The organism is Shewanella sp. GutDb-MelDb (genome assembly GCF_002836075.1).
GTDB lineage: Bacteria > Pseudomonadota > Gammaproteobacteria > Enterobacterales > Shewanellaceae > Shewanella.
Genome location: NZ_PJBM01000259.1, coordinates 1 through 88,479, shown reverse-complemented (window position 1 = coordinate 88,479; position 88,479 = coordinate 1). Strand labels below are relative to the sequence as shown.

76 protein-coding genes and 8 tRNA genes are annotated in these 88,479 nt (G+C 44.0%); 51 read left to right on the top strand and 33 right to left on the bottom strand.

The genetic code is table 11. From position 1 onward, the window contains the following. The first annotated feature begins 331 nt into the window (after nt 1-331). Nucleotides 332-460: a hypothetical protein gene (locus CXF82_RS22665; RefSeq protein WP_257982825.1), complete on the top strand. Its 129-nt coding sequence runs from the start codon at nt 332-334 to the stop codon at nt 458-460. 70 nt (nt 461-530) lie between these two features. On the opposite strand, the gene CXF82_RS19220 is transcribed toward CXF82_RS22665, so the two are convergent. From CXF82_RS19220 to CXF82_RS19210, 3 genes are all read right to left on the bottom strand, one after another. Further along, on the bottom strand, nt 531-1,418 hold the full coding sequence (locus CXF82_RS19220) for a phosphoribulokinase (protein WP_101092554.1): 888 nt from the start codon (nt 1,416-1,418) through the stop codon (nt 531-533). A 403-nt stretch (nt 1,419-1,821) separates the two neighbouring features. Next, nucleotides 1,822-2,076 carry a YheU family protein gene (locus CXF82_RS19215; RefSeq protein ID WP_101092553.1) on the bottom strand — a complete coding sequence of 85 codons (255 nt, stop codon included), beginning with the start codon at nt 2,074-2,076 and terminating at the stop codon, nt 1,822-1,824. Continuing rightward, complete coding sequence (locus CXF82_RS19210) at nt 2,070-3,062, bottom strand: hydrolase (protein ID WP_101092552.1); 993 nt, start codon at nt 3,060-3,062, stop codon at nt 2,070-2,072. Before CXF82_RS19210 ends, CXF82_RS19215 begins: the two co-directional genes overlap by 7 nt. A 191-nt stretch (nt 3,063-3,253) precedes the next feature. On the opposite strand from CXF82_RS19210, the gene CXF82_RS19205 reads away from it, so the two are divergent. Further along, entirely contained in the window at nt 3,254-3,769 is a 516-nt protein-coding gene (locus tag CXF82_RS19205; protein ID WP_101092551.1) for a TAT leader-containing periplasmic protein, read from the top strand. 38 nt (nt 3,770-3,807) lie between these two features. Then, nucleotides 3,808-5,397: a GMC family oxidoreductase gene (locus tag CXF82_RS19200; protein ID WP_102044770.1), complete on the top strand. Its 1,590-nt coding sequence runs from the start codon at nt 3,808-3,810 to the stop codon at nt 5,395-5,397. Nucleotides 5,398-5,473: 76 nt separating this feature from the next. On the opposite strand, the gene tolC is transcribed toward CXF82_RS19200, so the two are convergent. After that, a complete protein-coding gene (gene tolC / locus CXF82_RS19195) occupies nt 5,474-6,796 on the bottom strand; it encodes an outer membrane channel protein TolC (protein WP_102044769.1) in 1,323 nt (440 codons plus the stop codon). Nucleotides 6,797-7,086: 290 nt separating this feature from the next. Here tolC and nudF point away from each other — a divergent pair, with 290 nt between their 5' ends. From nudF to parC, 7 genes are read left to right on the top strand one after another with little or no spacing between them, the layout of a single operon-like run. Then, entirely contained in the window at nt 7,087-7,704 is a 618-nt protein-coding gene (gene nudF, locus CXF82_RS19190; RefSeq protein ID WP_101092548.1) for an ADP-ribose diphosphatase, read from the top strand. Nucleotides 7,705-7,743: 39 nt separating this feature from the next. Beyond that, complete coding sequence (locus CXF82_RS19185; RefSeq protein WP_101092619.1) at nt 7,744-8,178, top strand: DUF1249 domain-containing protein; 435 nt, start codon at nt 7,744-7,746, stop codon at nt 8,176-8,178. A gap of 21 nt (nt 8,179-8,199) precedes the next feature. After that, nucleotides 8,200-9,039, top strand: a complete 840-nt coding sequence (gene cpdA, locus CXF82_RS19180) for a 3',5'-cyclic-AMP phosphodiesterase (protein ID WP_101092547.1) — start codon at nt 8,200-8,202, stop codon at nt 9,037-9,039. A gap of 30 nt (nt 9,040-9,069) precedes the next feature. Continuing rightward, complete coding sequence (locus CXF82_RS19175; RefSeq protein ID WP_101092546.1) at nt 9,070-9,642, top strand: YqiA/YcfP family alpha/beta fold hydrolase; 573 nt, start codon at nt 9,070-9,072, stop codon at nt 9,640-9,642. A 55-nt stretch (nt 9,643-9,697) separates the two neighbouring features. Beyond that, nucleotides 9,698-11,584, top strand: a complete 1,887-nt coding sequence (gene parE, locus CXF82_RS19170) for a DNA topoisomerase IV subunit B (protein WP_101092545.1) — start codon at nt 9,698-9,700, stop codon at nt 11,582-11,584. Nucleotides 11,585-11,628: 44 nt separating this feature from the next. Further along, complete coding sequence (locus tag CXF82_RS19165; RefSeq protein WP_101092544.1) at nt 11,629-12,771, top strand: PQQ-dependent sugar dehydrogenase; 1,143 nt, start codon at nt 11,629-11,631, stop codon at nt 12,769-12,771. After that, a complete protein-coding gene (gene parC / locus CXF82_RS19160; RefSeq protein WP_101092543.1) occupies nt 12,771-15,038 on the top strand; it encodes a DNA topoisomerase IV subunit A in 2,268 nt (755 codons plus the stop codon). The genes CXF82_RS19165 and parC overlap by 1 nt, the downstream gene beginning before the upstream one ends. A gap of 77 nt (nt 15,039-15,115) precedes the next feature. Here parC and CXF82_RS19155 read toward each other — a convergent pair whose 3' ends face one another. Both CXF82_RS19155 and CXF82_RS19150 read right to left on the bottom strand, forming a co-directional pair. After that, nucleotides 15,116-15,307 carry a bacterioferritin-associated ferredoxin gene (locus CXF82_RS19155; protein WP_101092542.1) on the bottom strand — a complete coding sequence of 64 codons (192 nt, stop codon included), beginning with the start codon at nt 15,305-15,307 and terminating at the stop codon, nt 15,116-15,118. Nucleotides 15,308-15,515: 208 nt separating this feature from the next. Further along, nucleotides 15,516-16,442, bottom strand: coding sequence for a D-2-hydroxyacid dehydrogenase (locus CXF82_RS19150; RefSeq protein WP_101092541.1), 927 nt, complete (start codon nt 16,440-16,442; stop codon nt 15,516-15,518). A gap of 48 nt (nt 16,443-16,490) precedes the next feature. Here CXF82_RS19150 and CXF82_RS19145 point away from each other — a divergent pair, with 48 nt between their 5' ends. Further along, nucleotides 16,491-16,823: a DUF3392 domain-containing protein gene (locus tag CXF82_RS19145; RefSeq protein WP_102044768.1), complete on the top strand. Its 333-nt coding sequence runs from the start codon at nt 16,491-16,493 to the stop codon at nt 16,821-16,823. 107 nt (nt 16,824-16,930) lie between these two features. Here the strand turns inward: CXF82_RS19145 and CXF82_RS19140 are convergent, their stop codons facing one another. From CXF82_RS19140 to rsgA, 5 genes are all read right to left on the bottom strand, one after another. After that, nucleotides 16,931-17,626, bottom strand: coding sequence for a glycerophosphodiester phosphodiesterase (locus tag CXF82_RS19140; protein WP_102044767.1), 696 nt, complete (start codon nt 17,624-17,626; stop codon nt 16,931-16,933). 26 nt (nt 17,627-17,652) lie between these two features. Continuing rightward, nucleotides 17,653-20,844 carry a mechanosensitive ion channel domain-containing protein gene (locus CXF82_RS19135; RefSeq protein ID WP_102044766.1) on the bottom strand — a complete coding sequence of 1,064 codons (3,192 nt, stop codon included), beginning with the start codon at nt 20,842-20,844 and terminating at the stop codon, nt 17,653-17,655. 70 nt (nt 20,845-20,914) lie between these two features. Next, on the bottom strand, nt 20,915-21,799 hold the full coding sequence (locus CXF82_RS19130) for a DMT family transporter (RefSeq protein WP_101092537.1): 885 nt from the start codon (nt 21,797-21,799) through the stop codon (nt 20,915-20,917). 9 nt (nt 21,800-21,808) lie between these two features. Next, entirely contained in the window at nt 21,809-22,672 is an 864-nt protein-coding gene (gene asd, locus CXF82_RS19125; protein WP_101092536.1) for an archaetidylserine decarboxylase, read from the bottom strand. Nucleotides 22,673-22,698: 26 nt separating this feature from the next. Then, nucleotides 22,699-23,766: a small ribosomal subunit biogenesis GTPase RsgA gene (gene rsgA, locus CXF82_RS19120; protein ID WP_101092535.1), complete on the bottom strand. Its 1,068-nt coding sequence runs from the start codon at nt 23,764-23,766 to the stop codon at nt 22,699-22,701. Nucleotides 23,767-23,890: 124 nt separating this feature from the next. Between rsgA and orn the strand changes: the two genes are divergently transcribed. The 26 genes from orn (at nt 23,891) to CXF82_RS19000 (ending at nt 44,540) form a co-directional block, all read left to right on the top strand. Then, a complete protein-coding gene (gene orn / locus CXF82_RS19115) occupies nt 23,891-24,436 on the top strand; it encodes an oligoribonuclease (protein WP_102044765.1) in 546 nt (181 codons plus the stop codon). A 196-nt stretch (nt 24,437-24,632) separates the two neighbouring features. Further along, nucleotides 24,633-24,708: transfer RNA gene (locus CXF82_RS19110), tRNA-Gly, on the top strand. 128 nt (nt 24,709-24,836) lie between these two features. Further along, nucleotides 24,837-24,912 (top strand) — tRNA-Gly (locus CXF82_RS19105). Nucleotides 24,913-24,960: 48 nt separating this feature from the next. After that, nucleotides 24,961-25,036: transfer RNA gene (locus CXF82_RS19100), tRNA-Gly, on the top strand. Between the two features lie 16 nt (nt 25,037-25,052). Next, nucleotides 25,053-25,149, top strand: a tRNA-Gly gene (locus tag CXF82_RS22405). 20 nt (nt 25,150-25,169) lie between these two features. Further along, nucleotides 25,170-25,245: transfer RNA gene (locus CXF82_RS19095), tRNA-Gly, on the top strand. A gap of 16 nt (nt 25,246-25,261) precedes the next feature. After that, nucleotides 25,262-25,358: transfer RNA gene (locus CXF82_RS22400), tRNA-Gly, on the top strand. Nucleotides 25,359-25,378: 20 nt separating this feature from the next. Then, a tRNA-Gly gene (locus tag CXF82_RS19090) sits at nt 25,379-25,454 on the top strand. Between the two features lie 95 nt (nt 25,455-25,549). Beyond that, nucleotides 25,550-25,625 (top strand) — tRNA-Gly (locus CXF82_RS19085). An 854-nt stretch (nt 25,626-26,479) separates the two neighbouring features. Then, nucleotides 26,480-26,935, top strand: a complete 456-nt coding sequence (locus CXF82_RS19080) for a hypothetical protein (RefSeq protein WP_102044764.1) — start codon at nt 26,480-26,482, stop codon at nt 26,933-26,935. Between the two features lie 189 nt (nt 26,936-27,124). Then, nucleotides 27,125-28,606, top strand: a complete 1,482-nt coding sequence (locus CXF82_RS19075; RefSeq protein ID WP_101092532.1) for an NAD(P)H-hydrate dehydratase — start codon at nt 27,125-27,127, stop codon at nt 28,604-28,606. A gap of 81 nt (nt 28,607-28,687) precedes the next feature. After that, complete coding sequence (gene tsaE / locus CXF82_RS19070) at nt 28,688-29,164, top strand: tRNA (adenosine(37)-N6)-threonylcarbamoyltransferase complex ATPase subunit type 1 TsaE (protein WP_232775159.1); 477 nt, start codon at nt 28,688-28,690, stop codon at nt 29,162-29,164. Further along, on the top strand, nt 29,148-30,467 hold the full coding sequence (locus tag CXF82_RS19065) for an N-acetylmuramoyl-L-alanine amidase (RefSeq protein WP_101092530.1): 1,320 nt from the start codon (nt 29,148-29,150) through the stop codon (nt 30,465-30,467). Before tsaE ends, CXF82_RS19065 begins: the two co-directional genes overlap by 17 nt. A 25-nt stretch (nt 30,468-30,492) precedes the next feature. Next, nucleotides 30,493-32,349: a DNA mismatch repair endonuclease MutL gene (mutL, locus tag CXF82_RS19060; protein ID WP_102044763.1), complete on the top strand. Its 1,857-nt coding sequence runs from the start codon at nt 30,493-30,495 to the stop codon at nt 32,347-32,349. After that, nucleotides 32,342-33,268 carry a tRNA (adenosine(37)-N6)-dimethylallyltransferase MiaA gene (gene miaA / locus CXF82_RS19055; RefSeq protein ID WP_102044762.1) on the top strand — a complete coding sequence of 309 codons (927 nt, stop codon included), beginning with the start codon at nt 32,342-32,344 and terminating at the stop codon, nt 33,266-33,268. Before mutL ends, miaA begins: the two co-directional genes overlap by 8 nt. 95 nt (nt 33,269-33,363) lie before the next feature. Continuing rightward, complete coding sequence (gene hfq, locus CXF82_RS19050; protein WP_101092527.1) at nt 33,364-33,642, top strand: RNA chaperone Hfq; 279 nt, start codon at nt 33,364-33,366, stop codon at nt 33,640-33,642. 20 nt (nt 33,643-33,662) lie between these two features. After that, nucleotides 33,663-34,958, top strand: a complete 1,296-nt coding sequence (hflX, locus tag CXF82_RS19045) for a ribosome rescue GTPase HflX (protein WP_101092526.1) — start codon at nt 33,663-33,665, stop codon at nt 34,956-34,958. 48 nt (nt 34,959-35,006) lie between these two features. After that, nucleotides 35,007-36,146 (top strand): FtsH protease activity modulator HflK, encoded by a 1,140-nt coding sequence (gene hflK / locus CXF82_RS19040; RefSeq protein WP_101092525.1) that lies wholly within the window; start codon nt 35,007-35,009, stop codon nt 36,144-36,146. Between the two features lie 3 nt (nt 36,147-36,149). After that, nucleotides 36,150-37,028 (top strand): protease modulator HflC, encoded by an 879-nt coding sequence (gene hflC / locus CXF82_RS19035; RefSeq protein WP_102038043.1) that lies wholly within the window; start codon nt 36,150-36,152, stop codon nt 37,026-37,028. 416 nt (nt 37,029-37,444) lie between these two features. Next, nucleotides 37,445-38,035, top strand: coding sequence for a ubiquinol-cytochrome c reductase iron-sulfur subunit (gene petA / locus CXF82_RS19030; protein ID WP_101092523.1), 591 nt, complete (start codon nt 37,445-37,447; stop codon nt 38,033-38,035). Next, a complete protein-coding gene (locus CXF82_RS19025) occupies nt 38,035-39,249 on the top strand; it encodes a cytochrome b (protein ID WP_102044761.1) in 1,215 nt (404 codons plus the stop codon). Before petA ends, CXF82_RS19025 begins: the two co-directional genes overlap by 1 nt. After that, the gene (locus CXF82_RS19020) at nt 39,249-39,944 is read left to right on the top strand and encodes a cytochrome c1 (protein WP_101092521.1); all 696 of its coding nucleotides are present in this window, start codon (nt 39,249-39,251) and stop codon (nt 39,942-39,944) included. Before CXF82_RS19025 ends, CXF82_RS19020 begins: the two co-directional genes overlap by 1 nt. A 109-nt stretch (nt 39,945-40,053) precedes the next feature. Then, a complete protein-coding gene (gene sspA / locus CXF82_RS19015) occupies nt 40,054-40,683 on the top strand; it encodes a stringent starvation protein SspA (protein ID WP_101092520.1) in 630 nt (209 codons plus the stop codon). Further along, on the top strand, nt 40,683-41,138 hold the full coding sequence (locus CXF82_RS19010) for a ClpXP protease specificity-enhancing factor (RefSeq protein WP_101092519.1): 456 nt from the start codon (nt 40,683-40,685) through the stop codon (nt 41,136-41,138). Before sspA ends, CXF82_RS19010 begins: the two co-directional genes overlap by 1 nt. A 248-nt stretch (nt 41,139-41,386) precedes the next feature. Next, a complete protein-coding gene (locus CXF82_RS19005) occupies nt 41,387-41,959 on the top strand; it encodes an anthranilate synthase component II (protein WP_101092518.1) in 573 nt (190 codons plus the stop codon). Nucleotides 41,960-42,062: 103 nt separating this feature from the next. After that, nucleotides 42,063-44,540 (top strand): S9 family peptidase, encoded by a 2,478-nt coding sequence (locus CXF82_RS19000; RefSeq protein WP_102038045.1) that lies wholly within the window; start codon nt 42,063-42,065, stop codon nt 44,538-44,540. A gap of 72 nt (nt 44,541-44,612) precedes the next feature. Here CXF82_RS19000 and CXF82_RS18995 read toward each other — a convergent pair whose 3' ends face one another. Beyond that, on the bottom strand, nt 44,613-46,043 hold the full coding sequence (locus CXF82_RS18995; protein WP_102044760.1) for a DEAD/DEAH box helicase: 1,431 nt from the start codon (nt 46,041-46,043) through the stop codon (nt 44,613-44,615). A gap of 380 nt (nt 46,044-46,423) precedes the next feature. Between CXF82_RS18995 and CXF82_RS18990 the strand changes: the two genes are divergently transcribed. From CXF82_RS18990 to cydC, 4 genes are all read left to right on the top strand, one after another. Further along, a complete protein-coding gene (locus CXF82_RS18990; RefSeq protein WP_101092515.1) occupies nt 46,424-46,630 on the top strand; it encodes a DUF3565 domain-containing protein in 207 nt (68 codons plus the stop codon). 196 nt (nt 46,631-46,826) lie between these two features. Continuing rightward, nucleotides 46,827-47,177: a DUF3622 domain-containing protein gene (locus tag CXF82_RS18985; RefSeq protein WP_101092514.1), complete on the top strand. Its 351-nt coding sequence runs from the start codon at nt 46,827-46,829 to the stop codon at nt 47,175-47,177. Nucleotides 47,178-47,563: 386 nt separating this feature from the next. Then, entirely contained in the window at nt 47,564-49,378 is a 1,815-nt protein-coding gene (gene cydD, locus CXF82_RS18980; RefSeq protein WP_102044759.1) for a heme ABC transporter permease/ATP-binding protein CydD, read from the top strand. Next, on the top strand, nt 49,378-51,117 hold the full coding sequence (gene cydC, locus CXF82_RS18975) for a heme ABC transporter ATP-binding protein/permease CydC (RefSeq protein WP_101092512.1): 1,740 nt from the start codon (nt 49,378-49,380) through the stop codon (nt 51,115-51,117). The genes cydD and cydC overlap by 1 nt, the downstream gene beginning before the upstream one ends. A 192-nt stretch (nt 51,118-51,309) precedes the next feature. Here cydC and putA read toward each other — a convergent pair whose 3' ends face one another. The 4 genes from putA to CXF82_RS18955 all read right to left on the bottom strand — a co-directional run bounded on the left by putA (nt 51,310) and on the right by CXF82_RS18955 (nt 57,482). Next, nucleotides 51,310-54,504 (bottom strand): bifunctional proline dehydrogenase/L-glutamate gamma-semialdehyde dehydrogenase PutA, encoded by a 3,195-nt coding sequence (gene putA, locus CXF82_RS18970; protein ID WP_180960971.1) that lies wholly within the window; start codon nt 54,502-54,504, stop codon nt 51,310-51,312. A gap of 265 nt (nt 54,505-54,769) precedes the next feature. Beyond that, complete coding sequence (locus CXF82_RS18965; protein WP_101092618.1) at nt 54,770-55,345, bottom strand: TIGR04211 family SH3 domain-containing protein; 576 nt, start codon at nt 55,343-55,345, stop codon at nt 54,770-54,772. Between the two features lie 163 nt (nt 55,346-55,508). Continuing rightward, nucleotides 55,509-56,777, bottom strand: a complete 1,269-nt coding sequence (locus CXF82_RS18960) for an inorganic phosphate transporter (RefSeq protein WP_101092510.1) — start codon at nt 56,775-56,777, stop codon at nt 55,509-55,511. A gap of 24 nt (nt 56,778-56,801) precedes the next feature. After that, nucleotides 56,802-57,482 carry a TIGR00153 family protein gene (locus CXF82_RS18955; protein ID WP_101092509.1) on the bottom strand — a complete coding sequence of 227 codons (681 nt, stop codon included), beginning with the start codon at nt 57,480-57,482 and terminating at the stop codon, nt 56,802-56,804. 232 nt (nt 57,483-57,714) lie between these two features. Here CXF82_RS18955 and CXF82_RS18950 point away from each other — a divergent pair, with 232 nt between their 5' ends. Beyond that, a complete protein-coding gene (locus tag CXF82_RS18950; RefSeq protein ID WP_101092508.1) occupies nt 57,715-59,202 on the top strand; it encodes a CYTH domain-containing protein in 1,488 nt (495 codons plus the stop codon). A gap of 47 nt (nt 59,203-59,249) precedes the next feature. Here CXF82_RS18950 and CXF82_RS18945 read toward each other — a convergent pair whose 3' ends face one another. The 8 genes from CXF82_RS18945 to CXF82_RS18910 all read right to left on the bottom strand — a co-directional run bounded on the left by CXF82_RS18945 (nt 59,250) and on the right by CXF82_RS18910 (nt 66,084). Next, complete coding sequence (locus CXF82_RS18945; RefSeq protein ID WP_101092507.1) at nt 59,250-60,044, bottom strand: potassium channel family protein; 795 nt, start codon at nt 60,042-60,044, stop codon at nt 59,250-59,252. Nucleotides 60,045-60,108: 64 nt separating this feature from the next. Next, nucleotides 60,109-60,438: a hypothetical protein gene (locus CXF82_RS18940; RefSeq protein ID WP_101092506.1), complete on the bottom strand. Its 330-nt coding sequence runs from the start codon at nt 60,436-60,438 to the stop codon at nt 60,109-60,111. Nucleotides 60,439-60,545: 107 nt separating this feature from the next. Next, nucleotides 60,546-61,199, bottom strand: coding sequence for a DUF4178 domain-containing protein (locus tag CXF82_RS18935; RefSeq protein WP_101092505.1), 654 nt, complete (start codon nt 61,197-61,199; stop codon nt 60,546-60,548). An 11-nt stretch (nt 61,200-61,210) separates the two neighbouring features. Then, the gene (locus CXF82_RS18930) at nt 61,211-61,900 is read right to left on the bottom strand and encodes a PspA/IM30 family protein (RefSeq protein WP_101092504.1); all 690 of its coding nucleotides are present in this window, start codon (nt 61,898-61,900) and stop codon (nt 61,211-61,213) included. A 12-nt stretch (nt 61,901-61,912) separates the two neighbouring features. Further along, the gene (locus tag CXF82_RS18925) at nt 61,913-62,326 is read right to left on the bottom strand and encodes a YjfI family protein (RefSeq protein WP_101092503.1); all 414 of its coding nucleotides are present in this window, start codon (nt 62,324-62,326) and stop codon (nt 61,913-61,915) included. A gap of 92 nt (nt 62,327-62,418) precedes the next feature. Further along, nucleotides 62,419-64,140 carry a polyamine aminopropyltransferase gene (locus tag CXF82_RS18920; RefSeq protein WP_101092502.1) on the bottom strand — a complete coding sequence of 574 codons (1,722 nt, stop codon included), beginning with the start codon at nt 64,138-64,140 and terminating at the stop codon, nt 62,419-62,421. Nucleotides 64,141-64,211: 71 nt separating this feature from the next. After that, nucleotides 64,212-65,111 carry a DUF350 domain-containing protein gene (locus CXF82_RS18915; RefSeq protein ID WP_102044758.1) on the bottom strand — a complete coding sequence of 300 codons (900 nt, stop codon included), beginning with the start codon at nt 65,109-65,111 and terminating at the stop codon, nt 64,212-64,214. Nucleotides 65,112-65,124: 13 nt separating this feature from the next. Beyond that, a complete protein-coding gene (locus tag CXF82_RS18910) occupies nt 65,125-66,084 on the bottom strand; it encodes a hypothetical protein (RefSeq protein WP_101092500.1) in 960 nt (319 codons plus the stop codon). Nucleotides 66,085-66,456: 372 nt separating this feature from the next. On the opposite strand from CXF82_RS18910, the gene glnE reads away from it, so the two are divergent. The 7 genes from glnE to CXF82_RS18875 all read left to right on the top strand — a co-directional run bounded on the left by glnE (nt 66,457) and on the right by CXF82_RS18875 (nt 73,225). Beyond that, the gene (glnE, locus tag CXF82_RS18905; RefSeq protein ID WP_257982826.1) at nt 66,457-69,264 is read left to right on the top strand and encodes a bifunctional [glutamate--ammonia ligase]-adenylyl-L-tyrosine phosphorylase/[glutamate--ammonia-ligase] adenylyltransferase; all 2,808 of its coding nucleotides are present in this window, start codon (nt 66,457-66,459) and stop codon (nt 69,262-69,264) included. Nucleotides 69,265-69,496: 232 nt separating this feature from the next. Continuing rightward, nucleotides 69,497-70,186 (top strand): DUF4347 domain-containing protein, encoded by a 690-nt coding sequence (locus tag CXF82_RS18900; RefSeq protein ID WP_101092498.1) that lies wholly within the window; start codon nt 69,497-69,499, stop codon nt 70,184-70,186. 123 nt (nt 70,187-70,309) lie between these two features. Next, nucleotides 70,310-70,684: a hypothetical protein gene (locus tag CXF82_RS18895; protein ID WP_101092497.1), complete on the top strand. Its 375-nt coding sequence runs from the start codon at nt 70,310-70,312 to the stop codon at nt 70,682-70,684. 391 nt (nt 70,685-71,075) lie between these two features. Further along, on the top strand, nt 71,076-71,780 hold the full coding sequence (locus tag CXF82_RS18890) for a class I SAM-dependent DNA methyltransferase (protein ID WP_102044756.1): 705 nt from the start codon (nt 71,076-71,078) through the stop codon (nt 71,778-71,780). A 167-nt stretch (nt 71,781-71,947) separates the two neighbouring features. Further along, nucleotides 71,948-72,415 (top strand): nuclear transport factor 2 family protein, encoded by a 468-nt coding sequence (locus CXF82_RS18885; RefSeq protein WP_101092495.1) that lies wholly within the window; start codon nt 71,948-71,950, stop codon nt 72,413-72,415. A 112-nt stretch (nt 72,416-72,527) separates the two neighbouring features. Beyond that, nucleotides 72,528-72,908: a DUF3224 domain-containing protein gene (locus CXF82_RS18880; protein ID WP_101092494.1), complete on the top strand. Its 381-nt coding sequence runs from the start codon at nt 72,528-72,530 to the stop codon at nt 72,906-72,908. A 38-nt stretch (nt 72,909-72,946) separates the two neighbouring features. Then, nucleotides 72,947-73,225 (top strand): putative quinol monooxygenase, encoded by a 279-nt coding sequence (locus tag CXF82_RS18875; protein WP_102038052.1) that lies wholly within the window; start codon nt 72,947-72,949, stop codon nt 73,223-73,225. 101 nt (nt 73,226-73,326) lie between these two features. On the opposite strand, the gene zapE is transcribed toward CXF82_RS18875, so the two are convergent. The 6 genes from zapE to CXF82_RS18845 form a co-directional block, all read right to left on the bottom strand. After that, nucleotides 73,327-74,523 (bottom strand): cell division protein ZapE, encoded by a 1,197-nt coding sequence (zapE, locus tag CXF82_RS18870; RefSeq protein ID WP_102038053.1) that lies wholly within the window; start codon nt 74,521-74,523, stop codon nt 73,327-73,329. Nucleotides 74,524-74,557: 34 nt separating this feature from the next. Then, complete coding sequence (locus CXF82_RS18865) at nt 74,558-76,108, bottom strand: M16 family metallopeptidase (protein WP_257982824.1); 1,551 nt, start codon at nt 76,106-76,108, stop codon at nt 74,558-74,560. Next, the gene (locus tag CXF82_RS18860; protein WP_180961233.1) at nt 76,108-77,514 is read right to left on the bottom strand and encodes a M16 family metallopeptidase; all 1,407 of its coding nucleotides are present in this window, start codon (nt 77,512-77,514) and stop codon (nt 76,108-76,110) included. The genes CXF82_RS18865 and CXF82_RS18860 overlap by 1 nt, the downstream gene beginning before the upstream one ends. A 179-nt stretch (nt 77,515-77,693) precedes the next feature. Further along, nucleotides 77,694-79,235 carry a nitric oxide reductase transcriptional regulator NorR gene (gene norR, locus CXF82_RS18855; protein ID WP_101092491.1) on the bottom strand — a complete coding sequence of 514 codons (1,542 nt, stop codon included), beginning with the start codon at nt 79,233-79,235 and terminating at the stop codon, nt 77,694-77,696. Nucleotides 79,236-79,403: 168 nt separating this feature from the next. After that, on the bottom strand, nt 79,404-81,698 hold the full coding sequence (locus CXF82_RS18850; RefSeq protein ID WP_101092490.1) for a nitric-oxide reductase large subunit: 2,295 nt from the start codon (nt 81,696-81,698) through the stop codon (nt 79,404-79,406). 355 nt (nt 81,699-82,053) lie between these two features. Next, nucleotides 82,054-82,980 (bottom strand): LpxL/LpxP family Kdo(2)-lipid IV(A) lauroyl/palmitoleoyl acyltransferase, encoded by a 927-nt coding sequence (locus CXF82_RS18845; RefSeq protein ID WP_101092489.1) that lies wholly within the window; start codon nt 82,978-82,980, stop codon nt 82,054-82,056. Between the two features lie 119 nt (nt 82,981-83,099). Here CXF82_RS18845 and hldE point away from each other — a divergent pair, with 119 nt between their 5' ends. Both hldE and CXF82_RS18835 read left to right on the top strand, forming a co-directional pair. Next, nucleotides 83,100-84,530, top strand: coding sequence for a bifunctional D-glycero-beta-D-manno-heptose-7-phosphate kinase/D-glycero-beta-D-manno-heptose 1-phosphate adenylyltransferase HldE (gene hldE, locus CXF82_RS18840; protein WP_102044754.1), 1,431 nt, complete (start codon nt 83,100-83,102; stop codon nt 84,528-84,530). Nucleotides 84,531-84,569: 39 nt separating this feature from the next. Further along, nucleotides 84,570-85,433, top strand: coding sequence for a hypothetical protein (locus tag CXF82_RS18835; RefSeq protein ID WP_257982822.1), 864 nt, complete (start codon nt 84,570-84,572; stop codon nt 85,431-85,433). 227 nt (nt 85,434-85,660) lie between these two features. On the opposite strand, the gene CXF82_RS18830 is transcribed toward CXF82_RS18835, so the two are convergent. The 3 genes from CXF82_RS18830 to CXF82_RS18815 form a co-directional block, all read right to left on the bottom strand. After that, nucleotides 85,661-86,695, bottom strand: coding sequence for an NAD(P)H-dependent flavin oxidoreductase (locus tag CXF82_RS18830; RefSeq protein WP_102044753.1), 1,035 nt, complete (start codon nt 86,693-86,695; stop codon nt 85,661-85,663). A gap of 132 nt (nt 86,696-86,827) precedes the next feature. Then, nucleotides 86,828-87,211, bottom strand: a complete 384-nt coding sequence (locus CXF82_RS18825) for a hypothetical protein (RefSeq protein WP_102044752.1) — start codon at nt 87,209-87,211, stop codon at nt 86,828-86,830. Nucleotides 87,212-87,727: 516 nt separating this feature from the next. Continuing rightward, a complete protein-coding gene (locus CXF82_RS18815) occupies nt 87,728-88,105 on the bottom strand; it encodes a hypothetical protein (RefSeq protein ID WP_102044751.1) in 378 nt (125 codons plus the stop codon). Nucleotides 88,106-88,479 lie beyond the last annotated feature (374 nt).

Sequence of the window (88,479 nt, the reverse complement as noted above, 5' to 3'; positions counted from 1 at the left end):
CAGCATCTTCAAGGAGATGAACAGATCAACATGGGGATGGAATTTACTTTATTTAGAGGTTAGCAAGCATCTTCAAGGAGATGAACAAATCAATATGGATGTTGATTGTTAAGAGAGGTTAGCCAGTATTTCCAAGGAGATGAACAGATCAACATGGGGATGGAATTTACTTTATTTAGAGGTTAGCAAGCATCTTCAAGGAGATGAACAGATCAACATGGATGTGGAATTCGCTTTATTTAGAGGTTAGCAAGCATGCCCAAGGTAATAAACAGATCAACATGGATGTGGAATTCACTTTATTTAGAGGTTAGCGAGCATCTTCAAGGAGATGAACAGATCAACATGGATGTGGAATTCACTTTATTTAGAGGTTAGCCAGCATGCCCAAGGTAATAAACAGATCAAGATGGGGGAATTCACCGCCAAGAGCATGCTAACTTATCGTTCTTTCGCCTGAAATCCCGATAAGCCAAAGTCTACAGAACCTACCTTAAACAAATCTTAAGACTGTGAATCGTCGGATTGAATTACTCATTTTCTGGTGTGATTAGCTGCAGTCGTTTATCCATTAAGTCCTTAACCAGTGGGGTTAGGATCAGTTCCATAGCCAACGACATCTTGCCACCTGGCACCACTAACGTGTTGATGCGAGACATAAAGGAGCCTTGGATCATCCGCAAGTAATAAGGGAAGTCGACGTTTTTAATGCCACGAAAACGGATCACCACAAAGCTCTCATCTAAGCTCGGGATGCTTTTTGCACTAAAAGGGTTCGAGGTATCTACGGTTGGCACCCGTTGAAAATTAATATGGGTGCGAGAGAATTGTGGTGTCATATGGTTAATATAATCGTCCATACTGCGCACTATCGAGTCCATGACTTTTTCACGGCTATGACCTCGTTCAGAAGTGTCACGAATAATCTTTTGAATCCACTCTAAATTAACAATAGGTACCATACCTATCAGCAGATCGACATGCTGTGCCACGTCACAATCATCGGTGACTACGCCGCCGTGTAGACCTTCATAATAAAGCATTTCGGTATTTTCGGGCAGTGGATGCCACTGGGTGAAAGTGCCAGGCATTTGGTTGAATGGAACGGCTTCGTCAAAGGTATGCAGGTATGCGCGGGTCTCACCTTGGCCTGTGCTGCCATAGTCGCTAAAGCATTGCTCTAAACGTTGAAAATCGTTGGCCTCAGGGCCAAAGTAACTGATGTTACGATTTTCAGTTTTTTCTTTACGGATCATCACCGCCATTTCTGGGCGAGTGAAATGATGAAAGCTATCGCCTTCAACAATGACTGCATTAATCCCAAGTTGCCTAAAGATATGATTGAATGCAGTTGTTGTCGTTGTCGTACCGGCACCGGATGAGCCTGTAACAGCAATAATAGGATGTTTCGCTGACATTTTTTTACCTAAAATAGAGACAGTTGAATATCACCTGGACACCGCCAAATATGGCTAATGGTTTTGATCCTGCAACAAATCTGGTTCTTCAAAAACTGTATGTGAATTTTATACCCATTCTACTTCAAAGTGCCTGTTTCAGAGCTGCCTGAGCGGAGCCAATTCAAGGCGCACAGTTGTAATAATGGTTGTTCCCTTATCAAACTGCGCAACGAAAAAGTGGCTTTGCTCAGGCGCTCCCTTTGGGTGGGTTTAAAAGTGATTTAAACCGCGTAACTGAACTTGACAATAGACCAGCTATTGCGCTGCGCCCAAAGCCTTGTTTAAGTCACTTTTAATTCCCACTGAAATCATACATCTTGAAGTTGATTGGGTATAGTTATACGTATTCGAATCTCTCAGGTCAATCTTGAGCTGGATCCATTGTTACAATATCTTCTTTACGCCTAATTGCGATAGATTCTTCCTCTTCGCTAAACTCGACCACTAATTCGCCACGCGCGAGTGCGGCACGACAGGTCGAAATCGCACTCTTCATACTGTCTGCATCAGTACCTGAAAAACTGCCATCTTCTAGCTGGCCAATGAGAAACTCTTTGATAATGTTTTCAAATGTTTCAGGGGGCAATTGGTTTAATGATTCATACGGAACTAGCATGGTTTATTCTCAGGTTGATTGAGGTGAGAGGTTAAAAAAGACAAAATTCTCTTTTCAATATAGTAGCGTGGGCGCCATGGCGTACCGCCTTCAATAAAGCCGACATGGCCACCATTCTCATGTAATTCATATTCGACCTGTGCCGCTAACTGGTCACTCGTCGGGATCACTGCATGGGTCATAAAGGGATCATCTTTGGCATGGATCACTAAGGTTGGTTTTTGAATTGTGCTCAAATAGGGAAGACCGCTGGCGCGATGGTAATAGTCGTCCACACCATTAAAACCGTGCAGTGGCGCCGTTATCTGATCATCAAAAGCATAAAAAGTGGTCAATTTTTCAATTTCAGCTTTGCCAATAGGCATTAGGGCTTGTAGTGCTGGAGTCGATAATTTGCCAATCATCTTCTCCTGCAGTTGTTTGATTAGATAGCTCTGGTACATCTTTGAAAAGCCGCTCTCTAGGCGTTTAGCGCATGCAGCAAGGTGTAACGGTGCAGAGATGGCAACGGCTCGATCAATTAAGCTTTTCTCTTGTTGTTCGCCTTGATACTTAATCAAAACGTTACCACCAAGACTATACCCCACAGCCAGTAAAGGGGAGTCCGGATAGCGTTGTTTAAGTAGCATCAGAGTCGCCTGAATATCTTGAGTATCACCGCTATGATAACCCCTGACCAGCCTATTTAATTCGCCAGAGCAACTTCGATGATGATGTACGACGGCGCATCGTTTTTGCGTTTTACATTCGGCCAGAATACGGCGTGCATAATGAGACGCTGAACTGCCCTCTAGGCCATGTACGATAACAACAATGACCTGGCCTGTTTGGGGCTTACCTTGCCAGTCAAGATCAATAAAATCACCATCGTCTAACTCTAATCTTTCCCTTTCTAACGGTGGTCTGTCCACTTTGGTTAGCACGGGTAAAATCGTTTGGATATGGGGGTTTTTAGCCCACCAGGCAGGTGAAAATTTGTGTGTCATCATAATTGGCTATTGCTGAAAATTAAAACGTGTGTTTAATTGTTATTATGACAAGAGTGTAACACAGATCGAAAAAGCAAATTTGGAGCGCTTTAACTCAGTGTCTTAGTGGTGATTAGGCAAGATGAAAACCCCACCTTTTATCAACGTCAGCTTTTATAAAAAGCCAATAATAACAATAAGAGGACAAGATGGAACGACGTACTTTTATAACGACTGCATTAGCTGGAACGGCATGCCTAGCACTAGGCGTTAATTATTGTTCTACCGATTACATCAATGTCAATCCTAAGCTTGATGGTAAACATCGACTGCTTTTTAGCGTATTACTGCCAGTATTTCTCGACGGTGCACTACCTGACGTACCTGGGTTAAAAAGAGATGCTGAAAACCGCACCTTAGATGCTATTGAACAAACGATCTTGTTGTTACCCGAAGATAGCCAGGCCGAGCTTGAACAGTTGTTAGACTTATTAGAAGGGCGATTAGGACTGTTAATTCTTACGGGCAGCATGACGCCACTGATGATGCGTAACAGCGTGGAATTAATAGAGATGCTGCAAGGATGGCGTACAAGCTATATCGAAATGATGGTGACAGCTTATCAAGGCTTAAGAGAGTTGGTCATGGCAAGCTATTACTCGGACCCGGAGCATTGGAGCCGATTACATTACGCTAAGCCCGATTTTCTTGAGGAGATTAATTGATGTTATTCGTAAACCGTGTCGGTTGTGAGGAGTAATTTGTGGCCATTGAAGATCCGATTGTTACTGGGCTAAATTCGGGCTGGGCGCATATTAATGCGGGACAGTTAACATCAAATCAAACGTTTGAAGCTGATGTGGTTATTGTGGGGAGTGGCGCTGGAGGCGGAACTGCCGCAGAGATCCTCACTAATGCTGGCTTGTCAGTCATTATTGTTGAGGGCGGGCCTCTGAAGTCTTCTAAAGACTTTGTTATGGAGGAGAGGACCGCTTATCCTGATCTCTACCAACAAGCAGCTGGAATGAAGACAACCGATAAAGCGATTGGTATTTTTCAGGGCCGAGCTGTAGGGGGCTCCACTACGATTAATTGGACGACATCTATCCGAACTCCAGATCCCGCTTTAGCTTATTGGGCCTCAAAAAAATCGGTCGTCGGACTTTCAACAGATGAGTTGACACCTTGGTTCAAAAAAATGGAACAGCGGCTCAATATCAGTGAATGGACATTCGATCCTAATCGCAATAATGCCGCTTTAAAAGAAGGGTGTGAGCAGTTAGGTTGGGATTACACTGTTATTAAGCGCAATGTAAAAGGGTGCTGGAATACAGGGTATTGCGGTATGGGCTGCCCGGTGAATGCTAAACAATCAATGTTGGTAACCACAATACCTGCTGCGTTAGAGCAGGGCGCGACACTGGTCAGTCAGGCCAAAGTGATGAAGCTTGAGCATCATAATGACAAAATTTATGCATTAAAAGCACAGGCATTAGACAGTAATATGAAACCGTTACCGGTGGAGATCGTCTTCAAGGCAAAGCACTATATTCTGGCCGCGGGTGCAATCCATACACCGACGATAATGTTGCGCTCAAAGTTACCTGATCCATATGAGATTATCGGTAAACGGACTTTCCTGCATCCCAGTTTACTTAGTGGTGCTATTTTCTCTGATCCCATTAATGGTCATAGTGGCGCGCCACAATCCATTTATTCAGATGAGTTTGTATGGAAAAATGGCGTCGATGGCGAGCTCGGTTATAAGCTAGAAGTACCGCCCATTCATCCTATTTTGATCGCATCCAAAACGATAGGTTACGGACAAAGTCATGCTGAATTAATGGCGAACTTTAACCAACTACAAGTCACCATCGCGTTGGTTAGAGATGGTTATCATGAGAACAGTCCTGGCGGTGAGGTTAAGTTAACCGATCATGGCAGTACGTTAGACTACCCGCTCACGGATGCTTTTTGGCGAGCAGCAAGACGCGCTTACGCCAGTATGGCTGAGCTGCAATTTGCCGCCGGAGCCAACAAGGTGTTACCCATTAGTGAGGGCATGCCTTATTTAAACAGTTGGCCCGAAGCTAAAAAGGCAATTGCGGAGATGGACTTGGCGCCATTAAAGACGGTTGTTGCCTCTGCACACGTGATGGGAGGGTGTCCGTTAGGGGAAGACCCTAAAATGTCGATGGTCAATAGTTACGGTGAGTCTCACTACTTTGAAAACTTATCGGTAATGGATGGATCCATATTTCCCACGAGTTTAGGTGCAAACCCGCAATTGTCGATATACGGAATAACGGCACGCAATGCGACTCGTCTTGCAGAAAAATTGACCGCCAGTTAAACAACAATATTTTGAGTATTAAAAAAGCCCGCTGATAACAGCGGGCTTTTTATTGTTCAATAATCTATCTTAGCATTTACAGTGGTGCTATTAGGCCACTGTTAATGTTGCTAATATCATCTTCATTCAATGTACCTGCAGCTTGCTTAAGCGCAATGATTGAATTGATATAGCCATAACGCGCATCAGACAGTTTACGTTTTGAATCGTATAAGTCTCGAGTACGGTTTAACACGTCAACGATAGTACGAGTGCCCACTTCAAAACCGGCTTGAGTTGCTTTTAGTGCACTCTCTGATGAGATCACTGATTGCTCATATGCACGGATTGAACTGATCGAAGCGCCAACGTTGTTAAAGTTATTACGGATATCTTTAACAACTTTACGGTGTGTCTGTTCAAGCTTCTCACTTGCTTCAACATACTGATACTGAGCTTGATTGACTTGAGAAGTGACTTTAAAGCCTTCAAAAATAGGAATGCTCAGTGTGACACCAACTGTGCCATTATCGAAGTCAGGTTGGTTAATACCACCGGTGTCTTGTTCAATTCCCTTCTTATATCCTGCATTTAGGCTAAGTGAAGGCATGTGACCGGCTTTATAAAGCGTAATGGTCTCTTCGGCAATATCTTTACCAATACGTGTTGTCATTAAATCAACGTTATTGGTTTCTGCTATTTTGACCCAGTCAGCCGATATTGCGGGGGCAATGGGGGCTGCTGAAAAACGGTTAGTGTCTAAGATATTAATATTCTTATGATCAATACCGGTAATTTCACGCAGTGCTTCATAGCTATTGGCAAGTGTATTTTCAGCTAGAATTTCAGTTGCGTTGGCCAAATCATATTGTGCTTGAGCTTCATGCACGTCGGTAATCGCGGTAAGACCTACGGCAAAACGTTGTTTTGTTTGTTCAAGTTGGCGATCAATTGCACGTTTCTCTGAACCTTGGAACTCGTAGTTATCTTTTGCGGTAAGGACATCGAAGTATGCTGTCGTGACACGGATAATCAAATTTTGCAGCGAAGATGCATATGCAGAGTCAGCTTGAGATGCCGCTTTTTCTGCCAAGCTTAAACCTACCCATGCACTGTGATCATAGATAACTTGATTTAAAGAAATGCCACCAACGATGCCGCTGGTATCTTCAGCGGTGTTTGCTGAATTATCGTTCCACGCTTTATCGTAACCGACATTGGCACTAATGGTTGGCAATAGCGGTGCACGTTGCTCTTCTATTTGCTCATAAAGTGCATCACGCTGTGCTTTGGCTTGCAGCGCAATAGGATCACTGGTTAATGCTTGTTGATATATCTGTAGAAGGTCGTCGGCATGTGCGACCTGAGCAGAGACGGCCAGCGTCAGTGCGGCACATAGATAGCGGATCTTGAATTTCATTTGCTGTCCTTTTAGACAAAATTCCCCATTGAGGAGCGAATTTAACTTTGTTTTGTTTAGTTATGCCTAACTTAAAATGAAAAGTTAGGCGGTTTGCGCTTCCCGACGCTTCCCAATACATCTAAACTTAGTGGGTAGATAGTAAAAACCTACAATTCCTAAGTCAACTATGAAGTGTAACAGTTTTTTATCGCAATAATCAGATCTGCCTTTTATCTTAGTATTAATATATTTACTTTGCTTTGTTTTGGCATAAACACCTTGATAAACAAGTAGGTTTAGGGGAATAAATGAACAATACTTTTAGTCATAAAGATGTTGAATTGCTCGCTAAGAAAACCTTATATAAAGGTTTCTTCAAAATGGAAGAGTATCGCTTTAAACATCGGCTGTTTGACGGCGGTTGGAGTGGTGAGGTCACAAGAGAGGTGTTTGAAAGAGGACATGCTGTCGTTGTGTTACCCTACGACCCGATTAAAGATAAAGTGGTGCTGATTGAGCAGATCCGCATACCAGTGCTCGGCAGCGCTAAATCGCCTTGGTTGTTTGAATTAGTCGCCGGGATGATTGATCCGGGTCAAACATCTGAAAATGTTGCCATTAAAGAGCTTAAAGAGGAAACCGGTCTTGACGCGTTGAGTGTTACTAAGCTGAATCAGTATTTTTCAAGCCCAGGTGGTACAAGCGAGCGCTTTGACTTTTATTGGGCTGCAGTGGATTCATCAAATGCGGGTGGAAACTACGGTTTACCTGAGGAGCATGAAGACATAAAAGTCCATGTAGTGGACAGAGAATTAGCTTACAAAATGTTAACAGATGGACTGATAGATAATGCCTCCACCGTCATTGGCCTGCAATGGCTGCAATTGAACTATCGAGATTTGATTAAACGCAATAGTGAAAAATGATCATTGTTGCTCGGCTTAAAAGATCCTTGGAACTATATCGTGTCAAAAGTCACATACGTCCGCAAGAACAAGTACCAGCCCAATATCAGTCAGTTTTTGGCTGTCTGTGCTCGCAACTATATGCATATTCAGCGTTGGCTTACACAAGAGCCTTGCGAAGGTCAGCATTGGCAAGTTGCTGGTGAGTTTGGTCGGCTGGATGTTCGGCTGTTGGAAAATACTAAATATACTCAACTGGTCGAAATTTCAAGGTGTGCAGGCGATCATGCATTAGTGTCAAGGCCCAAAGTATCAGTTCGCGTTTATCATGATGCTAAATTAGCAGAAGTGTTAACTAGTCAACAGATTTACCAATTACGTCCAGTGTATGATTATCCAAATATGTATATGCATCATCGTGATGAAAAGTATCAAGTGAATGCGTTTCTTGAAGAGTTATTGAAGATAGATAACTTAACTAAATTTATTTGTTAATCTGGTATTTAGGTAATTACTTTGCTAAAAGAGGCAATCTCTTATTCAATTTCTGAGTCAGGCAGTGTGAGAATGGTGCAAGTCACTGACCCTCATCTTTTTGCTGATCCTGAAGCCCAGTTACTAGGTTTGAACACTTCCCATAGCTTGAATGCAGTATTGAATACCATTGCTGCTGTTGATTACCCGGCACACTTTATGTTGGCGACAGGGGATATCAGTCAAGACTATTCAAACCAGTCTTACCATAATTTTGTCGATGCTATTACCCCGTTAAACTTGCCTTGTCATTACTTGCCTGGGAATCATGATGACCCCCGTATTATGAATCTGCACATGCAGGGTGAGAAAGTATATGGGCAAAAAAGGATACTGGCAGGTAATTGGCAAATTATTATGCTGGATTCTACGGTTAGAGGCAGGCCCGGTGGGCATATGTCGGATGACGAGTTAAGTCTCATTGATAATGCCATTAAAGCTGAACCTAACCGCTACACCCTGCTGGTGATGCATCACAATCCTGTTCTTGCGGGTTGTGCTTGGTTAGATCAACACTGTATGGACAACGGCAGCGACTTTATTGAGCAGGTCTCGCGTTACCGACAAGTCAAAGGGCTACTTTGGGGACATATCCACCAAAGTATTGATACTATTCATCTAGGGCCACATGGGCCAGTCAAGTTAATGGCCACGCCGTCGACTTGTATTCAATTTAAACCTAAGTCTCCCTATTTTGCATTAGATGCACTTCAACCGGGTTACCGTTTGCTGGAGCTTAAGTCTGATGGTAGCATCCTAACTAACGTGTATCGGGTACCAGGCGAAAACTTTTCACCTGACAATGAAGCTGGCGGTTATTAAGTAAGATATAACACCGCAGCGTGAGGAACTATGCTGCTTTATATTCATGGATTTAATAGCTCTCCGCTTTCAGACAAAGGACTTGTGACCGCAAGTTTTATTAAGCAACATTATCCCGAATTAGACTTTTATCAACCACAGTTGCCTAGTGAGCCACTAGAGGCGATGGCGTTATTGATTCAAATAGTAGAAAAAGCCAAAGCTGCAAATAAGCCGGTGAGCTATATAGGCTCTTCATTAGGAGGCTATTTTGCCAGTTATTTGGCTGAAAACTACGGTGGGCGCGCAGTTTTGATTAATCCTGCGGTAAAACCCTTCGAACTGTTTGATGAATTCATCGGCACTCAGTACAATCCCTATACAAATGAAACCTATCAGGTTTCAACTAAACATAAACAGGATATTGCTGAGTTCGATACTGCAGCTATTATGAATCCTGATCGCTTTTATGTACTGTTACAAACAGGCGATGAAGTACTCGACTATAAACAGGCCGTACAGAAATATCATTGTTGTAAACTGTTAATAGAACCAGACGGCGAACATCGCTTTATAGGCTATGAAAAGCAGCTTGCTTCCATTTGTGAATACCTGTTTTCTTGACAAATAGACCCGTAGGGCCGCAACATGGCCTGAATAACAAAAAAATATGTGTGCCATGACAAATCAATACACCTCAGATGCTATTGAAGTCCTAAACGGACTTGACCCTGTAAAACGTCGCCCGGGTATGTATACCGATACTTCGCGCCCGAACCATTTAGGACAGGAAGTCATAGATAATAGTGTCGACGAAGCTCTCGCTGGGCACGCAAGTCGAATCGACGTTATCTTACATACTGACAACTCACTTGAAGTCACTGATGACGGCCGCGGCATGCCTGTGGATATTCATCCTGAAGAGGGGATCCCCGGCGTTGAGTTGATCCTCACTAAGCTGCATGCTGGTGGAAAGTTTTCTAATAAAAACTACCAATTTTCCGGTGGTCTACATGGGGTGGGTATTTCGGTTGTTAACGCCCTGTCTAACCGAGTTGAAATCACCGTAAGACGAAATGCTGAAGTCTATGATATGGCTTTTGAGCACGGTGAAAAAGTGGAAGATCTACGTGTCACTGGCACCTGTGGTCAACGAAATACCGGTACTCGAGTCCATTTTTGGCCAGATATAAGCTATTTTGACTCAGGCAACTTCTCAGTGAGCAAGCTCAGTTATTTGCTTAAAGCTAAGGCTGTATTGTGTCCTGGTTTGAGAATTAAGTTTGTAAACAAGCAGGCTAATGAAACACAAGAGTGGTTCTATGAAAGCGGCTTAGAAGATTATTTAAAGTCGTCAATTGCTGGTGCCCCTACGTTGCCAGAAGACCCATTTGTAGGGAGTTTTAAAGGTAATATTGAAGCCGCTGATTGGGCTATCACTTGGTTACCTGAAGGTGGCGATTACTTAAATGAAAGTTACGTAAACCTTATTCCAACACCGTTAGGTGGTACGCACGTCAATGGTTTTAGGCAAGGTTTGCTCGAGTCCATGCGTGAGTTTTGTGAATTTAGAAACTTAATGCCACGTGGTATCAAGTTAACTCCTGAAGATATCTGGGATCGTTGCACCTTTATCTTGTCTATCAAGATGCAAGACCCACAATTTTCAGGGCAGACCAAAGAGAAGTTATCGAGCCGACAATGTGCAGCTTTTGTATCAGGGATTGTACGCGATGCATTTAGCCTGTGGTTGAACACCAATACAGAACAAGCTGAAGCCTTGGCTGATATGTGCATTAATAATGCACAGAAACGTTTAAAAGCAGCAAAGAAAGTTGCGCGAAAGCGTATTACCTCTGGCCCAGCATTACCTGGGAAACTGACCGATTGCAGTGGTCAAGACCCAATGCGTGGCGAACTGTTCTTGGTGGAAGGTGACTCTGCAGGGGGGAGTGCTAAGCAAGCGCGTGATCGTGAATTTCAAGCAATTATGCCGTTGCGAGGTAAAATCCTCAATACTTGGGAAGTCGATGCATCGCAAGTGCTGGCATCACAAGAGGTTCATGATATCTCGGTTGCCATTGGTTGTGATCCCGACAGCACTGATATTTCTGAATTAAGGTACGGTAAAATCTGTATTTTAGCGGATGCTGACTCCGATGGATTGCATATTGCGACCTTGTTGTGTGCGCTATTTATGAAGCATTACCGTGTCCTGGTGGAGCAAGGACACATTTATGTGGCTATGCCACCTTTGTTCCGTATCGATATTGGCAAAGAAGTGTTCTATGCACTCGATGATTCAGAGAGAGACGGTATTATTGACCGCATCGCAGCTGAAAAACGCAAAGGGAAAGTCCAAGTAACACGATTTAAAGGACTAGGTGAAATGAATCCACTGCAGCTGCGTGAGACCACAATGGATCCCAATACGCGTCGATTGGTTCAACTGACCATTGACGATGTTGATGACACATTAGCACTGATGGATATGCTGCTTGCTAAAAAACGTTCTGGCGACCGAAAAATTTGGCTGGAGACAAAGGGTGATTTAGCGCAGATCTAGATAGATCGCTTACCTCAACAGAGCACTAAACTAAAAGAAGAATAATGACGTTTAAAAATCACCCCAAACAAATATGTGTCGGCCTGTCCGCAATATTGATTCAGCTTATTTGTAGCGCAACGAGTATAGCCGCGGAGCCTGTGATGATCACAGTCTCTAAAGGCTTTGGTTTAACACTGTTCGCTTCCGATTTGGGCGATGCGAAACAGCTGGCCTTAGGGAGCAATGGCACACTGTTTGTTGGCTCCTACAAAGAAGGAACCATAACCGCGCTCGTGGATGCAGACCAAGATGGTAGAGTAGACAAGCGTTATATCATTGCTAAAGGGCTGCATTACCCCGAAGCGATTGCTTTTCATGATGGTGCTTTATATGTGGCTGAAGATGAACGGATCTTAAGATTTGTTGATATTGAATCACGGCTAAGGCGTCCGGGCCGAGCGAAAGAAATTTATGATCGTTTACCTGGTAACACCCAAAAAAGCAAACGTGCCATGCATTTTGGCCCTGATGGCAGGCTTTACATCGCGATTGGTGCACCCTGTAATGTGTGTGAGCCTGAAGCACCGTTTGGTAGCATTATTGCTATCGACGTCAACACTGGCGAAAGCGAGCAAATTGTGAGTGGTGTTCGTCGAGTTGCGGCTTTTGACTGGTCTGTTGAAGATAAAGAGTTGTGGTTTTCAGACTTAGGTCGAGATTGGATGGGCGATAACCTACCGCCAGATGAGATTAATAAAGTTGAAACTGTAGGCAGTCATTATGGCTTTCCCTATATCCACGGAAAAGATGTTATTGAACCCGCTTATGATAAGCCTAAAAACTTAAAAGTGGTCGCTCCCCAATACGAACTACCTGCTCACGTTGGACCTAAGGGGCTGCACTTTTATCGTGGCGACCAATTTCCAGAACGTTATCAGAATCAAATGTTTGTTGCTGAAAACGGTTCGTGGAATCGCTCAAGTAAAGTTGGCTATCAAATAGTAATGCTTGAGATAAAAGATAAACAAGTCGTCAAGCGTAGCACCGTTGTTAGCTTCTTAGATGGTGAATTTCCGGTAGCCAGACCCCATTCGTTGATCACCGCACCCGATGGTGGCATGTATATTTCGGACGATTTGAAAGGTAACGTTTACCGTTTGTATTACAAAGAGACACAAAAAAATCAGTCACAGGATAATGATTAATGAGTGATGCGATAGATTTAAGCTTAGACGGCGTAGAGCAAATGCCAATGCGCCGCTTCACGGAAGAGGCCTACCTTAATTATTCCATGTACGTGATCATGGACCGTGCTCTGCCGCATATTGGTGACGGACTGAAACCGGTACAAAGGCGTATCATTTACGCGATGAGCGAGCTTGGCTTGTCCGCAACGTCAAAGCATAAGAAATCAGCTCGTACGGTCGGTGACGTGCTCGGTAAATACCATCCTCATGGTGACAGTGCATGTTACGAAGCCATGGTGCTTATGGCACAGCCGTTCTCATATCGTTATCCATTGGTCGACGGTCAAGGAAACTGGGGAGCACCCGATGATCCTAAGTCATTTGCGGCGATGCGATATACCGAAGCTAGACTGTCAAAATTTTCTGAAGTTCTGCTAAGTGAACTTGGACAAGGGACTGTTGATTGGGGCGTAAACTTTGATGGCACCATGAAAGAGCCGTTAGTTATGCCCGCGAGATTGCCTCATATCTTACTCAACGGCATTACCGGTATCGCTGTTGGTATGGCGACAGATGTGCCACCACACAATGTTAAGGAGCTTGTGGGAGCTTGTATCGAGTTACTCGATAACCCGAAAGCTGACTTGCCACGTTTGATGGAGTTTGTTCCTGGACCTGATTACCCAACAGAAGCAGAGATAATTACTCCAGCTGCTGATATTGCCAAAATATATCAGACCGGTAAAGGCTCGATTAGAGCCCGTGCTGTATACACGGTTGAAAATGGTGAGGTGGTGATTACCGCATTGCCACATCAAGCGAGTAGCGGCAAAATATTAGAGCAAATGGCAGGGCAGATGCAGGCTAAGAAGCTGCCCATGGTAACGGATTTACGTGATGAGTCTGATCACGAAAGCCCTGTTCGGATGATCATTGTGCCGCGTTCTAACCGCGTTGATTGTGATCAGATGATGGCACACCTTTTTGCAACCACGGATTTAGAGAAAAGTTATCGAGTCAATCTTAATATATTAGGTCTAAACGGACGTCCACAAGTTAAAGGTCTACTTGAAATATTAACGGAGTGGCTGGTGTTCCGTACCACAACGGTTAAGCGTCGTTTAGAATACCGTTTAGATAAAATCTTATCGAGACTGCATATTCTTGATGCCCTAATGGTTGCATTTTTGAATATAGATGAAGTCATCGAAATCATCCGATTTCACGATGAGCCCAAAGCTGAGTTAATAACAAGATTCAATCTGTCAGATAAGCAGGCCGATGCGATTTTGGATCTGAAATTGCGCCATTTGGCTAAGTTAGAAGAGTTTAAGATCCAGTCTGAGCAAAATGAGTTAGCCGCTGAGCGTGACAAGCTGCAACTGTTGTTAAGTTCTGAGCGTCGTATGAAAACGTTAATTAAAAAAGAACTGATTAGAGATGGTGAAAATTACGGTGATGAGCGACGCTCTCCACTGGTAGAGCGCGGAGAGTCTAAAGCGCTTACGGAGCTAGAACTTGTCCCTGTAGAGTCTGTTACTGTTGTATTGTCAGCAAAAGGCTGGGTACGATGTGCCAAAGGGCACGAGGTTGATGGAAAGAGCTTGTCTTATAAAGAGGGTGATGAATATCTCTGTGCCGCTCCTGGGCGCAGTAATCAACCGAGTGTGTTTATTGATACTTCCGGTCGGTCATTCGCCACTGAAACCCATACGTTGCCGTCAGCCCGCTCTCAAGGCGAGCCAATAACCACTCGCTTTAATCTCGCACCTGGTGCAACGGTAGAGCATGTATTACTGGCAGATGAAGAGCAGTGTTATATTTTAGCCTCAGATGCCGGTTACGGATTCGTTGCGGCAAATAAAGATATGATATCGCGTAATAAAGCGGGTAAGGCTTTGTTGAGTTTACCTACCAATGCGAAGGTATTGCTGCCACAAAAAGTCGATAAATCGACAGCACAATCTATTCTAGCAATTACCAACGAAGGCAGAATGTTACTCTTCTCGTTAGATGCTTTACCGCAGCTGACCAAAGGTAAGGGTAACAAGATCATTGGTATACCGACTGAACGCGCTAAAAGCCGGGAAGAGTTGCTAACACATCTACAGGTGATCCCTGAAGGTATGTCTGTCACCTTGTGGGCCGGTAAGCGGAAACTCACCTTAAAGCCAAGTGATTTGGAGCATTACCGCGGGGAGCGTGGCCGTAGAGGAGCTAAGTTACCCCGTGGACTTCAGCGTGTTGATAGTGTTGAGTTAGGCGAAGGTTCGCCGCAAGAGTAGCGGAAACCTCTGAATGATAGACAATAAAAATGCAGCCAAATGGCTGCATTTTTTATTGATAAACCGCTTCCTAAATACTAAGCGACTTCATAACAATTGGGTTCAATATCGACTTGTCTTTGGATTATTTGAGTTGCCATCTTTGCACATTTACCACATTGGCTTGCAACGCCCAGACGCTTCTTTACATCCGCTAATGAAGCATCGCCTTGGCTAACGGCTTCTTTAATCTGGGTATCTGTAATGGCATGACAAAGGCAAACGTACATAAATAATGATCCAACAATCGAATATGCACGCAGTATAAATGAAAACGATTCTCAATGCTAATAACTAATGAGAATGGTTATCAGTCGTTTGTTAGGTTTACCGTTATTAAAAAGGTTGCAGTGGATCACAACCCAGTGGCAGCTTGCGCACTTGGTTGTGTTTTATGTTGCTTTGTCGGTTCATGACTCTTGCGCTTGTAAGACGGGTTTAATAGCCGCGTTCGAAATGAACTCGATGAGATAGCTTTTCCCCCTTTATCCACTTACGGTAGTTTTCTGAGAAGATCTCTACCACTTGCTCAGGAAAGCTTGGCGCGGCAATATGCGGCGTAATCACCACATTGTCGAGTGACCAAATAGGGTGTTCCTCAGGCAAAGGTTCTTGATTAAAGACGTCAAGGATCGCTTGTTGCTGCTGGTTTTGGATCAGCTGAATGTATAAGGAGTCTAAATCGAGTACATCGCCTCTACCGAGATTAAATAACACTACCTCTTTTTTTAACAACGATAGCGTATGTTGGTTGAGTGCTCCTCGTGTTTCAGGGGTACTGGGTAAAATACTGGCGACAGCATCAGCACGAGGCAGGTGGTGTGTTAGGTTGGCTAACGTGTCGACTTCATCGAAGCCTTTTGTCGGTTTTGCGCCACGATTAATGCCAATGACATGCATGCCGAAATGTTTAGCTGTTTGGGCTATATGCTTAGCAATGGAGCCTGTTCCTAACAGCAATAGGTTTTGCCCTTGCAACGTTTTGTAGCTACCCGGAAGCCAAATTTTTTGAGCTTGCTGATTTCTATATTTGACGTGCTCTCGCTGATACGCCAATAGATAACCAAACAGATACTCACTCATTAATGGACCAAAAATGCCACGCACATTGGTCAGCTCATAGTCTCGGCGCTGTCTCGGTTTTACGAGTGCATCCACTCCAGCAAACGTCGACTGCATCCATTTCAAATTGGTAGCATGGGGCAATATGGGGGCGGCGAGACTGGGTTCTGCGAGCCAGATGTCGGCATTGAAAATATTTTGTGGGTTATCATCCAGAATGTGAATATTAGGCAGATGGCAAGAAGCCAAAAGCTGACGATAGCGTTCATTTTCTCTGGTAAGCAATAGTAACTTGTGTCCCATGCAGACTCCCTTTATTCTAGCTCTACATCATTAAACTTGAGGATATTAATGTCTAAATTAATTGAATTTCTTAGCTATTTAGGTTCGTTTATCTATCCTTGGCTAACAGAAGTTTCAACTGCAATTATTGCTTGTGCACTTGTTGTATTTGGTAGTGATATTAACCGCTTTTTGCGCCGCTATTTAACGGGGCGATCTTTTATTATTCGAACATTCATTTTTGTCTTAGTAAATGCATTCGGCTATGGCTTAATCATTGTGAAGTTAAGCCCGCTACTAGCGCAATATATGGCTGGAGTATCTTCACACTGGTTGTTCCTGCTTATTATCGCGGTTTTCTTTGCTATAGGGGGTTGGGCTCAACGAAATAAACAAGTTTAAGCCATTAATTCTAGTGTAGATTACATTGCACTATTTTGAGAAAGAGATATTCAAACTATCAGCTATAAATTGCATGATTGGCTATTCATTGGCTCAATTCTATCCCGTTAATGTTTCGCTAATGCGGTAATGGCTTTATCTGGAAAGTTAGTAAAGATGCCATCCACTCCAAGTGCCGCCAGCATTGTTATGTCGTCGGCAAAATCCACGGTATAAACATAAACTTTAGCCCCGCGTTGGTGTGCATCATTAATCATCTCTTTGGTGACAAAACTGAGGCCTAAATGGATAGAGTAGGCGTCGAGATCGGTGACCACTTGCGCTAAATTAAGTGGCACGCCCTCAATCAGTGGCGCCACATTGGCGCAAGGAAAAGACTGTTTAAAGGCTTTTAACATCGGGTGATTAAAAGATGAGATTAACAATAAGCTTGGATCATAATTCTGCTCGTGGAGCAGACTAGCGTACAGGTTAATAAAGGCGGGCAACACCGATAGGCCTTTAAGCTCTATATTGACTTCAATATTGTGAGGCTTTAACGCGGCTAATACCTCTGTCAGCTTAGGAATCGCTTCACCAGAGACGAAGATACTTAGTAAATAATCTTTAGTTGCTTTATCGATAAGCCCTTTACCCGAGCTTTTGGCGTCAAGCCTTCTATCGTGAAAAACATAGAGTTCGCCTTCGACCAAATGAATATCCAACTCAATGGCTTTAGCGCCTAGTGCAACCGCCTTCATAAAAGCTTTGGTGGTATTTTCAGGAGCGCAGCCACTTGCGCCGCGATGAGCATATATTTTCATTAGTTGGCTTCTTGAGTCATTGAGTATTAGGTTCTTATCAAGCTTTGGACATCTTTACTCTGTCCCGTCGATAAATGAACTTCTAGCTGAGGGTAGGCGAGCTCTAAATCGTTATCGCGTAACTTCTTGCTGATCTGTTTGTGCAGTTTGTGTCTTAATGGCCAACGAGTGCCCATATCTTTTGCATAGGCTCTCACTTCAAAGTCTTGAGTATGTTGGCCAAAGCCTGCAAACCAAACTTCTGGCTCTGGCGTTAGAAGTGCATCATCACACTCTTGAACCGCTTGATAAAGGGCTGCTTCAACACGAGCAGGATCGGAGTCTCGTGCAACGGATACATAAACAATAACGCGTGTAATAGGATCTGACAGCGACCAGTTAATTAACTGCTCGGTAATAAAGGCCTTGTTGGGCACAATAATCTCTTTACGATCCCAATCAATAATTGTGGTTGCTCGGATCTGAATTTTACTTACCGTTCCGGTGAGATCTCTGATCGTCACCGTATCACCAATTCGAACTGGTTTTTCAAACAGAATGATCAAGCCAGAGATAAAATTAGCGAAGATCTCTTGTAGACCAAAACCTAAGCCGACCGATAATGCAGCGACTAGCCACTGCAGCTTAGACCACTCCATTCCGAGTGTTGAGAAACCACTTAATATACCGAAGAAGATCACCAGATAGCGGCTAACTGTCGTGAGGGCAAAACCAGTACCTTGGCTTAAATCGAGCCGTTGCAGGATGGTTAACTCAATCAAACCTGGCAGATTAGTGGCTATCATCATCGAAAAACCAACAATGATAAATGACAGTAGCAATGACTTTAAGGTTATTGGTAATTGCTGCTCAATGCCATTGAGCGTGGTATTACTAGACCATAACGTCACCCCATCTAGCAAAGAGAACAACGCAGTATGAGTTTGGGTCCACAGTCCTACAATACTGGCTAAAAATGCCAATAGTAACAATGAGCGGACTAGGCCCAGAGATTGACCTGAAATGGTCTCTAAATCGACCTCTGGTTCTTCATAGGTATCTAATTGTTCAGGAGCGTTTACTTCGCCTTTCTCACGTTGGGCGAGTACCTCCGCACGTTTAGCTTTAGCGCGTTCGAACGCAATACGTCGTCTTTCAATGAGCATCCAACGTTTGGTTAATTGATATAACAGTAAGAAACCTAAGCCTAAAATGAGTGATATCTGTAGCTGTAAAAACATTTGAAATGCAGTGTAGTAGTAGCCGAGAAAAGCTAATAACGCACAGGCAATAGGGGTCATTATCAGCAATGCCCAAAGTAGTTTTTGGATCAGTTTTCTATTTTTATCCTTCTGATGATGTTTATTGTCTCGATTAGCAATGTTTAAAATATCTTTATAGAACCAGAACAGCATTAAGCAAAAAATAATGAATGCACCGCGGCCAAGGCTATTTCTAACAAGAGAGGTGTCGATGATCTCTGCAAATGCGGCAAATCCTAAAAATGGCATAACCATAATCGTGAGTTGTTTAAATCGCTCTTGCCCGACACGAATAACATCACGTTGCGCTTTAAAGTGGTTGATTAACAGTCCTTTATCTAATGCAAGTAAATGCACAAGACGATAGAGCTGGTAAAAAGCCCCTATTGCGATAACGCCCATGCCAATAGCTGACACAAAGTTAAGACTCGAAGTATAGAAAATGGCCCCCGCTAAAATAATAGGTAATGGCTTTAATAGGCTATAGCTGACTGAGTTAACGAACACATGCCAAGTATAAATAAATTTATCTTGGGTGACATTGCCAACAAAAGGTAACTCGCGGCGCATGGCGGCTTTGAACTTAGGGGTAACAATATCCTGCGCGATTAGGCTGACGATGAATAAAATTAACCACCAAGACCATAAGCTCCCCTGTTCACTGAATGATGTTTGCAATTGCTGCAACGGCGCTTGCTTGATCATCCATTGTACACTTTGTTGTAGATCGGTAAGCCACAAACCACCAATTCGATTAGCATTGGGTACCCAGAATAGGTGCTCGTTTAGGGTATCTCTTAACGTTAAATACTGTTGATTTAGCTGCTCATTACTCACTCTTAAATCAGCCAGTTCACTTAAGTAAAGATCGTAGCTTTGTAATAACTGTTGCAATAAGAGTTCTTGAGAGACAAGCAATTTAGCGTGCAGTTGCGTTGGCTTAGGCACATTGTTGAGTTGTTGTAGACTGACGGTTTGTGCCTGTTCGATTTGATAGCGCGCTAGCCGTGCATTGGCAATGTCATTTTGGACCGGGTCTTGGCTTGGCGGCTTAGGAAGTGCTTGCAACATTTGTAAAAAACGCTCGCCAAAAGCGGAGTTTAGTTTAATCCAACTTATCTGCTGTTGGATATTGGTTAGCTGTTTAGCTTGAGCTTGGTATTGAGCTTCTGCTTGCTCTTGTTGTGTAAGCGCTTGGCTTATTTTTAAGTTGAGTGATTTTAGTGTTTCACCATAGCCTAAATTCGCATCACTAAGTGATTGGGCTATTGGGTCAGCGCCATTTGACTCAGGCAATAAACTACTTGCGATAGCTGCTTCTGTACGTTTATGCCGTTGTATCTCTCGCTCTTGATTGAGGCGTTCAATGAGTTGCTCTTGTTGCTGTAGTTGCTGTCGTACCAATTTGAGCTGCAGTTGATTGAGATCAATCTCTTTCTGGCTGCTTGCTAACATCGCCTCTAACGTTGCGACACGCTGCTTATATAATATTTCCTGGGTAGTTAGTATTTGGTTTGATAGGGTTTGATCACTCGCTATACGGTTTTTTTTATGTTTAGTGAGTGTCGCTCTTGCCTTGCTTAAAGCATCGGGGAGGCTGTCGAGTGATTTTATTAAGTTATTGATTTTATTGCTTAAACTAACTTCTATCTCTTTTAGTTCAGATAAACGTAAGTACGCTAGCGAACCTTGTTGATTCAAGTCTTGCTTATTTGACCATGCGAGCGGCTGCAGCGCCTCTCTGATTTGATTCAGAAGATTCGATTTATGCTGATCAAAATTTTGTACCAGCGCTCTAGCGCTCTCTTCCGTGAGAGATAACTCACTTATTTTATTGTTGAGTAGCTCGAGTTGTTCTTGTGGCGTACTGCTATTACTCGAAGGACTTAAACCCAATCTTTTTTCAAGTTGAGTTGACGGGTTAGCGTTGGCTATAGTGCAAATAAAACACAGAAAAACCAATAAAAAACGATGCATGATTAGTGGCTTGCATAAATCGAAAAGGACTTACTCATAGTAGCCAAGTTATTCAGATAAATACATGGATCTATATAGTCTTTTTAATCCGTTGTGACTTATGGCTCTGTTGCGTTTCAAATAATGCAGTGGCAACGACCAATGTTCCACCAATAACGGTCTTGAGTTCAAGATCTTCACCGAGAAGAAGTAATGCCAACACCGCACCATAAAAGGGTTGCAAACACGACACTAAACCGACGGTTTTGGCGCTGAGTAATCGCAGTGCGGAGGTAAATAGCGCATGAGGGGCTGCTGTAAATACCACGCCGAGTAATACAATTAACCACCAAACATTGAGCTCAATACTGCTGACTTCAGTGGTAAACCATGGCGCAAGAAAAAGCACTGCAACCATGGTTTGATAGAACATTGCTTGTTGACCGCTATATTGTGAAAAATAGCGTTTATGTAATAGATTTCTCGCGGTGAATAGCGCAGCTGAGAGTACGCCAATGGCAATTCCGAGGGTGACATCGTTGCCAAGACTCGCCTCTGGGATAAGTAAAGCCACCCCGGTCAATACCAAAATACCACTGATGACGTCGGCAAGTTTTAGTTTGGATTTAGTGACCAATGGCTCAATGAGCACCGTCATAACGGGGTAAGTAAAGAAGGCTATCATGCCAATTGCAACTGAAGATAGTTGCATTGAGGCGAAGTAAGTTACCCAATGCAAACTAACGATAATACCCAGTCCAATAGCGACGAGATAATCCTTTGCTGCCTCGAGTGCTATTTTTTGCTTACTCAGCTTAACAATAAGTGCGAGTACCGCTGCTGCGACAACACAGCGCAGTACGGTAATATCTAACGCACTTAAAGGGATGAGTTTAGAAAACAGGGCTGTACCACCAAAAAGCAGTACCGCTAAATGCAGCTCAAGTAGCCCTGTTTTTTTATCACTTGGATTCAATGGTGTTAATTAGTCTTCAATTTTTGCAAAAGCTTGACCCATACGGGTAATGCTTGTTGGCTCTACGCCGTCAGCAAACTCGTCGAGTGCGTCTTTAGCAAATAGCATAACGACAGTGCTGCCCAGTTTGAAACGTCCCATTTCTTCACCTTTTTCAAGGGTAAGAGCCTCAGGCCCCTCAGTGGGATAATCCCAAGTAAACACGTCTTGACCTGTTGGCGGCGTAACAGTACCAGCCCATATTGTTTCAATGCTGGCCACAATCGTTGCCCCAACAAGTACCATTGCTATAGGGCCAATTTCCGTTTCGAAAATCGCCACAACACGCTCATTCCGGGCGAATAAGCCTGGAACATTTTGCGCGGTTAGCGGGTTAACTGAAAACAGTTCACCTGGTACATAGGTCATTTTAGACAGAGTGCCTTTTATTGGCATATGAATGCGATGATAATCTTTAGGCGCTAGATAAATGGTAGCAAAATCACCGTCTTCAAAACGTTTTGCATCATTAGCCTGATTACCGAGTAACGCTAGAGATGAATAGTCATGGCCTTTTGCTTGAAAAATGCGTCCATCTTCAATAGGACCTAATTGACTGACTGCGCCATCCACCGGGTGGATGATGTAATCTTTGTCTTCACATAGTGGACGAATGCCAGGCTTTAATGCACGAGTAAAAAACTGATTGAAAGTTGGATAAGCTTCAGGCGCGGGCTGAGCGGCTTCACTCATATCAATTTTGTATTGCTTAATAAACCATTTAATTGCAGCCGTGGTGACAGCACCCATTTCAGCTGCGGCTAATTTACCCACAAGACGTGATACCAAATGCTTTGGCATAATATATTGCAGTGCAATTTTGACTTTATCCAATTTCAAATTCCTTTAAGTTCTATTTTTTATTCGTCTGGACCAGCTCTAAAATGACGAGCGTGTCTTTGTTCATCCAGACTGGCAATGATTTTGTGGTAGTTATAGTAGCGATCTGCGCTGATGTTACCGGCTGCTAACGCTTCGGTGATTGAGCAACCAGGATCATTGAGGTGTTTGCAGTCTCTAAACTTACACGTCCCTAGATATTCTCTGAATTCAATAAAGCATTGGCCCACTCTTTCAGCGGGTAAGTGCCATAGGGCGAATTCACGGACGCCAGGGGAGTCAATTAAGTCACCGCCGGTGGATATGTGGAGTAGCTTAGCGGTGGTCGTTGTATGCTGACCCAAACCTGAACTCTCAGATATATCACCAATGACTAACTCTGCGTCTGGCATCATGGCGTTGATCATCGATGATTTACCGACACCTGATTGGCCTACAAACACACTGACTTTTCCATTCATCAGTTGGTTTATCTGTTCGACACCTTCACCGGTTTTACTACTGACTTTATAGACCTCATAACCGACATCGCGATAGCGTTGCAGTGCAGCTTCTATTTCAGCTAGCTCTTCAGGTAAAATCAAGTCGACTTTGTTGAGTACGATAACGGGCGCAATTCCGGTATCTTCCGAGGCGACAAGATAACGATCGATAATTTGCGTGGTAAACGCAGGCTTAACAGAAGTGACGATAAGGATCTGATCGATATTAGAGGCAATAATCTTAACGCCATCGTACATATCCGGTCTAGACAGTAGTGAATGCCTTGGATGAACGGCTTCAACAATACCTTCAATTCGGCTGGCACCAGATTCACTCGTTACTGCTAAACGCACAATAACTTTGTCACCAGTGACTAAACTTTTAATATTACGGCGTATATTGCAGCGCGCTAAATGGCCTGTCTCGGTCTCAACATCCGCATGCTGACCAAAACGAGAAATAATGGTGCCTAACTGCTCAGGGCCTAAAGAGTTATCCTGTAATTCAGGAGTACTTTCGCCAGCATCGCTGTTCTGTAATTTCTTTTTTTGGTTGTTGCGCATTCTGCGTAACTGACCTTGGCTTAATGGTTTCTTTTTGCTCACGTATTACTCACGTAAATAGCCTTCAATTATAAAGGTGATTTTTTGTCGCTTAAAAAAGCAGTATGATACACCGTCTTAAACAAAAAAGCCTGAATTTAGGCTAACAAGGATTACAGGTCACTTTATGGCTATAAATGAAAACAACCTTATTTGGGTCGATCTTGAGATGACGGGGCTTGAGCCTGCAGTCGACAGAATTATTGAAATAGCGACTATAGTGACTGATAAAGAGTTGAATATTATCGCACAGGGTCCTGTGATTGCGATTTATCAGACTGATGAACAACTTGCATTGATGGATGATTGGAATCAAAAGCACCATGGCGAATCAGGACTCGTTGAACGTGTTAAAGCCAGTGAGTTTAGAGAAGAAGATGCGATTGAACAGACGATCGCATTTTTGTCGTTGTATGTTCCAGCGGGTGCTTCACCTATGTGTGGCAACAGCATTGGCCAAGATCGCCGTTTTTTAAATCGTTATATGCCAGCGCTTGAGGACTTCTTTCACTATCGAAATATAGATGTCAGTACAGTAAAAGAGCTAGTTCGACGTTGGGAGCCATCAGCAATGAAAGGCTTTACCAAGCAAAATACGCATCAAGCTTTACTCGATATTCAGGAATCTATCGCCGAATTGCAGTTTTATCGTGCGAAAGTTTTCAAAATTTAAGCAATCAGTCATTTTTTTGCAAGAAGGGGTTGCAGAGCAGTGAAATTCTCCTATAATGCGGCCTCAACTTTTCACTAAACGGCAAACTTAGTGATTAAGTAAAAAAGTTGAAATGCGACATTAGCTCAGTTGGCAAAGGTGAGAAACGAGACCTTTAATCCAGCGAGTATAGTTAAGACAGCATTTAAAGATTTACGCGACATTAGCTCAGTTGGTAGAGCGATACCTTGCCAAGGTATAGGTCATCAGTTCGAACCTGATATGTCGCTCCAAATATTTACTTATTGAATTACCAAATTCCATAAGCAAAAAATATTACGCGACATTAGCTCAGTTGCTAGAGGTGAAGAACGATACCTTTGGTTAATGTTTACAGCTAGAGTGTAATAAAAAGATTTATGCGACATTAGCTCAGTTGGTAGAGCGATACCTTGCCAAGGTATAGGTCATCAGTTCGAACCTGATATGTCGCTCCAAATATTTACTTATTGAATTACCAAATTCGGTAAGCAAAAAAGATTTACGCGACATTAGCTCAGTTGGTAGAGCGATACCTTGCCAAGGTATAGGTCATCAGTTCGAACCTGATATGTCGCTCCAATTTAAAAAGATTTACGCGACATTAGCTCAGTTGGCTCTTTATTAGAGCAAAAGGGCGATACCTTACCAAGGTATAGGTCATCGGTTAGTTTTTTCGAACCTGATATGTCGTTTCAATTTTTAAAAGATTTACGCGACATTAGCTCAGTTGGTAGAGCGATACCTTGCCAAGGTATAGGTCATCAGTTCGAACCTGATATGTCGCTCCAAATTAAAAAGATTTACGCGACATTAGCTCAGTTGACTCTTTATTAGAGCAAAAGGGCGATACCTTACCAAGGTATAGGTCATCGGTTAGTTTTTTCGAACCTGATGTGTCGTTTCAATTTTTAAAAGATTTACGCGACATTAGCTCAGTTGGTAGAGCGATACCTTGCCAAGGTATAGGTCATCAGTTCGAACCTGATATGTCGCTCCAATTTAAAAAGATTACGCGACATTAGCTCAGTTGCTAAAGGTGAAAACGATACCTTTGGTTAATGTATACAGCTAGAGTGTGATGAAAAAGATTACGCGACATTAGCTCAGTTGGTAGAGCGATACCTTGCCAAGGTATAGGTCATCAGTTCGAACCTGATATGTCGCTCCAATCTTCCTCAAGTAAAACTCCAAACTCCAAACTTAGCTCAGTTGTGTTTTTAGAAATAGTTGATACCGTTTTTTGCGAAGGTATAGGTCATCAGTTCGAACCTGATATGTCGCTCCAATCTTCCTCAAGTAAAACTCCAAACTCCAAACTCCAAACTCCAAACTCCAAACTCCAAACTCCAAACTTAGCTCAGTTGTGTTTTTAGAAATAGTTGATACCGTTTTTTGCCAAGGTATAGGTCATCAGTTCGAACCCACTCTTGTTTAAATCAATAACTCGCTCCAATCTTTTTCTTAAAAACCTCCTATTAAGAACTATTCACAGTACAAAACCTAGCTCAGTTGTGCTTGTTGAAAAAGTTGATCCCCTCTTTTTTCCAAGATATAGCTCATTAGTTCGAACCTACTCTCTGTAACATCAAAAACTCGCTCCAATCTTCCCCTTGCAGCTAAAAAATTTAAGCTTCCCTTTTTAAAGACTGCCGTAATATGAACATGAGATTAGCTCTGCCATGTTCATAGAAATAGCTGATATTTTCTTCTAAGGTAAAGAGCATAGGTTGGTATTCACTATTGTTAAATCAGAAGCAAGAAGCCAGTTTTTTTACACTCTTTTTATCTGATAAGAATACTTCCTTTAAGGCCCATATCGCTCAATCCCTAAACCTCTCTACTTAAATGAAGGTGGGAATGGCGTGATCAAGTACTCATTTTTTTAACTATCTTTAAGGCTGGCCACTTTCTAGTTGGCAAAGTATGACTAGCGTCAACTATTGCGTAGTGCGTTCAGCTCATAATATCGTCAAATTGATTTTTAGCTTGTGATCTAAAACGCAAGCGATAGGAGAGCGGTAAATGCGTATTCAACAACTTAGTGAGCTTTTAAATTATGTAGCAAATTGTCGACTTGAAATGGCACAGCTATATAGCCGTTTACACTCACAAGCTGACTCGTCACGTGTAAAGCTAATGCTTGAATATTTTCAACAGCATGAGCGTCAAACCGCCGATAAACTTGAGAACTATATCGATGCTGCTCCTAAGAAAATACTCGACACTTGGTACAAGGATATTGTGTTTGAAGATTTTTCGGCTTTGTGCTTAAAGCAAACTCTGCCAGCAAATATGAGCGAAGAAGATATTTTAGAGCTACACCTAGAGCTCGATAATAAGCTGATTGGCTTAATTGAAAAGACCTCTCTCTCTTCAGCATCAGCCGAGACAAAAGGTGCACTTGAAGATCTCGTTAGGGTTGAGAAAATTCAGCAACAGCGTTTGGTTCATAGCAGTATCCGCATGGATGACATCTAAGAGTCAGCTTTCCTCTATCGATTAAAGGCACCTTCAGGTGCCTTTTTTGATCCAGCCTGTAGCAGCCTATACTTGTGTTAGATCAACTTACGGTGATTTAAATGCCTTACGGATGAACAATTCATTTGTGTTTAAGTCTGAGTTACTAACATTCTAAGTTGGTCGTAATTCTGTCGTGGGGACACCTTAATGAACGAGAAACATCTGTCAGCATTAGTATCATTATACTCAGTCGAACAAGTGAGGGAGGCCGAGGCTAGCGCTGTACGTTGTGGCAAGACAAGCCTTTATGAGCTCGTTGAACGGGCTGCAGCTGCTGCCTTTGAGCAGCTGCAAACTCAAAGTGGTAACTCTCAAACTATTTTGGTTTTAGCGGGGCATGGCAATAATGCTGCTGATGCTTATGTTACTGCATCACTGTTAATTAAGGCTGGACGAACGGTCTATTTACAAGCCTCTGCGGCTCATAACCCCACTGCTGAGCTGTTGCTTGCTATTGCACATTTTGAACGTGTTGGTGGCAAAACTTGTCCATTTTGTATCGATAGAATCGTTGAAGCTGAAGTGATTGTTGATGGTTTATTGGGTACCGGGGCTAGAGGTGAACTCAGTGATGAGCTTGTTGCGATAATTAGCGCTGTGAATCGCAGTAGTGCTTGGGTAGTGTCACTTGATGTTCCATCAGGGATAGAGTCTGATACCGGAATCACTAAACAGGTTGCGATAGAAGCGAGCATAACCCTTACCTTTGGAGGGATTAAGCAAGGATTGTTAACCAGTCAAGCTCGGCACTTTTGCGGCAAGTTACTACTGGCAGATATTGGTTTAACTCCTTTCTTGCCTCTCAGTGAAGTGAAGAAGTTGGTGAGTAACGATCTGCCGAACATTTTTTTGCCAAGAAGAAGGGATTCCCACAAAGGTGATAGCGGTAAAGTTACTGTTATCGGTGGTGATTTTGGTATGTCTGGTGCGATCAGATTAGCTTCTGAGTCATGTTTGAGAGCGGGAGCTGGACTTGTCACTGTGATTTCAAGACCTGAACATCATGCGGTGGTTTGTACCACTCGACCTGAACTGATGTTTTGGGGTTGTGAGTTAGTCGATATGGAAGTTTACCTTAAACTGGGTTGGGCTAATGTTCTAGTGATTGGGCCCGGTTTGGGAACAACTGATTGGGGTTACAATTTACTTAAGGCGGTCGACTTAGCTGAAAAACCCAGCGTGATTGATGCTGATGCATTAAATTTGCTGTGTCATTTTCCATTGTCGAATAAGAATTGGGTGCTAACCCCACACCCAGGTGAAGCGGGTCGACTACTTGGAGTGAGCACTGAAGAGGTAGAGAAGGACCGTTTCAAGGCGGTTCGTACACTGCATAAAAAATATGGAGGAGTTATCGTTTTAAAAGGTGCTGGTACCCTTATCTATGACGGTAATGACTGCCTTGTCGCCCCTGTTGGTAACCCTGGCCTTGCCAGCGGTGGCTGTGGGGATGTGCTCTCTGGGATCATTGGCGCCTTGATGGCGCAAGGTTTCAGCAATATGCAGGCGGCTTATATAGCCGTTGTCATTCATGGTGATGCAGCCGATCTCGCGGCTAAAGACGGTGAGCGAGGCATGCTAGCCAGTGATTTAATGTCTTATATTCATCAGCTGGTTAATGAAATCTAGTTTGGAAAACGAGATGATTAGGTTAAAGTAACGCATTCTAGCCAATGTGTTACTAGGACATCTTTTTAAATCAATATGAATATGCAATCAATTATCTTAGATCTTAATGATGAGCAAGCAACAGTGAGTTTAGGCAGTAAGTTATCGGCCTTAATCACACCGCCCTTGACGCTCTACCTTAGTGGTGATTTAGGCGCTGGTAAGACGACTTTTAGCCGTGGTTTAATTCAAAGTTTAGGTCACGACGGAGCGGTGAAAAGTCCTACATACGCACTGGTTGAGCCATACGAGCTAAATGGTATGGACGTTTTTCATTTTGATTTGTATCGGTTATATGATCCCGAAGAGCTCGAATTTATGGGGATAAGAGATTATTTTACCGAGCGTAGCTTATGTATCGTTGAATGGCCCGATCGTGGTCACGGTCTATTACCGCAAGCTGATATACATATCTACATTAAATATGTTAATACTGGACGACAAATAGAATTACAGGCCCTTTCTACTAAGGGTGAGCAAATATTGGCGTGTTTGAATAATAATGATAATAAACAATAATATATTTAAGTTAGTAGTATTACTCTTTACCTTTGGTGCCTCCTTTTTTGCGCAGAGTGCTAATAAGCTCGAAGGCGTAAGGGTATGGGCTGCACCCGAGTCTACCCGTATCGTTTTCGATTTAAGTCAATCGCCGAGTTATACGCACTTTACCCTAACCAATCCCTATCGATTAGTGGTTGATTTGAAAAATGCATCAAACAAAGTCGACTTAGCTAAAATTGCTAACAACAGTAAGCTGGTTAAGAAAATTAGAAAGAGCACCCCGCCAGAAAAAGGCACGCTCAGGATTGTCATTGATTTAGTTAAGCCGCTGAGAGCTAGCTTGTTTGCACTTCCACCAACGGCGCCTTACGGCAATCGATTAGTCGTTGATTTAGATAGTGGCAGCGCTAAACCTAAAAGCCAGTCAGCTAAACCCGTGAGTGCTTTGCGCGATGTGGTGGTGGCGATTGATGCAGGTCACGGCGGTGACGATCCCGGCTCTATCGGTCCTACAGGGATGTATGAAAAGAAAGTCGTATTACAGATAGCGAAGAAAGTCGCGAAAAAAATTAATGCAACACCTGGAATGAAAGCCGTGATGACGCGTACTGGCGACTATTTTGTCAATTTGAATCGCCGTTCCGAGATTGCTAGAGACAGTAAAGCGGATCTGTTGATCTCTATTCATGCCGACGCATTTACCTCGCCCCAACCGCAAGGTGCGTCTGTCTGGGTATTATCGATGCGCCGTGCCAACAGTGAGATAGGTCGTTGGTTAGAGCAAAAAGAGAAACACTCTGAACTGCTCGGTGGTGCAGGTGAAATTATTCAAAATACGGATAATGAACAATATTTGGCGATGACTTTACTCGATATGTCGATGGATCGCTCAATGGCGATTAGTCACAATATTGCAGATGATGTGTTATCTAATTTGGGTAAGGTGACTAAACTACACAAACATAAGCCTGAGTCGGCCAGTTTTGCCGTGCTTAAGTCTCCCGATATTCCCTCAATATTGGTAGAAACTGGATTTATTTCAAATCATAGGGAAGAGCGCCTACTCTCCCAAAGAGAGCATCAGAACAATATCGCCAAAGCAGTACATAAAGGCGTGGTTAAGTATTTTGAAGCTAACCCTCCCGCTAATACACTACTCGCCAGTAGAAGTAACACCAAGCACAAAGTGCGCAGTGGTGAATCATTATCGGTTATTGCCCATCGTTATCAGATCTCTATTAGTCGCTTGAAAAAAGCGAATAGACTTAAATCTAATACTTTGAAAATTGGGCAAACCTTAATCATTCCGCGAGCGTAATCATGTTGCAGTTAAAGAGTAAATAATGGCCATAGAAAAGTTACCTCCCCAGCTTGCTAACCAGATAGCCGCTGGAGAAGTTGTTGAGCGTCCAGCTTCTGTTATCAAGGAGTTGGTGGAGAACAGCTTAGATGCCGGAGCAACAAAAGTTGACATCGAAATCGACAAAGGCGGCAGTAAACTTATTCGTATTAGGGATAATGGCTTAGGGATCCCTAAAGAGGATCTTGAATTAGCGTTATCTCGGCACGCCACTTCTAAACTTAAATCACTTGATGATCTCGAAGCGATTATGAGCTTTGGATTTCGAGGCGAAGCGTTAGCCAGTATTAGCTCTGTTTCTCGCCTCACTTTAACGTCAAGAACGGCAGCGCAAACCGAAGCATGGCAAGCCAAGGCCGAAGGGACTGAGATGGCGGTGCAAATATTGCCAGCAGCACATCCTGTTGGAACCACCATTGAAGCCATCGATCTGTTTTTCAATACTCCGGCTAGGCGTCGTTTTTTAAAAAGTGATAAAACGGAATTCACCCATATTGATGAATGGTTAAAGCGAATTGCGTTAGTCAGGCGCGATATTCACTTTACCCTTAAGCATAATGGTAAAAGTGTCCGCAATTATCGGCCCGCCAATACCGAAATCCAATACTTACAGCGTTTGGGGCTAGTGTGTGGCAAAGCATTTGCAGAAACCTGTTTGCATATTAGTTGCCAGCATAATGACTTAACCTTAAGCGGTTACCTTCAAGCACCTAATACTGTGTCCGGCTATTGTGAAACACAGTACTTTTACGTTAACGGTCGCTTGATTAAAGACAGACTGGTGAATCACGCTGTAAGGCAAGCATTCTCTGAGTATGCCGCAGGGGTGTCACCTGGTTATGTATTAATGCTCGAGCTAGACCCGCATCAAGTGGACGTTAATGTTCATCCTGCAAAGCATGAGGTCCGTTTCCATCAAAGCCGTTACGTGCATGATTATATTTTGCAGGCATTGCAATCTGCTATGGCACAGTCTGTTGAGCTGGAGGGAATTGAGTCACAGCATGATATAACAGGGGAGCTTCCATCGACCAATAGTGGAGCAACTGCATCTGCTCAAGGTTATGCACCAGTCAGTAGTAAGCCATCTTCCTCTTTTAGCGTCAGCGAGCGCCCACCAGTAGCATCATCAAGTTACAACGACGAGCCGTCCAGTTATAAAGCCCCGTTAAGGCCTGCAACTCACCGAGCGGAAGTCAATTTACCTTCGCAAAGTAGTTTAGACGCCTATGGTAGCTTGCTCAGTACCAGCACTTCAGCGACATTGACTAATGTCGTCAGCACCAGTTCCACCACCGCGGTGGCTGGCGCAACTGTCAATATGCCTCCCGTATTAGCCGATAAGTATTGGGTGATCGCTAAGCAAGACACGTTGAGCTTACTGAGCATTGTTGATGTGATTAAAGCAACTGTGCGTGAAGAGATAAGTGCTAAGTTAGGACAAGGGCTTGTTGGTCAACCATTGCTGATGCCTGTTGCTGTTCCTGTTGATAAGGTCTGGAGCGAGGTCATTGAAAACAGAGAGCAATTGCTGAGAAAGTTGGGAATTGAGTTATCTATTCGACTCGGGCAGTTGATTATCAAAAAAGTGCCCCCATATCTGAGAGATAGCCAATTGGCTTCGGTGATCCCAGCATTATTACAATGGATCCGATTTGAGTTACCCTGTGACGCAGCATTAGTTAATTGGCTTGCAGAGCAATCCTCAGGTCGTTTTATTGCCACTGCCGAGGCGTGGTTAGCTTTTAATGCACTCGATGACAGTGTCATCAGCGACCTTTATAATCAAAGCCAAGTATTACCTTGGCAGCAATGGATGAAAGAATCTCAGAGTGACTGACAAGAATAAACATAAAGTTATCACCTTAATGGGCCCAACAGCTTCAGGTAAAACTGCGCTGGCCATTGAGCTTGTCAAAAACCATGACTGCGAAATTATTTCTGTGGACTCAGCTTTGATCTATCAACAGATGGATGTTGGTAGTGCCAAACCTGATGCCGCAGAGTTAGCTGAAGCGCCGCATCGCCTGATTGATCTTATTGATCCGATTGAGAGTTATTCAGCTGCTGATTTTAGAAAAGATGCGCTGATCCAAATCGAAGAAATCATTGGTCGTGGTAAAACACCTTTGCTGGTGGGTGGCACCATGATGTATTTCAAAGCCTTGATCGACGGCTTATCACCTCTTCCTGCAGCAGATGTAGCGATTCGAGCACAAATAGCAGCAGAAGCTGACACTCAAGGTTGGCAAGCATTACATGACCAACTTAAAAGTATTGATCCAGTATCAGCTGAACGTATTCACCCTAATGATCCACAGCGATTAGCGAGGGCATTAGAAGTTTTTCGGATCAGTGGCAAGTCGTTAACCGAGTTAACGAAAACCAAATTAGATGCATTCCCTTACGAAGCAGTGCAATTTGCGATTGCACCTAACGACAGAAAAGTGTTACATAAAGCGATAGAAACTCGCTTTATGTCGATGTTAGGTCAAGGGTTTGTAGAAGAAGTAAAAAATCTAAAAGCTCGCGGTGACTTACATTTAGACCTGCCATCAATGCGATGTGTTGGTTATCGGCAATGTTGGCAGCATTTAGATGGTGAATTTGACTATGAAACCATGGTTGAAAAAGCTATTGTTGCTACTAGGCAATTAGCTAAGCGCCAATTAACATGGCTACGTGGTTGGCCTGACTTAATTTGGCTAGAAAGCGGAGCCGAAAGCAATCTTGCTACAGTAATGCGATATAGTCGCTAGCTTATTGGCTGTAGCTGTATAATACTAAAACTAAATAATAAAGTTTTATAGTATTAGAATTACTATTGATATTTCATAAAAAAGGAAATTAGAAAATGGCAAAGGGGCAATCTTTACAAGACCCGTTTTTGAACGCATTGCGTCGTGAACGCGTTCCAGTATCTATTTATCTTGTTAACGGCATTAAGCTACAAGGACAAGTTGAGTCTTTTGATCAATTTGTTATCTTGCTTAAAAACACGGTAAGCCAGATGGTTTACAAGCATGCTATTTCGACAGTGGTACCTTCACGTCCATTTAACGTGAGTAACCACCAAGCGACAAATGCTCAAGCTGGTTTTAACGCTCAGCATGATGAAATTGATGAGAAGTAATTTTTTGAGGAGATTGCTTTTTGTTTGATCGTTATGAGGCCGGAGATCGAGCAGTACTTGTCCACATTGATTTCTCCGATGAAGATAGCCGAGAGGATCTAGAAGAGCTTAAACTTTTAGTTGAATCTGCTGGGGCCCAATCAATCGGAGTTATTACAGGAAGTCGTCGTGCTCCGGACCGTAAGTTTTTTGTTGGTTCGGGCAAGGCCGAAGAGTTAGCTGCGATGGTTGCGGCTACAGATGCTAACGTGGTGATTTTTAACCACCCATTGAGCCCAGCTCAAGAGCGAAATGTAGAGCATTTGTGTGAATGTCGAGTACTCGACAGAACAACTTTGATCCTTGATATTTTTGCTCAAAGAGCTAGAACCTTTGAAGGCAAATTACAAGTGGAGCTAGCGCAATTGCGCCACATGTCAACGCGCCTAATTAGAGGTTGGACGCATCTAGAAAGGCAGAAAGGCGGGATTGGTCTTCGTGGACCAGGTGAAACCCAGCTAGAAACAGATAGACGTTTGTTACGAGCGCGAATTCGCACTATTAATCGACGTTTAATTAAAGTCGATAAACAGCGTGATCAAAGTCGTAGAGCTAGACAACGAAGTGATATGTCGACAGTGGCATTGGTAGGCTATACCAACGCTGGAAAGTCTACATTATTCAATGCATTAACAACTTCGGATGTTTACGCAGCAGATCAACTTTTCGCAACGTTAGATCCAACGTTGCGAAAATTAGAGTTACCAGATGGCCATGTTATTTTAGCCGATACTGTTGGGTTTATTAGGCATTTGCCTCATGATCTTGTTGCAGCATTTAAAGCTACATTGCAGGAAACACGACAAGCTGATTTGTTATTACATGTCGTGGATAGCGCTGATGAAAACATGGCGGATAACTTTGAGCAAGTTCAAAGAGTGCTCAAAGAGATCGATGCTGACGAAATTCCACAATTGATTGTTTGTAATAAAATCGATCTATTGGATGAGGTGAAACCTCGCATCGATTACGATGATGAGGGGAATCCAATTCGAGTCTGGGTATCTGCCCAGCAGCAAAAAGGCTTGGAGCTAGTTCAGGAAGCTATCAACGATTTAGTTGGTAAAGCGGTTAAAGAACTAACCTTGCAAATTCCTGCTTCGGCAGGACATTATCTTGGCCAGTTTTATAAACTGGATGTAATACAGCAGAAAGAGTATGACGATCTGGGGAACTGTATGATCTCTGTGCGCTTGTTAGAGGCCGATTGGCGTCGACTGGTAAAGCAGAGCCTTGGTGAAATAGAAACTTTTATCGTCGACGATGTCGTCGCATAAATTGTTATTTTAGTAATCTCGCTTAATTCATACACTATGGAGTACTAAATGGCTTGGAACGAGCCCGGTAACAAGGGTCAAGACCCTTGGGGGAAAAAAGGTGGTAACGATAAAGGACCACCTGATTTAGATGAAGTTTTTCGTAACCTTTCTAAGCGCTTTGGCGGCAAAGGTAATGGTTCTGGCGGTGGCATAAGCGCAATCAGCTTGGTTATCGTTTTGGCTATTGCTATTGTGGTTTGGGGCCTATCAGGCTTCTACACAGTTAAAGAAGCTGAGAAGGGTGTTGCACTGCGTTTTGGCGGCTATATTGGTGAAGTTGATCCTGGCCTTCAATGGAAAGCGACCTTCATTGATGAAGTCACTCCAGTGAATGTGCAAACTGTTCGTTCAATTCCAGCTTCTGGTAGCATGCTAACAGCGGATGAAAACGTAGTATTAGTTCAACTTGACGTTCAATATCGAGTGAATAATGCGAAGAATTATCTTTATAGTGTAGTCAATGCTGATGCCAGTCTGCGTGAAGCGACTGACAGTGCGTTACGTTACGTTATTGGCCACAATACGATGGATGATATCTTGACCACTGGTCGAGATAAGATTCGACGTGATACGTGGGATGAGATAGAGCGCATTATCGAAAGCTATAAGCTTGGTATTGTCGTTGTTGACGTTAACTTCTTGCCTGCTCGTCCACCTGAAGAGGTTAAAGATGCCTTTGATGACGCGATTGCAGCACAAGAGGATGAACAACGTTTTATCCGTGAAGCAGAAGCTTACTCTCGTCAGTTAGAGCCTAAGGTTCGTGGTACTGTGCAGAGAATGGATCAACAAGCCAAAGCCTATCAGCAAAGAGTTACGCTTGAAGCTCAAGGTAAAGTTGCTCGTTTTGAACAGTTACTACCAGAGTACCAAATGGCGCCTGATGTCACTCGTGAACGCATGTATTTCGATACTATGGAACAAGTGATGAGTGGGACTAGCAAAGTGCTTATTGACGCTAAAAGTAGCGGCAATTTAATGTATTTACCGCTAGACAAACTGATGCAGAATACTCAGTCACAAACGTCAGTGAGTCCTAAAAGTAAACCTGCACAGCCTGTAACGTCGGTGAATAGCACGACAAATAATCGCAGCATGCCTCTTGATGGTCGCCCATCAAGAGGAGATCGTACGGGGAGGAATTAAGTAATGGGTAAATTTACTGCGGTATTAATCGCTGTACTTATTGCAATCACTCTATCGTCACTTTTAGTGGTTAACGAAGGCGAGCGCGCAATTGTTTCGCGATTTGGTAAAGTCTTAAAAGATGATGGCGTTACGCGAGTTTACACTCCTGGTTTGAATATAAAGATCCCGATGCTTGATAAGGTCAAGTTTTTGGATTCTCGTGTACAAACCTTAGATGGTGCAGCGGACCGTTTTGTGACTTCAGAGAAGAAAGACCTTATGGTTGATTCTTATGTGAAGTGGCGCATCTTGGATTTTGAACGTTACTATTTGTCGACCAATGGTGGTATTAAAGCTAATGCTGAATCGCTGTTGCAACGTAAAATAAATAACGATCTTCGCACTGAGTTTGGTCGCCGTACGATTAAAGAGATCGTTTCTGGTAGCCGTGATGAACTGCAATCTGATGCGCTAAGAAATGCATCAGAAAGTGCTGCTGACTTAGGTATTGAAGTCGTTGATGTTCGCGTTAAGCAGATCAACTTGCCTGATAACGTTAGCACCAGTATTTATCAACGTATGCGTGCAGAACGTCAATCTGTTGCCAAAGAGCATCGCGCTCAAGGGCGAGAGCAGGCTGAAATCATTCGTGCTAAGACCGATGCTAGTGTGACTATTCAGACTGCTGAAGCTGAACGTAAAGCCCTGACCGTTCGTGGTAAAGGTGATGCTGAAGCGGCTAAGATCTATGCAAAAGCTTATACGAAAGATCCTGAGTTTTTTAGCTTTATGCGTAGCTTAGATGCATATAAGTCGAGTTTCGCTGGTGATAGCAATGTGATGGTGCTTGAACCAAACAGTGAATTCTTTAGATACATGAAGAGTTCCACTGGTAAGTAATCTTATCACTCGATAAAAAAGGGCCTAACAAACGTTAGGCCCTTTTTTTGCTTTGAATATTTAATTTTATAGCCTACCGCCAATTCCTACCTATTCAGTCAACTATTCACTCATAGCAATAATAAGCCTACATCTAAGAGTGTAAGTGTCTAATTTAGCAGTGTTTAAACAAGATGTTTTTTGATGTTCTATAGAGCTTGATTGCGGAAGTTATTAGCCTTGATGCTTTCTTTTTATACATAATAGGCATTTAAAGCAACATAGTTAACTTAGTTCTGTGTTTTAACTATGATCTGGTTCTAATTTTTGGCTATAATGAGCTCCGCCTCTAATTTAGGTTTTTAATCTCTGGCTGTAAGTCAGATTTTGAGAAACTTGATATAACAAAAATTCCAACACTCTCTGGAGATAAGTGGATGAGCAATGCGCCAGTCGATACCGGACGTCGCAGATTTCTGACCGCAGCAACCGCCGTAGTAGGTGGTGCTGGTGCCGCTGCTGTAGCGGTTCCGTTTATAAAGTCATGGAATCCGAGTGCCAAAGCGAAAGCAGCAGGTGCGCCGGTTGAAGTAAACATAAGTAAAGTCGAGCCAGGTCAACTTATTCGAGTTGAATGGCGTGGTAAGCCTGTATGGGTTGTTCGTCGTACCAAGGAGATCTTAGCGGGTCTGCCTGCTATTGACGATCAGCTTCGCGATCCAGCTTCTGTGGAACCACAGCAGCCTGCATACGCGCAGAACACATGGCGTTCAATTAAGGAAGAGTACTTCATAGCCGTTGGCTTGTGTACTCACCTAGGTTGCTCTCCAACTTACTTACCAGATACATTTGGTGAGCAGGTAGAAGGTGTTGCATCTGGCTTCTTCTGCCCTTGTCACGGTTCTAAGTTTGATATGGCTGGTCGCGTTTTCCAGGGTGTACCTGCGCCATTGAACCTCGTCATCCCTCCACATCAGTATATTGATGATGGTACCGTGATTATCGGTGTCGATAAAGGAGCTGCGTAATGGTTAAGAATATCATTGATTGGATTGACGAACGTATTCCTATGACCGCGACGTATAATCGCCATGTCGGTCAATATGCGACACCAACCAACTTTAACTTTTGGTACTTTTTTGGCTCATTAGCCATGCTCGTACTGGTTAACCAACTGCTTACCGGTATCTGGTTAACGATGAACTACGTGCCTACAGCGGAAGGTGCGTTCGCTTCTATTGAATATATCATGCGTGATGTTGAGTACGGTTGGTTGCTGCGTTATATGCATTCCACCGGGGCATCCGCCTTCTTTGTTGTCATCTATCTTCATATGTTCCGTGGTTTAATCTACGGTTCATACCAGAAGCCAAGAGAGCTGTTATGGCTATTTGGTATGCTTATCTTCCTGGTGTTGATGGCTGAAGCATTTATGGGTTACCTACTACCTTGGGGACAGATGTCCTACTGGGGAGCACAGGTTATTATCTCATTGTTTGGTGCTATCCCATTTATTGGTGATGATCTCACATTGTGGATCCGGGGCGACTTTGTTGTCTCTGGTGCGACCCTAAACAGATTCTTTGCGCTGCATGTTATCGCTCTGCCGCTTGTACTTGTGGTTTTGGTGTTCTTACATCTAATCGCGCTACATGAAGTGGGGTCAAACAACCCAGACGGAATCGAGATTAAGAAGAATAAGGATGAGAATGGTTGGCCTAAAGATGGTATCCCATTCCACCCATACTATACCGTCAAAGATATTATGGGCGTCGCAGGATTCTTGATTGTCTTCTGTTATGTGTTGTTCTTTATGCCTGAAGGTGGTGGTTACTTCCTTGAGGGGCCGAATTTTGAAGCGGCTAACCCGATGAAGACACCTGAACATATTGCACCAGTTTGGTACTTCACACCTTTCTATGCGATTTTGCGTGCGATTCCTGACAAGTTAATCGGGGTTATCGGCATGGGTCTTGCTATTGCGGTTCTGTTCATTCTACCTTGGTTAGATCGTTGTAAGGTTAAGTCAGTTCGTTACCGCAGCATGACCCACAAGCTGAACATTGGTCAGTTTGCCGTATCATTTATTGCATTGGGTTACTTAGGTGCAGTTCCTACAACGGAAATTCTGACTTATGCGGCGCGTTTCTTTACGGTGACTTACTTCGGCTTCTTCTTACTACTGTGGATTTACAGTAAGAACGAGAAGACTAAGCCTGTTCCAGAGAGGTTGACACACTAATGAAAAAATTATTGATTGCATTAGTCGCATTGGTCCCAACTTTGGCGATGGCTTCTGGTGGCGGTGCTCACCTTGAAGACGCAAACATTGACCTAAATGATCAAGCGTCGCTGCAGCGTGGTTTGGATCACTTCCAAAACAACTGTGCAGGTTGTCATAGCACTCAGTATCAGCGTTATGAGCGAGTGGCAACAGATCTCGCTATTCCGCTAGATGTTATGAGCGCTAAGTATGTCCATGGTGAAGCCAAAGTAGGCGAACTTATGGAAAATGCGATTCCTGAAGTTGATGCGGCTAAGTGGTTTGGTGCTACACCGCCAGATCTAACCTTGGTTGCACGTGTTCGCGGCGAAGATTGGGTTTACTCATACCTTAAGGGTTTTTATAAAGATGAAAGCCGTCCGTTTGGTGTGAATAATACTGTTTTCCCCTCTGTTGGTATGCCGCATGTTCTGCAAGAACTTCAGGGCCTAGCAGTTAAGCAGGAAGATGGAACCTTAGTTGCGACTGGCGGAACACTCTCTGCTGAAGAGTATGACCAATACGTCCGTGATATCACAGGCTTCTTAGTTTACTCTGGCGACCCCGTAAAACTTGAGCGTGAAAGCTTAGGTTGGTGGGTGATGGGCTTCCTGTTTATTTTCTTTATTGTGGCTTACCTCTTAAAGAAAGAATACTGGAAAGATGTACACTAAGCCCTATTAAAGGGTAGAATGTATTATCCGCATATTGTAAACGGGGAGCTTTGCTCCTCGTTTGCTTTTGCATTTTTTGCTTTTTGATTTGTGAAACCGGAGGGTATCAATGGCTGTCGCTGCCAACAAACGCTCAATCATGACCCTGTATTCAGGCGCCGATGACCTTTATAGTCATCAAGTACGTATCGTTCTCGCTGAGAAAGGAGTAACGGTTGACGTGCTGCAGGTTGATCCAAATGAGATCCCTGAAGATTTGATCGAGCTTAACCCGTACAACACTGTGCCAACATTGGTCGACAGAGAGCTAGTACTTTATAACTCTCGCATCATTATGGAATACCTAGATGAGCGCTTTCCTCATCCTCCATTAATGCCTGTTTATCCGGTTTCTCGTGGCCAAACTCGTCTTTGGATGCACCGCATCGAAGAAGATTGGTATGCACTTGTAGAGCGCATTAGAAAAGGCGACCGTGCTGAAGCTGCTCGTAAAGAGTTGACTGAAAGCTTAACGGCAATTGCCCCTATCTTCGGTGAAGTGCCTTACTTCATGAGCGAAGAGTTTGGTTTAGCTGATTGTTATTTAGGTCCACTATTGTGGCGTCTACCTGTGTTGGGTATCGAACTTGATAGCCGTGCAGCAAAAGACATTAAAGGTTACATGACTCGTTTGTTCGATCGTGAATCCTTTAAAGCTTCTTTAACAGAGACTGAGCGCGAAATGCGCATGGGTATCTAATGAAAGAGCTGACTCCGAATCGTCCATACTTGTTGCGGGCTTATTATGACTGGTTGATGGATAACCAGTTAACGCCCCATGTTGTTGTTGATGCCTATGTGCCTGGCACACAAGTACCACAACAATATGTTAAAGATGGTCAAATTGTACTTAATATTACTGAAAGTGCTGTAGGTAACCTACAAATCACTAATGAGTTTATTGAGTTCAGTGCACGTTTTGGTGGTGTACCTCAGCAGGTGTTGCTGCCTATGGCTGCAATTGTTGCTATCTACGCCAGAGAAAATGGCGCTGGTACGGTTTTCGATTTAGAAGAGTCGTACCAAATAGATGATGCTGAAGAGACAGGACTTTCTGTAGTGAAAGAACCTGTGGTTGAAATCAGCGAGCCTGAAGAGGCTAAAGAAGAGGTTAAGGAACCTAAACGCCGTGGTCATTTGACCTTAGTGAAATAGGTTGTAACCTGCCAAGAAAGCCAGTCATTGACTGGCTTTTTTATTGGATAAAATTAACGACAAAACGAACAAGCGGTAACGTTAATCTACTCCACTCTTATAAGTGAAGATTTAGGGACGCTGTGATAGCATCAGCGCTAACTATACTAAACCCTATACAAAGCGATGTTTAGCGCGATTTCCCAGCGTGTTATGGGAACTCTTTCGCCATCGATATTGCAAGTGAAATACAGGCTCACGGCGCTCTTATGATCTTAATGATCGATAACTACGATTCTTTTACATATAACTTGGTGCAGTACTTCCAGCAACTGGATCAAGAGATCACGGTTAGGCGCAATGATGAAATAACCCTAGCGGAAATTGAGTCACTCAATCCTAGTCATATCGTTATCTCCCCAGGTCCTTGCACGCCAAATGATGCAGGGTTATCCCTTGCCATTATTAAGCATTTCGCGGGTGAATTACCCATTTTTGGTGTGTGCTTAGGCCACCAAGCTATTGCCCAAGTATTTGGCTCAAACGTGGTGAAAGCGAAGCGAGTCATGCATGGAAAGACCAGTAAAATAGCGCATTCAGGGAAAGGTTTATTTTCGAGCCTGAATAACCCGCTAACAGTAACGCGATATCACTCTTTATTAATTGATGCCGTCCCTACCGGTTTTGTATTAGATGCTTGGTACGATGATCCGTTACATGGCCGTGAAATAATGGCAATGAGTTGTCCAGAGCAGAAAATCTATTCAGTGCAGTTTCATCCTGAATCAATTTTGACAGAGCAGGGGCATAACTTGTTAGCCAATTTTATCGAAATTACTTAAGTTGCTACTATCTGTTACAAAATTAACTGCGTTTTAAACAAATCCCGTTGGTAAAGTGTGATATAAAAGTCCGCAAAAATACCAATAATAAAAGGGATGGATAATGAAAAGCGTCATTCGTCATATCGGAATGAGTGCTCTAACAGTCGCTATTTTAGCGGGTTGCTCATCGACTAACACCACTGTTGCACCTGAGCTAACTTCCGCTACAAATGTTGTAGCATTGTCAGCGCCTCCACAAGTTGACCAAGCACTTACACTTAATCAGATTATGGCTAATCCAGATTGGATGGGATTACTTGCAAAAGGGGCTTACTGGAGTGACGATAGCCAATCAATCTATTTTTCTCGCCAAGCCCATGGCAACCCAACTAAAAATTACTATCAACAAGATAGCAAGGGTTCTGCAGCCAACGAGCTTGCGTTAAATCAGCTTCATGCAGCCGATCAAGAATATGGTGTGCTGGATAATGATAAGACGCGTAAAGCCTATCTTTATCAAGGTAACTTGTTTGTAAAAGATCTCGGTTCAAAAGTCATCACTCAACTCACCCGCCAAAATACCAATGTTGATGGTGTCCGCTTTTTGAACAATGGTGATATTGCCTATTGGCAAGGTGATAATATTTTTAAAATTCACCGCGATTCAGGTTTATCCGAGCAGATAGCCAATATCAAAATGGCATCCGCCCCTAAAGGTGTGCAAGATCCTTCAAGCTATATCGCCAAACAGCAACATCGCCTTATTGAATATGTTGCACTGCAACAAAGCAACGCCAAGTCTAAGCAGCAGTATAAAGAAGCCTTAGTTAACGCAGATCCTACTATGGCAGCCAAGACATGGTATTTAGGTGATACTGAAGTGGTCACCGAGCTGAGCTTATCTCCTGACGGACGGTATGTATTGTTGTCACTACGTGACAAAGATTACAGCTGGCGTTCAGAGCACGACATCATGCCGAACTACTTAGGTAAAGACGGTTATGTCGATGCAGTACCTGCCCGCGCCCGTGTTGCCGAAGATACCCCGCCAGGTGAGCGTATGGTTATTCTTGACCTGCAAAATCACACCAAAAAAGACGTTACCATTGAAGGCCTGACGGGTTTTGATGAAGACGTACTGGCGTCAGTTAAGGCAGAAAATGCCAAGGCTAAAGGTGAAAGCTATATCAGCGAAAAATCACCGCGTAAAATTCAATTCATTCAAGATTGGGGATGGTCACAAAGTGCTATCCAATGGCAAGCATCTGGCGATAAAGTCGCGGTGATGCTCGAAGCTATAGATAATAAAGATCGTTGGATAGCGACGGTTGATTTAAGTAAAGGCAGTTTGAAAACTGAACATCGCCTGCACGATGATGCGTGGATTAACTACAACTTTAACCAGTATGGTTGGTTGCCTAATAGCGATAGCCTGTATTACCTTTCTGAAGAGACGGGTTATTCACACCTGTACCTAAAAGCCAGTGGCGAAAAAGCTAAAGCGCTGACACAAGGTCAATATGTGGTAAGTGATATTACATTGGGCCCCAAAGCACAGTTTATCTATTACAAAGCCAATAAAAGCCACCCAGGTATCGATAATGTTTATCGGGTAGAGATAGCAACAGGTAAAGATGAGCAACTAACGCAGTGGCAAGGTCAGCTCGATTATAGTTTGAGCCCTGATGGTACGCAGTTACTGCTCAGTGCTTCTACTCGTACAAAACCTGCAGAGCTTTTTGTACAACCTGTTGGCGGCGCGATAAAACAGCTGACTGATTATACAAGTGATGCATTTAAAAACTATGCATGGCAAGCACCAGAAGTCGTTACTGTTCCATCAACCCATGGTGCCGGCGAGGTGTATGCTCGTGTTTATTTGCCGCAAGGATATAGCAAAGACAACGCTGACAAGTATCCGGCAGTTATTTTTAACCATGGTGCAGGTTATCTGCAAAATGCTCACTACGGCTTCTCTGGTTACTTCAGAGAGTTCATGTTCCACAACTTGCTTGCCCAACAGGGCTACGTAGTCATGGATATGGATTATCGCGGTTCAAAAGGCTACGGCCGAGATTGGCGTACAGCGGTATACCGTCAGATGGGAACCCCTGAAGTTGAAGATCTTAAAGACGGTGTCAGCTGGATGGCGGCTAATGCTAATGTCGATGCTGGTAAAGTGGGCACCTACGGTGGATCTTACGGTGGCTTCTTGACGTTTATGGCGCTATTTAATGAACCTGAACTGTTCCAAGCAGGCGCTGCATTGCGTCCAGTGACTGATTGGGCACATTATAACGCACCGTATACCTCTAATATCTTAAATACGCCAGATGTCGACCCCATTGCTTATGAGCGTAGCTCGCCAATTGAGCATGCTGCAGGTTTACAAAAGCCATTATTGATTATGAGCGGAGTGTTAGATGACAACGTATTCTTCCAAGACAGCGTTCGTTTAGTACAACGTTTGATTGAGCTTGAAAAGCCGATGTTTGAGACTGCGATCTATCCGGTTGAACCTCATGGTTTCCGTCAGCCATCGAGCTGGTTAGACGAATACCGCCGTATTTATAAACTGTTTGAGCAAGAGCTTAAATAACGTTATTCCAGACAATAAAAAGGCTCCCGATGGGAGCCTTTTTTATTTGGTATTCAATGTAATAGCGTGATATTAGCCTTGTGGGCTATTTTCGCTGCGACGACTGCGGCGCTGCCCTGATAACGGCGCAGATCCAGGCTTGCTTGATCGGCTATGTCTTGGGTTTTTATCCGTAGGCTTATGGCCACGCGCCGCTTCTCCGCTGCGTTGTCCATCTTTATGCTCAACTTTACCTGCACCATCTTGGCTGCGATTAGCTGGCTTGGCACTTGAGTTAGAACGTCTTTGGTTGGTGCCTCGAGGGCTACTATTGCGCGGACCTTTGTTCTGTCCGTGAGATTTACCCGTCAAATCGGTCTCTGGCAGAGTATGAGTAGGTTCTAAACCTTCAATAACTCTACGTTCTAAATTTTGCTTGATCAGTAGTTCGATATCACGCAGCAATTTAACTTCATCATCGCTAACCAGTGATACAGCCTGACCAGTAGCACCTGCACGGCCTGTACGTCCGATACGGTGAACATAATCCTCAGGTACATTTGGTAGGTCGAAGTTGACCACTTGAGGTAGCTGATCGATATCAAGGCCACGAGCGGCAATATCGGTTGCGACTAAAATGCGTACATCGCCATTCTTAAATTCAGCCAGTGCTTTAGTACGTGCTCCTTGGCTTTTATTACCATGGATGGCTGCTGCAGTAATGCCTTTAGCCTCGAGACTTTTAGCCAAACGGTTTGCACCATGTTTAGTACGGCTGAAAACCAAGACCTGTTGCCAGTCATTTTGCTTGATAAGCTGAACCAGTACGGCTGCTTTTTGGCCTTTATCGACCGGGCAGATCCACTGGGTTACAGTATTAGCTGTGGCGTTACGAGGTGTTACTGAAATTTCAACCGGATTGTTGACTAAGCCTTTAGCGAGCTTTCGAATATCATCAGAGAAGGTCGCAGAGAACATTAAGTTCTGACGCTTAGCGGGTAGCGCGGCAATAATCTTCTTAATATCGTGAATAAAGCCCATATCTAGCATACGGTCAGCTTCATCTAGTACTAACACTTCAAGCTGGCTAAAGTTGACGGCGCGTTGGTTATAAAGATCAAGCAAGCGACCTGGAGTCGCGACTAGGATGTCAACACCACGACTAAGTTTCGAGATTTGTGGGCCAATGCCGACACCACCAAAAATAACCGCTGATTTTAGAGGCAGGTTTTTACCGTAAACTTCGACACTTTCACCCACTTGAGCCGCGAGTTCGCGCGTCGGTGTTAATACTAAGGCTCGCACTTGTTTTGCTGGAGCTTTGGTGCCTTTTGAAAGAATCTCTAACAGTGGCAATGTAAAGCCTGCTGTTTTGCCTGTCCCAGTTTGGGCGGCGGCCATAACGTCTTTACCTTCAAGTACCGCTGGAATAGCCTGTGCTTGAATTGGAGATGGAGTGTCATAGCCTTTGCTAGCGACAGCTTTCAAAATTTGGGCTGATAAGCCCAGTGAAGCAAAACTCATAGATTGGTCTCATTTCGGCCAGCCAAGCTGGCGTAAAGCGCGCTGACTGCTGTTATAGGAGGGCCGGCTAATGCTGGCGGGCGTGCAGCTTACAGGATCTGCCCAAAAAGCGCCATTTAATAAACAATAGCGCTATTATCTCATCGTTTAGAGTATGGCAGCGAATAGCAGCTTTTGAACGGGAGTACGGGGTAATGATTACCCGCTTAGCTGCTGGGAAAACAGCCTAATGGAGTTAAATTTCTCAATTGTGTGATTTTTAGTCGCTTAAAAGATGTTGTTTCAAGTCTGCACGTGTTAATCTCGCGCCCCTGAAAGTTTATCTATCGACTGCAACTCAAACTTAGCCAATCGCTTTTGGTCTATTTAAGGTGTATGCCTTGCTACAAGCCATTATTAATTATCATAAAGATGATGAACAACATTGGGTTGCAGAGTTAGCTTGTGGTCATAACCAGCATGTGCGTCATCGTCCACCGTGGGAAAACCGTGGTTGGGTGACAAGTACTCGCGGGAGAAAATCTATGCTCGGGTATCAACTCACATGTCAACTATGTGAATTCGACATGGTAGATAAACTGAAGTGATAGCTTAATAGGCGAATTGATCAGTCAGACATATTATTCACGACTATGACTTGGCATGGCAATTAAGCGCTATTACGCTGAAAGAATATTGAAGGTAGCAGCAAAGCAACGGCGATTGCTGTTACTTATTGATTGAGCTAAATCATTAACGCATTAAGCTCAAAGTATTACGATTATTGTTAGGAAAATAAGCAACATGACACAAACAAAGAAGTATGATTTTCGCGTTGTTGAAGATAAAACAACTTGGACTGGCCAGATCACTCGTCGTCAATCAGCTAGAAAAATAGTGGTATCAAAAACCCAAAAAGGTTTTGCTACTGAAGCTGAAGCGATAGCGTGGGGCGAAACTGAGCTGAAATCATTCTTAGAGAACCTTGTTAAGCGTAACGAACGTAAAGCTATAGCGCGTGACGAGCGTAATAAAGCGGCTGACGCTAAAGAGCTTGCAGCAGATGTATGGCGCAGCGCTCGTGACGAAAAGAGAGCATCTGAGAGTGATTCTGAAGATGAAAACCTTGATTACGGCTCAGACGCCGAGCGTTAATTGAGACGCTAACTTGCCAAGTGTTATTACACTATTATTAGGCAAGAGATAAAATTAACCGCGATAAGCTGAGCTTTCGCGGTTTTTTTGTGCTTAAAAGTCAACAGCTATGGCGAATGATGTTGAGTCATAGTCGCCATTTTATTGATCTAGCTCAATTTATGTGAGTCTCATAGCAAATACGCAACTGGCGTTTTATTCTGCGATTAATGCCTGCGATACTAGCATTCCTTTATGCCTCAATATTATTTTTTTTAGGCTACGGAACTTACACTTAAATGCAGTCCTCTTAAATACTGCTTTCTTGGTGACGGCCTTCAGGCGTCTTACTCTTACTCCGTTAATTTATTAAGCTTATCTGTCAAGTACAGTAAATCTGGGATCCAATGGATAAAACCGTAGAGAAAAAACTCACTCACTGGCTCAAACAGCAAAAATCAGCCTGTGGTTATTACCTCAATGTATCGATTTTCTTTGGGGTGCTAACCGGCATTAGTTTGATGTGTCAGGCATGGCTCATTGCTACCATATTACAAGGCATCATTATCGATGAACTGCCTAAGGCTACTTTTAGTGACCATTTCTGGTTACTGTTGCTGCTCACTATTGTTAGAGGTGTATTGGCATTTGCTAGAGAGCGTTCAAGTTTTAAAGCGGGTGCCCAGCTACGAGTGCATATGCGCGCTGCGGTTTTGGATAAGTTGGCCGCATTAGGGCCTGCTTTTATTCAGGGTAAACCTGCTGGCAGTTGGGCGAGCATTGTGCTTGAACAAGTGGAAGACTTACAAGATTTCTACGCACGTTATTTGCCACAGATTGTTCTGGCAGGCTTTATTCCACTGATTATTTTAATGGCTGTATTCCCGGTCAACTGGGCGGCAGGGATTATTTTACTCGCAACCGCGCCGCTTATCCCAATGTTCATGATTTTAGTAGGAATGGGGGCTGCAGATGCTAACCGTAAAAACTTTGGCGCCCTGGCTCGTTTAAGTGGTCACTTTATGGATAGGCTTAAAGGCTTGTCGACCTTGAAGCTGTTTAATCAAGGTGCCAAAGAAGCTAAGGCGATAGAGAAAGCGTCAGAAGAGTTCAGAGAACGCACCATGTCGGTGCTGCGAATGGCGTTTCTCAGTTCAGCAGTGCTTGAGTTCTTTGCCGCGGTATCGATTGCGGTCTTGGCAGTGTATTTTGGTTTCAGTTATTTAGGCCATTTGGATTTTGGTCATTACGGTACCTCAATCAGCTTATTTACCGGTCTGTTTATTCTTATTCTCGCGCCAGAGTTTTATCAACCGCTACGAGATATGGGCACGCATTACCATGCTAAAGCACAGGCGATTGGTGCTGCAGAAGAGCTAATGGCTCTGCTTGACCATCCAGAAGAAAACGCGGGTCAAAAAATGGGTACGGGTGATGAACTTGAGGCTGAGGTTAGTATTGAAGCCATTGATCTTAAAGTTTATAGCGTCGATGGCACCGAGCTGCTTGGACCGATTAGTTTTACGTTGCAGCAAGGTGAGCATTTGGCCGTCGTGGGGGCTAGTGGTGCGGGTAAAACAAGTTTGCTTAGTGCCTTATTAGGCTTTTTGCCGTATCAAGGCCAGCTTAAGATTAATGGTGTTGAGTTGCGCCAATTGCCGATGTCGCAGTGGCGTAAAAAATTGGCATGGCTTGGGCAAGAGCCTCAACTGTTTTGTGGCACCGTGCGTGAAAATGTTGCGCTAGGACAGTTAGCACAAGACCAAGCACTGTCAGATGATGCTATTAAGGCATTGTTAGCCCAAGCACACATTCTCGATTTTATTGAATCGCAACCGCTAGGGTTAGACCATCCTATACAAGAACAAACGGCAGGCTTATCCGTTGGGCAAGCCCAACGTATTGCACTCGCTAGAGCGCTAGCGCAGCAACCTAAACTATACATATTAGATGAACCTACCGCGAGTCTAGACAGCTTAAGCGAACAAGCTGTACAAGCGACATTAGCTGATGCGATGCAAGCAACGGGTTGTTTAATGGTGACTCATCGGTTGGAATCATTAAGTTCGATGGACAGAGTATTAGTGATGGAGAATGGCTTATTGGCACAGCAAGGTACATTTGCTGAGCTTTCAGCAGCTGAAGGGGTGTTTAAGCGAATGTTACTTGAGTCAGCGCCTGTTGATATTGAGCTCGCGATGAAGACGGAGGGAGAGCTGTAATGAAAGCGCTATTACCTTACATTAAACGATTTAAAAGCCAATGGTTCATGATGTTTATCGGACTGTTTTTAAGCGTGACCACCATGATGGCGGGTCTTGGCTTATTAGCGCTTTCCGGTTGGTTCTTATCCGCCGCAGCGGTTGCTGGGCTCACCGTAGTTACGGCGCAGATGTTTAACTATTTTACGCCTGCTGGTGGTGTTCGTTTGTTATCAATCGTTCGCACAGCGAGCCGTTATGGCGAACGTTTAGCCACTCACGAGGCAACATTTAGCTTATTAACCGATCTGCGTTGCTGGGTATGGAATAAGCTGATGCCGCTGAGCGCTAAAAACCTGCAGGGGATCCGCCGAGGAGACTTACTTAATCGGCTAGTGGCAGATATCGATACGTTAGATCATCTTTACTTGCGCTTGCTGACACCGCTACTAGCTTCATTATTGATGCTAGTGGGGCTGTATTTCTTTGTTTCATGGTTCGATGCAAAACTGGCAGCCACACTCTGTAGCATATTATTGGCAGTATGGTTGCTTCTGCCAACGGTATTTTACTTTCTCGGTCGTAAACCGGGTATCGCTCAGCTCGAAACTAAGCGTGAGTTACGGGTGCAGTTGCTCGAGTACTTGCAAGGCCAAGCCGAGTTAACCTTATTTGGTGCACAAGGGCTGTATCGCCAGCGCTTAAACGGTGCAGAGAGCTTAATGATCGCCAGTCAAAATCGAATGAATCGGGTGACGGCTCTTAGTCAAGCCTGTCTCATCTTCTGTCATGGTTTTGCTGTGCTAGTCATGCTGTATATGGCTGCAGCGGGAGTAGGCGAGTCTGTGCCGCCAGGGCCAAAACTGGCAATGATTGTATTTATAACGATGGCGACCATTGAGATGATGATGCCATTAGCGGGGGCATTTCAGCACCTTTCCGCTTGTAGCTCAGCAGCAACTCGACTTAATCAAGTGGTAGAGCAAACACCAGAGGTTACCTTTGCAGAAGATAATGATCTGCAAGTCAGTGAGGGCAGTGTTGAATTAACCAATATCGATTTTGGCTATGACCCTGAGCATAGCGTATTGCAACAACTTAACTTCGTCATTCCAGCGGGGTCCAAGGTCGCTTTACTGGGGCAAACGGGTTGTGGGAAGTCGAGTTTATTGTCATTGATTACTCGCGAGTGGTTACCACAACATGGCCAAGTGATATTGGATGGGCGTGACGCGAATGCTTATTCTGAGGATGCTCTACGCAAATCAATGTCGGTCGTGAGCCAACGTATCTATCTATTTAGCGGCACCTTAAGAGAAAACTTAGCTATTGCATTGGATAACGCTAGCCGTAAAGATGACGATAAGTTGATTGCGGTGTTAGAAAAAGTCGGCTTAGGGGTATTATTGCAAGGTGATAAGCCATTAGATAACTGGATTGGTGAAGGTGGTCGGCAGTTATCGGGTGGCGAGCAGCGCAGAATTGGCGTGGCTAGAGCACTGCTTAGAGATGCCCCTATGTTACTGCTTGATGAGCCAACCGAGGGGCTTGATAAGAAAACAGAACGAGAGATTTTAGCGTTATTGTTTGCGTTTGCGAGTGATAAAACGGTATTGATGATCAGCCATCGTTTAACGGCAATGGCGAGAATGGATACGATTCACTTGATGGAGCAAGGTAAGATCCGTTGCTCAGGTAATCATCAACAACTAATTGAAAGTGATAGTTATTACGCCAGCCTATACCAAAAGTTAGCCTAAGTTGCAGAGCCATTTGATTAAACGAGTGTAAGGGTAATAGTCTATAACCCTTACGCATTTTGAACTAATTAAGGCATTAGATTCAGTGACTCGCTCGCATTAATGGCCACAGTGCCGCATAAAAAAAGCCAGATTAAAAACCTGGCTTTTTTAGTTTAAGATTATTGGCTTAGGTATCAATACCTTTAGTCATTAATCGTCACTATCACCTAAAGACAATAGTGTGGCATTACCACCTATCGCGGTGATGTTGTTAGTGCGTGTTTTCTCGGTTATAAAGCGCGTAAGGTAGTGTGGACCACCTGCTTTAGGACCGGTGCCAGACAACCCTTGACCACCAAAGGGTTGAACACCGACTACAGCACCAATTTGGTTACGGTTAATATAAACGTTACCGACATTAACTTTACCTGCTAATTCAAGCGCATGACCTTCGTTACGGCTGTGGATTCCTAACGTGAGGCCAAATCCAGTTGAGTTGATCTCATCGATAACTTTATTTAGCTCGGATGCCTTGTAACGGATCACGTGCAAAATCGGCCCAAAGTGCTCTTTATCAAGCTGCTTGATTGACGCTATTTCAATGGCCGTTGGCGCAACAAAGTAACCATTTTCGGTACCTGCAGGTAACTCCATCTGCTTAATTAGCGTACCGACTTGTTTGATATGGTCGATGTGAGCGTTAAGGTTTGCAGCAGACGTGGCGTCAATCACTGGACCAACGTCAGTTTTGACTGAGCTTGGGTCACCAATGGTAAGCTCTTCCATCGCGCCTTTCATTACATCAAGCACGCGATCAGCAACATCCGCTTGCAGGAACAGCACCCGCAACGCAGAGCAACGTTGGCCCGCACTGGTGAAAGATGCCGACACTATGTCGTTAACCACTTGTTCTGGTTGTGATGTGGAATCCACTACCATAGCATTCTGCCCACCAGTTTCAGCAATCAAAGGAATAATTGCCCCTTCGCGCATGGCTAGCGTGCGGTTAATCAGTTTTGCTGTACCTGTAGAACCGGTAAAGCAAACACCACCGATACGGTCATCACTGGTAATTGCTGAACCTACTGTTGCCCCTGTCCCCGGCAGAAACTGCAGCACATCTTTCGGAATGCCCGCTTCGTGAGCGAGCTGTACCGCGCGGTAACCGACGATAGACGTTTGCTCTGCAGGTTTAGCGACAACAGTGTTACCTGCCGCTAGCGCTGCTGCTGCTTGGCCTATGAAGATTGCCAATGGGAAGTTCCATGGACTAATACAGACAAAGATCCCGCGGCCCTGAAGAAATAACTCGTTAATCTCGCCCGTTGGGCCAGGAAGTCGCTCGGGTTGAGCCATCATTCTCTTTGCTTGCACTGCATAGTAACGACAGAAATCAACAGCTTCACGCACTTCATCGATACCGTCTTGAATACTCTTACCCGCTTCACGGGTACAAAGTGCAATCAGCTCTTCACGGTTATCTTCAATTAGGTCGGCAAGCTTCTGCAGTGCACTGGCTCGCACCTCGACAGGGGTAGAACACCAGCTTGGAAATGAAGCCGCAGCGCCGGCAAGGGCTTGTTCAATAGCATGCTTGTTAGCGAAGGCAACCTTACCAACTACCTTAGAGGTGTCAAATGGGCTAACAATCTCTTTAATGTCACCACTTAAGGTTTCGCCGTTGACTAATGGACCAGCAGACCAAGTGTGGTTTTTATACTTTTCTATTGCCGCCAAAAAAGGAGTCGATTCTGACATTATGTTCAGGTTGAGGCCTTTCGAGTTTTGACGCTCAGTACCGAATATGTTGGCAGGTAAAGCAATTCTGTTGTTAGCTAGCGTTTTGTAGCCCTTTAGCGTCGAGAGTGGATGTATCACCAGTGACTCAATCGGCGTTTTAGGATCGACAAGTTTATGTACAAACGACGTATTTGCGCCATTCTCAAGCAAGCGGCGCACTAAATAAGGCAGTAGGTCTTTATGGGCACCCACTGGCGCATAGATACGGACCGTCTTAACGCCACGTTCTGCTAACAGAGTGTCGTAAAGCTCTTCGCCCATGCCATGTAAGCGTTGGAATTCATAATTTCGGTCACCTGCCATATCGGTTATTGAAGCAACCGTTTGGGCGTTATGACTGGCAAACTGTGGGTAGATAGCGCCGCGTGTGGCATCAGACAACAAGTATCTTGCACAGGCAAGATATGACACGTCGGTACTCGCTTTGCGGGTATAAAGAGGGTAACCCGCTTCACCATTTTCCTGCGACCATTTAAGCTCGCTATCCCAGTAGGCGCCTTTAACTAAACGTAGTGGAATTTCATCGCCTTGATCTTTGGACAGACGAGTTAACCAGCACAATACTGGTAGCGCACGCTTAGAATAAGCTTGAACGACAATACCCAGTAGACCCCAGCCTTTGGCTGCGTCTGAATTATAAAGGCGTTGGAATAGTTTTAATGAAAGCTCAAGGCGATCCATCTCTTCTGCATCAATAGAGATGCCGACTCTAAGAGAGCGAGCTTGCTTGATAAGTAATATCAGCGTGTCATATAGCTCTGTTAAGACTCTATCTTCGTTGGCAACCTCGTAACGAGGATGTAGCGCTGAGAGTTTAATTGAGATCGTTGGGCGAGGAGATTTACTTTCGTCATACTCTAGCCCGCCGATCGTTGCGATAGCACTAGAGTACTCATCGAAATATTTTTGCGCATCTTTTTTAGTTAAAGCTGCTTCACCTAACATATCGTAGCTGTGGGTATAACCAAGCTTACGTTTGTCGACACTATTTTTGAGCGCCTCTTTTACGTTGCGACCAAGTACAAATTGTTTACCCATTATTTTCATCGCCCCAAGCATGGCTTGGCGGATAACAGGTTCACCCATCTTATTGACTAAGCGGTTAAGTAACTTACTTGGTTTACCGTTGACTTGTTTGTCGAGTTTGACGATTTTACCGGTAAGCATCAACCCCCAAGTTGAGGCGTTGACCAAGAGTGAGTTACTCTTGCTCAGATGTTCATCCCATTGAGCGCCAGAGAGTTTGTCTTCAATCAGGGCGTCAGCGGTTGCTGCATCAGGAATTCGCAATAAGGCTTCAGCAAGGCACATTAAAATAATGCCCTCTTGTGTTTCTAAGCTATATTGCTGTAAAAATGCGTCAATACCGACCATAAGGCCTTTCTTGTCGTATTGACGTACTTTATTCACTAATTCGTATGCACGATTTGTCACACGATCGATCTCTTCTTTGCTGGACGGAACCAGTTTTATCAATTCTGATAAATATAGTTCTTCATCAACAATATAATTATTGCTGATCGCTTTGAACAGTTCGTTGAGATCGGCTGAGTCATAACGACCAGCTAGTACTTCACTCGCTTTGAACATATTAATAACTTCCATCTTGGCCGAAGGTATATTGCAGGGATGTTTAATGCGACAAGATCTTTGTTGTTATCTTTTTGTATACAATCTAAGGCCTCCGCGCGGGTGATTGTACCTGTAAAATGTGATAAGGAACACCTTTGCGTGAAGGAATGTGATCTTTGTTTGATTTGGGGGTGGTGGGGCGTGTGCTAGGCCCCACTGGGTAAGGGGGGAAGGCTAGAAAATAAAAAGCCAGCGTTTAAAAACACTGGCTAAAGAACTAAAAATAACAGGTTACTATTTACCAGTGATTTTTAGGTTTACGCTGTGGTCGTGGTAAGTAAACTAAAATAATGCCCAATAACAGGCCGCCAGCGGCGATAAAGCCACCTTGTTGCCACATTTCAAAACGCTCATTACTTTGCATACTTGCCAGTTTTACCTGAGCGCTATCGCGTTCTTGGCTAGCACTTGCAAGTGCTTTTTGTGCTTGAGCTAATTGCGTCTTAATCTGGCTCAACTCTTGTACACTCGAATCTGTTGTCGTGAGTGCGTTGGTTAAGTCAGCTTTAGTTTGCGCTAGCTCTGCTTGCACCGCCGGTAATTGTTCACGCAAGCTTACAGCTGAGCTGAGTAGCTTAGTTTGAACCCAGCCTTCACGATCCTTATGATCGATTATCTTGCTGTAGTCACCTTGAGTTTCACCTAATAAAGTTATCTTCTGACCCGCTTCTACGCTGCCCAATATCCGAAACTGGGTACCCGGTCCGCCATGGAGATAGATAAAAACATCATCAGAGATGTAACTTGTTTGGTTTGCCGCAAATAAAGAGGGGGAAAGTAATAACGCTCCCACAATAGTTAGAATTTTTAACACCAATCTATTCTCATCAATGAAATTTAGCCAACATGCTATGGATTTAGAGGACTTAATGCAAGTGGCATTAAGGGAGATAAAACGCAAAAAGGGAGCTTGATACAAATATTATCAAACTCCCTTAAGGAATCGCAGTACTTTTTGGTGCGATAAAGCTCAGTATTTAGCTAAAAATACCTTTAATCATGAAGAAGATCATGATTGATAGCGCGGCACCAGCGGGTAGGGTTACCACCCAAGACACAACAATATTACGCACTACGCCAATATTGATTGCAGCGATACCACGAGCCATGCCGACACCTAACACCGCACCCACTAGGGTTTGTGTCGTTGAGATTGGTAGACCAGTACCCGATGCAATAACCACCGTCGATGCTGCTGCAAGCTCTGCCGCAAAACCACGACTTGGCGTCAGGTGAGTAATATTCTTACCAATGGTTTGCATTACACGCTTACCAAAGATAGCAAGTCCTAAGACAATACCCACAGCACCCAATGGCAGAATCCACCAAACAAGAGCGGCATTACTGCTGATCTCGCCACCACTGTTAACGATTGAAACAACCGCCGCTAGTGGGCCAATAGCGTTAGCAACATCATTTGAGCCATGCGCAAATGCCATACAACATGCGGTGACAACCATTAAGATAGCGAAGACTTTTTCAACGTTACCAAACTGGGTTTGACGATCTGCTTTATTATCCATTTTTAGGCGTTTGATAGCGATCATGCCACCAATTCCTACAAGTGCTGCAATAGCGAGCGCTAACGAATAAGCTTCTAGGTTGTCAAAGTGCAAGCCAATATGTTTAAGACCTTTCTTGATGGTGACAAGTGCCATTACAAAACCAGCAAGAGCCATATAGAAAGGAACATAACGTTTAGCATTTTCAAGTGGATTAGAGGTATTAAAGATAAGCTTTTGGACACTTTGGAATATCATAAAGGCGATAAAGCCCGATATTGCCGGCGTGACAACCCAAGAACCTACAATACCACCTACTTTGCCCCATTCAACCGCATCTGCACTTACGCCTACTGCAGCGAAACCAACAATGGCGCCGATAATAGAGTGAGTGGTCGAAACTGGCCAACCAAGTGCTGAAGCAGCGATAAGCCAGATACCAGCGGCTAGCAAAGACGCTATCATGCCGTATACCAGAAGCTCAGGTTGTTCAATAAAGAAAGTTGAGTCAATAATGCCTTTACGGATTGTACTGGTGACTTCGCCACCGGCTAAATACGCACCTGCAAACTCAAAAATCATAGCGATAATAATCGCTTGTTTAATTGTAATCGCATTGGAACCTACAGAGGTTCCCATTGCATTGGCTACATCATTTGCGCCAATACCCCAAGCCATTAAAAAACCAAATAGAGCTGCCATGCCAATAAGCCATGGGCCGTTGGTGACTAATACATCAACCATGTTATTACCTTGATAATCTTTTGATTAGACGCGAGCTAACATCAGCTCTAGGCGGGAACCGACTCGTTCGGCAAGATCTGCCAAGTCACCAACCCACTCAATTATCTTGTAGAGGAACATTACATCTACAGGGTTAAAATCAGATTCGATAGCCAAAAGTTGTCTACGTATCTTAATTTGTAAAACATCAGTGTCATCTTCGATAGAGTCAAGTTCACTGATCATTTTTGCCACAAGATCCACTTCACGGCCTCTAAAACCAGTTTCTAGTAGGTCGTCGAGTTCGTTAATTGCTTGCTTTGATAACGCAACTGCATCAAGACAGCGTTGTAAATAAGCAATGAAGGATTCTTGGATTGCATGAGGGATGACGAGCTCTCGGCCAATAACTCGACCGGAAATGTCTTTCGCTTTGTTAGCGATCTTATCTTGCTGGGTGAGTAGCTCCAGTAAGTCAGTACGCTCAACGGGCATAAACAAACCACCTGGCAGAGTTAAGCGGATTTCACGTTTTAGTGAATCTGCTTCTTGCTCGGTCAAGCTTATTTGCTGACGCAGTTGAACAGCTTTGTCCCAGTCACCTGAGGCTGTAGCTTCGAAAAATGGGACAAGTAATGACGCGCAGTCGTATACTTTGTCTATATGCTCTTGGAGAGGCTTAATTGGCGATTTTGCAAACACGCCCAAAATAGAGTTTACTGGCATTGCCGTTTACCTATTTAGGTTATTCCACTATTGGAAAAAGCGGGCGCATGTTAACCCAAGCGGCCGCGTAAGAAAACTGTGTTTTTGTAATTAACTAAACAGTTTTTTATTCTAACGAGTTATATCTTAACTGCAAAGCGAATCCTACGGCGTTTTTATTACAAAAATATTACACTGTGTCGAATTAATGACAGATTGATTAAATTTTGATTACAAGGCGAATAGTACACAGATGGAAGCAGAGATAGAACTCAAACTTTTCTTTAATGAAAATAAAAGAAAAACCCTTATAAACCTGTTGGATAGCATTCCTAATTCCGATAGTAAAGGCAGCGAAAAGTTAACTAATGGGTATTTTGAAACCCCTGACCTTACTTTGCGTCATTGGGACATGGGATTGCGGGTTCGCGGGATAAATACTCACCGAGAGCAAACTATTAAGACTGCTGGACAGGTTGTCGGTGGGATCCACTCTCGGCCTGAATTTAATGTCGATATAGATCACGATTTTCCAAAATTAAATTTATTCCCGAGTAAAATTTGGCCACAAGGCGCAGATCTTGAACAAGTGCAGTTACAGTTGCGTTGTTTGTTCAATACTGATTTTGAACGACAAAAATGGCATATTTTTGTTGATGATAGTTTGGTCGAAGTGGCGCTTGATATCGGTCATATTTGTGTTGATGACCGCTCTGAACCCATCTGTGAATTAGAGTTTGAATTACTTGCTGGTGATACTGCTGCCCTACTTGTTTTAGCTGGTATTGTTAGCAGAGAAGTACCGGTTCGATTAGGCAACGCGAGTAAAGCAAAAAGAGGCTATCAGTTAGCGGCTCAAGCAAGTCCGTTTAATTTGGAAGTGCTCGATTTTATAGCATTAAAGCCTGAACAAAACTTAAAACAAGTCGCCATAAACTTGCTCGAAGTTGGGCTAGAAAGATGGCAGCAGCTAGAAGCGATGATCCTTGATGTCGCGCAGAACCCCCATGAACTGCCAATGCTCTGTTATCGACTCAGAGCTTGTATTCGGTTGCTAAAAAGCACGCTGGCGCAATTTACCTTGTTAGGTGACTCTTTTGAAGAAGACTTTGGCTGTATTGAGCGTCGGCTTAACTTTATCGAAGAGTCGCTGAGTCTATTTTCTATTGTGGAGAAAAACGGCGCCCTTATCGCTAAGTTGTCGATGTCGGATGCCCTGGTAGATATAGCCAATGCTAAATTGCAGCAACTGAATATTTCTGCCCATTTCGACGCGCTGTTAGACGATATTTGTTATGGCCGACTGCAAGTACATCTTGTTGATCTGTTGATGCAAATAAGTGTTGGCAACGTTGTTATTGATAAAACACTCAGTTTGAAGCAATTTGCCGATGAGCTACAAGAAAAATCATGGCAAAAGATATTGGATGTTATGCCATTAAATAATGATTTAAGCAGTAGCGACTATCTTGCTGTCGCAAAGGCGTTAGATAACAGCATGTTTGTTGGTGTGGCATATGGTCAGCTTTATTCAAACAAATCACGTGATCAATTTAGGGCACCTTGGCAAGACCTTGCGTTAGGTATTAGAACTTTAGCGGCTTATCGGCAGCTTAAGGTGATTAGTGAACTGGCGTATATTGATATTAGTGATTGGCTTGAAAATAAAGAGCTGAGTTTAGTGCAGGCAATGGAGCTTTCACGTCGTAGCGCAATGCAGAACGAACCGTACTGGCGTTAACGCTTTGGTGACACGTTTTTAATGATTGAGCCCGCCAATGTGCGGGCTTATTTTTTGGCGTCTCTCATCTCTAATTTTAACGCTTCTATCTCTTTAAGCAGCTGTTGTTGGTTGGCTTCCATGCGAGCAAGACTCATTTGCAGCTCTGAGCGGATCTCTTCACTGTGGCTCTCGAGTTTTTCGGCTTCGTCTGGGGCGACAAATACTGAGGCCATATAACCAGAAATAATACCAAAAAAGCTGACGCCACACACAATGACCATACCACCGATAATATGTCCAGCTGTGGTCACTGGGTAGTAGTCACCGTAACCGACAGTCGATATTGTGACTAAAGCCCACCAAATAGCATCTTCAGCAGTCTCAATATTAGCCCCTTCAACACCGCTCTCGACAATAAGTACCAAAACAGAGGCAAAGGTAAGAATCGTCACTAAAGCCACTAACAAGCTTGCCAGAGTGGCTTGGCGACGCTGTTTGACCATAGGGACAATTAGGGAACGGGTCATACGAATGAGTCTGACAACACGAAGGATCTGAAAAAGTCGTGCCATTCTCAGTGCTTCAATTGCTGGGATACTGGCAACTAGATCTATCCAATGATGCTTAAAGTAAGTTTTTTTACTCTCTGCTTTGAATAGGCCATAGAAAAAATTCGACATGAAGAGAAGACAAATACAGGTATCTATAAAGAACAGTAAGCGCCTAGTCTCGCCATCAAGGCCGCCAAATGTAAGCACGAGCACTACAACGACAGAGAGCAACGACAACAGCATCATCGCAAGCTGGAATGGTGTTGGCGGCGTTTCAGGTTGTATGATCCAGCGCTTTTCGTTAGTCATTTATCGATCCATCGTTCTTGCTGCACTTTCCCTAAACCGGGAAGCAAAATAAGTCTTCGGGGCGTTAGTCTTCGGCACTGAATTTAATGAGATCATCCAGTACGTGTTTTTTGATCTCTAACTGTTGCTCTGCTTTTAAGTTGTACCTTTCAGCGAGCTGGGCATAGTCTTCCGCGCTTAAGGATACGGTAAGGCGAGGGCGTTTAGGACGTTTAGTCACACTTAACCCGAGAATGTCTCTAATTTGATCTGAAGGACTGACACCGGCATCAAGCGCGGCTTTACGGATGGAATATTGAAATTTCTCATCCAAATCAAAGGCAATTTGAGTGGCCTTAGCGGCTTTTTGATTTTGCTGCCACTGTTCCGGCAACGGATTCTTTTGCTTGCTCATGCGTAAGATATTACCTATCCATAGAAACGGCTTTATAGGTTAATGCTATCACTCATAGCGCTAGAAATAAAAAAGGTTCTAACGTGAGTCACGTTAGAACCTTTAAATTATGCGCCAGGCCAATAGTCCCGGATGTCTGATAGAGGGCGGTAAAGTGTCAACATGACATCTGTTTCACCCCCATCATAGACTTCGATATCAATGGCCTTATCTTCATCGTCATCCAGTAATTGGTATGATTCAAAAGGATCGCCTGTAGGGCCATCGGCATCTTGAGGTGGCTTATTGCCCCGATAATCCTGACGGTGAAAGTAACCAAAACCTGCAAATGTGACCTGATGATATTGAGGTGACAACCACTGTTCAAATTCAGTTGCTAGCTCAGGTGACAATTCACTGGTGGTTAGCTCTGCTTTGCCAGGTTCTTCAAAAATAGCGCTAAATTGCTCTAGATTGAATAGCTGCTCGACTAAACCACGATTAACCTTTATCGACAACGCGAGGTAAGTTTCATCATCTTCATCTAAGCCGAGAAAGATGGTGTCACTTCCGTGCCCTTTTAGCACCCATTCCGTTTGCTGTTTGCGCTCATACTCATAAGTATTAACCGCTTCAACTCTTAGCTGCTGCCCACGTAATTGTGGTGGCAGCGCAAAGCTATCATCAAGGGAGATCATATCCCCCTTATCTAGCTTTGATGGGTGGTCGAGTTGACGTTTAGGTTCCTCTTTCTTGCCAAATAGGCCACTTAGAAATCCCACGTCATACTCCTTTAGCCTTTACGGGCTTTAATGCGATCAAGTACAGCGTTAGCGTTAGACTTCTGCTCACCAATACCTGCTTCCGCTAGCTTATCATGCAGCGCTTTGTCGTTGTTTTCTTCCGCTAGCGTCTCAGATGCCTTAAGGCGATCATCAAATGACTGCTGACGAGCTTTGATGCGCTCTAGCGAATCTTTAGCGTTAAGTAACTTTGAGTTACTGCCCGCAAACGAATCGGTAATTGTTGCAGTCGCTTTTTGTACGCTTTCTGTCGTCTTTACCATCGTCAGTTGGCGTTGGTAATCAGTGACTTGACGTTCAGTTTTACGTACTAGCTCTTTTAGGCGAGTCGCATGTGCGCTGAAGCTTTCGTTGGCAGATTGCTGGTCATTAAGTTCTTGATCCAGTTCAGCGATTTTCTCAGCAACTTCTAGTGCTAATGCTTCGTTACCTTTTTCAAGTGCTTGTGCTACGTAACCTTCATGTTCAGCAACTGCACGCTTAAGGCGGTCAACTTCACGGCTGGCTTGCATCTCTTTTGCCATCACTTCAGTTAAGTCGCGTTTAGCTTTAGTCAGATGTTTCGCTGCATCACGGATCTCTTGTTCAAAAATACGTGTTGAGTTTGCGTCTACAATACCTTGGCCAACTTCAGTTGCGCCACCGCGAAAAGCAGTAAGAATCTTGTTTAGAATGCCCATAATGTGGCTCCTTTATTTAAGGTAATCGGCGAGTTCGTCGATTACTTCGAGACAGTTGTCAGATAGAACAGATAGTTCTTGTTCTATCTCTTCGATGCTTGATTGTACTGATAGTGCGCCGTATACCACATACTTGTCATCAATCTTGGCGAACGATGAAAGTGGCATTGGAATGTTGAGTTCTAACATGGTCTCAAACATCTCACTACGACGCTCTTGATTCACTTCATCCTCGCCCCATAAATAGCTGATGCAAAGGATCTGGTTGTCCGTAACCGATAAGAACACCGGGATCTCTTCTCGGCCAACGATGTTAACCTGCAAGACTTCCACGTCGCCATCAATTGGATAACAATCAAATTGAAAGCCAGTATGGCCATTGTCGCCAAGTTCATTTAGATGGTTGGCAATGTTGTGGATATTCATATTTGTCCTTATTGACATATTATGTCTGCGATTAAAGATAACATCAGGACATAATATGTCAAGTGCTATCTTTGCGGTGTAAAAAATAAGCTTTACTGATTTTCTAACCAAGCTTGCTGGTGGTACTGGTATAACTGACTCGAACCCAAGGTATTTGGTTTGATAGCCTGTTTATCGATATAAAAATTACCCGGGAATGCAAAAGCGGCATGCATTAATTCTGGTGTAAACCAAGCATCATCTATGGGTAATTGCTGTATTTCATCTAGTCTAGATTTGGCACTTTTGCCACTTAATGTCGCAATAGTCCAACCCCATTCGCCAAAACTGGGCACATTATGGTGGTATTGATCCACCGTAAAGCCAGCTAACTCCAAAGTCTTACCCACTGAAATAAATGCTTTAGGCGCATGATACGGTGATGTTGACTGTATTGTTATGGCAGCATCCGCACTCATAAGTTCCTTTAGCTTCAGATAGAAAGTATCTGAATAAAGCTTGTTAAGATCGGGATGGCTTGGGTCGGGAAGGTCAACGATAATGGCATCGAATTTTTCCTCATTTTTAAGTAATTGGTCTACCCCATTGAAAGCATCGTCAAATATCAGTCTGACTCTAGGGTCATTCAGTGCATCTTTATTGAGTGCCATTAATGCTTTCGTTAGATGTGCAGGCATATCGGTGTTTGGCGTTTTGAATAGCTTTACCAGCTCTTTATCTAAGTCCATTAATGTGACCTGTTTAGGCTGCCACTTAAGCACTTGAGCAAGCCCTAAACCATCTCCACCGCCTATGATTAAAATTTTGTCATGACGCGCGCTGGCTGCAAGCGTAGGGTGGACTAAAAAGGAGTGATATATGTGTTCGTCGCTACTGGAAAACTGCAGGCGACCGTTAATATAGAGCGAGTGAACTGGGCCGAGTCCATTTCCTCTTAAGCGCTCAGTGAAAGTGAGTTGCTGAAAACGCGTTGCTTTAGCGTAAACTACATTGTCCTTGTAGAGTAAGTTATTAAAACTTTGCTCCCAAGAAGGGCCATGCAGTGCTAATAAGAGAAGTACACCTGTTGCAGCAATATGGCCGACCAGCAGCAGTTTTACATGGCGGATTTTAGTCCAAAAACGCCAAATAAATAGAAAGCCAGCGAGTAAATTAAAGCTGGCGGTTAACGACGCGGCTAACTGAATATCAATGGCAAGCATAAAGCCTACCCAGATGGCTGCGCCAATGCCTGCGCCGATATAATCAGCGCCATAGATAGTGCCCGCATTATGCATCAAGTGTTCGTCAGACAAAGCCTGGCGAACTCTAGCGATTAACGGGATCTCCATACCAATCATTAATCCAAGTAATACTCCCCAAAAATAAGGTAAGTACTCACTGAGTTTTTGTAAGGTTGCGATAAACCCGCCATTAGGGAGTTGATCGCTTGGAAGACCGAGTGTTTGAGCCACAATTAACGGTAGCTGTTGGCCAAAGCCAATAACACTAGCGGTGATCAAGATGGCTAACGAGCCACATAGCGCGACGCTGAGCTCAAGTACGGCAAAGCCGGTAAAGGCACAGCGAATTTTCCGCGCGGCAAAGGCACCAATACCCATGGATACGATCATCAGGCCGATCATGGTGTAAATAGCGGCTTCAAGCGCGCCGAGTATGCGGCCAGCATAGTGTGAGAGTAGATACTCATAGATCAAGCCGCAGCCTGCCAGAACGGCCATAATGCCTAGCAGTAATAGATCATCAAACCAGCCTAGTTTTGCCGGCTTTATTGTATTCGGATTTAAGGTGTCGCTGTGAGAGGTGTTTGGCATGGTGAGTCTATTGGTTTATCTATGGTATGAAAAAGGGAGCGATGATAACCGCTCCCATCTTTAGGCTTACATTAGGCCATTAACGCCGCGAGAATAAGCGCGATTGAAACACTGATTGCCATTTCAACAGCAGCAACACCAATGTTATTTTGCTTCTCTACTTCATCAAACAGATCAATGTTGGCGAGGACTAACTTTTTGACAATCTTTATCAAAATAGATAAGGACACCAGCATAATGACAGAGAACATTAACCAACCGAATAGATTGGCAACATAAGCTTCTGGATTGAAAATAATAAAGTGACTTGCCGCATTAAAACTAAATGCCATCGCTAGCATGTAGCCACTATGCCTAATAGCCAAAGCGATATGACCTTGAGCCAGTGCTGCTTGCATAGAAGCATTTTGATTACGGTCGGCATAGCGCTTGGCACGCACACGCGTCAGTACGACTAGCATGAGCTGCGAGATAGCAAAAGCACTAAATATAGCGATAAAGGTATAAACCGTAAGGTCTTCCGCCCACATCAGCACTGAGCGGATGATGATGGCGGTTGCAATGGCTGCAGTGGCATCAACAATGGCGACTGAGATATTACCTTTAATGATCAGGGCATTTTTATCAATCTCATTTAGTGCCACTTTGTCATGTAAAAATCGACCTAGTTTAATCAGTATCAGCCCAAATAATCCGTAAGCGGACATGCCAATAGCTTCGACTAGGTAGGATTCAGCTGCCTCTCCGGTGATAGCGCCAGTCAGCACAATACCTAATGCCGCAACCGCGCCAGCAGTGCTGATACCAAAAGCAAAGTTGTCGTTTTCAGCAAGCTCTTTACGACTATTTACCTTGATAGTCCAGCCTTGCAGGTAACGCATTAATGTCAGCAGTAACACAGCAATGGTTAGATCAATTGCCAAAATAATCAGTAGTTCTGGCGTGATGCCGTAGTGTTGAAAAAATGTCATGAAAGTCCCTTAATTATTTGCCTCGGCGAACACCGCGAGTGGTACGACTGCTTGAATTACGAAAGCTACTGTCTTTAGAGTAATTTGAGCGGAACTTGCTCTTGCTACTCGCAGTGCGTCCTGTTGAACTAGCTTTAGGCGTGCTGGTACTTTGTCTCGACAAGCTGGTAGAGCCCGTACGCGATTTGGCGTATGGACTATCAAACTTCTTACCTTGAGAACTAAATTGCTTTTTGGTGCGCTCAAAGGTTTGAGTTTGCGATCTGGCTTGTTTAGGCGAGGTATAACGATAACGGCCAACATCATTGTAATAGCTATAGTTACGACGACTTGACCAGCGATCGTATCCGATAGGGCCTCGGGTTAGATTCGAGAACATTGAGTACATGCCGTACCAAGCCCAAATTGACATCCCACTCGAGCCTGATTGCCAGTTGCCGTAAGACGGGTTGCCCACTAACTGGCTGCCAGCGCCAAAGTCTTCAGAGCCATTCGCCAAAGTAGCAGCTTCGCGACTGATGGAATTGACTCGGGCAAGCGCGCCATCAGACATATCTGCAACCACATTGAGTTGATCTGACAGCATGTCGTTATAAAGACTTGGGTCCATTGCCTGATATAGGTTTTCAACTTCGGCGAGTTGCTGATCGAGATCAACAAAATTCGCTGCATTCTGAGCTTCAGTTAACCTGCGGGTTAGCGAAGTAAACATCGGGCCTCGAGCTGTCGCATCAGTAGCGAGCTGATTAAGCAGTGGCACCAGATCAGGTTTTTGCTGAGATAAAATACGCGTATATTGCTGCAATAAATTGGCATTACGCACTTGGCCGTCATTGAGCATGGTGCTAAGCGTATCCAAGCGTTGCTGACTGAGCTGCTGGTACTTTGCTATTTGCTCTGGTCTATCATCACCGCATCCTGCGAGTGATAACGCCAATATAACGGTGAGAACACGAATTAGCATTCCTGCCATGCTTTCTCCAAAAATCAGTTAAGGTAAGCGCTAGTGATTAGCAGCGACTCGGGATTATATTCTCTTTTTAACTTGATATTTAAGTACATAAAATTAATCTTTCATGTGCTGAAATATTGAATTTGCTAGAGAAACAGCCTTGCTGTACTGCAATTACTACAGCTTTGGGTATAGTATTCTGTATTAAAGCACAAAAATACAATGATTGATGTTTCAAAGGGCTATAAGCACTTAATTGCTCATCTAGCCAACATCATTTAAAAAACTCAATCACATTTTTATAGCACTGTGGACATAATATGTCGATAGTAAGAATTGTTAGGGATTATTATGCGCGCGGCTTTACGGGGTAAAAAAGAAGTTTCCACTCAAATGGCTGCTAACGTTGAAAACTACTGGCAAAGATTCGTCGATACCTCTCCTGAGGCGCTAGCCTCCTTGTCGAATGAGCAGCAACAAGAGCTTAAGACCATCATGGCGTTAAGTGACTTTGTTGCCGCGCAACTATGTCGATACCCGCAATGGATAACAGCGCTATTTGAATCTCAGCTTAATGGCACTGACCGAAAGTCTTTCGCCAGCGATCTGCATGAATTGTTAAGTGCGGTGAATGACGAAGAGCAGATTAAGCAAATCTTGCGTCAATATCGTAACCGCCAAATGGTAGGTATCGCCTGGCGAGATTTTATGGGATACACCTCGCTGGAAGAATCTTTATTAGATCTATCAGTATTAGCTGAGGCATTGGTTATTGCGGGGCGTGATTGGCTATATCACGATATGTGCGCAACGCTGGGTACACCGACAAGCCCCGAAGGGGTGGCGCAAAAGCTATTGATCCTTGGCATGGGGAAACTCGGTGGCCGTGAGCTAAACTTTTCGTCAGATATTGATCTGGTATTCACCTTTCCTGAACACGGTGAAACGATTGGCGGACGACGCTCAATTGACAATCAACAGTTTTTTATCCGTATGGGACAACGTTTAGTTAATCTGTTGCATCAAGTGACGGTTGACGGCTTTGTTTATCGGGTCGATATGCGTTTGCGTCCCTATGGCGAAAGCGGACCTTTAGTGGTTAGTTTCAGTGGCCTTGAAGACTATTACCAAGAGCAAGGTCGAGATTGGGAGCGTTACGCGATGGTAAAAGCGCGTGCGTTAGGCCCCTGGACGGCCGACTCTGATGAACTGCATGATTTATTGAGACCGTTTGTATATCGCCGTTATCTTGATTTTTCTGCCATTGAATCACTGCGAAAAATGAAAGGCCTTATCACTCAAGAGGTGCGACGTAGAAAGCTAACTGACAATATAAAACTGGGTGCTGGTGGCATTCGCGAAGTGGAGTTTGTGGTACAAAGTTTTCAGCTTATTCGCGGGGGGCGAGAGCCTTCATTAAGGCAGCAAAGCTTATTCGCCGCTATTGAGACGCTATATCAGCTTGGGCAAATTGAGTATCTCGCGCTTGATGAACTTAAGCAAAGCTATCTAATGTTGCGCCGAGTCGAAAATTTACTGCAAGCCATTAATGATGAGCAAACTCAAACCCTGCCTGTTAAAGAATTGGATTGGGACCGTTTATGTTGGGCCTTAAATGCCGATAATGAGATGGATCTAAGGCAACAAATTGAAGGTGCAATGGCCTGTATTCATCGTCATTTCAAAGAGACTGTTGGTGGTGATAATCAAGATGACAAAAGTGAAACTTGGTCGCAGCAATTATGGGATGCGCAGGAGGAAGAAACCGCATTCGCGATTTTAGATGAACAAGAGGTTGAGTTGCAATTGTGGCCCATGTTAAAGCGTTGGCACGACACGGTAGTGCGTAGGACCATAGGGCCACGCGGCAGAGAAACACTCGACAAACTGATGCCAAGATTATTGTGTGACTTGTCGTTACATTCGCAACCCACTAAAGCATTTGAACCCGTCTCTAAAGTGCTAGATCAGATTTTAACTCGCACAACATACCTTGAGTTACTCTGTGAAAACCCAGGAGCGCGGCAACAACTCGTCAGTCTTTGCTGTGCCAGCCCATGGATTGCAGAGCAGTTAGCAAAATTTCCCATGTTGCTTGATGAGCTTATTGATCCTGCGCAGCTCTACGATACCACTTCGCTTGATGATTATAGTAGTGAGCTAAGGCAATACCTGCTCCGTGTTCCTGAAGATGATATGGAGCAGCAGATGGAAGCGTTGCGACAATTTAAGTTATCACAACAGTTAAAAATTGCGGCGGCTGATGTCACGGGAGTCTTACCCGTGATGCAAGTGAGCGACCATCTTACTTTTCTAGCAGAGGCGATAATTGAACAAGTGGTGCAGCAAGCTTGGTTGCAGGTGAGCACTCGTCATGGGGTGCCCGAAGGCCTCAAGACTAATGAGATGGGCTTTGCGGTGATAGGCTACGGTAAGGCTGGTGGCTTAGAACTTGGCTATGGTTCTGATCTCGATTTAGTGTTCTTACATAATGCTAAGCAGGGTGGGCAAACCAATGGTGGTAGAGCGATTGATGTGGGTCACTTCTATTTAAAGCTGGCACAGCGGATATTGCACCTGTTTTCGACGCGCACGACATCGGGCGAGTTGTATGAAGTCGATATGCGCCTACGTCCCTCTGGAGCTTCGGGTTTACTGGTTAGCGAGATAGAGCACTTTGGCGATTATCAACGAAAAGAAGCGTGGACCTGGGAGCATCAAGCACTGGTAAGAGCCCGCTTTATGTTTGGAGATAATAGCTTATCGAGTCGTTTTAATGAGTTAAGATCTGAGGTGTTAGAGTCGAATCGTGATAATGCTGTACTGGCAAAAAATGTGCGGGATATGCGACTTAAAATGCGTGACCATCTGCTTAAAGTGGGTAAAGGCATGTTTGATCTTAAACAGAGTCCCGGTGGTATCGCCGATATCGAGTTTATTGCGCAATATCTTGTGCTTGCTAATGCCAGTGAGTATCCGTCGCTGTCTTTTTGGTCCGACAATGTGCGTATTTTTGAACAACTAGCAGAGCTTGAACTTATCCCTATCGCTAGCGCTCAATCGTTAACTCAGGCTTATTGCCATCTTCGTGACGAAAGCCATCGATTAACTTTGCAACAGGTAGCAACGACTTTACCCTTTAGCGAAGTGAAACAGCATGCTGAAAAAGTGCTAGAAATTTACCAAAGAATTCTTAATTAATAACATCAAACCACTGTATTAATAGCGCTAATTAAACAAAAAAGACCAGACTTAGTCTGGTCTTTTTTTGATCGCAAATTGCGCAGCAAAATAGAAATAATCGCGATACGTATTGCTATTCATTGGATGGTCTTGAGTTATCTAACTGAAATTTAACTAATTATAAAACTGGTTTGTTCTATGCATTACCTACATACACCGAGGAAATCTAAGCCTATGTAGGAGGCCTGACATGGATAGCCTAAAGCACATTTCAACATACTCCACTTTCAATGACAGCCTGACCCATCTCAGTTTATTTGATACGTCAGACTCGACACTGGATTCTGAACTCAATCCAGCACTCGATATAAAAGCAGCATCTGCAGAGATTAAGTTTCCTAGACAGTTCCCATTAACGTGGCTGATTTTGCTGTGTTGCCTCCTTTTTGTTAATGAAGCTACAGCGAATGAGCGCCCAACAACATCCTTGCTCAATGTTGAGCACTCAGCCGTGTTAGTCATTGTTGACAACACAGTGCAAGATCTAGAGGGGTTATTGCAGAACGTTAGGGGAGAGGTGCACTTATTGATCCTTGACGAGGGCCAAGAGCCATTTGCTCAAATCAATCAAGCTATCGCTAACGAGCCGAGTTATATTGGGGTGGTTATGGTGGCTTCTGCGGCCAGTGATGCAATTTATTTAGGCGGGCGTTGGATTGATAAGCAGTATCTGGTTAATCACCGCGTCAGCGTGAGCCAGTTTGGGGCTCACTTTAGCGCAAGCAGTCAGTTTATGATTTTGACCAACGACAGTATTGCCAACCCAAAAGGTGATCAACTATTACACTTGATTACGCGCCTGACTCAGCTGGATATTAGTGCCTATGGTGACACTGAACACCACTATCTGTCTTCACGTCATACTGTACGCTTTTTTTAGTTAAATCAGTCTGTAACAAGGATACGTTTTGTATCATGTTTTACTTTTCATTAACGAGGGTTTGATCGTTTTGCTGCTACTATACACACCAATATAACCTGCAGTTGTTTAAAGGACTATTTGATGACATACGTCAGCGGTGTAAGCAGTAATTTGGCTAATAACTTAGATGCTCTCGCGAGCGTTAACAGCCGATTGTCGGCCGCAAATATGACCGAAACGACCAAGCAACCGCGAGTGGAGCCTGCGGCTCAATCGAATGCACCTGATACATCAGTGACGCTTTCAGAGGCGGCGAAAGACAAGCTAATGCTTGAGCAACAAACGGCTGCTACAGCGGATACTGATGAGATAACCGATTTAAAGTCTTTTGCTTTTGGAGCGTTAGGCTTAGATCATCCAGATCAAGTAGAAGATAAGGAAGACTCTTCGTACACTGTAGGCCAATATGTAAAAGCCGCTGCGACGATAGGTGGCATGATTGCGATGTTTGTTTAAGCTCGCGTTTGTCGTACATGATTCTGTCATATAGCACTCTGATATCCACATTTGAAAGCTATATGTTTAACCCTATGCTTTAGAACGGGTAATGACCGTCCTCATCTCTTATTTATTTAGCGGCATCATATCCTGATAGTATTCGCTAACACGCACAGCTTCAACTGAGCATTAGCCATTTTTGGTTGTTCTTCGTGGCGGTGTTGATGCTCGTTTTAATGCGTTCAACAACCGCTATAATCTGTAATGGAAAGTGCTGGAAAACCTGCCAATATAAGCTTTAAATTTCCTATAGGCTTTTAATCTAGATATTTCCCCGGCTACTTTAGCCACTCATCGTCATTGTAAATGATAAACTTGCCCCCGTTTAACTGCATTTGATGAGACTCTTATGAAATCAGAATTGTATTCAAAATATGCTGAGCAATATGATGCAGCAATACAAGACAATATTCACAATGCGTGTTTAGAACGGCCGTCCTTACAAGCGTTACTTGATGACCTTTCAGGGCTCGATGTCGTTGACTTGGGTTGTGGTACAGGAATTTATGCGCAGTATTTTATCGCTCAAGGGGTTAGGTCACTTACCTGCGTCGATGTGTCTGAATCAATGGTTGAGATAGTGCGTGCCAAGTTAGGAGAACGAGTCACCGCTTACGTACAAGATTTATCATTAGGGTTGCCGCAGCAAAAGTCTGCCAGTGCCGATGTTATTGTGTGTCCACTAGTACTGCACTATGTTGAAGATTTAACCGTTGTTTTTAAAGAGATCCACCGGGTCTTAAAGCCAGCTGGCTATATGGTCTTTTCAACTCATCATCCCTTTGCTGATTTTGAATGTTCGCAATCTGGCAATTATTTTGAACGAGAGTTAGTTAAGCAAGAGTGGAATACCATAAGTAAGCCTGTTGCGGTGAGCTTTTACCGTCGCTCACTCACTGAGATCAGCGATGCGATAACATCCAACGGCTTAGTCATTAGTCAAATCTGCGAAGGGAAAGTGTTAGAAAAAGTCAAAGGCATTTCCGCCATTACTTATCAAAAGCTCAGCAATCGACCCAACTTCATCTTTATTAAGTGCCATCCATCGCGATAATCACTGTTTATGTAACAATTGAATAACAAATAAAAGGGGTGTTATGGTAGGCCTCCAAGGCTGGTGAACCTACCTTTTGAAGGTACTACAACAGGCCATATGGCTTGTTTGTAGCTTAAAGCATTTGTCTGCTATGAGGTTCAATCGTCATCAAAAGGGAGTTTGTTATGAAACGTTTGGTTGTTATCGCATTAAGTTTATTGGTTGTCTGTTCAGTACAAGCACAGAGCAACCAAAGTGAGATGGAGCAGATTGCTCAAAACTATTTCGAGGTGATGGTTGCGTCACAAGCGCCTGATGCCACAGAAAAAGAGTTAGAAAATTACCTAGCTCTGCTGACGGATGACGTTGGCCATCAACATCTTCCTTATGAAACAGACGACTCTCGTTCAGCTGATGGTAAGCAAAGTATGCGCAAAGGAATGACATTCTACCTTGGGGCGCATACTGAATATAAAGCTGAACTGCTTAACCTATTTACCTTTAATGACAGCGCAATAGCGATCCGCTACAGCCATAGTGCGAAAGGGATCCACCCACAAAGTAATCAAGCGATCACATATACATCAACCATGATGGAAGTGTTAGAGATTGAACATGGCAAAGTGGCTGTAATACGTAAATATCATGAGTAGGCCTTAACACTATGGCGTAATTTTCTGGATTGTTGTTATTGCAGCAATAGAAATGGTCGTGTAAATACACCGGGTTAATCAGTAATAGTTCAATTAAAGATTGGAGAAATACATGATGGTGAGTGGACAATTTTCAATAGCGTTTACACCTGCAACTGATGACGTTATTGATGCTGGACGAATGTCGTTTACTAAAACATTTGAAGGCGACATAAGCGGTGTTAGCCAAGGGCAAATGCTAAGTAAGCGTACCTCTGTCGCTAACTCCGCGGCTTATGTGGCCATGGAGTCCTTCTCGGGTGTTATTAACGGTCTCAAGGGAGAGGTCTCATTTCATCATACTGGGGTGATGAATCGAGGGGCTGATACTTTGTCAGTTTTAGTGGTACCTGATTCTGGAACGGGTGAGTTAACGGGAATTTCAGGCTCTATGACGATAAAAATAGAAGCTGGAGTGCACCATTATCATTTTGATTATGTCATTAACGCTTAACGCCCAGTAAACAGGCTTTGTACGGTAAGGAACAACGATTGGCTAAGGTTATTTTATCGGGTTATATCTTGGTGGCTATATCCGAGTTAGCGACGGTAAAAGATGCGCTATTGCAGCATACAGAGCTAACAAAGCAGGAACTCGGCTGCTTGATATTTGAAGTGACCCAAGATAGTCAGGATAGCTGTCGTTTTAATGTCTATGAGGAGTTTGTTGATCATGCTTCATTTGCTGCTCATCAATCTAGAGTCGCCAATTCAACGTGGGGCGAGGTGACGGTGAATGTAGAAAGGTATTATCAGATTAGTCCCCAGTAATATTCATAGCGGGCTATGAGCCGAGAACAATCCAGTAGTCTAGCTCTTTTTTAATCAGCTTTTACGACGGTTTGGTGGCTTAGGGGGTGTCGGCTGCTAGCTTAATCGTTCGTGTAAGCTAAGGATTGCATTTGGGTTAGTCGGCTTAAAGTACGTCTAAATTCAAAGCTTAACGCTCCGCCAGTGTATAAATCTTCCATCGCGACATCAGCTTGGATATAGAGTGTTACGCCTTGGTCATATAACTCATCGACCAAGCTAATAAAACGCCTCGCAGGATCATCATTTACAGCATACGACAACTGTCGCTCACCCGTTTCGATGGCGATAACGCCATCTTCTGTGCCGCGTGCACGGATCCAGCTTCTTGGCTCACCGCCTAAAATAGGCACCTCTGATACCATGACGGTGTTAAAGCGCGTGGCTATTTCAATATAATCTAGCTGAGAACGTGGTCCATCGCATAGCGCATCAAAGCGAAACCAAGCGATGTTGTCGGTATACTCTATAGTATCAATCACTCTGCTGTGCACCACGAGTTTGGCAGCGCAAGGCTTTGCCGATGCTGTCATCGTGCTAAAGCGCTCTGCGAAGGCACGATGTTGGCTTTGCGCAGTGCCAGTGTGATTAATAAAATAGCGCTGTTGATAAACTGAGTGACGCAGCCTATGGTCAGCTTCACCGTTGAGATGAATTTCTTGAGTAAACTGATTCAATAAGTCGATAGTGGCTAAAAATCGTTGGCGTTGTAAGCCGTTTCGGTATAACTCATTAATGGGGATATTTGAGGTGGTGACCAGCGTCACCCCTTCATTAAACAAGGCTTCAAATAGCTTACCTAGGATCATCGCATCGCCAATGTCAGATACAAAGAACTCATCAAAACACAGTAGCTTACATTCGCCAGCAATCCGTTTAGCAATTCGGGCAAGCGGTTCTCTGTTACCGGATTCCGCCATCATCTCTTGATGAATTCGAGCCATAAAACGATGAAAGTGCAGCCGCAATTTCGGGGTATTTTCAATACTGTTATAAAAGAGGTCCATTAAAAACGTTTTGCCACGGCCGACATCCCCCCATAAATACAACCCGGTTAACGCTTGATGAGCTGGGCGACTTGAGTTTGAGGATGTGAGCGCAAGGTACAATGCCTCTAAGGCTTCAATCGCTTGGTATTGGCTCGGGTCATCGATAAATTCTGTGTGTGCTAGTTGCTGCTGGTAGCGCGCAAGTGGGCCAGCCTGTAATGATTCAAGCTCTATTTTTGGGTCTGCTGCTAGCGCGCTTAACAATGTCATCTAGGTCATCGTATCTTAATTAGAATTGCACGTATTATAACGACTCATTAGCAGACACTTCAATCAGCTGCCAGTCAGGAAGCTTCTGTTTAAGATCGGCATTGATTTTTTCTGCGTCGCCACGGATCACAATATAGGGTGGACGACTAAATACATCGGCGGCAATGGACTGCAGTTGCTCCGCGGTGAGCGCCTCGATTTTGTCGGCGAATGCTTGCTGGTATAAAGGTGAGTACCCAGAGGTGAGCTGCCTAATAGTATCAAGCTCTAGCGCCATGGGGTTATCTTGGCGCAGCAGTAATTTACTGGTGTTATAGGTTTTTACTGCGGTTAACTCTGCTTGACTGGGTGGACTCTCAGCGGCCAGTGCTAAGTGCTTGAGTACACCATCGATAAAGGCGCCAGTGTGCTCAAGTTTAGTACTGCCATAAAACTTGATAGAGCGCGAAAGAGGATTGTCATAACAGCGACCGTAAATACCGTAAGTTAAACCACGAACCTCACGTAAGTCGTAATATAATCGGCCCGAAAAACTGCGCCCTAACCAGCTTGCAAGTAACTGACAATCTTGAGCATTGCCACTTGCATCACTGGGTAATAATGCTTGATTTACCTGTGTGTCATTTAAGTCTCTAACCATTGGATAGCCGACTCTGATTTGAGTTTGTACACTGCCAGGGGCGTCAATAATGTAGATCGTTTTACTGCTATTGCCTAAAGGAACAACAGGCATGTTCTGCATTATCTGTGTGCTGGAATGATTATGGGTATCTTGGGTTATGTTGGTGGTGCTATTTAACGCCACTGCGCGGGAGAGTAATGCTTGTGGTGGCTTACCTTTAGCATTAGTTAGTCTTTGGTTAGCTAATACAGCCCAACTCGATTGAGATAATATCTGCTCTCTAACGTTATTAAGGCTATCAAGCGTTAAGCTATCGGCAAGTGAACTATCGTTGAGCGCTTGGTTATAGATATGTTCTTCGCCGAGAATGGTTCTCGCCCAGACGGTATTGATCTCTGCGCCACTAAAAGCATTGATATGTTTAGCGAGCTTTAATTGCCGCCTAACATTAGCAATGTCGATGTCATCAAAGCTGTGTGGGCGCCAAAAACTCATTAGCAGCTCAGTGGCCTCTGTGGGAAGTTGGTGGCAACTAATACCAATCGCGATACTGTGCAGTGACGGGCTAAACGTTAGGCTCTCGGCGCAACTCTGCGCTTGGCTCGCGACCAGCCAACGGCGCTTTTCTTCAAATGCTCTCATCAACACGTCTACATTTTTAAACGGCTGTCGAGCGCTATAAGCCACGAGAGTGAGGTGATCTAAACCTGATTTTGGATCGTTAACCCTAAATAACTGACTGCCGTTAGGCATTATTTGTTGTTGAATGCTCTGTGTTTGCTCAAAACGCATGGACTCAAGGGTCGGTGCCCCGTGAATGGGGTTAAACTTTGGGAGACTGGTTGCAGCTGTCGCAGTAAAGTCTATTTGAGTCTGTTGGCAGCCCAGTAGGTATAGGCTTAAGTAAACCATTAAACTTACACTGGCAACTCTTATATAGATAATGCGTATCCGATGTTTCATCACATTACACTCTCTTCAAGATCGTCCGCTGTTCCCTTTGGCAACCACTCTAGAATCGTTTTGGCAGCACGTATGTGCCAAGGAGGGAGCAAGTCGAGCCGGACGCGTTTGTGCTTAAAATAATGCTCGCTTACGCGCTGTAGATCCGCAGCCGTGACAGCATTTATTCGCTGCCATTGGGCTGTTAATGGTGCTGAACTATCCTGCGGTAGCGTCGCTGAAAGGGTTCGAGCCAGTACCGATGGGCTATCTAATATTGAGAGCTTTTTATCTAGCCATATCTGCTTTAGTTGGCAAAGTTGTTGCGCAGGTATGGGTTCTACAGTTACCGATCCAATTAACTTTTCAACGTTCTCGGTTAAGGTATCGAGTGAAGTGCGGGCTCGGGGGACTAATACCAGATTGGTCACGCCATGATGCTGCATTTTGAGTGGAATTGAATAACTAAGGAGTTGGTCGGGATCGCTGAGACTGGTGCGTTCAATCAAGCTACTTTTATTTTGAAACAGGTACGCTTCGAGTAACGCCAGTGCAGCGGCATCTGGCGAATCAGTTCCAGCTGTATGCCAAGCGAGTAACACCGCTGGCCACGGGCCGCGTTCATCAACTATTTCACCGTGAACCGCCTTTGCGTCAATGATGAGATCTGACATGGCGACTTTAGCGGCAAGCGGCTGTTGCCAGCTGGCAAAACTATTATCTATCCAGGTATTGGTGTTTGCGGGGAGGTTACCCACTAAGCTTAACTGCATTGCATCGGGGCGATAAAAACGCTGATGAAACTGATTGAGCGATTCAGGTGTCGCGGCTTTTACGTCAGCAATGCTACCAATAACCGCATGTCCATAGGGCGTACCTTGAACTTGCGCTAGCAAAAACTCCATTGCTTTACGCACATAAGGTTGGTTATCAATGCTGGTGGCCATCTCCTCGAGCACTGCGCCTTGCTGGTTAGCAACGGTGGCAGGCGTTAGTGCTGGATACCTAAAACGATCGGCTTCTAACCATAAACTTAGCTCCAGTGCTGGGGCGGGAATGGTTAAGTAATAATTAGTGAAATCAAAAAAGGTACTGGCATTAAACTGGCCGCTGAGTTCACTCATAGTTTGAGTGTAACGGTCACCGGGGGCATGCTGACTGCCTTTAAAGAGCATATGCTCAAACAGGTGCGCATAACCCGTTTGCCCCTTGATTTCGTTTCGAGAGCCAACATCAAACTGGCTGGCGATTGAAATTGATGATGAGTCAGCAATCGCTAAGGTTCTCACCTGTAAGCCGTTGCTTAATTGACGATACTGAATACGCTTTTCGGTTTGATAAAGCGGAGCTGCTTGGGTGGTTAGATCGCAACTGTGCTCAATGGCAGTTAGAGGTTGTTGCTCTGCAGCAATAGCGCCGTTTGAGATAAAACCTACGGCAAAAAATAGGCCGATGAAAAGGTGTTTATTTGCCGATTTTCTCAATGTGCTTCATCCTTTTGCAACGTAACATAACCCATTAAAGCAACGGCGGATTTATCTCTTACACTCATTTATAGCAGTTATTGTCATTAACCCCAATGGGCATTTTGATGTGGTTTAACTTATTATTTTATCCCAATGCGTTTAGCGAGTCGGTGGAGGTTGCCAGAGTCGAGTGCAAGGGATCTCGCTGTTGCCGCCCAGTTACCTTCGTTTTCAGTTAATACTTGCTGAATATACTGTGATTGAAAAGTTGCGGTAGCTTGCTTTAACGTTTGATGGCTGGGGTGCGCAGTATGGCTAGGGACTATTTTAGTGTTAGTGACGCTGGTTTGCGGCTCCACATGGAAGTCAAAATGTTGCTGCGAGATAAGGCAGCTGTCCGATGATGATTGGGCGCGAGATAGCACCGATGCTCGGTGCAGCACATGTTCTAACTCTCGGATGTTGCCGGGCCAGTCGTAGCCATTGAGAATGGCAAGGCTGCTTGCATCTAATCTAAGGCTTTTAAGGCCTAGTTTTTGGCGACAGCGTTCTACAAAAAAACCGCTTAATAAAGTGACATCACCATCACGTTCTCTTAGGGGCGGTACGACGATTGGGAATACACTGAGTCGGTGGTAAAGGTCGGCTCTAAAGCGTCCTGCAAGTACCTCCTTTTTAAGGTCTTTATTGGTTGCGGCAATGATTCTCACATCAACTTTTAAGCTCTTATCAGAACCTACTTTCTGTAGGTCGCCGTACTGCAATACTCTTAATAACTTAGCTTGTAACCCTAATGGCAGTTCGCCAATTTCATCTAAAAACAAGGTGCCGTTGTCAGCCTTTTCAAACTTGCCACTACGATGACTTATTGCACCGGTAAACGCGCCTTTAACATGACCAAATAGCTCACTCTCAGCAACGGATTCTGGCAACGCTGCGCAGTTTAAGTAGACGAGAGGCTGTTTTGCACGATGCGAAAGTTGATGCACCGATTTTGCCACCAACTCTTTACCTGTACCTGTTTCCCCTAAAATAAGCACGTTTAGATCGGTATTCGCGACCACGTTAAGCTCATTTTTAAGTGAATTTATCGCCATTGAGTGGCCTATCATTTCTACACGAGTATCAGCGTTAATACGGCTCGCAGAGGGTATTTCCTGTGACTGGACAGCCTGTTTCTCGAGTTTATCGATCATCAAGGCATTGTTAAGCGAAGCTGCCGCAAGCGCACTGAGTGTGCGCAGCTCATTGTCACTAAAATCGTTAAATTGCTTAGGGTCAAAACCGTCGATGGTGACAGCGCCAATCAGGTCGCCATTAGCAAGCAAGGGGAGTCCGATGCAAGCGTGCACCACTAAGTTATCACCTTGGTGAGGGATCAGGCCATCGTAAGGATCAGGCAGTTCACTGTCAGCTGGAAAGCGCACGATATCGCCAGCGCGTGCAATGGCTTCGAGTCTTGGGTGTTCGCTGATAATAAATCGTCGCCCGAGTACATCTGGGCTGAGGCCATCAATTGCCAGAGGGTTAAATTGTTGTCCGGTAAATTGCAGTAGTGCGGCAGCGTCGCAATGCAAGGTTTGCCTTATGGTATCGAGTAAGCGCGAGAATCTATCATGATCAGAAAGCCCAGCAGTAATATCTAAGGCGATGCGGGTAAGATCAGTTTGGCTTAAAGACATAGAGAATTTCCATAAAGTATTACAACAAAACTCATACTGACTGAGCGATGGGAGGTGTTTGTCTTTTTGACATTAATGCGAATGATGAACAGTGTCAAATGTACCGTGTATTAGATAAAGAAAAGGGCGCTTCAAATAGCGCCCTTGAGTCTGTATCATTTAACGTTGTTAAGCGTTAGCTGATGCTTGACTGTCATCTAGTGCGCTCGCTGTTTTCTTCTTAACAATGGCTTTTTTGATAATATCAAAGAAGAAGTAGCCCATAAATAAGCCACCAAAGCCAAATAGAATATCACCAGGCATACGCATCCAAACCAGTGTTTCAACCAGTGGACTATGGATCACTTCTGGTGAACGAGCAAACCAGTAACCATTGTCGATAACGGCAAAGAACTGCACTATGCCAACGGGCAGTAGAGACATAAATACCATGGCGGCTAAGCCAATATTCATGGTCCAGAAGGCGCCTTTTAGAAGCTTCTCATTCCACTGCATTTGTCCTGTTAATCCACGTAAGCAGAATAACATCAGTCCCATACCTAGCATTCCATATACCCCCATGAACGCTGCGTGGGCGTGAGTTGCGGTAGTATTTAGACCTTGGATAAAGTACAACGCGATAGGTGGGTTGATGAGGAAACCCAAGATCCCAGCGCCGACTAAGTTCCAAAATGCGGTGGCCACGAAAAACATAATCGCCCACTTGTAACGGATCATCCAAGGGCTTGCTGCACGTAAGCGATAACTTTCAACCGCTTCAAAACCAATCAGTGCCAGTGGTACCACTTCTAGAGCCGAGAAAATCGCGCCCCATGCAATCACTGAGGTTGGCGTACCGGTAAAGTACAAGTGATGCAAGGTGCCGATTAAACCACCGGTTAAGAAAATAACCGTGGTGAAGAGTACCGCTGCATTTGCGCTGCGAGCACGGATAAGTCCAAGGCGCACAAGCATTAAGGCGACAACAGAGGTAGCGAAGGTTTCGAAGAACCCCTCTACCCATAAGTGAACCACCCACCAGCGCCAGTATTCAGCAATCGCAAGGTTGGTATGCTTACCCATAAATAGGCCAGCACCATAGAATAAACCAATCGCTACACACGAGGCGTACAGTACCCAAATAACCGGGCGCATCTCGCCTTTAACTTTTAACGCGGGACGCATTGCTGCTGTCACAAGGGCAAGCCAGATCAATAATCCTACCAGCAGTAATATCTGCCACACTCGGCCTAAATCGATATATTCATAACCTTGATGACCGAATAAGAAATTCATGTCTAGGTCAAAATACTGCTGAACACCAATCCATTCCCCTGCCATAGAGCCGAGCACAACCACCAGAAGTGCAACCCAAAGTACGTTTACACCGATGCGTTGGAACTTAGGTTCATAGCCCGATAATGCAGGGGCAATATAAAGACCTGTACCTAACCAAACCGTTGCAATCCAGAATACGGCAAGTTGTGTATGCCAAGTACGCGTGACGGAGTAAGGGAGAATTTCTGACAGTGGAATACCGTAAAAATTTTGCCCTTCAACCGCGTAGTGTGCGGTGATCCCTCCGAGTAATATTTGCAATAGAAACAAGCCTATCGCAGTAACGAAGTACTTCCCTACAGCGCGTTGTGATTTAGTGGGTTTAGTGAAGAAGAGTGGGTCTTGTTCGGCAGGCTTTGGCAAACTGTCATGTTTACAGCTCGCGTGATGCCAGACTAATGCACCGATACCCGCAATAAGAGTCACAAAACTTAAGATTGACCAAACCACGTTGTCTGACGTTGGCGTATTACCAATTTGTGGATCGAATGGCCAGTTATTGGTGTAGGTATAATCGGCATCTGGACGTTCTGTTATTGCAGCCCAAGCGCCCCAAAATAGAAAACCATTGAGCTTTTCACGGCGATCTAAGCTCGGAACGGTACCCTCTTTCATTGCATATTGTTCTCTAAGAGATGATAACTCTGGGTCATCACCAAATAGCGCTAAATAATGTTGCTCTACCTGTTTAATGGCTGCAATACGCGTGTCTGAAAGAGTGATATAGGTATCACCATTAGCTTGCTCAACAACCGTATTACGGCGAATATCTTCGCGCAAGCCTTGCTCAAGTCCTGCTTGTTGCTGGGTGTTTAGTTGCGTAAACGGGATCTTGAAACGTTGCTTTGCGGTGATATCTAGCCAAGCCTGAGCTTCTTTATGTAACCAGTCTGCAGTCCAGTCTGGAGCAACATATGAACCATGTCCCCATATAGAACCCAGTTGATGCCCCCCCATAGAGCGCCAAACCAATTGTCCTTGTTCGATGTCATTTTGACTAAATAGTGTTTGTCCTTGGCTATCAACAAAAGCTGTTGGTATTGGCGGCTTTTCTCGATAGATTTCACTACCAATACTCAGTAGTACAGTAAATGAAGCAATTAGCACCAGTAGTAGTGCAATTGCCGTTAGTCTTTGTTTGCTCATAAGTCCTCTTAGCGCAACGGTATTATTATTCAGGCGTAGCTTGCTATAGCAGATAGCATGCCAATAGTTGAAGCTGCTGTTTTAAAAGGATATTATTGTTTTATTTATAGTGGCGATGTCACAAAGACAGCGCTTTAAGTGTCCTTATGACACCTAGCTGTCTTTTTGACATTAGCGTGGCGTTCGAAAAGTAATCGACGTAGGAAATCGTGTGGAAATAAATACTTATCGGGCTGAGAATGTCGAGTATGGCTAAGCATGAGGACATTGGAGTATGAGAATGTAGAAAGGGCTACTTGTTGAACGAAAGTGAGCTAAACAAAGCCCTTTGCAAATGCTGCAAAGGGCTAGGGGGTTATTTATATAAGGACGGGTCTTCAGGTTTTGGGCGGGTCTTAAAACGTCGATGCAGCCACATATATTGACCTTTATTACGGCAAATAATGTCTTCAATAATTCGATTACCCCGCTTGGCATCTTCAATCTCATTTTCGCCTGGAAAGTCTTCTAACGGCGCTTGGACTTCGATGTTATAGCCTGTGTCGGTACTGTTTCGTTCAACAAAAAAGGGCAGAACCTTGGCTTTACCCAGCCTTGCCAGTGTGGTGGCACCGGTAATGGTGGCGGCTTCTTTAACCGCGAAAAAAGGGATGAATGTGGCACTCGAACGGCCAAAATCTTGATCGGCAGTGTACCAAATGACGTTGGGGGCTCTTAAGCTACGCACCATTTGGCGTAAATCTCTTTTTGGCACCAGCGCTTTATTAGATCGTAATCGACCTTTGACCTGCAGATACTCAATTACGGCATTATTATGCGGTCGGTAAACGCCCACTCCTGGCTGGAACTGGCCAAAGATACGAGCACCCATCTCTAAAGGCAGGCAGTGAACGGCGTACAGTATGACCCCTTGGCCACTGTTCAGGGTTTGCTCGACATGCTCTTGACCTTTAATACTCATATGTTGTTGAATTTTTTCATCCGACCACCACCATGCATTGATGGTATCGAAGATAGCTTTGCCTGTTTGTTCAAAGTTTTCGCGTAATAGCGTTTGCTGTTCTGCTTCGCCCATATCAGGAAAGCACAGCTGCAAATTACGCTTGGCAGTGTTAACCCGTTTGCGGGCAAACTTCATGGCAATTCTGCCAATAGCCGCGCCAATCCTCATTTGGAGAGGTAATGGCAACACTTGTGTTAAGCGCATCATCGCAACGCCTAGCCACAGGGGCCAGTACTTAGGATGATAAAGATGAGATGACAACTGGGCTTTTTCTACCACGGAAAACTCGAATACATTGAAAAATTACTCATTATTCTAACGCAAACTCACTCAAACTCACTCAAAATCATTAAAAATTAGGTACAATCATCAGTAAATTTGCAAAACACACGGCCATTATGAAGATTTCTCTGCCAGCATTTGAAAACGCCAAGGTACTCGTCGTTGGTGATGTAATGTTAGATCGCTACTGGGCGGGCACGACTGCGCGTATCTCTCCTGAAGCACCCGTCCCCGTTGTTAAAGTCGAACAGATTGAAGATCGACCTGGCGGCGCGGCGAATGTGGCGATTAACATTGCCACGCTAGGCGGCGCAGCGAGTCTTGCTGGCATCGTCGGTGTTGATGAAACGGCTGACGCATTGACCATTGGTGTGCAAGCATTCGGCGTTGAGCCTAATTGGCATCGAGTTGCTGGCAAGCCGACGATCACTAAACTACGAGTGATGTCGCGCAATCAGCAATTGCTGCGTTTGGATTTTGAAGAGAGTTACTCGAAAGTAGAAAGTGATGCGCTGCTAGCAAAAACCATTTCACAGTTAGACAATGTCGATGTGGCAGTGCTGTCTGATTACGCTAAAGGCGCCCTCGTTTCTCCTGAAGCCTTTATTCAATCGGCGAACGACAAAGGGGTCAAAGTGTTAGTGGATCCTAAAGGCAGTGATTTTGCTCGTTACCGTGGTGCTTATCTATTAACGCCAAACATGGGTGAATTTGAAGCGGTAGTGGGCAAGGTTGAATCAGAAGCAGACTTAGTCGCTAAAGCCCAGTCTTTGTTGTCGCAATTTGAGCTCAATGCCATGTTGGTAACGCGTTCAGAAAAAGGCATGACATTAATCACTAAAGATCAGCCAGAGCTGCATATCCCCACGGTTGCACGCGAGGTTTACGATGTGACGGGTGCGGGTGATACCGTTATTTCAGCGCTAGCGACAGCGATTGCCGCAGGCAGTGATTTACCACAAGCGTGCGCTATTGCTAATACGGCAGCAGGAATAGTGGTTGCCAAGTTAGGCACCTCAACGGTGACCAGAATTGAGTTAATCGAAGCGCTCTCTTTGAATCAAGGTGAATCAGGTTTCGGTGCAGTGAGTGAAGACCAACTCGTTTACGCGCTAGAGCAAGCTAAGCTGCGTGGTGAGCGTGTGGTCATGACCAATGGCTGCTTTGATATTTTACATGCAGGACACGTCAGTTACCTGCAACAGGCCAAAGCCCTAGGTGATCGATTAATCGTTGCTGTTAATAGCGACGCTTCAGTCAAACGCCTGAAAGGCGAAGGGCGTCCGGTGAACCCAGAAGACAGACGAATGGCAGTGTTAGCCGGTCTTGCTTCGGTTGATTGGGTGGTCCCATTCTGTGAAGATACACCACAACGCGTGATTGCTCGCTTGTTGCCTGATCTGCTGGTAAAAGGCGGCGATTACAAGGTTGAAGATATTGCGGGTGGCGAAGAGGTGATTGCTGCGGGGGGCAAGGTTAAAGTACTCGGCTTTGAAGAGGGTATTTCAACCACGGCGATTATTGAAAACATCATGGCTAATCGCTAGTGAAAGCCATGCGTAAAGATCAATAATGTTATCTAATTAATGCTGAACTCATTAGTTTTTAGCATCGCGCTGACAAGTGGCTTTATTTGGGATGATATCGGTTCTAAGAAAGCCCTTGTTTGCGAGCTTAAGCAGCTTGAAGTTTGCTTAAGTCAACTCCCTCCTTCTGCCAGAAAACAGTTACCTAACACTCAGCTGATACAAATGTCATTGGGCGCGCGCGCCGCGATGGTGTTACCTCTCAAGCATGTCGACGTCGCAGGCGTATTAGTAACCGACTTTAGCCAGCTTCCCCTCAAACGCAGTGTTAACTGGGGAGAAGGGGACTTTTCTTTGAGTCTTAATCGGCAGCATGAACTGACCTATTGGCATGAATTAGGCCACCTTCAAGCAATTGAAGCGCTTAAGACCATGAATGCTGAGATCTCCAGTCCTTTTCAACATGAGTGGTTAGCGGATCTCTATCTGATTTGGCGTATCGCCAAAGAAACTAATAGCTTGAGCTTAGCGTGGCAGCAATATCATCGTCGTAACATTGATGTAATGGCAAATGTGGCATTTATGTCCCATTGGAGTGTGCCTATCATGTCGCAAGCTCTTGCGCGTTATAGCGTCAAAGAGCTCACCGCGTTCAACAGTTTTAATACATTTTTAGCTGACTTTTGGCCGACGATAGCACTGCCAACCGCTGATAGTTTAGCTGAATTTTCAAGCCTGATTCAGCGTACATTCGGTGCTGGGACAGTGCAACCACTGCCGGAATATATGTATTGGCGCAAACCCGCTTTAGGACATTATTTTAAGCCGACATTGATTAAGTTAATGGGACAGACTGATGCAGTGCAGTGGCTTGTAGATCAAAGTATGGATCAAGATGGTTCGAGTCTAAAGCCCAGACTGTAGGGGTTTGTAAGCAGGGTTCTTTTAAGGTAGAGGGTTACCTATTTCCCCTTGGGCAGAAGTGGTTTTTTTTGAAGCATGTGGTTCCAATTGCCTGCTTTCGACGGCCTCAGCTGCACCTACACTGGGTTAGAAAAGCACAATCACTCGGCATTTAAGTTTGAAATAGAAAATCTATTAAAGATATGGCTGTCCTGTCTTTTTGAGGCTAGATACCTCAGGCTACCCGATTAAATGCCGTCACCCCATAACTCATAGGTTAACTTAGTCGCAGAAATCTCTTTACAGCCACTTCGGTCAGTACCTGACCACAGTGGAGTAAAATCTGATAGACCTTGGGATTCAGCTTTTGATCTCAAAGGACCAATAGCTATAGATGCATAAGGAAACTCTGGGGCTTTACTCGCTATAAAATTTAACTCTTTCATTATTTTATTAGTAATGCCTCTCGCCAATCGACCTGAGAATATATTAGTTAAAGCGGTTACGCTGTTTTTTGATTTTATCGCTTGCCTGTGAATAGCACTTGTTTTTGCCTCATCGCATAACAAGTAAGAAGTTCCAACTTGAACTCCTGAAGCACCTAGCCTTATCATTTCTTTGATATCAGTGCTTGTAGCTATTCCACCTGCAGCAACAACTGGTACAGATAATTCATGTTTTAAGCAAGCTACAAGTTCTAACGTCGGAAGTTGAGTTGATGCGTCCGAAGTCATGAACATACCTCTATGACCTCCAGCTTGATAGCCCTGAGCAATGACAATGTCAGCTCCATTTTCCTCTAGCCACACTCCTTCTTCCTTGGTCGTAGCTGAAGACATTACAACTGTTCCCCATGACTTTATTCTTGTTACAAGCTCTGCCGATGGAAGACCAAAATGAAAGCTAAGTATTGGTGGTTTATGGGGCTCTATTGCATCAGCAAGATTTGCATCAAAAGGAAGCCTCAAGCCAGAAATTTCGTTTAGAGGCTTGATCGAAAAAGATTCGTAGTACGGTGAAAGCTGTTCTTCCCATGCTTCAAGTGCCTGATTATTTGTCTCAGGCATTTTGTGACAAAAAAAGTTTAAGTTGTAAGTTTTATTTGAGTTTTTTTTGAAATTTATAATCTCGAATAAGACCTGATCTTTAGTCAACATCCCACAAGGAATAGAGCCAAGCCCACCAGAGTTTGATACTGCAGCAGCCAACTCCCAGTTTTGTACTCCAGCCATTGGAGCTTGAATTATTGGCTTTTCAATACCGAGGATACTGCATAGATTCATAATTATTCTTCCTGAATGCGATATGTTTTATTTAGGCATTTAACGCCCTGTTAACAGGCTAAATATAGTTGGCTAGAATAAGCGACGAAGGATCAAAAGGCCAACTGTATTTTGTCCTTGTTTAACAGCTTGTTAGGTAACATTAAGCACTTTTGGAATCTCACGAGTAACCACATGAATAAACTCATTTGAAGTCATAACTGAGAAATGAGCCAGCTCTCCTGGAGTTGTGTCATATAGTATGGTTTCAGTTTTAAGATAATCTATTAAGCTCGATTTATCATACCTACCAATAACTCCACTCTCTCTATTGAGGTGGTAATTTTCTGAATGGTCACATTCATCATAAATTTGAAATTGGACTGTGTCTGTAAAAACTACTAGAAAGCGCTTAGGATCAAATTTTCCTGCTGCCCTTTTCCCTTCTTCAAGGGTCAAAGTTAGCAATCCATTTTGGTACTGTAAATTATCAAGGAACCAATCCTGATAATTGTGGGTATCAAGCTCAGTTTTCATCTAGTTACCTAACGCCAAGTTAACCGGCAGCTTTGTAGCAACGAAGTTGCGGAGAAGCTGTCCAGTGGAAGCCGCGTTTTTTTGCGGCTGTAACGGCGGTTAAACGCCTTGTTAGGTGTTTTAGTTGGCATGATGCACCTGTTTGTATTGAGCACGATTACAGTAAACTAGACTACCAATTACCACCCAATATAAGAAGAACAAAGTGGCGTTGTATGTGATGTGGCTGTAATTCACTTTAGTTGCGTTAATTAAAACAAATGGGATCGATACGACGAAAAATACTATTAAGGCGATTAGACTGAATTTACGAACAAATATTAGTAAGGGAATACCTACGATTTGTATCGTGATTTGGGTGAGCACCCACAGCCTATAAGTTTCACTGTCAGAACTAAGTAAAATTAAGTGAAGCGCTGAACTGATAGCTAAAGCCAGCATGCTTAAATTAATAATTATTTTAAAAGTACGATCCATATACACCTAACGCCCATTTTGTCCTGCTTGAAATTCTTGTTAGGTAACTTTTACCCACTGCCCAAATCTGACTATCTGTTGAGGCGCATATTCCATCACCCATGTTCGATCTGAAGCAATAATCAGAATACTTTCTTGGTCTAGGTAATATTCCAATTCGGACAGCAATTTAGACCAACTTAAATATCTTAAGTTTGACCAAGCTTTATCAGTGATAATTATTTCAAAGGTATCAGAAACACTCTTACTCTTTAACCAAGTAATTAGTTTCTGTTTATGTACACTATCTTCGAAAGAAGCAATAACCCATTCACTAGTGTCGTCAACACCACAATCCCAATCTACTTCATGTAAATGAGGTTCAACAAGTTTCCTCAGATCTCTCACTCGCAATTCTGGATTCAGAAGATTAACCATCCGTAGTTACCTAACGCCGTTTTAAGCGGCAAATTGCAGTTGGCTAAAATAAGTGAGATACGAACAAAAAGCCAACTGTGATTTGTCCGACTTGAAAACCCTTGTTAGGCGCTTTATGGATACGTTACGACCCATACTTTATGTTTTTTCATTAGGTTACTATACCCCTCAGAAATCATCCCATTAAGGTATGATAATCTCAGGTGCCCTTCAATAAGTTGATAAGGGGCTTTCATTTTTTGCTCACCAAACTCGATTGGATGAGAAATCTCACTAAAATTTTCTCCTATTATAATAGGCGTGGCGTAGAACCATATTCAAGCATATATTGACCAAGGCAAGTCGTTTTTCTGTGATTACCTTTTAATAACTCT

Bases quoted from the DNA above. Each gene is read 5' to 3' on its own strand.
- CXF82_RS22665 (WP_257982825.1), top strand. From the start codon at position 332: ATGAACAGATCAACATGGATGTGGAATTCACTTTATTTAGAGGTTAGC.
- CXF82_RS19220 (WP_101092554.1), bottom strand. From the start codon at position 1,418: ATGTCAGCGAAACATCCTATTATTGCTGTTACAGGCTCATCCGGTGCC.
- CXF82_RS19215 (WP_101092553.1), bottom strand. From the start codon at position 2,076: ATGCTAGTTCCGTATGAATCATTAAACCAATTGCCCCCTGAAACATTT.
- CXF82_RS19210 (WP_101092552.1), bottom strand. From the start codon at position 3,062: ATGACACACAAATTTTCACCTGCCTGGTGGGCTAAAAACCCCCATATC.
- CXF82_RS19205 (WP_101092551.1), top strand. From the start codon at position 3,254: ATGGAACGACGTACTTTTATAACGACTGCATTAGCTGGAACGGCATGC.
- tolC (WP_102044769.1), bottom strand. From the start codon at position 6,796: ATGAAATTCAAGATCCGCTATCTATGTGCCGCACTGACGCTGGCCGTC.
- nudF (WP_101092548.1), top strand. From the start codon at position 7,087: ATGAACAATACTTTTAGTCATAAAGATGTTGAATTGCTCGCTAAGAAA.
- CXF82_RS19175 (WP_101092546.1), top strand. From the start codon at position 9,070: ATGCTGCTTTATATTCATGGATTTAATAGCTCTCCGCTTTCAGACAAA.
- parE (WP_101092545.1), top strand. From the start codon at position 9,698: ATGACAAATCAATACACCTCAGATGCTATTGAAGTCCTAAACGGACTT.
- CXF82_RS19165 (WP_101092544.1), top strand. From the start codon at position 11,629: ATGACGTTTAAAAATCACCCCAAACAAATATGTGTCGGCCTGTCCGCA.
- parC (WP_101092543.1), top strand. From the start codon at position 12,771: ATGAGTGATGCGATAGATTTAAGCTTAGACGGCGTAGAGCAAATGCCA.
- CXF82_RS19155 (WP_101092542.1), bottom strand. From the start codon at position 15,307: ATGTACGTTTGCCTTTGTCATGCCATTACAGATACCCAGATTAAAGAA.
- CXF82_RS19150 (WP_101092541.1), bottom strand. From the start codon at position 16,442: ATGGGACACAAGTTACTATTGCTTACCAGAGAAAATGAACGCTATCGT.
- CXF82_RS19145 (WP_102044768.1), top strand. From the start codon at position 16,491: ATGTCTAAATTAATTGAATTTCTTAGCTATTTAGGTTCGTTTATCTAT.
- CXF82_RS19140 (WP_102044767.1), bottom strand. From the start codon at position 17,626: ATGAAAATATATGCTCATCGCGGCGCAAGTGGCTGCGCTCCTGAAAAT.
- CXF82_RS19135 (WP_102044766.1), bottom strand. From the start codon at position 20,844: ATGCATCGTTTTTTATTGGTTTTTCTGTGTTTTATTTGCACTATAGCC.
- orn (WP_102044765.1), top strand. From the start codon at position 23,891: ATGGCTATAAATGAAAACAACCTTATTTGGGTCGATCTTGAGATGACG.
- CXF82_RS19080 (WP_102044764.1), top strand. From the start codon at position 26,480: ATGCGTATTCAACAACTTAGTGAGCTTTTAAATTATGTAGCAAATTGT.
- CXF82_RS19075 (WP_101092532.1), top strand. From the start codon at position 27,125: ATGAACGAGAAACATCTGTCAGCATTAGTATCATTATACTCAGTCGAA.
- tsaE (WP_232775159.1), top strand. From the start codon at position 28,688: ATGCAATCAATTATCTTAGATCTTAATGATGAGCAAGCAACAGTGAGT.
- CXF82_RS19065 (WP_101092530.1), top strand. From the start codon at position 29,148: ATGATAATAAACAATAATATATTTAAGTTAGTAGTATTACTCTTTACC.
- mutL (WP_102044763.1), top strand. From the start codon at position 30,493: ATGGCCATAGAAAAGTTACCTCCCCAGCTTGCTAACCAGATAGCCGCT.
- hfq (WP_101092527.1), top strand. From the start codon at position 33,364: ATGGCAAAGGGGCAATCTTTACAAGACCCGTTTTTGAACGCATTGCGT.
- hflK (WP_101092525.1), top strand. From the start codon at position 35,007: ATGGCTTGGAACGAGCCCGGTAACAAGGGTCAAGACCCTTGGGGGAAA.
- hflC (WP_102038043.1), top strand. From the start codon at position 36,150: ATGGGTAAATTTACTGCGGTATTAATCGCTGTACTTATTGCAATCACT.
- petA (WP_101092523.1), top strand. From the start codon at position 37,445: ATGAGCAATGCGCCAGTCGATACCGGACGTCGCAGATTTCTGACCGCA.
- CXF82_RS19025 (WP_102044761.1), top strand. From the start codon at position 38,035: ATGGTTAAGAATATCATTGATTGGATTGACGAACGTATTCCTATGACC.
- CXF82_RS19020 (WP_101092521.1), top strand. From the start codon at position 39,249: ATGAAAAAATTATTGATTGCATTAGTCGCATTGGTCCCAACTTTGGCG.
- sspA (WP_101092520.1), top strand. From the start codon at position 40,054: ATGGCTGTCGCTGCCAACAAACGCTCAATCATGACCCTGTATTCAGGC.
- CXF82_RS19010 (WP_101092519.1), top strand. From the start codon at position 40,683: ATGAAAGAGCTGACTCCGAATCGTCCATACTTGTTGCGGGCTTATTAT.
- CXF82_RS19005 (WP_101092518.1), top strand. From the start codon at position 41,387: ATGATCTTAATGATCGATAACTACGATTCTTTTACATATAACTTGGTG.
- CXF82_RS19000 (WP_102038045.1), top strand. From the start codon at position 42,063: ATGAAAAGCGTCATTCGTCATATCGGAATGAGTGCTCTAACAGTCGCT.
- CXF82_RS18995 (WP_102044760.1), bottom strand. From the start codon at position 46,043: ATGAGTTTTGCTTCACTGGGCTTATCAGCCCAAATTTTGAAAGCTGTC.
- CXF82_RS18985 (WP_101092514.1), top strand. From the start codon at position 46,827: ATGACACAAACAAAGAAGTATGATTTTCGCGTTGTTGAAGATAAAACA.
- cydD (WP_102044759.1), top strand. From the start codon at position 47,564: ATGGATAAAACCGTAGAGAAAAAACTCACTCACTGGCTCAAACAGCAA.
- cydC (WP_101092512.1), top strand. From the start codon at position 49,378: ATGAAAGCGCTATTACCTTACATTAAACGATTTAAAAGCCAATGGTTC.
- putA (WP_180960971.1), bottom strand. From the start codon at position 54,504: ATGGAAGTTATTAATATGTTCAAAGCGAGTGAAGTACTAGCTGGTCGT.
- CXF82_RS18960 (WP_101092510.1), bottom strand. From the start codon at position 56,777: ATGGTTGATGTATTAGTCACCAACGGCCCATGGCTTATTGGCATGGCA.
- CXF82_RS18955 (WP_101092509.1), bottom strand. From the start codon at position 57,482: ATGCCAGTAAACTCTATTTTGGGCGTGTTTGCAAAATCGCCAATTAAG.
- CXF82_RS18950 (WP_101092508.1), top strand. From the start codon at position 57,715: ATGGAAGCAGAGATAGAACTCAAACTTTTCTTTAATGAAAATAAAAGA.
- CXF82_RS18945 (WP_101092507.1), bottom strand. From the start codon at position 60,044: ATGACTAACGAAAAGCGCTGGATCATACAACCTGAAACGCCGCCAACA.
- CXF82_RS18940 (WP_101092506.1), bottom strand. From the start codon at position 60,438: ATGAGCAAGCAAAAGAATCCGTTGCCGGAACAGTGGCAGCAAAATCAA.
- CXF82_RS18930 (WP_101092504.1), bottom strand. From the start codon at position 61,900: ATGGGCATTCTAAACAAGATTCTTACTGCTTTTCGCGGTGGCGCAACT.
- CXF82_RS18925 (WP_101092503.1), bottom strand. From the start codon at position 62,326: ATGAATATCCACAACATTGCCAACCATCTAAATGAACTTGGCGACAAT.
- CXF82_RS18920 (WP_101092502.1), bottom strand. From the start codon at position 64,140: ATGCCAAACACCTCTCACAGCGACACCTTAAATCCGAATACAATAAAG.
- CXF82_RS18915 (WP_102044758.1), bottom strand. From the start codon at position 65,111: ATGACATTTTTTCAACACTACGGCATCACGCCAGAACTACTGATTATT.
- CXF82_RS18910 (WP_101092500.1), bottom strand. From the start codon at position 66,084: ATGGCAGGAATGCTAATTCGTGTTCTCACCGTTATATTGGCGTTATCA.
- glnE (WP_257982826.1), top strand. From the start codon at position 66,457: ATGGCTGCTAACGTTGAAAACTACTGGCAAAGATTCGTCGATACCTCT.
- CXF82_RS18900 (WP_101092498.1), top strand. From the start codon at position 69,497: ATGGATAGCCTAAAGCACATTTCAACATACTCCACTTTCAATGACAGC.
- CXF82_RS18895 (WP_101092497.1), top strand. From the start codon at position 70,310: ATGACATACGTCAGCGGTGTAAGCAGTAATTTGGCTAATAACTTAGAT.
- CXF82_RS18890 (WP_102044756.1), top strand. From the start codon at position 71,076: ATGAAATCAGAATTGTATTCAAAATATGCTGAGCAATATGATGCAGCA.
- CXF82_RS18885 (WP_101092495.1), top strand. From the start codon at position 71,948: ATGAAACGTTTGGTTGTTATCGCATTAAGTTTATTGGTTGTCTGTTCA.
- CXF82_RS18880 (WP_101092494.1), top strand. From the start codon at position 72,528: ATGATGGTGAGTGGACAATTTTCAATAGCGTTTACACCTGCAACTGAT.
- zapE (WP_102038053.1), bottom strand. From the start codon at position 74,523: ATGACATTGTTAAGCGCGCTAGCAGCAGACCCAAAAATAGAGCTTGAA.
- CXF82_RS18865 (WP_257982824.1), bottom strand. From the start codon at position 76,108: ATGAAACATCGGATACGCATTATCTATATAAGAGTTGCCAGTGTAAGT.
- norR (WP_101092491.1), bottom strand. From the start codon at position 79,235: ATGTCTTTAAGCCAAACTGATCTTACCCGCATCGCCTTAGATATTACT.
- CXF82_RS18850 (WP_101092490.1), bottom strand. From the start codon at position 81,698: ATGAGCAAACAAAGACTAACGGCAATTGCACTACTACTGGTGCTAATT.
- hldE (WP_102044754.1), top strand. From the start codon at position 83,100: ATGAAGATTTCTCTGCCAGCATTTGAAAACGCCAAGGTACTCGTCGTT.
- CXF82_RS18835 (WP_257982822.1), top strand. From the start codon at position 84,570: ATGCTGAACTCATTAGTTTTTAGCATCGCGCTGACAAGTGGCTTTATT.
- CXF82_RS18830 (WP_102044753.1), bottom strand. From the start codon at position 86,695: ATGAATCTATGCAGTATCCTCGGTATTGAAAAGCCAATAATTCAAGCT.
- CXF82_RS18825 (WP_102044752.1), bottom strand. From the start codon at position 87,211: ATGAAAACTGAGCTTGATACCCACAATTATCAGGATTGGTTCCTTGAT.
- CXF82_RS18815 (WP_102044751.1), bottom strand. From the start codon at position 88,105: ATGGTTAATCTTCTGAATCCAGAATTGCGAGTGAGAGATCTGAGGAAA.